This is a genomic window from Vreelandella gomseomensis (assembly GCF_031451645.1).
In the GTDB taxonomy this organism is placed as follows: domain Bacteria; phylum Pseudomonadota; class Gammaproteobacteria; order Pseudomonadales; family Halomonadaceae; genus Vreelandella; species Vreelandella gomseomensis.
Genome location: NZ_JARWAI010000005.1, coordinates 115344 through 228705, shown reverse-complemented (window position 1 = coordinate 228705; position 113362 = coordinate 115344). Strand labels below are relative to the sequence as shown.

The window sequence follows — 113362 nt, the reverse complement described above, 5'->3', positions numbered from 1 at the left end:
CTGCTGGCGCAGCAGTTCGGGCAGGTCGGTGACTTCCTGGACGTCGTCGTAGAGCGAGCTGAGCTTGGGGTGCGGCACGCACACCAGCTTGGCATCTTCACCGGCTTCGTCGGTCATGTTGAGAATGCCGACCGGGCGCGCACGAATGATGCTGCCCGGCTGAACCGGGTGCGGCGTGACGACGAGCGCGTCCAGCGGGTCGCCATCGTCGGCCAGGGTGTGGGGAATAAAGCCATAGTTGGCCGGGTAGAACATGGGGGTGGCCATAAAGCGGTCGACCAGCAGGGCCCCCATGTCTTTGTCGATCTCATACTTGATCGGGGCATGGTTGGCAGGGATTTCAATCGCCACGTATAGGTCGTTGGGCAGATCCTTACCAGCGGGGATGTTGTCGAAGTTCATCGTTTATTCCTTGGTCGTACAATGGCTAGGCAATCGAAATTGCTATATGGATGGCGTCGAATTATACGAACATGGCCGCAGGATTACCAATGCGACATAGGTGTTGCGCTGATTCGCTTGGCGTCTGGCCTTGCCGATTGCCATGCCACGACGTTTGGCGGGCATCACTTGATGTTTCCAGCGTGTATCATGGGCGCTCTTAGACAGTGATGTCAGTGGCCAACGCAGTATGCTCAGGAGGATGACTTGGCACATGCCCAATTGCTGATCAGTTACGGTCAGGCATTTGTTGCCCCCGACCGGCGGCTGCACCGTAGCTCCATGTCGGTTCGCTTTCCGGAGCCGCCGTTGCTCAAGGCAAAGGGTGGCTGTGCGGTCATTAGTGACTCGCTCTCACGTAACACCCTGGCGAAACAGGCGGGTGATCTGAGCGTGCGCGGATTTTTGGCCGATTATTTCTCGACCCCGGATCATTGGGATGTCAAAACGTCGGCCACCCGCGTGCTGCGAGCCCTCAACAGCTGGTGCTACAGCCAAAGTCAGCATGTACAGAACGGCAGCTTTGTGTCGTCGCTCTCCGCCATGGTTTTTCGTGAGCGTGATGCCCACCTGTTTCATATGGGCGATACCCTGGTGTTTCGTCTGCGTGGCGCCGAGTTTGAACAGCTGAGCCGAGACCATGTCACCGATCTTGGCGGCTATCGCTACCCGTCCCGGGCGCTAGGCATGGATGGCAGCGTGGACATCGACTATACCCTGCTGCCCATGAAGCAGGGTGATCTGTTCCTGTTCACCACCCAGGCGGTCGGCGGCACCTTGCTGCCCTCTGACTACGTGCGCCTGATTCGCCAGGATGCCAGCGACCTGGACGCGGCCTGCGAGCGCCTCGCCAACGAAGCCAAGCAGCGCGCGCAAGAACGCGGCTACGGCGGTGACCAGTTCTGCTTCCAACTGGTGCGCATTGACGAGCTGCCCGAGGAAAGCCCCGATCATCCCGGCCAGCTATACGGCGAGTTGCCCATCCCCCCTGAGCTTGCGCCTGGCGCAAGGCTGGATGGCCTGGAGGTGCTGGCCGTCCTGTCGCGCACGTCACAGTCGCGCATTTACCGCGTCCGCGATGTCTATTCCGAACGCGAAATGGTCATGAAGGCCCCAAGCCCTGAGCTTTCGCTGCGCAATGCCTATCTCGAGCACTTCCTGCTGCAGCAGTGGGTCGTCGAGCGGGTGAACTCCCCGTTCGTTGTCAAGGTGGTCGAGCCATCACGCCCGCGCCGCTACCTCTACTATCTGATGCAGCATGTTGAAGGCGAGACATTACGCGAGTGGGCAGAGCGTCACCCCCAGGCGACCCTCTCCCAGCGGCTGGATATCGCCAACCAGCTGGGCAAGGCCGTGCAGGCGCTGCATCATCGGGACATCATCCATCAGCAGATCATGCCGGATAATATCCTGGTCGACCCTCACGGCAAGATTGTCCTGACCGATTTCAGCGCCTGTCACATGCGCGAAGTGGATGGCCACCGGCATTCGGGGGAGCTGCTCAGGCAGGTTGGCCTGAACGAACATACGGCACCCGAGTATGCGTTGGGCGACAGCGTCGGCCGCCGCAGCGACCAATATTCCCTGGCCTCGACCGTGTATTGGCTGCTGACCGGGGAGATGCCCTACAGCCTGACGCCGAACCGGCTACGCAGTCATACCGACCTGGAAGGCTTGACCTACCGCAATGCGCGTACCACCAATCCCGAGATCTCGCCGCAGCTTGACGAGGCGCTGAGACGCGCGCTGGATCCCCAGCGGGCGCTGCGTTTCAGACGGCTATCCGAATTCCTGCATGCGCTGCGCTTGCCGTTGGGCAAACGGCCGGCGGCCGATGCCGATAAAGAGCGTCAGGAACCGCGTCGTTTCTGGCAGGGCGTGGCGGGTATTCTGTTGCTGCTGCTGGTACTTTCCTGGCTGCTGCGCTAAACCGACGTGCCACACAATAACGCCCGGGCATCGCTGAGATGCCCGGGCGTTTGCTGGTCGTCCAAAGGTAGCGTCTAGAGGGTGAAATCCGGCAGCTTGCGCTCGACCTTGGCCAGTTTCAGTTTGGCCACTTTGGGCAGACCGTTTTCAAACGGCGGGAAGTCTTCGCCCTGGATGAGCGGAGAGAGGTACTCGCGGCAGGCGTCGGTAATGTCGAAACCCTCTTCGCTGATGAAGTCCCGGGGCATGAACTTCTCCTGGTTGGCCACCTGCGACAGCGGCGCGGAAATCACATCCCACTGATAGGGGGACTGTGAGATCCGGCGAATGGCAGGCATCATGGCATTTTTGCCCGCCAGTGCCAGGGTCACGGCTTCGCGGCCCACGGCGTAGGCCTGCTCGACGTCGGTTTTGGACGCCAGATGGCGGGCGGCGCGCTGGAGATAGTCGGCAACGGCCCAGTGATACTTGTAGCCCAGGTCCTGCTTGATCATCCCGGCAAGCGTCGGCGCGACACCGCCCAGCTGGCGGTGGCCAAAGGCGTCGGTATTGCCGGCATCGGCCAGGAAGGTACCGTCTTCATAGCGCGCGCCTTCCGACACCACAATGACGCAGTAGCCGTTCTGCTTGACACTTTGCTCGACCCTTTCCATCACCGCCTTGCGATCGAACGCCACTTCAGGAAACACGATCAGGTGCGGGGGCTCGCCCGGGCCTTCACCGGCCAGTCCGCCCGCCGCAGCGATCCAGCCCGCATGGCGGCCCATCACCTCAAGCACGAATACCTTGGTAGAGGTGGCGCACATGGAGGCAATATCCAGTGACGCCTCGCGGGTGGACGTCGCGATATATTTCGCCACGCTGCCGAAGCCCGGGCTATTGTCGGTAATCGGCAGGTCGTTATCCACGGTCTTGGGGACGTGAATTGCGGTCAGCGGGTAGCCCAGCTTTTCGGAAAGCTGGGAGACTTTCAGGCAGGTGTCAGCGCTGTCGCCGCCGCCGTTGTAGAAGAAATAGCGAATATCGTGGGCCTTGAAGACCTCGATCAGGCGCTCGTACTGGGCGCGGTGCGTATCGATGTCCTTGAGCTTGTAGCGGCAAGAGCCAAACGCGCCGCCGGGGGTATGACGCAGGGCGGCGATGGCGTCGTCGCTCTCTTGGGTGACATCGATGAGGTCTTCCGTGAGGGCGCCGATAATGCCGTTATGGCCGGCATAGACCTTGCCGATCTGGTCGGGGGCTTGTCGGCAAGCTTCAATGACACCACAAGCGCTGGCGTTGATCACAGCGGTGACACCGCCTGACTGGGCGTAAAAGGCATTATGCTGGGCCATGGAAACGTCTCATCTCCTGGGGGTCGGAAGGCGTAGTGAACGCAGGAACGTGGGCGCCATGCGGGTGAATGCAATTTTCACCGTTTGGATGGCGCAGAAACAAGTGGGCGAAGTTTAGCGTAAAGCCGCATGGCCTGCATCCGGCTAGTCGCCGCTATCCATCGCCTGTTCGCGCTGAGCCAGCTGCCAGCCGCCGAGATCCTTGTAGCGGTTGACCATGGCGCAGAACAGCTCGGCGGTGCGCTCGGTGTCGTAACGTGCCGAGTGTGCCGACTTATTGTCAAACTCGATGCCGGCTGCCCGGCAGGCGCGGGCGAGCACGGTCTGGCCGTAAATCAGGCCGGCCAGGGTCGCGGTGTCAAAGCTGGAAAAGGGGTGAAAAGGGTTGCGCTTGATGCCACAGCGATTTGCCGCCGCATTCAGGAAGCCGTGATCAAAGGCGGCATTGTGGCCGACCAGAATGGCCCGCGAGCAGCCATGGGCCTTGATCGACTTGCGGATGGGCCGGAAAATTTCGCCCAGCGCCTGTTCTTCGCTCAGCGCGACCTGCCGGCGTAGCGGGTCATCCAGATTGATGCCGGTAAAATCCAGCGCAGACTGTTCGACATTGGCACCGTCGAATGGCTGAATGTGGTAGGCGTAGGTGGCGTCGGGCAGGAGGTTGCCTTCAGGGTCCATCGTCAGGGTGACCGCCGCAATTTCCAGCACGGCATCGCCTTGTGCATTGAAGCCGCCCGTCTCCAAATCAACGACAACGGGCAGGTAACTGCGAAAACGTTGGGCCATCAATTCGCGGGCAATCGCCTCGCTCATGCAGCTCTCCTTAGTAAGCGAGTAATCAGTGGGCAAAGAGCATCTAGCGCTTTTCGTGGGAAGATTCTAGCAGTTTCCAGCAAAGCCGTCGTTGGCGGTATTCGCTGAGCACTGAGAACGCTATACTTGGCATTTACCCGATCGCGTGAACCACTCACCCCCTGGCGTGTCTGGCGCGCATTTTGTACAGCAGAAGGAGTCAAGAATGTCCGATGTCAAAAAGGTTGTGCTGGCATATTCAGGCGGCCTGGACACATCCGTTATCGTTAAGTGGTTGCAGGAAACATACAACTGCGAGGTGGTGACGTTTACCGCCGACATCGGTCAAGGTGAAGAGGTCGAGCCCGCCCGCACCAAGGCGGAAGCGCTGGGCGTCAAAGAAATCTACATTGAAGACCTGCGCGAAGAGTTTGTGCGCGATTACGTCTACCCGATGTTTCGCGCCAATACCATCTACGAAGGCGAGTACCTGCTGGGCACCTCCATTGCCCGCCCGCTGATCGCCAAGCGTCTGATTGACATCGCCAACGAAACGGGTGCCGATGCGATCTCACACGGCGCGACCGGCAAGGGCAACGACCAGGTGCGCTTCGAACTTGGCGGCTATGCGCTGAAGCCTGGCGTGAAAGTCATCGCACCGTGGCGTGAGTGGGATCTCACCTCGCGGGAAAAACTGATGGCCTACTGCGAACAGCACAACATCCCTGTCGACTTTTCCGGCAAGAAGAAAAAATCGCCTTATTCCATGGATGCCAACCTGCTGCACATTTCCTACGAAGGCGGCATTCTGGAAGACCCGTGGGCGGAAGCCGAAGAGGACATGTGGCGCTGGAGCGTCTCGCCGGAAGCAGCACCGGATCAGCCTACCTATGTGGAGCTTACCTTCGACAAGGGTGATATCGTCGCCATTGACGGCGAGGCCCATAAGCCCCACGAAGTGCTTGAAAAGCTCAACAAGCTGGGTGGTGACAATGGCATCGGCCGCCTGGATATCGTCGAAAACCGCTACGTGGGCATGAAGTCCCGCGGCTGTTACGAGACCCCAGGCGGCACCATCATGCTGCGCGCTCACCGGGCCATCGAGTCGCTGACGCTGGACCGTGAAGAAGCCCACCTTAAAGACCAGCTGATGCCGAAGTATGCCGAAGTGATCTACAACGGCTACTGGTGGAGCCCCGAGCGTCGCATGCTGCAGGCGGCCATCGACGAGACCCAGCATAACGTCTCCGGCGTCGTACGCATGAAGCTTTACAAGGGTAACGCCATCGTGGTGGGCCGTAAGTCCGACCAGTCGCTGTTCGACGAGTCGATTGCCACCTTTGAAGACGATGCGGGCGCCTACGATCAGAAAGACGCCGAAGGCTTCATCAAGCTGAACGCATTGCGCCTGCGGATTGCCGCGGGTAAAGGTCGCCAACAGAGCTAACGGGCAGGGCAGGCGGCGAGCACGACTTGCCGCCTGCCGAACGCAGGAGGCACGATGTTTAAAAAACTATTTTCAGGCTTGCTGGGTGGCGGTAGCGACGGGGCCACGAGCCAGTCGCAGGCCGCTGAACCCGTCGAATACAAGGGCTACCTGATCACCTCTCAGCCCGATAGCCAGAGCGGCCAATATCGGGTGAGCGGTACGATCCGCCGGTCCCAGGGTGAGGGTGATGATCTGGAACACCGCTTCGAGCGTTCGGACATGGTGCCCAGTCGTGAGGCGTGCGATGCCTTGATGGTCAGCAAATCCCAGCGCTATATTGATGAAGTGGGCGACGACATGTTTGCTCCTGACCCCCGTCATGAAGGTAACGGCTAACCGCAATACCGCCATCACGCTAGGGGAGGTTCATGCGTCTAATCCACCAAGCCTCACCTTGGCGCTGCCTGATAAACGATGATGGGACGCTCAATATCCCGGCGCTCACCGCGCCGTTGGACTATCTATTCCCCCGTACGTCGTCGCTGCCGTCCTCGCTAACCAATGCCCACGCCTGGCAGCTCTCGCTGGTGGAATCGCTGGTGCACTACGATCTGCCTGCCTGGCGCATCAGCCAACTGATCAGCGACCACAACGCCAGCCTTTACCGCCAGGCGATCGAGCTCTCGCTTGACGATATGCGCGCTCAAGGCTGGGGAGAGCCACCGGCTGACTATTGCATACTGCTGCTGGGCTCGGCGGCACGCTACGAGAGCCTGCTGGGCCCTGATCAGGATAATGCGTTGATTATTGACGACTACCCTGATCACCGCCACGTTGAAATCGACGGCTACTTTCAGGCATTGGGTGAGCGCTTTACCGGGCGCCTGGACGAGGCAGGCATTCCGCTATGCCGTGGTCACGTCATGGCGCGCTGGCCGATGTGGCGTAAACGGCTCAGCGAGTGGCGCGCCCAACTATCGATCTGGAGTGCTGACCGGCAGGTGAAGCGGGTGCAGCAGACCAATATCCTGCTCGATTTTGCCCCGGTGGCAGGCAATTCCGCGCTGGCTGAGCGACTCGCTGACAGCATCGCGGCGACACTACCCAAGGCCGCTCTATTCATGCATGAAATGGCCGCATTGCTCGAGGAGCTTCCGGTCGCGCTGGACCGTTTTGGCCGGATTGCCTCGAGCCCCGCACTGGATGCGCCCCATGACGAGGCCATCAACCTCAAGCAGCAGGGCCTGCTGCCCTTGATCAGCGCCGTGCGACTGTTGTGCGTGCGCCATCAGCGGCGTGAAGTCGCGACCCGCGAACGACTGGCCGCGCTCAGCCATGTGGCCGGTGTGCTTCCGGTGGCGCAGGCGGATTTGCTGGTGGCCGCCCTGGAGCGCCTTCAGCAACGCCTGCTGAACCAGCAGCGCGCCAATAAAGCCCGTGGTCAAGCTGCTGACGGCTGGATAGACCTGGGATCCTTAAGGGATGATGAGCGCCTGCTGTTAAAGTTTGATCTCCAGCAGATTAAGGCGTTTGTTCAGCAGGTAAGCATCCCTTGACGATGGGCAGCCCTCAAGTGGATGACGTCGCGGTCGTGTCATCCGGTGCCGGCGGCAGTTCCAGGGTCAGGCAGGCGCCGCCAAGCGTTTTGGCATCTTCCACCCAGAGTCGCCCGCCCAGGTGGGCAATGATGCCCCGGCTGATGGGTAGCCCCAGGCCGCTGCCCTTGGGTCGGCCATGAGGAATGTCGCCCTCCTGCTGGATCTGGTGGAATTTCTCGAATACCCGCTCGCGTTCGTCAGCACTGATACCGGCACCGTTATCTTCCACGCTCAGGCGAAAGTGACGGCGGTGAGGGTAGAGGGTCAGGCGGACTTTGGGGTGTTGTCGGTCGGCAAACTTGCCCGCGTTATCGAGCAGATTGATGATGACCTGTTCCAGGCGATCCTGGTCGCCGATCACCATGGCCGGGTCGGCCTCGAGGCTAATCTCGAGTTCAATGCCGCGTTCCTGGTGAAGGTGGGCAATGGCGTCGACGCTGCGCTGCGCCAGCGCCGCCAGGTCTAGCGGCACGGGGGTGAGCGTCAAGCGGCCACTCTCCAGTCGGGCCAGATCCAGAATCTCTTCGATCAGACGCGACAGTCGCTGGCTTTCATGGACGATAACGCCAAGGAAGTGCTCACGCTTGTCGTCGGGTAGCTCGCTATTGTCACGCAGTATTTCGGCAAAGGCACGAATCGAGGTGAGCGGCGTGCGCAGTTCGTGGCTGACCATGGCGACAAACTCGTCCTTCAGGCGATCGAGCTCACGCAGGCGCTCGTTGGCGCTGCGCAACTCCTCACCAATCTGTGCCAACTCCTGGGACTTTTGCTCCAGGCGCCGATTGTACTCGAGGGTCTGAGAGGTGGTATCCAGAATGCTCAGAATGGACTCGATGTCCAGCGCTTCACCGCGCACCACCGAATTGATCAGCACCCGCGCCGAGGCGCTGCCGAGCGACCCGGCGAGCGCCTGTTCGGCGCGGGTAATCAGCCCAGCGTCGGCGGGCTCCTCGGCATCGAACCCACCCTCGGGGCCGCTGTGGCGGAACACCCGGCGCGTGGTCTGCTCGCCGAGGTAGCGAATAAGCAGCTCGCTGAGCGCCCCCTGGGTGGTTTGCCCGCGCCACAGCGGGGTGCTTTGCAGATTGGGGTGCATGGCTTGGGTAAACAGCGCCGCCTGGGTCTGTTCAAGCGGGGTGGGCCGCGTAAATAGCGACACGCCGACCAGGAGCCCGACGTTGGCCAGCATGCTCCACAGCAGCGAATGGGTGTAAATATCCCAGCCTTCCAGGCCGAACAGTGCGTAGGGCGTCAGCCAGTCGATGCCCAAGGGCCCGTCGGTGAGCAGCGAGGCATCCAGCCAGCCCGACTGGGCAAATCCCGGCAGCAGCAGGGTGTAGCACCAGACCAGGAACCCGGCGATCAGGCCGGAAGCGGCCCCCTGGCGCGTGGCGCCCCGCCAGTACAGGCCAATCAGCAGCGCGGGGGCAAACTGGGCGGCCCCCGCGAAGGACACCAGCCCAATCGTCACCAGGCTGTAGGCGTCGCCAATCAGCGCGTGGTAAAGATAACCAAGCAGCAGAATCAGCACAATGGCCACCCGCCGGATGCCGAGCAACCAGCCGGCCAGCTCGCCCTTGGTGCTCAAGTGCAGGCGTCTTGAGCGCAGCAGCAGCGGCATCACCAGCTGGTTGCTGACCATGGTCGACAGCGCAATGGTTTCGACGATGACCATCCCGGTCGCCGCCGACAGGCCGCCGATGAACACCAGCAGTGGCAGCCCCTCAAGCCCCGCCGAGAGCGGCAGCGTCAGCACGAAGCTGTCCGGGTCGCCGGCGCTCACGCCGAGCAACAGCCCGGCCAGGGCAATGGGGATCACGAATAGGTTGATCAGCAGCATATACAGCGGGAACAGCCAGCTCGCCCGGGTCAAATGCTGCTCATCGACGTTTTCCACCACCAGGACCTGAAACTGACGCGGCAGGGTCAAGAACGCCAGAAAGGCCAGTACCAGCATGCCCACCCAGCCGGTGGCACCGCCGGGCACGCTGTCCAGGCGCATGCTGTTGGCGAGACCCGGCGTGGCGGCTACCTCGTCAAACAGCGCAGCGGGCCCCTCAAACATCACAAAAACGACGAAGACGCCCACGGCCATGAAGGCCACCAGCTTGACGATCGATTCAAGCGCAATGGCGGCCACCATGCCTTCGTGGCGTTCGCTGGCATCCAGGTGACGGGTGCCGAACAGGATGATGAACACTGCCAGCACCAGGGCGACCCAGAGGGACTTGTCCATCCAGAAGTGTTCATCAACCAAGGTGGTGTCGGCGGTGTTTGGGTAGTTGATCAATACCGCGTGACTCACCGTGATCGCCTTCAGTTGGAGCGCGATATACGGGGTGATGCTGATCAGCGCCATCAAGGCGACAAGGGCGCCCAGGCCGCTGCTCTTGCCATAGCGCGCGCTGATGAAATCGGCAATCGAGGTGATCCGCTGCCGCGCGGCGATGCGCACCATCTTGCGGATCACAAAGGGTGACAGCAGCATGGCAAGGGTCGGGCCCAGATAAATCAGTAGAAAGCTGGGGCCATGCTCGGCGGCACGCCCGACGCTGCCGTAGAACGTCCAGGCGGTGCAGTAGACGGCGATGGAGAGGGCATAGACCGTGGGCGAGCCGATCAGTGAACGGCCCTGTTCCGCGCGGCGGTCCCCCCAGGCGGCGACCAGAAACAATAGCGCCAGATAACCAAAGGCGGTGCCGAGTATGATCGGATCAGTACGCATGATCAGCGGCCCGCACGATGTTCCATGAGCCACGCCGCCAGGCCGATAACGATCGCCCAGGCAATGAACAGATACAGCGGCAGCCAGCCGATGTGCGACGTAGGGAAGCGGTCGACCACAAGGATCACGGGCGGGCAGAACAGCAGCAGTGCAATGGCCACCAGGGCCATCAGCCGTTCGGTTTTACGTGATTTGGGGCCTGACGTTTTCATGTGGCGCTGGCATCCTGTCGATCAAAGGCATTGGCCTGCAGCGCAAGCAGTTGCTCCAGGGTAGCGATACCCCGTGCCTCCAGGCGCGGCAGCAGCGCCAACCATAGCTCGGCGGTGACGCGTGCATCGCCAAGCGCCGTGTGGCGCGTGCCGGGTGGAAACGCCAGGTCATAACGCTGGGCAAGGCTGTCGAGGTCGTGGCCATCCAGCGCTTCGTCCAGGGCGCGCGAAATCAGCAGGGTATCGATCACCGGGATGTCGAACGTCACGCCTTTGTGGCTGATGGCCAGCAAGTCAAAGGCGGCGTTATGGGCGAGCATGACGGCGTCGCCCACGTAGTCGCGAAAGCGGCTCAAGACGATGTCCAGCGGCGGCGCGCCGGCCACATCGACATCGCTAAGACCATGGATGGCGGTGCTGGCCAGCGGAATAGGCCGCTTGGGGTCGACCTTCTGATCGAAGACGTCGCTGGCCAGCAGCTTCGCATTCACCACGCGGCAGGCACCGAGACTGATCACCGTGTCGCCGCGGCGCAGTTCAAGCCCGGTGGTTTCGGTATCGAAGGCGACGATGTCCAGGCTGCGCAGCGAACGGCTGGCAAGGGCTTCGTCGGGCGGCGGCAGGTCGGCAATGCCGAAGTCATGGAATTCAGGGCGCGGCGGAGCGGTTTCCCGCGGGGCGCCAACGCGCTCCATGGCGGGTAGCGGAAGGCGTAGCCGGGCATGGGTGCCGTTATCATCGGCCAGGCTCCAGATATCGCTGGCGTGCTGGCGCAGCACGTCGGCGACGCTTGGACTCAGCGGCAGTGACGGCAGCGTCTGCTGCCGCCATGCGGCCAGCTCGTGTTCGGGCAGCGCCTTGCCGTGCCAGATAAGATCCAGGTAGACGCGCTTGTTGCCCAGGCACATCTCGCCCTCAAAGCCGCTGTCGGGCAGGTGCGCATTGAGGTGCTTGACCAGCGAGTCGAACAGCGCGATCAGCGCCGGCGCGTCGCCCTTGAACCAGGCGGGCATGCCTACCGGGGTGATCAGGCGGTGCTCGGGGTCGAGGCGCTCGTCCAGCGCCTGCCAGAAATCGTTGGACCACATGGGCGTCAGGCGCTCGCCCTGATGCTGCATGTCATCCAGTAGCTGACCGATCCTGGCGACGTTATCGCCCAGGGTGGCGCCTTCTTCCTGAATGACGCGTTCAAACCGCTGACGCAGCGCAGAGGTGTCGACGTCGCCCTGTTGCCTGAGCTGAATCAGCGCGTCAGCGGCGCTGGTCAGGCTGGCGGTGTGTTGGCGCAGCGGCGTCAACATGTCGGCAAGCTCCGCTCTAACCCCCATTTCACTCGACCAGGAGGCGGTGGCGTCGCTGAACGTCAGCAGCGTTTCGCCATCGCTGCCCGGAACGCGGCGTAAAATGATCTTGAGCCAGCGGTTCTCGCAGGGGGCCAACAGCTCACGCGGAGCGCCGTCGTCGGGTAGCTGACGAATCGCCTGCTGCAAGCTGGCGACCGGGATAAGCGCTTCGAGACGCTTGCCAAGCCCCAGGCCGGTATGGTCGACAAAGAAGTCCTCGGCGGCCTGGTTAAACAACATGACCCGGCGATGATGGTCACATAGCAGCAGCGGCGTCTCGAGCACCTGCAGCAACGTTTCCAGCTCCTGGCGGATCTTGGCGGCGCTGCGAGCGCCTTCCGTGTGCGCCGTGGCCAAGCGGCTGCGGTCTTCCCGCCAGCTCTCGCGCACGCGCTTCAGGTCCGGGCCGAGGCCCTTTAGCCAGCCTTCGGGTGGGTGTTCATCGCGGGCATCGGGATTGGCGACCAGGCGTGCCAGCTGTACCTGCAAATGACGCAGCGGGGTAAACAGCATGCGTTCGAGCAGCAAGCCGGCCAGGAAAATCGTCGCGCCGCCGGAAAAGCTGCCCAGCCACAAGGCAATGCGCGTTGTGCCGGTGGGAGCAAGCTGAGCATCCAGCCAGGCGGCAAAAATAGCCCCGCCCAGCAGGCTGATGCCGCTGAGAATGAGCCACAGGCCAATCAATCGCTGGCGTTTGGGTAGCCCGCCTCGTGTCATGAAGGGTGTCCGCTTAACAGAGCGTTGACTTTTTCGACCAGCGCCTGGGTGGAAAAGGGCTTGGTAATGTAATCATCAGCGCCCAGCGCCATGCCTTTTTCCCGCTCTACCTCGCGGCCGTGCGCCGTCAGCATGATGATGGGCAGCGCGGCCGTAGCGGTTTGCTGGCGCAGCTGCTCCAGCACATCGAAACCGCTGATGCCGGGCAGGCTGATGTCCAGCAGGATCAGATCAGGTGGGGCCTGCTGCACATGGGCAAGGGCCTGTTCGCCGTCGTCTGCCGTGATGACGTCGAAGCCCGCCTGCTGCATCAGAAACTCAAGCGATATGAGGATATTGGGCTCGTCATCGACCACAAGCACTTTAGCCATCGTGCGCTCCCTACGTTTAAGGGTTATGGGGCAGCCTAGGTTTCCCCGTCATTAAGCCAGAGTGTAGGTAGATGAAAGGGATGCGCCAAGACGACCTTGGTAACAAAGCGATCGATGGGTGACAGGAAACCGTGGGGTACGACACAATGGCAGGCTGTTTAGTCGATAGGCGATGAATGCACACCTCATTAAAAACCCGAGCACGTGTCCTGCTGCTTTCCGCTTACGATGCCGTCAGTCACCGTTACTGGGCCGATAGCGTCATGCAGCACGTTGATGGCGTGGAATGGACGGCGTTGCGTTTGCCGGCACGTCATTTCAGCTGGCGTATTCGTGGTAACCCACTTACGTGGTTATTGAAGGAAGGGAACACCCTAAGCCAGCCGTACGATGTGGTGCTGGCCACCTCGATGGTGGATCTGGCGACCCTGGCGGGACTGTTCCCGTCGCTCGGGCGCGCGCGCAAGATTTTGTATTTCCACGAGAACCAGTTTGCCTACCCCGAATCGGGCGAGCAGCGGCCCCAGGCGGAAGCCAAGATGGTGAATCTATACGCGGCCCTGGCGGCCGATACCGTGGTGTTCAATACCGCCTACAACCGCGACTCGTTCATTGACGGTGCCCGCGCCTTTTTGAAGCAAATGCCCGAGAATGTGCCGGCGGTGAAGCCCCTCGAAGCCCTTCGCCAACGCGCCAGCGTGCTGCCCGTGCCGGTGATGCCGCTTGCCGACGAGCAACCTGCCATGCGTCGCCCTGGGCGGATACTCTGGAACCACCGCTGGGAGTACGATAAAAACCCCGAGGACTTTTTCGCGGTGCTGTTTGCGCTAAGCGAGCGTGGTGTGGACTTCGAGCTGACGGTGGTGGGTCAGCGCTTTCGTCATGTGCCGGCGATTTTTGCCGAGGCAGAGCAGCGACTCGCCGCCCATATCACCGCCTGGGGGCCCCTGCCGGAAGGCGACTACCAGGCTGAGCTGGATAAGGCGGGCATCGTGGTGTCCACTACCTGGCACGAGTTTCAGGGGCTGGCGATCATGGAGGCTGCCCAGCGCGGTGCGCTACCCCTGGTGCCGGATCGGCTGTGTTTCCCCGACCTCTACCCGGCAGCCTATCGATACGACGGCACGCGCCAAGGGCTCTACGAGCGCCTTCATCGTTGGCTGACCGACCCAGACACCCGGCCCGGGCATCTCATGACCGGTCATTGGGAGTGGCCCGCCTGGCAGGCGGCCTACGCTGAACTGCTCACGGATGGCGCGCCTGATTGATCCTGGCGTCGCGTCGGCTGGCGTATCAGCGCTAGGCGATCTCGGTTTTTTCCTTGTAGTCGCATAGATCCTCGATGATGCAGCTGCCGCAGCGAGGCTTGCGGGCGATGCAGGTATAGCGGCCGTGGAGAATCAGCCAGTGATGGGCGTCCTTGAGAAAAGGTCTGGGAACGTGGCGCAGCAGCTTGTGTTCGACGTCGACGACGTCCTTGCCCTTGGCAATCCCCGTACGATTGGCCACGCGAAATATATGCGTATCCACCGCCATGGTCGGCTGGCCGAAGGCGGTGTTCAAAATGACGTTGGCCGTTTTGCGGCCGACACCGGGCAGGGCTTCGAGCGCCGCGCGGGTCTGGGGCACCTCGCCGCCGTGGTGCTCGACCAGCAGGTAACAGGTTTTCATCAGGTTCTCGGCTTTAGTGTTGTACAGGCCGATGGTCTTGATGTGCATTTTTAGCCCGTCGAGGCCGAGATCGATGATGCCCTGGGGGGTGTTGGCGACGGGGAACAGCCGATCGGTGGCCTTGTTGACGCCCACGTCGGTGGCCTGGGCGGAAAGCAATACGGCGGCGAGCAGTTCGAACGGCGTGTTCCAGTTAAGCTCGGTGGTCGGGTGAGGGTTTTCTGCCTGGAGGCGAGCGAAAATCTCGTAACGCTTTTGGGCATTCATGGCAAACCTCTGGGTTATTTGATCGTGCCGGTGACACGCACGCGGCGTTGTTCGCGGGGTGTGACGGTCGTGGGTTGTTTGGACGCCTGACGCCGTTGATCAACGCTGTTCTTGAGCGCGATCAGCAGCCCCGCCACAAAGAAGGCCCCGGGCGGCAGAATGAAAAACAGGAACTGATAATCGTCGATCAACGTCAGCTGCCAACCCTCGGCCATAGGACCAAACAGCAGCGACATCTCCCTAAACAGGGTGCCCTGGCCCAAAAGCTCGCGCAGTGCGCCCAGCACGATCAGCACGGCGCCAAACCCGAGCCCCATCATCAGGCCATCAATGGCGGCGGGGAGCACCGGCTGGCGTGAGGCAAACGCTTCCGCGCGGCCGAGGATCGCGCAGTTGGTGACAATCAGCGGAATAAAAATACCCAGCACCTGATAAAGCGGGTAGGCGTAAGCGGCCATCAGCAGCTCGGCGCAGGTGACGAAGGCGGCGATTATCATCACAAACGCTGGCAGGCGAACGGCACTGGGTACCTGATGACGAATCAGCGATACCGTGGTGCTGGCGCCGACCATCACCACCAGGGTAGCGATGGCCAGGCCCAGGGCGTTGACGACGCTGGCGCTTACCGCCAGCAGCGGGCACAAGCCCAATAGCTGCACGAGGGCCGGGTTATTCGACCACAGCCCCTCGCGGGTCAGTTCGCCTAGCTGGCTCATGGTGACGTCTCCCTGGCGTCGCTGAACAGCGGTGTATTATGAGCGTACTGCAGCGCGTCATGCACGGCGCCGACCACCGCGCGGGGCGTGATGGTGGCGCCGGTAAAAGCATCAAAATGCCCGCCGTCCCGGGTAACGGCCCAGCCGCCGGGCGGCAATGCGTCGAGACTCAAGCCGTCAAAGCCGGTAATCCAGTCGCTGCGTCGGCGCTCGATGTCATCCCCCAGCCCCGGGGTTTCCTGGTGCTGGGTGACGCGCACGCCGGTGATGCGCTGCTCCTCGTCGATACCTACCAGCAGATGAATCTCGCCGTTGTAGCCCCGCCGAGTGACCACCGGCAGCACAACCGCGCGCTGGTCGGCATTTTCCACCCGCCAGCCGGTCGCGCCCTCGGGGTAGCCCAGTTGCTGTGCATCGGGCAAGGCCATTTCTGACGCGGATGCCTGGCGGGTAAGCGACTCAGGCAGCACGGCCTGGCGCTGGCGCTGCTGATAGGCGTGCTGGTGGGCGTCGATGCGTTCGGCGGTGAGCGCGCGAAGCGAGGCAACGCTACCTGCCGTGATCAGGGCAAACGCGCCCAGCACCAGCGCGCCGCGCTGCATGGCGTTGAAGGTGGTCATGATCGCTCCTTGGCCGGCGCGGGTGGCCGGCCCGCCGGGCGAGGCGCGGTGTATAGATCCAGGAGCGGGACGCCCAGATTCATGAGCAGCACGGCAAACGCCACGGCATCGGGGTAGCCGCCCCAGGTACGAATCACCATGATGAGTACGCCAATGCCTGCCGCATAAATCAGTTTGCCGCGCTGGCTGGTGGCGGCCGACACCGGGTCGGTGGCAATGAAAAACGCGCCAAACAGCGTCGCACCGGTAAACAGGTGCAGCCAGGGCGAGGCAAAACGGTCCGCTTCGAACCCGTGCAGCAGTGTGGCCATGACCATCATGCTACCCAGCATGGCGACCGGAATATGCCAGCTGATAAGGCGTTTGGCCAGCAGCAGCACGCCGCCCGCCAACCAGGCCACCGCGACCCACCGCCAGGCGTTCAGTGTGCCTTCGGGCAGGGGCTGGCCGGCCCAGAAGTCGCCGGCCGACACCCCAGCCCCTTTATGCTTGAAGGCATCCAGGGGCGTGGCGCCGCTGAGGCCATCTATTTGCGCGAGGGAGGCGCTCCCGGTGATTTGTCCCCACAGTCCTTCGGGCCATAGCGGCTGAGGGGGCGACCATAGGGTCATGTAGGTCGGGAACGATACCAGCAGCAGCGCATAGCCCACCATGGCGGGGTTGAAGGGGTTATGGCCCAGCCCACCGTAGAGCTGCTTGGCCACCACAATGGCGGCGAGCATGCCGACACCGATCAGCCACCAGGGGCTCGCCGGGGGCAGCGATGCGCCCAGCAAGACGCCTGTGAGGAGCGCGCTTGAATCGTTGAGCGGGTGCAGTGAGCGCTTGCGCAGCCGCAAGATAAGCGCTTCAAAGCCGAGCCCGAAGGCGGCGGCCAGCAACACATTGCTGACCACCCCCAGCCCGAAAAAAAACGTCATGGTGGCAAGGCCGGGTAGCGTCGCGACAATCACCCAGCGCATGATGCTGCCGGTGCTCGGCGCTGGCCTTAAAAGGCGTCGATCATTGTGGGACGCGTGCAGCATGGTTAACGGGTCTCTTGGGGCGCGCTGGCGTTACGGGCGTCGGCTAGGTGGGCGTCGGCCGCCCGCAGGTTTTCCTGCGCCGTTGCCAGCTGGGTTTCCAGGTCCTCGTGGGACTCGCCGGGATCTTGCTGAGCGGCCCGCGCCAGGTTTTTCTCGGCCTTTCTGACGGCGGCTTTGGCGGCCGTCTGGGCAATGCGCAAACTTCGCAGATCGGCCTGGGGCGACGTCGACTGGGCGCCCGTAGGCTGGCCTGACGTTTGCTTTGCCAGGCGAGCCTGGCGGCGGGCCTGTTTTTGTGCCTCTTCGCGGGCAAGCCGTGCCTGGCGCCATTCAAAACGATGTTTGGCGTGTTCGGCCTTGGCGGCTTCCAGCCGTTGATGGCGAAGCCGCGTCTTGGCGCTGCGGTAGTCGGTCACCAACGGAATATGGCTGGGGCAGACGTAGCTGCAGGCGTTGCACTCGATACAGTCGAACAGGCGATAGTGCGCCAGCTTGTCATCGTCCTTCGCGCGGGCGTACCAGTGCAGCTGCTGAGGCAACAGGTGAGCCGGGCAGACGTCTTCGCAGGCGCCGCAGCGGATACAGGGGGATTCCGGCGGCGAAGGCGGCAGCTCTTGCCGCGTGGCGGCAATCAAGCAGTTGGTCGCTTTGCGAATCACGCCGTCGGTGTCGGCGAGGGAGGTGCCCATCATGGGCCCGCCCTCGATGAGCTGATCGAGCGTTGCGCGCTGCAGGCCGGCTTCCTCGAGCAGGGTCGCTATCGGCGTGCCGATGCGCACCCAGCGATTGCCGGGGTCGGCGAGGGCGTCGCCGGTCAAGGTCACCAGCCGCTCCACCAGCGGTTCGCCATCGCGAACCGCGCGCAGTGCGGCTAACAGGGTGCCGGGGTTATGGCACAGTACCCCAACGTCGGCGGGTAGCCCCTGGTGGGGCACGTCCCGGTCGAGCAGCGCCTTGATCAATTGGCGTTCGCCACCGCTTGGGTAGCGCGTGGCGATAACGCTGAGCGTCACAGGCAGCGGCTGGCTTGTCGCCATGGCGTGCTCAAGCGCCTGGATGGCCTCGGGTTTGTTATCTTCGATGCCCACGACGATCTGGCGCGCGTCGCACAACGAGGCGATGAGCTGGGCGCCGTCGAGAACATCGCCGGCAAAGCCTTGCAGGGTAAGGTCATCGGCGGTGATGTAGGGCTCGCACTCGGCGGCGTTGACCACCAGGGTATCAATGCGCTGTTGTTCACCGAGGCGCGCCTTGATATGGGTCGGGAAGCCCGCGCCGCCCAGGCCCACTACGCCACTCTGCTCAAGGCGCGCCAAGAGCGGCTCTGTGTCGACGCTTCGCCAGTCCAGCGGCGGCAGACGCTGCCAGGTGTCGTGACCGTCACCCTCGACGGTGATGGCCAGGGCGTCGCTGTGTGTCACCGTGCCACTGATGCTGGCGTGCAGGTCGGCTGAAATCATGCCGTCGCGGCGGGCAATGGGTGTGCCCACACTCACCCGGTCGCCTACTGCGACGATAGCGCGGGCTGGGCGTCCGGCGTGCTGGTCCAAGGAAAGCACGACGTGACTGGGTAGCGTTGCATGACGCACCGGCACCAGGGAGCGTTGTTTGCGCTCGGGCGGGTAGACGCCGCCATGAAACTCAAACGTACGTGCCATGGGGCGTCTCCTGGGGGTGACGGTCGCTGGCAATCACAAGCGGTGGGTGGGTGACTGGCTGCCACTGCTCAAGCGGGGTGCGTCGCGGCAGCATGTCGATGCAATCCACCGGGCAAGGGTCAAGACACAGATCGCAGCCCGTACACTCATCCTCGATCACGGTGTGCATCTGTTTGGCGGCCCCGATGATCGCATCCACCGGGCAGGCCTGAATGCACTTGGTGCAGCCAATACATTCAGCCTCGCGAATGAAGGCGACCAGGGGCTCGTCGGTGGCCTCGCCGTCCAGCGGTTCGGGTGTGCGACCCAACAGGTCGGCGAGTGCAGTAATGGTTGACTCCCCGCCGGGCGGACACTTGTTGAGCGCATCACCCTGATTGATGGCCTCGGCGTAGGGGCGGCAGCCAGGGTAGCCGCATTGGCCGCATTGGGTCTGCGGGAGCAGGGCATCAATTTGCTCAACGAGGGACGATTCATCGCCCTTGAAGCGCTCGCTGACCGCCCCCAGCAAGGCGCCAAAGCCCACTCCCAGCGCGGTGAGTACGCCCACGGCGCTCAGCAGGCCGTCCATCGAAAACGCATCGCTCATTGATCCCCCTAACCTTGAACCAAACCGGAAAAGCCCATGAAGGCGAGCGACATCAAGCTGGCGGTAATCATCGCAATGGCGGCGCCTTTAAAAGGAGTCGGAACGTCAGCGGCGGCCAGGCGTTCGCGCATGGCCGCAAACAGCACCAGCACCAGAGAAAAGCCCACGGCGGCGCCAAGGCCATAAAGCGTGGTGGAGAGAAAGCCCAGCTCGCGGTTGAGCGATAACAGCGCAACGCCCAGTACCGCGCAGTTGGTGGTGATCAACGGAAGAAAAATACCCAGCACGCGATGCAGCAACGGACTTAGCTGGCGCACCATGATATCGGTGAATTGAACCACGGCGGCGATCACCACGATAAAGCTGATGGTGCGTAGATAGGTCACGTCCAGAGGCACCAGCAGGCCATGATAAACCACAAAGCTTGCGGCGGAGGCCAGCGTCAGCACAAAGGTCGTGGCCAGGGACATGCCCATCGCCGATTCCAGCTTGTTGGAAACGCCCATGAACGGGCATAGGCCCAGAAACTGCACCAGCACGAAGTTATTGACCAGTGCAGTGCTGATCAATATGACAAAGAGTTCATTCATTGCGCAGATTGGTGGCTCGACATCCGGTCGCTCAGTGGTAGTGGGCAGCGGGCTTTTGCCGCTGCCCTTTTGGTTGCGAGGCCAGCTTAGGTGACGCGCTGACCCGGCTCGGCACCCGAATCCGGCGACAGCAGGTAAATGCCGTCGTCATTGGCCGAGGCCAGCACCATGCCTTCGGAGAGGCCGAAGCGCATTTTGCGCGGCGCCAGATTGGCAACCATGACCGTTAAACGACCTTCCAGCGCTTCGGGGGCGTAAGCGGAACGAATGCCGGAAAAGACGTTGCGGGTTTCGCCACCCAGGTCGAGCGTCAACTGGAGCAGCTTGTCGGCGCCTTCAACGTATTGCGCCTTGGCAATCCGGGCGATACGCAGATCCACCTTGGCGAAGTCCTCAAAGCTGATTTCGGGGGCAATGGGCGTTTCGGCCAAGGGGCCTTGGGGAGCCTGTTTGAGTTTCGCCTCTTCCACAAGATCCTCCTTGGAAGCATCGATCATGGCGTCTATCTTGTCGCGCTCGATGCGCTGCATCAGCGGTTTGAACTTGTTGATGTCGTGGTCGACCAGCAGGTCATGACGACTTTCCCAGTCAAGGGTGTCGACGTTGAGGAACACGCGCGCCTGCTCGGCCATGGCGGGCACCACGGGGGCCAGGTAGATCATGAGCTGGCGGAACAGATTGATACCCACCGAGCAGATCTCGAGTACCTCGGCATCGCGCCCTTGCTGTTTGGCGAGTACCCAGGGTTCCTTGTCGGCGATGTAGGTGTTGGCTTCGTCGGCCAACTCCATGATGCTGCGCATGGCGCGGCTGAACTCACGGGCTTCAAAGTCTTCGGCAATGCCCTCGCCGGCGGCAATGAAGCGGGCGACCATTTGTGGCTCGCTGCAGTGAGCGGATAGGCGCCCGTCGCCCAGCTTCTTGACGAAGCCGGCACAGCGACTGGCGATGTTGACCACCTTGCCGACCAGGTCCGAGTTGACGCGTGCGGCAAAGTCGTCAAGGTTCAGATCCAGGTCGTCGACCTTGGAAGTAAGCTTGGCGGCAAAGTAGTAACGCAGGTATTCCGGGTTTAGGTAGTCGGCGTAGGTGGCTGCCTTGATAAAGGTGCCCCGGGACTTGGACATCTTGGCGCCATCCACGGTCAGGAAGCCGTGACAGTTAACCGCAGTGGGCGTGCGCAGGTCGGCACCTTGGAGCATGGCCGGCCAGAACAAGGCGTGGAAATAGACGATATCCTTGCCGATGAAATGGTAGACCTCGGCGTCGGATGACGGCTGCCAGAAGCTGTCGAAGTCGATGCCTTCGCGTTCGCACAGGTTTTTGAAACTGGCCAGATAGCCAATCGGCGCATCCAGCCACACGTAAAAGTATTTACCGGGCGCGTCGGGTATTTCAAAGCCGAAGTAAGGGGCATCGCGGGAAATATCCCACTCGTTGAAGCCCGACTCGAACCACTCCATCAGCTTGTTGCGGATTTGCGGCTGCACGTGGTCGTCGTTGATCCAGCGCTGTAGAAACTCGGCAAAGTCCGGGAGCTTGAAGAAGTAGTGCATGGAGCTGCGTACTTCAGGCGTCGCGCCGGAGATGGCGGATACCGGGTTGATCAGTTCTGCGGGCGTGTAGGTGGCACCGCATTTTTCGCAGTTGTCGCCGTACTGATCATCCGCGCCGCATTTGGGGCAGGTGCCCTTGATGAAGCGGTCGGCGAGAAACAGCCCTTTTTGCGGATCGAACATCTGCTCGATTTCACGCGTGGCAATATGGCCCTTGTCGCGAAGGCGCTGATAAATCAGTTCGCTGTAATAGCGGTTTTCATCCGAATGGGTCGAATGGTAGTTGTCGAAGGCCACGCCGAAGCGCGCAAAGTCGGCCTGATGATCGTCGGAAACGCGCTCGATCAACGCCTCGGGAGAAATGCCTTCCTGTTCGGCACGCAGCATGATAGCGGTGCCGTGCGCGTCATCGGCGCATACGTAATAGCAGTGCTGGCCACGGCTTTTCTGGAAGCGCACCCAGATGTCGGTCTGGATATATTCGAGCAGATGGCCCAGGTGAATGGCGCCGTTGGCATAGGGGAGCGCACTGGTGACCAGAATGCGGCGCGGGGAGGTCGTTGACATGATGAGCGAAAGTCCCGGTCAGGCATTAACAAAAAAGACAAAAGCGGCGAAGCCCAGTTGGCGTCGCCGCAGGGTGAAGACGTGGCTTAGGTTAGTAGAGTGCTTGCTCCTCTTGAACCACTTCCCGCAACAGCTCTAAAAACAGCTTGTCCGCCTCCGAGTGCTCGGCGGCGTCTTCGGGAATGTGCACGCTGGTAGTATCGGAAATCTGGTTGGCAATCCGCGCCATGACGGCGGGACTGCTGCCTTCGGTCAGTTCTTCACGGGCAATTGCCAGCGACTGTTCGAGAATCTTTGGATCCTGCAGCAGCTTACGGATAAAGCCGCGTAGCTCATTGATGATGCGTGTTTTCTGAATTTCTGAAGCGGACATGGGCGTTCTCCTTAATATCGCGACGTAGTGCGTCAAGCGAGACCATTAAATGCCTTGACCATAGCATTTTTTCCGCCACCGAGCATGGCGGTTGTACTCAGCTTGTCAAACGCCCGGCCTTGTGTTTCACCGGGTTGGCGTATTGCGCCAGCCAGTAGGGGCGTAGCGGTTCCGGTACGTTGGCCAGCCGCGCCTTGAAGCGCTCCCGGTCGTCGCGGGTAATGGCTCGGCGCGCCACCAGCTCGGGTGCATCGCCCAGCGCTTCAAGCGCCAGGTAATGGCTGGGAAACAGCCGGTAGCCACCGATGACCTGGCGATCTATCTCGGCGGCGACTTCGTCCGGGGTCGCCATGTCGGCGCCTACCGGCGTGCCAAAGCGCAGCTGAACGCGTCCCTTGGTGCCGGTAATCCCGGCCACAATGGAGCGGATATCTTCAAATTCGCTTTTCGCGTAGCTGCCCTTGGTATCGATATCGTAGAGTTCCTGGGCTTTTTGCCGATCGCAGGGGTCGTATTCGTAGCTGATCGACACCGGCACCAGTTTCAGCTCGGCAATGGCGTCACCAAAGGCGGCATCGCGGTTGGTGGTGCGACTCGCGATGGTCAGCATCTTGATGATCGCCGGGTCGGTGCGGTCGATTCCGTTCTTGGCCCGGCCTTCGCGCTGTGCCATCCAGATCGAGTGCTGGTCCTCGGTGATCGAATGACGAATATAGGCGGAAAGCTGCTGATAGGCGGCCAGCATGGCCCGCTTGCCGCGGGCGCTGCGCGGTACGATAAAGCTTTTGTTCAGCCGCATCAGGTCGGTGACATAGGGCTTCTTCAGCAGGTTGTCGCCAATCGCAATGCGTACGGTGTTACGGTCTGCCTGATAAAGCGCGTAGTTGACAAAAGCCGGATCCAGGGAAATATCCCGGTGGTTGCCAATAAACAAATAGGCGCTGCCCGGGTCGAGCTTATCAAGCCCCGCGACCTCGAAGGCGTCGGTGGTGGTGCGGATCATGCGCACCATATAGCTGGCGATGCGCATCTGGAATTCGCGCACGCTGGTCACACCTTTGACTTCCCGGCGGACGGCGTGACTGGCAATACCCCGCGCCAACGGCGGCGCCCAACGGGCCAGGCGGGGCAGCCGAAAACGGGTAAGCGCATTGAGCAGCTCATTATCCCTTGAAAGCTTGGCAAGCACGTCGGCCACTTCATGGTCCATGTAGGGGCGAATATCCGCCCAGGGGTCTGAAGGCGTCGAGGCAGTCGAAGCGTTATTGTGATGTGTCATGCGATCCGTAGGATGTCATTAATAAAATCAAATGAGTGAAAACAGTTAACCGCGATGCCGAAGCAGCGCCATCAAGCCGGTGAAGGCTCGCGCTGAACCTCACCGCCCAGCCAGTCCATCAAGCGCACGATATCCTCCGAGAGGGCGTTGGCCATCAGGATGAAGTCAGTCTCCAGCCGGGCCAGCGCGTCGTCGCCATCGTCTGCCTGGTCGGCTTCTTCTATTAGTGCATCGCCAAAGCGAAGCGACTTCAGTGCCAGGTCGTCGTGCAATACCAAGCTTAGGCGACCTTCGATGTGTAGGGCGAGTTTACTTGCCTGGCGTCCACTTTCCAGCAGCTGCTGAATTTCGTCGCTGTCCAGATCGACCTGGCGTGCGCGAAGCACGCCGTCGTCGCCTTTGGCTTTCAGTTCAACTTGGTCGCCCAGTTGAAGGTCGGCGGGGCGGCTTGAGGCATCGCCCAGCCAGGTCGTCATGGCGCGCATGGGCAGCGTCTGTGACGCCAGCGGAGTCACGCTCAGGCTGCCCAGCGTCTCGCGCAGCAAATCCAGAATGTCTTCGGCCCGCGTGCGCGAACTGGCGTTGATGCCAATAAGCTGGCGCCGAGTATCCCACCAGACGTCGATTTTCTGGCTGCGCACAAAAGCGCGCGGCAGCAAATCTTCGGTCACCTGCTCCTTGAAGGCGGTCTTTTCCTTGCGGGTCACCTTGCGGCCTTCGCTGGCCTCAATGTTGGCGACCTGCTCGTCGACTTCTTCCTTGACCACCGAAGCAGGCAGCAGACGCTCCTGACGGAGTGCCGAAAGCAGACGATGGCCCTGGATTTCATGCAGCCGCTGGCCGCTGCCGAGTCGGCCGGCCGGCGCGGTCCAGCCGAGGCGGCGGGCATCGGCATTGCCCAGGGGGGCGGCGGCGTGGGCATCCAGCGCGTCGCCAAGCGCTGACTCGCTCAGCTCGGGGGCGCTGTGTACGCGGTATAAATGCAGGTGTTTGAACCACATGTCGCCTGTCCTGTGTAAAAGGTGGCACATTATGGCGAAAGCAGCGCTTTCCTACCAGCGTCGTGACGCAGGGGGGAGTTGTTGCGAGTGTTTCAAACTTGTGTTTGATTAGATGGTCTGGTCGGCTGCGCGACCAAGTGTCTACATGGTCATTATCCATTTACGCATTACAGGAGTTTGTTATGTCGCTTTCATCGATTCAGCTGCGCGTACGCGGTTATCACCTTGACGGCTATGGACACGTCAATAATGCCCGCTATCTGGAGTTTATGGAGGAGGGTCGCTGGGCGTTCTTCGATGAGCATCCGGCCCTCATGAAAGAGCTGCACGATGCCGGGCGAGCCTTTGTGGTGGTCAATTTGAATATCGACTACCGGGCGGCGGCGGTGCAGGGCGATGACCTGGTCGTCATGACGGGGATTGTCGAGGTGGGTGAGCGCAGTGCGGTCTGTCACCATCAGATTCGCCGTAAGGACGGTCAACTGGTGGCCAAGGCCGATCTGACCTTTGTGCTGTTGGACGTGCGCGCCAACAAGGCCAGTCCCATCGAGGGCCACGTCCGCGATACCTTGACGTCGTTGATCGTCGAGAAAGCCGTATTTGCGGATTGAGACGCGTTGACGACCTGACCGGCTGCCCATGGTGCTAATGCAGTGGTATGATAGCGATGTATCTGCGCGCCGCCCTGTTGTGTTATCGACGGCGGCATTTTCAAGCGCTTTCAACTCTCGCAGTGCCAATGCAGTGCAAAGGATCTGACTTTCATGGGTGACATCGCCAGAGAAATCTTGCCCGTCAATATTGAAGACGAGCTCAAACAGTCGTATCTCGACTATGCGATGAGTGTCATTATCGGCCGCGCGCTGCCTGACGTGCGCGATGGCCTGAAGCCTGTTCATCGGCGTGTGCTGTTTGCCATGCATGAACTGAGCAATGACTGGAATAAGCCGTACAAGAAGTCGGCGCGTGTCGTCGGTGATGTCATCGGTAAATATCACCCGCACGGCGATAGTGCGGTATATGACACCATCGTTCGCATGGCGCAGCACTTTTCCATGCGCCATGTGCTGGTCGATGGTCAGGGCAACTTCGGTTCAATCGACGGCGATAACGCCGCCGCCATGCGTTATACCGAGGTGCGCATGGCGCGCCTGGCCCATGAGCTGCTTGCCGATCTTGAAAAGGACACCGTCGACTGGGTCGATAACTACGACGGTACCGAGCGGATCCCCGAGGTGTTGCCGACCAAGGTGCCCAACCTGTTGATCAACGGGTCGTCAGGGATTGCCGTGGGCATGGCCACCAATATCGCGCCCCACAACATGCGCGAAGTGATCGATGGCTGCCTGGCGTTGATCGATGACTATACGCTCAGCGTCGATGACCTGATGCAGTACATTCCCGGGCCGGACTTCCCCACCGGCGGCATCATCAATGGGCGAGCGGGCATCCTGGATGCTTACCGCACCGGGCGCGGGCGCATTTACGTACGTGCCTGTCACACCATTGAGCACCATGATAAAACCGGCCGCGATCACATCATCATTACCGAGCTGCCGTACCAGGTAAACAAGGCGCGCCTGATCGAGAAGATCGCTGAGCTGGTGAAAGAGAAAAAGATCGAGGGCATTGCGGAGCTGCGCGACGAATCGGATAAAGACGGCTTGCGCGTCGTCATCGAAATCAAGCGCGGCGAGTCCGGCGACGTCGTGGTGAACAACCTCTTTGCTCAGACGCAGCTGCAAAATGTCTTTGGTATCAACATGGTGGCGCTTGAGAACGGGCAGCCGCGCACGTTGAACCTGAAGCAGATGCTCGAAGCCTTCATCCGTCACCGCCGTGAAGTGGTCACCCGGCGCACGCTGTTCGAACTGAAAAAGGCCCGCGAGCGGGGGCATATTCTAGAAGGCCTGGCGGTTGCCATTTCCAACATTGATGAAGTGATCGAACTCATCAAGGCGTCGCCCAACGCCGCGGAAGCCAAGGACAAGCTGCTGGCCAAGGTCTGGCAGCCCGGCCAGGTCACCAATATGCTGGAACGCGCGGGGGCGACCTCGTGCAAGCCGGAAGATCTGGAAGAAGGCTACGGCCTCAACCCAAGCGCTACCGAGTATCGGCTGTCGGCGGCACAGGCCCAGGCGATTCTCGAGCTGCGCCTGCATCGCCTGACCGGTCTTGAAACCGAGAAGCTCCTCGACGAATACCTGTCCATTCTGCAGAAGATTGCCGAGCTGACCGAAATTCTCGCCTCGCCGGATCGCTTGATGGAAGTCATCCGTAACGAGCTGCACGCGGTGCGTGACCAGTTCGGCGACGACCGTCGTACGGAAATTCAGGCCAGCCATCTCGACCTGTCGATGGAAGACCTGATTGCCGAAGAGGATATGGTGGTGACCGTCTCCCGCTCGGGCTACGCCAAGACCCAGCCGCTTTCCGACTATCAGGCCCAGCGTCGCGGTGGCCGCGGCAAGTCCGCCACGGCGATGAAAGATGAAGACGTCATCGAGCACCTGCTGGTGGCGTCGACCCACGATACCGTGCTGCTGTTCTCCAACCGCGGCAAGGTGTACTGGCTAAAAGTCTACGAAATGCCCAATGCCAGTCGCGGCTCGCGCGGCAAGCCGCTGATCAATATGCTGCCGCTCGAGGAAGGCGAAGCGGTCAACGCGATTCTGCCGGTGCGTGACTACGATCCCGATAACTACATCTTCTTTGCCACCGCCCAGGGGACGGTCAAGCGCACCAGCCTCGAACAGTTTTCGCGTCCGCGCAGCGTCGGCCTGATTGCAATCGACCTGGAAGAAGGCGACCGTCTGGTCGGCGCGGCGATTACGTCGGGGTCTGATCATGCGATGCTGCTGTCGTCCAACGGCAAGGCGATCCGCTTCGAGGAAGGTAACGTGCGCGCCATGGGCCGCACGGCTCGCGGTGTACGCGGCATGCGCCTGGCGGACAACGCTGAAGTCATCAGCCTGATCATCCCCAAAACCCAGCAGATCGATGGCGAAGATGACACTGTCGACGGCGATGTCGACAGCCCGTCTGATGGTGGCAATATCTATATTCTCACCGCCAGTGAAAACGGCTATGGCAAGCGCACCCGGCTGGAGGCATTCCCGCTGCGCGGGCGGGGCGGCCAGGGCGTGATTGCCATGCAGACCAGCGAGCGCAATGGTTCGCTGGTGGCCGCCATGCAGATCTACGACAGCGACGAAATGATGCTGATCACTGATCGCGGCACGCTGGTTCGCACGCGTGTGGAAGAAGTCTCGACCACCTCGCGGAATACCCAGGGGGTCATGCTGATCCGCCTCGGCAAAGAAGAGAAGCTGGTCAAGACCGTGCGCGTCGATGAGCCGGAAGAGGCAGACTTCGAAGCGCTGGACGAGACGGAGACAGACGCCCCCAACGCGAATGACGCACAGGATGCCGGAGCCGATGACACGTCGTTATAATTTTTGCGCGGGACCTGCGGCACTGCCGGAAGCGGTATTGGCAAGGGCCCAGGATGAATTGCTGGATTACCAGGGGCGTGGCCTCTCGGTGATGGAAATGAGCCATCGCAGCAACGAGTTTGTGGCGATCGCCGAGCAGACCGAAGCGGATTTGCGCCAGTTGCTGGGGATACCCAGCAACTACAAAGTGCTTTTTCTGCAAGGCGGCGCCAGCCTTCAGTTTGCCATGCTGCCCATGAATCTCTTGGGTCATGGGGGCAGTGGTAATTTCATTCAAACCGGTATCTGGGGCAAGAAGGCCCTCACTGAGGCCAAGCGGCTTGGGTTTCGCCACCATGTGGCGGCCAGCAGTGAAGCGAGCGGCCACACCAAGGTGCCGGCGCAGGACGCGTTGCAGATCAGTACTGACGCTGCCTATTTGCATTATACTTCCAACGAGACGATAGGTGGTCTCGAGTTTGACTATGTGCCACAAGCGCAGCGTAGTGACGGCGCTGATGTGCCGCTTGTCTGCGATATGTCCTCGAACATTCTCTCCGGGCCGCTGGACGTCAGCCAGTTCGGGGTGATTTATGCCGGCGCGCAGAAGAATATCGGCCCGGCGGGGCTTACCCTGGTCGTGGTTCGCGACGACCTGCTGGGGAGTGCCCCGCCCACCATTCCGTCGCTGTTCGACTATCAGCAGCTCGCCGAGGCTGGGTCGATGGTCAATACCCCGCCTACTTACGCCTGGTATCTGGCGGGGCTTGTCTTCCAGTGGCTGAAGGATGATATCGGGGGGCTCGAGGCGATGGATGCGATCAACCGGCGCAAGGCGCAAAAGCTTTATGCCGCGATCGACGCAAGCGAGCTTTACAGTAACCCCATTGCGCTTGCCAACCGCTCGCGCATGAACGTGCCGTTCGTGCTTGACGATGCCAGGCTCGATAATGCCTTCCTGAAAGAGGCTGACGAGGCGGGGCTCTTGAATCTCAAGGGCCATCGTAGCGTCGGTGGCATGCGCGCCAGTCTTTACAATGCGGTGCCTGAAGAGGCGGTGGACGCCTTGATTGCCTTCATGGCAGATTTCGAACAACGAAGGGGCTAATCATCATGTCCGACACGTCGATCAATCTGGAAGCGCTGCGCCAGCGTATCGATCAGCTGGACGACGATATCCTGCGTTTGATCAGCGAGCGTGCCGACTGCGCCCAGCAGGTCGCGCATGTCAAACTTTCCCAGGATGAAGATGCGGTCTTCTATCGCCCCGAGCGTGAAGCCCAGGTGCTGCGCCGGATCATGGCGTTGAACAAGGGGCCGCTGGATGCCGAGGAAATGGCGCGTCTGTTCCGCGAGATCATGTCTGCCTGCCTGGCGCTGGAAAAGCCCATCAAGGTGTCCTATCTGGGCCCGGAAGGCACCTTTACCCAGCAGGCCGCACTGAAGCATTTCGGCGAAAGTGCCGTGAGCCTGCCCATGGCCGCCATCGATGAAGTGTTCCGTGAGGTGGAAGCCGGTGCCGTCAACTACGGCGTGGTGCCGGTAGAAAACTCGACCGAAGGAGTGGTTAACCACACCCTGGACACCTTCATGGATTCGTCCATCCGCATTTGCGGTGAGGTGGTATTACGCATACATCATCACCTGCTGGTCAGCGAGACCACCCGGCGTGACAAGGTTTCGCGTATCTACTCGCACCCCCAGTCATTCGCTCAATGCCGCAAGTGGCTTGATGCGCATTTCCCTCATGCTGAACGGGTGCCGGTTTCATCTAACGCCGAAGCCGCCAAGCTGGTCAAGACCGAATGGCACAGTGCGGCGATTGCCGGCGACATGGCGGCCAAGCTCTATAACCTGGAGCGGGTGGCGGAAAAGATCGAGGATCGCCCGGACAATTCCACGCGCTTCTTGATTATCGGCAATCAGGATATTCCCATGTCGGGAGAGGACAAGACCTCGATTGTCGTGGCCATGCGCAACCAGCCCGGTGCGCTGCATGACCTGCTTGAGCCGTTTCACCGTCACCAGATCGACATGACTCGCCTGGAAACACGTCCTTCGCGCACCGGGGTGTGGAACTACGTGTTCTTTATCGACTTTAAAGGCCACCGCGATGAGCCGCGCGTCACCGCCGTATTGGAGGAAGTCCAACTGCGTGCCGCCGAGCTGCGCGTGTTGGGGTCTTACCCCCAGGGCGTCCTGTGACGCCAGGGGTTCAAGGATCGTCCGGCGTTTCACGTGTTGACGAGCCGCGGCTGTTGATTGTCGGGCTTGGGCTTATCGGCGGTTCATTGGCAGCGGCACTGCGTGGCGCTGGTTTCCAGGGCCGGATCGTGGGCTGCGACCCCAATCCGGACGAAATTGCTCTCGGCATGCAGCTGGGCCTCATCGATGACGGTGGCACGGAGCTTGGTGATCAGGTCGTCGATGCCTCGCTGATCGTGCTCGCCGTTCCTGTGCTTGCCATGGAAACGGTCATGAGAACGCTGGTCGAGGCATTGCCCAGCGCCGCCGCTAACGTGGTGATCACCGATGTGGGCAGCACCAAGGCGACCATCCGCGCCTGCGCCGAACGGGTGTTTGGCCGTGTGCCCACCAATATGGTGCTGGGCCACCCGATTGCCGGCTCGGAGAAAAGCGGTGTCTCGGCGGCCAATCCTGATCTCTACCGTCATCATAAGGTGATACTCACCCCCGAGCCGGACGTCGAGCCTGAGGCGTTGAGGCGTGTTCAGGCCCTTTGGGGCGCCTGCGGAGCCGAGGTGCTGGAGATGAGTGTCGAGCACCATGACCAGGTGTTGGCGCGCACCAGTCATTTGCCTCACCTGCTGGCCTTTTCGCTGGTCGATACGCTGGCTCGCCAAGACGACCGGCTGGATATTTTTCGCTATGCCGCCGGTGGTTTTCGCGACTTTACGCGTATCGCCGGCAGCGATCCGGTCATGTGGCGGGATATATTTATCGCCAATCGTGAGGCGGTGCTGACGTCGCTGGATGATTTCGAGGCCGGCCTTGCCCGGCTGCGCAAGGCCGTCGAGCATGGCGACAGCGACGCGCTGATCGCCACGTTCGACCGAGCCAGCCACGCGCGTCATTATTTTGATACGTTATTGAACAAGACTACTTACCAGGCGGAATATCATATGCAACCACAAGGTAAGGTGACCTACCGGGTGCACCCAGGCGGCCAGGCGCAGGGGCGTATTCGCGTGCCCGGCGACAAATCGATGTCCCATCGTTCCATCATGCTAGGGGCGCTAGCCGAGGGCGTCACCGACGTCAAGGGTTTCCTTGAAGGCGAAGATAGCCTGGCGACACTCCAGGCGTTTCGCGAAATGGGCGTTGCCATTGAAGGGCCACATCAGGGGCGTGTCACCATTCATGGCGTGGGCATGCAGGGGCTGAAGGCGCCCTCGGGGCCGCTCTATGTCGGCAACTCGGGCACGGCGATGCGTTTGTTCGCGGGGTTGCTGGCCGGGCAGGCGTTCGACAGCGAACTGACAGGCGATGAGTCGCTGAACAAGCGTCCGATGGCACGCGTTGCCGACCCGCTTCGCCTGATGGGCGCGACCATCGATACCGCCGAAGGCGGACGGCCGCCGCTAAATATCAAAGGGGGCGCCGCGCTGAAGGGGATTGATTACGATATGCCCATGGCAAGCGCCCAGGTGAAATCCTGCCTGTTGCTGGCGGGGCTTTACGCTGAAGGCGAGACCCGCGTGCGTGAGCCGGCGCCCACCCGTGATCATACCGAACGTATGCTCAACGGCTTTGGCTACACGGTATCGCGCAAAGGTGACACCTGTTGGTTGCAGGGCGGCGGCGCACTCACGGCAGGGCCTATCGATGTGCCCTCGGATATTTCATCGGCGACGTTCTTTCTGGTCGCGGCCGCGATCACGCCGGGGTCGGATATAACCCTCGAGCACGTGGGTATCAATCCGACACGCATCGGTGTGATCAATATCCTCAAGCTGATGGGTGCCGACCTGGCGCTTGAAAACCAGCGTGAAGTGGGTGGTGAGCCCGTCGCGGACATTCGTATCCGCTACGCGCCGCTCAGCGGCATCGACATTCCCGTCGACCAGGTGCCGCTGGCCATCGACGAATTTCCGGCCCTGTTCATTGCGGCTGCCAACGCTCGTGGCACGACCCGCTTGCGCGGCGCTGACGAGCTGCGCGTCAAGGAGTCGGATCGTATTCAGGCCATGGCCGATGGGCTGGCCATTCTCGGCGTTGAGCATACGGTCGTTAGCGACGGCATCGATATTGTCGGTCATGGCGACGAACAAACACCCAGCTACGGCGGTGGTCGAATCGATAGTCTGGGTGACCACCGGATTGCCATGGCCTTTGCCATCGCTGCGCTGCGTGCCGGTGACGAGATCGTGATTGACGACTGTGCCAATGTGGCGACCTCGTTCCCCGATTTCATTGATCTGGCCACCCGCGTGGGCATGTCACTGGCGGTGGAGGGCGTGCATGACTGAGCAGGCTCCGGTTTTGACGATTGACGGGCCGGGTGGTGCCGGCAAGGGCACCATCAGCGGGCTGATGGCTGATCGGCTGAATTGGCACCTGCTGGATAGTGGGGCGCTTTATCGCTTGATCGCCCAGGCAGCCGGCAAGCATCAGGTGGCGCTCGATGACGAAGCCGCCCTGGCTGAACTGGCAGAGTCCCTGGACGTGGCGTTTCCGGTTGAAGATGGCCAGCCGAGTACGTTGCTGGAAGGCGAGGATGTCAGCCGGGCGATTCGTACCGAACAGGCGGGCGAACGTGCTTCCCTAGTGGCTTCGCTCCCGGCAGTTCGTCAGGCGCTGCTGAAGCGTCAGCGTGATTTTTGCCAGTCGCCCGGGTTAGTGGCTGATGGCCGCGACATGGGTACGGTGGTTTTCCCTGATGCCGCCTTGAAGATATTTCTCACGGCCTCTGCCGACGAGCGGGCGCGTCGTCGCTATCAGCAGTTGCAGGAAGCGGGCGTGGATGCTAGTCTTTCGAGTCTTTTAAAGGAGATTCAGGCACGCGATGCACGCGATTCGCAGCGCGTAGTGGCTCCTCTCAAGCCGGCAGATGATGCCATTACGCTTGATACCACGCGCCTGAGCATACCGGAAGTGGTTGATCAACTGACCGAGCTGCTGGTCCAGCGTGGCATAGTAGCTGATAGTTGATACTCCCTTGCGGCGTTTTTGGACAGGTGTCACGACATGGCAGGGCGCAATACTCACCTCGGAGAGCCCGGTCAGGTCTAACCAGCGTTAACACCTCCAGAAGCTGAGTGACATTAGGCCCGTACTTGCTGGTGGTACGGAGAAGGCATTTATGCCTCAACAACGTTGATCACGTAGGAACACCATGAGCGAAAGCTTTGCTGAACTGTTTGAACAGTCTCTAAATGACATCAACATGGAGCCAGGCGCCATCGTCGCGGCCCAGGTTGTCGATATTGACGGTGACTGGGTTACCGTTAACGCCGGTCTGAAATCGGAAGGCCAGATCCCTGCGGCTCAATTCCGTGATGAAAACGGCGAACTGAACATCGCGATCGGTGACGACGTACACGTTGCACTGGAAGCCGTCGAAGATGGCTTCGGTGAAACGCGTCTGTCCCGCGAAAAAGCCAAGCGCGCAGAAGCTTGGAAGATTCTGGAAGCCGCCTTCGAAAAAGACGAAGTCGTCAAAGGCGTGATCAACGGTAAGGTCAAGGGCGGCTTCACCGTCGACGTCGACTCTATCCGTGCCTTCTTGCCGGGCTCTCTGGTTGACGTACGTCCGGTTCGCGACACCGCGCACCTGGAAAACAAAGAGCTGGACTTCAAGGTCATCAAGCTCGATCCGAAACGCAACAACGTTGTGGTATCACGTCGTGCGGTGCTGGAAGCTGAAAACAGCGCCGAGCGTGAAGCGCTGCTGGCGACCCTGCAGGAAGGCCAGCAGATCAAGGGTATCGTCAAGAACCTGACCGATTACGGTGCCTTCGTTGATCTGGGCGGTGTTGATGGCCTGCTGCATATCACTGACATGGCCTGGAAGCGCATTAAGCATCCGTCTGAAATCGTCGCTGTCGGCGACGAAGTCAACGTCAAGGTGCTGAAATTCGACCGCGAGCGCAACCGCGTTTCTCTGGGTCTCAAGCAGCTTGGCGAAGATCCGTGGGTCAATATCAAAGACCGCTATCCGGAAGGCACCAAAGTGCACGCTGTGGTCACTAACCTGACCGATTACGGCTGCTTTGCCGAGCTTGAAGAAGGCGTTGAAGGTCTGGTTCACGTTTCCGAAATGGACTGGACCAACAAGAACATTCATCCGTCCAAAGTCGTGCAAGTGGGCGATGATGTCGACGTCATGGTATTGGATATCGACGAAGAGCGTCGTCGTATTTCTCTGGGCATCAAGCAGTGCACTGCGAATCCCTGGGAAACCTTTAATGCCGAGTACAACAAGGGCGATCGCGTGTCGGGTACCATCAAGTCAATCACTGACTTTGGTATCTTTATCGGCCTGGAAGGCGGTATTGACGGGTTGGTTCACCTGTCCGATATTTCCTGGACCGAGACTGGCGAAGAAGCCGTTCGTAACTTCAAGAAAGGCGACGAAGCGGAAGCGGTCATTCTGTCCATCGACCCTGAGCGTGAGCGTATCTCCCTGGGTATCAAGCAGATGGATTCCGATCCGGTTGCCGAGTATCTGTCAGTCAATGACAAGGGCAGCATCGTGACGGGGCGTGTTGTTGAAGTCGATGCCAAGGAAGCGCATGTTGAGCTGGCAACCGACGTTGTGGCCGTGCTCAAGGCGTCTGAAATTGCGGCAGACCGCGTTGAAGACGCACGCAACGTGCTCAGCGAAGGTGATAGCGTTGAAGCGCGTATCGTGAGCGTCGATCGCAAGAGCCGTCAGATCAACCTGTCGATTAAAGCGAAAGAGCAGGACGATACTCGTCAGAATCTCAAGAAACTGCGCGATCAAGAGCCGGAAACCGGTGGGGCGACCACTATCGGTGACTTGATTAAGCAGCAAATGGGTCAAGACTAATATCTCGTTAGTTCTGGCGTAATAAAAGCGCCGCCCTTGGGGCGGCGCTTTTTTTTGCTCATTTCTTGGTTTGGCAACTCGGTGATTGGCTTCGCTAATGTCGTTTATTACCGAGTTGTTGTTTTAAATTTTCGTAGTCGACTAAAATTCATCTAGACTGTTGTCAGTTGGCTTTTTTGCAGCAATAATGATTACGCATTCTGAACTAATAGATACTGGCAATGTCTGTTCGGTATCTTATCTGTTTGACTTGATGTTAAAGGAACCCCCATGTCACTACTTAATGAATACATCCAAAAAGAACAGCAGCTAAAGCAGCTACAAGAAGATCTTGAGCGGCTAGAGGGTGATCAGCGCCTCAAGAGCGAGCTTGAATTTAAATCAAAGCTTGAAGCATTAATGAACGAATTTGGCAAACGTCCTGCGGATGTGGTGGCCTTGCTGGATCCGGCAGCCGAACAGCGCTCCTCCAAGCCGGTAAGCAATAATGCGGGTCGTCGTAAGCGTCGCTTGAAGATTTACAAGAATCCGCACACCGGTGAGGTGATTGAGACTCGCGGCGGTAACCATAAAGGACTGCGCAGTTGGAAAGACGAACACGGCGACGAGACCGTTGAGTCCTGGCTCGTGCGTATGGAAGACTAAGCAGCCTACCAGCCGGCATTTCTATCAGGAATGCCGGTTTTCTTTAGTGACCTGGACGCCATGTCTTTACTTCGACAGCGGTATTCTCAATTCAAGATGATCGGATTGCCAGAGCACCATGGGTGCCTCACCGCTAACGTAGTAGCCCACTGGTTTATGAAGAAGGTTAAGCAAGGTGCTGGTTAGCGCCCGCGATAGCTGTGAGAATTCATCAAAACAGGTACTGGCATGCTGGCGCGATGCAATATTTACTCTACGATAAGGCGCCGGTAACGGAATGGTCTTCATATTATTGAGCGTTTGCAGATAAAGCCCAATATCGGTACGCACGGGGTGCAGCGTTTGGTCGTTCAATGCGTCTATCTTTTCGCTCAGCAGGTCGGGCAGCGATATAACAGGCATGGCGTCCGTCAGGCGTGCTTGCAGGCTTTCGAGCTGATGACTATGGTAATGACTGTCTCCCAGGCCTTTCAGATGTTCAGGCGACTTGTAGAGCCGCATGAGAACTGCCTGCCGCACTGAGCTTTGCTCTATGCGGGTCGTATAGCCCCGCGAGGGTATCTGTTGATGCAGCACATGACTGATAGCCTGGCGGTATTGGCGAGGGGATAAGCGAAAGCGTCGTTGAAATGCGCGCGAAAAAGATGAATGGTTTTGATAACCGCAGCGCAGTGCAATTTGCGCTATGTTACGCGGAGTAAAGGCGAGCAGAACAGCTGCTCGTTCCAGGCGTCGTTTTTCTCGATAGGTACTCGGTGAGGTGTGGAAGTAATGGCGAAACTGGCGCCGTAATTGAGACGCTGAATACCCTAGGTTGCGAGCAAGATCGTCGATGCTTGACGGCTTTTCAAGTGTGTCCTGCAGCCAGATTTCAGCTTGTATCATTGCATTGAACATTATCTGGCCTCCCATGCATGTATTTACCGCCAGTGAATCCTGCTGGCAGTAATCTGCGCCCTCATGGTGCGCTGGTGGTGTGGTTGATGTGCGTGTTAGAACAAGCTTGCTTGAGATCGAGACGATGGCATTGCAGCTTACCGAGGCGATGATCGCAAATGTTGACGGCGATGCGTAGGCTTTTATTACCAAGTGTACCGATTATAACGACGCTCTCTTTATGCTGGTAACAGCGCTCGAAGGCAAGTTTGCTTTGCCTTTTTACGCGTTTGGGCACAGTTTATGGGAAGACAGTCGAATAACCAGGCGTCTCCCACCGTCGAAAAGGTGTAAATGAAACATCAATGAAATATCACAAAGTTCATAAACCGACAGACGAGCGTGACAAGCTGCGCCAATTTCGTGAATTGGATGATGCGTTTGCGCAAGCGCTACGTCAGCTAGAAGATCCCGGCAGCACTACGGATATTCCGACCGGGCCACCGGTGCGCTCGTTGGAAGCGCTGGAAGAGGAAGAGGCAGAGCAGAAGGCCGGGCGCCGTGAGGAACAGTTCCAGCAGCAATTTGAAGCGCTGCTGACCGAATACCATATGGCACCCCACGACCTTCGTCAGCTGATCGAAACGTTATTGACGACGGGGCGTTGGGCCGAGGATCAGGTGCCTGCCTGACACGCGGTGGAAGGCGCTAGCGATAACGAAATACCCGCAGGCTGGGTAGGAAAACGTCCGGCTCTATTTTTTCATCGCGACGAACCGCGCGTGTCCGTGTTGCATGCGGCTGGGCCGACGGCGCCTTGATATCAGGCAGTATCCCCTGCGCGCTGGGCACAAAGAGTGGCATTGCCACGTTCAGTGCCCGTCGCGTGTGGCCGTCTGCCAGCGGGTGACTGAAGAAGAGGTTGGCCCGCATGAGCGGTGCCTGGGGCTGAACCTGGGCGAGCGGCTCGCTGCTGGGGATGTCGGCAAGACGGCGCAGCTGCACCCTTATGTGGGGCGCCTCGCTGTCCAGCTGGAGCAGTTTCTGCTCGGCCTCGCTGACCGTAATGCGCTTGATTGATCGGCCGCTTTGATACCAGGCGAAGCGTACCTTGGCGACGTCGGCATCGGCGATCGGCAGATGGCGCCAGCATTGCTTTAAGTGCAGGCGCGCCAGCCCCTCCTTGTTAAGCACGCCTTGAACGTCAGGATGCCGTCTGGTGAGCTGCGCTTTGGCATCGCTCAGCGATTTGGGGGCGGTGTGTTTGATGGTCTGCAGGTTGGCATGAAAGGCGTCCTTTGCCTCGTTGACATTGCGCACGGCGTCGAGAAGCGTTTCGTCGGCGGCCACGATACCCAGGTAATTACGGGTTTCCCGGCCGTCCTGGCCGTCCTGATGCCAGACATCAAGCAGCGCCGTCCTCATCCACTGTGAAGGGGCGGCGTCCCCGGGCAGTAGCTGCCAGGTAGGCGGCGACTGCTGTTCATAGCGTTCCGCGAGTGCTTCCAGCGCTTGCATGAGCGCGTCAAACGACCGCTCAAGCTGCTGCATCAGGTGATAGGGAGGTGCGTTCATGGGGGTTAAACGCAACGCGGTCATGAAAGCGGTGCGTCGCGATCCGCGCGCGCCAGGAGGGCATCAATATCGGCTTCGTCCATGGCGCTTTCGCCTGCGATGCGGTGCGACTCCTCTGCCCAGGCGCCCAGGTCGAGTAGCTGGCAGCGCTTGCTGCAAAACGGGCGATATTGGCTGTCATCACTCCAGGGGACGGCGCGGGCGCACTGCGGGCACGCGACTTCAAGCGGGCTGTCGTTAGCGGGTTGAGGCATAGATAATCCGGACTGAGATAGATCGTAATGGCATTAAGGCGATAGTCGCGCACGGTAGGCGCGATCAAGACGGGCGACCTGCTGCTGCATGTGCGCAATGTCGCGACTATTATCAATGATATCGTCCGCCTTGGCGAGGCGCGCCTCCCGCGACATCTGTGCTTTCAGGATAGCACGTACGTTCGCTTCGCTGACACCGTCGCGCTGCAGCGTTCTGGATAGCTGCATGTCGGTGGGCACGTCCACCACGATGGCACGCTCGACCAGTGCCGCCTGACCCGACTCGAATAGCAACGGCGACACCAACAGGGCGTAGGGAGAGGTGCCGGATTGCAGGCAGTGCAAGGTGGCGACGAGGCGTTCGCGGATAATGGGGTGGGTCAGTTGCTCGAGCCAATGGCGTTCTTCGGGCGCGTCGAAAATGATCTGTCGAAGCGCGGCGCGATCCAGCGAGCCGTCGTCGGTAATCACCCGGTCGCCAAAGCGGTCACGAATGTCTGCCAGTGCCGGTTCGCCGGGGGCAACTACCTCCCGGGCTACGTCGTCGGCGTCCACCCAGCCGATGCCGCGTTCGCCAAAGGCGCGGGCAACGGTGGATTTGCCTGAACCGATACCGCCTGTCAAACCAACAATCATGGGCTTCCTGTCTTCCGGTGGGGAAAAAATGTATGAAGTCTGTCTACCCCTGATGCTAGCTGGCGATACTCAAGTACACGGCGAGCGCCTCGTCTCCAGCCAGCAGCATGATCCAGCCGGCGAGGGCAAGAAAGGGCCCGAACGGCATAGGGGTGCCGCGCGCCTGGGGCGTTGAGGCCTGGTAGGCAAGGCCGAGGATGGCGGCCAGACCCGCAGAAAACAGCAGCACCAGCGGCAGCGCCAGCCAGCCGAGCCAGGCCCCGAGCGCCGCCAGCAGCTTGAAGTCGCCAAAGCCCATGCCTTCTTTACCGGTCGCCAGCTTGAACAGCCAGTAAACACTCCACAGGCTCATGTAACCCAGTACTGCGCCGATGACCGCATCACCCAGGAAGGCGGGTTGAAACAGCCAGTGGTAAAGCAACCCGGCCCACAGCAGCGGCAACGTCAGGATGTCGGGCAGTAGCTGCAAGCGCCAGTCGATGGCCGCCAGTGCCAGTAGCGTCAGGCAGGCGGCGTAAACCCACAGGGCCTGCCAGTCAGGGCCGTAGAGCAGGGCAACGCTAATGGCCAGGACGCCGCCCGCAAGCTCGATCAGCGGATATTGAACGCTGATCCGCCCATTGCAATGAGCGCAGCGGCCATGCCGCTTGAGCCAGCCGATCAGTGGCAGATTGTCGTGCCAGCGAAGGGGGGTTTCACAGCGGGGGCACATGGAGCGCGGCTGGGCGAGATTGAAGCGCGGCGGCGTTTCCTCCTCCAGCGCCAGTTGAGCACGCGCTTCCTGGCGCCATTGGCGCATCAGCATGACCGGGAGGCGGGTAATGACAACGTTGAGAAAGCTGCCGAGACACAGGCCCAGTAAAACAATCAGTGGCCAGAACGTGAATGAAGAAAACTGCATGACATGCCTTTGCACGATCCCTTAAAGGGCCGAGCCTAAGTTGAAAATGGGTAAGTACATGGATACCACGACGCCGCCAACCAGCAGGCCCAGTACCACGATGATCAGCGGTTCCATCAGCGAGGTTAGGGCGTCTACCTTGTTGTCGACCTCTTCTTCGTAGTAATCCGCCACCCGGTTTAGCATGGCATCCAGCGAGCCTGCCTCCTCACCGATACTGACCATCTGAACCGCCAGAGGCGGAAACTGATTGGTCATCCGCATGGCAAAGTGTAACTGCTGGCCGGTGGCCACGTCATGGCGCGTTTGGGTGACTGCGCGTTCGTAGACCTTGTTGCCGGTGGCGCCCGAGGCGGTATCCAGGCCTTCCACCAGGGGCACGCCGGAGGCAAAGGTCGTCGCCAGCGTCCGGGCAAAACGCGCCACGGCCGCTTTATGCAAGATGTCACCGACCACGGGCAGGTGCAATATAACGCTGTGAGCGCGGTAAGCCACCCTGGGGGAGCGGTTGATTGCCTGTTTGAGAAGAAAAACGCCGGCCAGTACGGCTCCGACCGCATGCAGCCAGAAACGCTGCGCGAGATCGGATAAATTGACGGTCATCTGGGTCATGGCGGGGAGTTCGGCACCGAAGCTGTCGAACATGCTGTCGAACTCGGGCACCACCTTGATCAGCAGCAGCATCGTGACGCCCACCCCGATCAGCATGACGGCGGAGGGGTACCACATTGCCTTCTTGACGCGGCTCTTGAGCGATTCGACCTTTTCCTTGTAGGTGGCGACACGGTCAAGCATCTGATCCAGCGCACCGGCCTGCTCGCCGGCTTCAACCAGGTTAACGAACAGGCGATCGAAGTGCCGGGGATGACGGCGTAAGGCATCCGAAAAGCTTGCCCCTGCCGATACGTCGCTCATCATTTGCTGAACCAGCGCCACCATGGCCGGCTTCTTGAGGCTCTCGGCCACGACCTGGAAGGCCTGGAGCAAGGGTATGCCCGCACGGATCATGGTAGCCATCTGGCGAGCAAACACCATGATGTCGTGGGGATTGATGCGTCCACGACCGCTGAGGCCGCCCTTTTTACGCAGCCGCCGCACATTGATCTGCTGGTTGGCGAGCTCGCTTGCCACCTCGGCCTTGTTGCGGCCGATCATTTCACCGCTTAGCGGGCGATCCTGCGGCCCTGTGCCTTCCCACTTCCAGCGGTAAAGCTGAATGGTCGGCTGACGGCGAGCGCGTGTTGCCTTGGCCATGGTCTACTCCTTGCTGACGCGGTTGACTTCCTCAAGGCTGGTAATCCCTTGCATGACCTTTAGCAGGCCGCTGCGGTGCAGGCTGGGATAGCCTTCCCGGCGGGCCAGCTGGTCAATATCCAGGGCGTTGGCATCGCGCATGATCAGCTGGCGCATGGCGTCGGTAATCGGCACTACCTCATAAATGCCAATCCGGCCCTTGTAGCCATGGGTGCAGTGTTTGCAACCGACTGGACGGTACAACGTGGCCTGCTGGATCTCCTGCTGGGTGAAGCCCTCGCGTCGCAGTGCCTCATGGGGGATGTCCGCCGGTGTCTTGCATTGCGGGCAGAGCTTGCGCGCCAGGCGCTGGGCAATGATCAGGCTGACGGCGCTGGCAATGTTGAACGACGACACGCCCATGTTGGAGAGGCGGGTCAAGGTCTCGGCTGCCGAATTGGTGTGCACCGTGGACAGCACCAGGTGACCGGTCTGGGCTGCCTTGACCGAAATTTCGGCAGTTTCCAGGTCGCGTATTTCGCCTACCATCACCACGTCGGGATCCTGGCGCAGAAACGCCCTCAGGGCGCTGGCAAAATCCAGCCCGATTTTGGGTAGCACATTGACCTGGTTGACGCCGGGTACCTTGATTTCCACCGGGTCTTCGGCGGTACAGATATTGCGCTCCACCTGATTGAGTATATTGATACCCGTATAAAGTGACACAGTCTTGCCGCTGCCCGTGGGCCCGGTCACCAGAATCATGCCCTGGGGCTCGGCGAGGGCACGCTCGTAGTATCCGCGCTGGTCGTCGGTAAAGCCGAGCTGCTCGATGCCCAGCTGTGTGGCCGTAGGGTCGAGAATCCTCAGCACCAGCTTTTCGCCGTACACGGTGGGCAGCGAGTTGACCCGGAAATCCAGCGAGCGGGTACGCGAGAGCTTCAGCTTGATGGCGCCATCCTGAGGCAGGCGGCGCTCGGAGATATCCAGCCGTGCCATGATTTTCAGCCGCGCGGCGATACGGTTGCGCATGGCAAAGGGCGGTCGTGCTACCTCGATGAGCATGCCGTCGATGCGAAAGCGCACCCGGTACTGGGTTTCGTAGGGCTCGAAGTGAATATCCGACGCGCCGCGGCGAATGGCGTCCAGCAGCAGCTTGTTGACGAACTTGACGATCGGCGCGTCGTCGCTGTTCTGCGGCGCTTCTTCCAGAGGCGCGTCGTCGCCGGGCCCCTGGATGACGCTCAAGGAACTGACGGCATCGTCGACGTCGTCGAGCTCTTCGAGCATGCTGCGCTCATTCTGGGTAAGGTACTGATTCAGAGCCGTCGTCAGCTGGTCGACGGGGGCCAGTACTCCTTCAACGCTCAGACCGGTGGCAAACTGAAGTTCATCCAGCTGGGTCAGCGTTGCCGGGTAGGGCACGGCAACGGTGAGCCGGTGACCGTGACGCGCCAGCGGCAGCACGGTTAAATGCTGAAGCACTTTGATCGGGTAATCCGCAGCGGGTGGGAGTGACGTCAGCCGCACGGCATCTAGGTCGATCACCGGCAGCCCGTACTCCCAGCCGGCGGCCAGTGCCGCCTGTTTGGTGTCCACCAGGCCACTATCCACCACGTGCTGAAGCAGCGAAATATCCAGTTCAAAGGCGGTTGCTTCAGCGGTAGTCGCCTGGGCCTCGGTCAGCAAGTCGTGCTTGACCAGACGCTGGGCGATCCCGCGCAGCCCGCCCCGGGCGGCGGCGTGGCTTAAGGTAGACTCAGAACTGGATTCGCTCATGCGGGACTCGTTGGTGGATAGCGCTGCGGCTTACTTTTATCATACTTGGCACGTCAAGGCAGTAACGCGGCGCAAGTCGATTCGCTCAAGCCCGGCCAACGCTGGCCGATAACAGTGATACGCTGGGTAACAATGGCGTTGATCAAGGCCATGCGGTACGTTACTGTCGTACAAGTTTTATTCAACTGTGATGCCCTGCGCCAAGCCGGGTACGATTTCCCAAGGAGACGCCTCCATGTCGCATTCTGCACAACCGGCAATTCGCAATAAACACCAGGGCGGTTTCACCCTGATCGAGCTGATGATCGTGGTGGCGATTATCGGCGTGCTGGCCTCTATCGCTGTGCCGCAGTATCAGAACTACGTTGCACGCGCTCAGGTGAGTGAAGCGATCAGTCTTGCCTCGTCGGCTAAAACGGCTGTTTCTGAGTACTATATAACTAATGGTAGTTTCCCTGACTCCAATACGAAGGCTGGGATATCTGCGAATGTTGATGGTACAGATATTGGTAGCTATGTGCAGAGCGTCAAGGTAGAAAACGAAGGGAAAATCACCGTAGCTATGTCTAGTTCAGGTGTAGTCAGTGACTTGCAAGACAAATCACTACAATTTACGCCTGACTCTTCAACTGGAGATGATGATAACAGCGGTGCAATTAAATGGTCATGCGGTGCTTCTTCTACAGATGGCATCCCAACAAAATATTTACCCGCAAGCTGCCGCGATGCGGACACTACAACATCATCATCAGGAGAGTGATTGGCAGATGATGATAAAGGGGCTTATAGCCCCTTTTTTTTAAGCGGAGAAGGCATTATGAAAGCGATTCAGCGGGGTTTTACCCTTATCGAGCTGATGATCGTGGTGGCAATAATTGGTGTGCTAGCTTCGATTGCCGTACCGCAATATCAGAACTATGTGGCCCGTGCTCAAGTCTCGGAAGCATTCAGTCTCGCTTCTGACGTGAAGGTTGCGATCAGTGAGTATTTCATGGCGACGGGGGGCTTTCCGCAAAGTAATGCTGATATTGGTTACGCAACGGATACGTCTCCGACAGGAGGTGGTCAAGCGGGTGCGGGTAACTTGGGGAGCTATGTTAGTTATATGGCGATTTGGGGGGCAGAGGGCGAGTACGAGTCCCGCATTGTGATGGAAATGAGCGAAGAGGCGAATAGTGCCATTGCGGGAAAATGGGTGGTGTTGGAAGCCGATGCAGGTGAAGGATCTATTCAATGGTCTTGTCGTACCACGACAGGCGACACAAATAAGATGGAGCTAAAGTACTTGCCGGCCACGTGTCGTGACCAAAAGTAACAATTCAAAGCTGCAGCTTACTTTCTTAATCCCTGCGTATTTGCTCGCTACACTGTAAGTTCCAAGCCTAGCTGAGGAGCTTACAGTGCATCCTTTCAAAATTGCGGTAGCCAGTGCGTTCTCGGCATGTTTATTCAGTGGCGTCGCCGCTGCCCAGCCCGACCATGCGCCAGCCCACGGTGCACGAGACAAACAGCATCAAGAGCCGTCTCAAGAACGCCAGCATCGCGCCTATGACGATCGCGATACGCGCAACTATCGTGATGGTGACCGGCCGCGTATCGATGAGCGTGCCCTGAACCGCCTGCTGCGGGAATATGGCGCGCCCAGCGCTGAGCCGTTGCCGCCCGGCATCGAACGTAACCTGGCGCGGGGCAAGCCGCTGCCGCCGGGTATCGCCAAGCGGTTTGACGGTCGTCTGGCCGATGAGCTGCCGCGCTACCCTGGCTATGAATGGCAGCGCGTGGGCTCGGATGTCGTCTTGATCGATGCGGCCACCCGCGTGGTTGTCGATATTCTGGTGGATGCCTTACGCTAATGCCTGGCCCATTAACGGAGTTGGTATGTCTGCATACACCTTGGACGAGCGTTTGAGCATTGCCCGGTCGATTGCCGAACAGGCGGGCCGGATGATTCGACAGGCGCGTGAGGAGCAGTCCTTTGACCGACATTACAAGGCCGGTGACGAGCTGGTGACCGATGCCGATATTGCCGTAGATCGCTTTATCAGCGAACAGCTAGACGCCCACTTCCCGGGGGAGACACGGCTCAGCGAAGAGCTGTCCCCCGGGGAGGCGCTGGCCACCGACGCCGCGCAGCTTTGGGTGGTTGATCCCATCGATGGCACGGTCAATTTTGCTCAGGGCCTGCGCCATGTGGCGGTGTCGATTGGCTGGATGGAGCACGGTGTCGGCAAGGTCGGCGTGGTGCATGCGCCGTTTCTGGAGGAAACCTTCACCGCCGCCGAGGGCAGCGGAGCGTACTGCAACCAGCGGCCTATTCAGCCAAGCGCTGCCGACGAGCTATCGCGTAGCCTTGTGGCGACCGGCTTTCCGTATCAGCGGGGCGCTCGCAAAGCGTTATTGCCGCGTCTGGCCGCCGTGCTGGCCCACTGTCGCGATATACGCCGGAACGGTGCTGCCGCCCTGGATATCTGCGATGTGGCCTGCGGGCGCCTGGATGCCTACTATGAAAGCGTCTCGCCCTGGGACTTTGTGGCTGGCTGGGTGATTGCCCGCGAGGCGGGTGCCAGCGTTGGTCATCTTTACGGTGCTCCCGATGGGGTGCCCGCTGACCTGTATTCCCGGGATTTGCTGGTCTGTGCCCCATCGGTGTATGCCGAGATGGCAGCACTGCTGCATCGTGCGGATCGCCCTGAATAACTGGGTCAGACCAAACGCTCCGTCAGACAAGCACTTGAAAAGAAAGCGCAAAAAGAGCTTTTCATTTGTGCGATAAAACGCTAGTATACGCACCGTCTTGAGGCGAGAATATCGCCCGGGCATTCGGAGCGTGGCGCAGCTTGGTAGCGCGTTGCAATGGGGTTGCAAAGGTCGCAGGTTCGAATCCTGTCGCTCCGACCATTACGAAAAAAACGCCGCGTGGCTATATAGCCCGCGGCGTTTTTTTATGTCCGGCGGTCAGGGTGTGTCGCGTTGTTGGATATAGCGCCCCGAGTGTTTGACGCGGGGCTCATGCGGACTAGCCGTAAGATGAATGAAACGTGTATCCAAGTGTGGCGGGTTGGCAATGTGTTGTCTGCACGATTACGTCAGCACATAACAGGGCGTGTAGTCCTGCCCGTCGAGCTTCATCCGCCCTTGCGCGACAAAGGAGCTCAACAGCTCATCCAGACGCTGCATCAGCTCGGGTTCTGCATTGAGCACGAAGGGCCCGTTGGCTTCTATGGCACGAATGCCCTGTTCCTTGACGTTGCCGGCGACAATGCCCGAAAAAGCCCGACGCAGGTTGGCAGCAAGTTCATGGGTGGGCTGCTGACGGTGCAGCGCCAGGGCACGCATGGCGTCATGGGTGGGGTCGAAAGGCGCCTGAAAGTCCCGCGCCACCGTCAGGCGCCAGTTATAGTAGAACGCATCCTGGTGGGTGCGACGGAACTCGGTGATCTCATCGATGCTTTTGCGCATCTGGCGCGCGACGGCGACGGGATCACCGGTGATGATGGTATAGAAGCGTCGAATGTCCTCGCCAAGGGTATACACCAGAAATTCGTCGATCTTTTCAAAGTAGGCGGCTGAATCGGCTGGACCGGTGAGAATCAACGGAAATGGCATATCCTGGTTAGAGGGGTGTAATAGGATACCCAGCAGATAGAGAATTTCTTCCGCCGTGCCTACGCCGCCGGGAAACACGATAATGCCGTGGCCCAGCCTTACGAACGCCTCCAGGCGTTTTTCGATGTCGGGCATGACCACAAGTTCGTTGACGATCGGGTTCGGCGCCTCGGCGGCGATGATGCCCGGCTCTGAAATCCCCAGGTAGCGGCCGTCGCGGCGACGCTGTTTGGCGTGCGCCACGTTGGCGCCTTTCATGGGGCCTTTCATGGCCCCTGGGCCGCAGCCCGTGCAGATATCCAGGTCGCGCAGGCCCAGGTGGTAGCCGACGTCCTTGGTGTATTCGTACTCTTCACGGGAAATGGAGTGGCCGCCCCAGCAAACCACCAGGCTTGGGTCACGCCCTGGTTTGAGCGTGCCGGCTTTACGCAGGATATGAAAGACCGCGTTGGTAGTGCCTTCGGCGGTGGTGAGGTCGAAGCGATCGTGACGCTGGATTTCGTTGTAGATATACACGATATCGCGTATCACCGACGAGAGATGCTCCCGGATGCCGCGAATCATGCGTCCGTCCACAAAGGCTTCGGCGGGGGCATGGGTCAGCTTCAAGCGGATGCCGCGATCCTGCTGAAGCACTTCGATATCGAAGTCTTTATAGGCTTCAAGGATCGCCAGGCTATCGTCGGTCGGGCTGCCGCAGTTGAGCACCGCGAGCGCACAACGTCTCAGCAAATCGTGCAGCCCGCTTTTTGACGTGCGATGCAGTCGATTGACTTCGTGTTGAGAGAGAACTTCAAGGCTGCCTTCAGGCGAGATGATGCTGGAGATGGTATCGCGCGATTGAGCGTTCTGGGTCATTAGTGGTGCAATTCCTGACGGTGTGAGGTCTGAGGGCATATTATCACGCTCCCCGAACGGGTACACCGTCAGAGCCTGGCGGGCCAGTGTGGTATGATGGTTTGATTGCTAACCCGATGATGCTCAACATGTTTAACGCGCAATACTTCAGAACGTATATCACCCTGGTGGAAACCGGCAGCTTTACGCGCACGGCCCAGCGGCTGGACATGACGCAGCCCGGGGTTAGCCAGCATATCCGCAAGCTGGAGCGTTATTTAAACAAGACCCTGATCGAACGGCGGGGGCGCAGTTTTACCTTGACCGAGCCGGGGCGACGCGCCTACGACTACGCGTTAAAGCTGTTTGCCGAGCATGAGCAGTTTCGCCATGCCCTGGACGACGACCTGCTGGACAGCGGTGAATGCCGGCTAGCGTCGCCGGGAAGTGTCGGCTTGATGCTCTATCCGTACATTCTCGGCCAGCAGCAACGCCACCCCAACCTGACCGTCAGCTACAGCTTTGCGTTCAATCACGAGATCGTCAATGACCTGCTCGAAGGGCGTTATGACATCGGGATCGTCACCGATGCGGTCAATCACCCCGACCTGGAATGTCATGTGTGGCATCAGGAGCCGCTTTGCCTGGTGGTGCCGGCCGACTTTGTCGAGGGGACGCTTTCAGACCTGATGGGCATTGGCTTTCTCAACTATTACGATGGCATCAACCATGCCAACGCGCTATTGCGTGCCAACTATCCCGGCGAGTTTCGCTCGATGACGCACTTCCGCCATCAGGGCTTCACCAATGAAGTCAGTATGGTGCTCGATGGCGTCGCCCGGGGGCTGGGCTTTACGGTGGTATCGCGGCTGGTGCTCGAGACATCGCCATGGCAGCGGCAGGTGAAGGCGCTTAACCTACCCAATACGGTCAACGAAGTGCTGTATTTGCTGCGTCGACGGGACTCCGTGCTTCCCAAGCGGTACGAAAAGCTGCTTAACGGCTTTCACCAGCAGCGTGTGCAGGAAAAAACGCCTTGAGGCCAGCTGCCTAAGCGTCGGCCTCGAGGCGTTTTATAGGTCGACCAGTCGCTATTCGTCGCGGTATTCGTCGATGCTCGGGCAGGAGCAAATCAACTGCCGGTCACCAAAGACGTTATCCACCCGATTGACGGCCGGCCAATACTTGGACGCCTTGACGGCATCGGTGGGGAAGGCGCCCAGCTCACGGTCGTAAGGACGCTCCCATTGGGGGTCGATGATGTCGACCTGGGTGTGCGGCGCATTCACCAGCGGGTTATTATCCAGCGGCCATTCGCCCTGTTCGACACGCGTGATCTCCTGGCGAATAGCGATCATGGCATCGCAGAAACGATCTATTTCGTAGAGCGATTCCGACTCGGTGGGTTCGATCATCAGCGTGCCCGGCACCGGGAACGACATGGTCGGGGCGTGGAAGCCGTAATCCATCAGGCGCTTGGCGATATCCTCTTCACTGATACCCGACGCCGCCTTGAGCGGACGAATGTCGATGATGCATTCGTGAGCCACCGTGCCGTTCTGCCCGCGATAGAGAATTGGGTAGGCCGCTTGCAGACGCTTGGCAATGTAGTTGGCGTTGAGGATGGCAAGCTCGGTGGCCTCGCGTAGCCCGCGCGCGCCCATCATTTTGATGTACGCCCAGGAGATCGGCAAAATGGAAGCGCTGCCAAAGGCGGCCGCTGCCACGGCGCCACATTCCGGGTTGACGCCGTTGATGGGGGTCACCACATGGTTGGACACGTAGGGCGCCAGGTGGGCTTTAACACCAATGGGGCCCATGCCGGGGCCGCCGCCGCCGTGGGGAATGCAGAACGTCTTGTGCAGATTCAGGTGCGATACGTCGCCGCCAAAGTCGCCGGGGCGTGTGATCCCTACCTGGGCGTTCATGTTCGCACCGTCGATATACACCTGACCGCCGTTGTCGTGCACGATCTGGCAGGCTTCACGCACGCTGGTCTCGAAAACCCCGTGGGTGGACGGGTAGGTGAGCATGATGGCGGAGAGCTGTTCGCTGTGCTGCTCTGCCTTCTGGCGCAGATCCGCCAGGTCAATATTGCCGTCTGCGTCACATTCGACCACCACCACTTTCATTTGCACCATCGCCGCCGACGCGGGATTGGTGCCGTGGGCGGAGCTGGGGATCAGGCAGACATGGCGATGGCCTTCGCCCTGGGCGTTCTGGTAGCGGCGAATCGCCACCAGCCCCGCGTATTCACCCTGGGCGCCTGAGTTGGGCTGCATCGAAATGTGATCATAGCCGGTCACTTCGACCAGGAAGGCGGCCAGCTCGTCGATCATCTGGTGATAGCCTGCCGCCTGATCGCGGGGCGCGAACGGGTGAAGGTGAGCAAAGGCCGGCCATGACACCGGGATCATCTCGCTGGTGGCATTGAGCTTCATGGTGCACGAGCCAAGCGGAATCATGGCGTGCACAAGCGACAGATCCTTGTTCTCCAGCCGTTTCAGGTAACGCAGCATCTCGGTTTCGCTACGGTAGCGCTTGAAGGTCGGGTGCGTCAGGAAATCGCTGTCGCGGCGGTAAGCGCTGGGAATGCCCGAGGCGCGATCGGCCACCACCTGCTCGTCGAGGGCGGCAACCGACAGGCCGTGCTCATCGCCGAGCAGTACGTCAAAGAGTTTGGCGACATCGTGAGCGGTCGTGGTTTCATCCAGGCTGATGCCCACGTCACCGTTGGTAAAGTAATGCAGGTTGATGTCGTGGGTCATGGCGCGGCCGTGGATCTTGCCTGCATCCACCCGGGTCAGACGCAGGGTGTCGAACCAGGAGTCGTTGCCCAGTTGAATGCCTGACTGCTGAAGGCCTTGCGCCAGCAAGGTGGTCAAACGATGCACGCGCCCGGCAATCTTACGCAGACCGTCGGCGCCGTGATAGGTGGCGTAAAAGCCGGCAATATTGGCCAGCAGCGCCTGGGCGGTACAGATGTTCGACGTGGCTTTTTCGCGGCGAATGTGCTGCTCGCGGGTCTGCATGGCCATGCGCAGCGCTGTCTTGCCACGACTATCCCTGGAGACCCCGATGATGCGCCCGGGAATCGAGCGCTTGAGCTTGTCCGAGGTGGCAAAGAATGCAGCGTGGGGGCCGCCAAAGCCCATTGGCACCCCGAAACGCTGGGAGTTGCCGACCACGATGTCGGCGCCTAACGCGCCCGGCTCTTTAAGCAGTACCAGGCTGAGCAGATCTGTCGCGACACAGGTCATGATCGAGCGGTCGGCCGCCGCGTTGATCAGCGGCGCCAGATCGCTGATCTCGCCGCTGGCGGTGGGGTACTGGAATAACGCGCCAAAGACATCGTGGTCGGCAACCGAGGCCGCGGGTCCGGTAATTAGTTCAAAACCGAAGAAGTCGGCGCGGGTTCGCAACACGTCCAGGGTTTGGGCAAATACATCGTCGGCGACGAAAAACGCGTTGGACTTGCTTTTCTTGTTGGCCCGCTTGCATAGCGACATGGCCTCGGCCGCAGCGGTGGCTTCATCGAGCAGCGACGCATTGGCCAGCTCCATGCCGGTCAGATCCATCACCACCTGCTGGAAGTTGAGCAGCCCCTCGAGGCGCCCCTGGGAAATTTCCGGCTGATAGGGCGTGTAGGCGGTGTACCAGCCGGGATTTTCCAGCACGTTACGCTGAATCACCGCCGGCATGTGGGTGCCGTAATACCCCTGGCCGATATAGCTCTTGGCGACGCGATTCTGTCGCGCCAGCTGGCTCAGGTAATCCAGCGCTTCGGCTTCGCTTCTGGGGTCGTCCAGCGCCAGTTCTCGGCCCAGGCGAATATCGCCCGGAACGGTTTGCTCGATCAGGTCATCCATGCGCTGAAGGTCGAGCGCTTTTAACATGGTGACGACGTCGTCGGCGTCAGGGCCATTGTGACGTTTGATAAAAGCATCGTGGTCAGCCAGTTCGGCTAAACGGCGAGTTTCAAAAGGCATGGAGAGAGTTCCGAACGTGATGAGAAAACCGTGCAGGGCAATAAGGCACGCCTGCCGTGAGGCAGGCGTTAACGGCTAGTCGTCGCTGCTTAGCGTCGCCTGATAGGCGTCGGCATCCAGCAAGCCGTCAAGGTTGTCGCTGGTTAAGCGTACCTTCATGATCCAGCCGCCTTCGTAAGGCGCGTCATTGACCGTTTCGGGAGCGTCTTCAAGCGCATCGTTGACTTCGATGACGTCGCCGTCAACCGGCGCGTAAAGGTCGGAAGCGGCCTTGACCGATTCGATGACGCCAAACTCATCGCCTTTGGTCAGCGTGGTGCCGACCTCGGGCAGTTCGACGAACACCACGTCGCCTAGCGCCGCCTGGGCGTGATCGGTAATGCCGATGGTGACCGTACCGTCTTGATGATCAAGCACCCACTCGTGGCTCTCGGCGTAACGAAGGTTGGCAGGAAGGTTGCTCATGGTGATTCCCTATACGAAACGGATGTGGAGCTGCCATGTTAGCGCTTGTCACTGAGCTTGGCGATGGGCGCGGGTCACGGCGAGCAATTAGCCGAGCATGGTAACGCGTTTCCGATAGGACACAAGTTCTCTGGTGACCTTGCGCGCCGATCTTGTGTGGTTCTTTTGCGGCGTTTGGCCCGTGTGGTGATCAATTGTCAAAATAGCGATATTTGCTGCAATAACTCGACAATGGCATGGCAAGCCACCGAACCGATGGTGTAAAACATGGTGATCTTGCGTCGGGCATGGAGTGCAAAGCGCTCGTGACACGCCGGCGTTTGATGGTCAGAATTAATCGACGGTGGGCAGGTGGCCTCCCGCTCGACATCCAATAAATCAAACCATGACAAGGGTAAGGAGGTAGCAAGTGGAAACATTGACCAGTCTTTTCGGCGCCATCAACGGGGTGGTATGGGGCCCGTTGATGCTCATTCTGCTGTTAGGGGTGGGGCTCTACCTCCAGCTTGGCTTGAAATTGATGCCGATCAGAAAGCTCGGCATTGGATTCAAGCTGATGTGGCAGGGTCGCAGCGCTGCCCCGGGTGAGGAGAAAAGCGCCGACAAGGACGGCGAGATATCTCCGTTTAACGCCTTGATGACGTCGTTATCGGCGACTATTGGCACTGGGAATATTGCCGGGGTGGCCACCGCCATTGCGCTGGGTGGGCCAGGTGCTGTGTTCTGGATGTGGATCACGGCGTTGGTCGGGATGGCGACCAAGTTCGCCGAAGCCGTCCTCGCCGTGCGTTTTCGCGAGACCGATAGCCTTGGTTACCACGTTGGTGGGCCGATGTTCTATATCAAGAACGGTCTCGGCAAGAAGTGGGTTTGGCTCGGGGTGTTGTTCGCTTTCTTCGGCGCCGTGGCGGCCTTCGGTATCGGAAATACCGTTCAGTCCAATTCGGTTGCCGATGCCATGAGTTCGAGCTTCGGCGTGCCCACCTGGTTGACCGGGGTGGTGATCATGGTGCTGGCCGGTGCCGTTATCCTTGGCGGTATCAAGCGCATCGCCAAGGTGGCCGGCAAGCTGGTGCCGGTCATGGGGATCGCCTATATCCTCGCCGGTATCCTTGTGTTGATTGTCAACGCCAGCCAGATTGGCGAGGCGTTTGGCCTGATTTTCTACTACGCCTTCAACCCGATGGCGGCCGCCGGTGGTTTTGCAGGTGCAGCGGTCATGGCAGCCATTCGTTTTGGTGTCGCGCGGGGGATTTTTTCCAATGAAGCAGGCTTGGGTAGCGCGCCTATCGCCCACGCCGCCGCGCAAACCAAAAACCCGGTGCGTCAGGGCTTGATCGCCATGCTGGGCACCTTCATCGACACCATCGTGGTCTGCACCATCACGGCGCTGGTGATTCTCACCTCCACCGTTTGGATCGACGGGGAAGAGGGCGCTTCACTCACCGCGCTCTCCTTTGACGCGGCGCTGCCCGGTTTCGGGAACCAGATCGTCGCCATTGCGCTGGCGGTATTTGCCTTTACCACGATTCTCGGCTGGTCATTCTACGGTGAAAAGTGCTTCCAGTTCCTGTTTGGGACGCGCGCCATCATGCTGTATCGGGTACTCTTTGTGCTGGCGATTCCGCTGGGGGCCATGGCGCAGCTGGGTTTCATCTGGCTGATGGCGGACACCTTCAATGCCATGATGGCGATTCCGAACCTGATTGCCCTGGCGTTGCTGTCGCCGGTAGTCTTCAAACTGACAAAAGACTACTTCGACGGTAAAGAGGTGTTGCCCGGGGAAGCCCTGGATCACGATAAATAGTCACTGCCAGGCGCTGAAAAGCGCTCGCAAGACTGATTGAAGAGACGGGAAGGCACCTGGCGTGGCTTCCCGCTCTTGTTTGTAAAGGAGCGATCAATGAGTGAGCTGAAACACACCCCCTTGCATGCCCTGCATCAACGGCTCGGGGCCAAGATGGTGCCTTTTGCCGGTTACGACATGCCGGTGCAGTTTCCGTTGGGGGTCAAAAAGGAGCACGAGCACACGCGCACGCAGTGTGGCCTGTTCGATGTCTCGCATATGGGGCAGGTGACGGTCTCCGGTAAAGACGCCGCAGAGGCGCTTGAAACCCTCATTCCTGCCGATCTGGTGGGTCTTGAGGAGGGCGCTCAGCGCTATGGTCTATTGACCAGCGCCGAGGGCGGTATTCTGGACGACCTGATGATCGTCAATGCGGGGGATCATTTTTACCTGGTGGTCAATGCGGCCTGCAAGGATCAGGACATTGCGCATCTGCGCACCAGCCTTGGCCATCGCTGTCACATCGAGCCGCTGGATCGTGGTCTGCTCGCCTTGCAGGGGCCCAGCGCTCAGAGCGTCATGCAGCGGCTGTGCCCGGCGGCCTGCGAGCTTGTGTTCATGCGCCATGGCCGCTTCCAGATAGATGGCCATGACGTATGGGTCAGCCGGAGCGGCTACACGGGAGAAGACGGTTTCGAGATCTCGGTTGCCGCCGACGCCACCGAGGCCGTTGCCGAGCGCCTGCTTGCCGAGGCTGAAGTAGAGGCGATCGGGCTTGGCGCGCGGGATTCGCTGCGCCTGGAGGCCGGCCTGTGCCTGTATGGCCACGACATGGATACGGCTACGACGCCCGTCGAGGCCGGTTTGATCTGGGCGATCGGCAAGCCGCGTCGCCGCGGCGGCAAGCGTCCCGGCGGTTTTCCCGGCGCTGACGTGATCCTTCACCAAGTGGATGCCAAGGATCATGATCGTAAACGCGTGGGCCTGTTGGCCGACGGGCGTGCGCCGGTGCGCGAAGGTGCCGCGCTGGTGGATGAAGCGGGTAGAGCGCTTGGGCAGGTGACGTCCGGCGGCTTCGGGCCGAGCGTGGGCAAGCCGGTGGCGATGGGCTACGTCAGCCGAGACGCCGAAACCCCGGGCACCACCGTTTACGCTGAAGTGCGCGGCAAGCAGCTGCCGATGACGGTGACCAGAATGCCGTTTGTCACCGCCAACTATTACCGCGGCTAAACGCTTAGGCCGCTGGATATCCACACGGTGGCAGCCGCCGCGGGGTACGGTTACTTGAGAACCTGGCGCGGATCGATCGGTTTGCCGCCCTTGCGTAAATCAAACAGCAAATCGTGGCGCCCGGTGGCCCGGCTCTGGCCCACCCGGCAAAGCCAGTCTCCTGCGGCGACCTGCTGGCCTTCCTCAACGGTTAACTCCCCGCAGAGGGCGTAGACGCTCTGCAGGTTGTTTGCATGATGCACGATCACTACCTTGTCGAGCTGGCGCATGCTGCCCGCAAAGCGAACCTCGCCCGGGGCCACGGCGGTGGCGTGTGCGTTTTCTCCGGTGGCCAGCAGCATGGGTTGCAACGTCCCCCGGCTGTCGGGGCCGAAACGGCGCACTACTCGGTAGTCTTCCAACGGCCAGGGCCATTGCCTGGCCGAGGCGGGGGGCGTCGAATCGCTGTTGCTGGCCGTTGAGGTGGCCGCTGGTTTGGCGGGCGCCGCTGAACGCGCGGTACGTGACGCGTTGCCGCTAGAGCCAACCGGTATATTGATCAGTTCGCCCACGCGTAACGAGGTTGGCGAAGTGCCTGCATTGGCACTTTGCAGCCGTGACGGGGTGGTGCCAAAGTGGCGCGCCAGGCTTGAAAAGGTGTCGCCGGGGCGGATTTGATAGCGATAGGGCCCACTGGCCGGTGCTCGTTCCTGCTGAGTAGGCACCAGCAGGCGTTGGCCAACGACCAGGTGGCGTGCCTCGACGCCGGGGTTGAAACGCTGCAGTCGCTCAAGTGGCACGTTGGCGCGCTTGGCCAGTTGGCCAAGCGTATCACCGCGCTTGATTTCCACCCAGTTGCCGCTTATCTGCGCGGCGGCGGGCACCGTCACCCGCTGGGTCACCGGCGGGCTGGCGGCGCAGCCGACCAGCGCCCCGGCCAGCATGGCGGCGCCCAGCCAATGGCTCAGGCGTGATCGATCTGAGCATCCAACTGACGGTCTTTTTCCTGCCAGAGAGCATTGATCCATGTGTGGAAGTGTTCCTTGTGCTGCGTGTCGGCATGATAGTCAGCGGTCAGCATCCATGCAGGCACCTCCAGGATACGCGCCTGAAGGGTGACCGGGGCTTCCTGGCCGCACAGAAACCCCCAGAAACTGGGCTTTGGATTGGCGTAGCTCAAGGTGACGTCAAGGATGCCGTCGAGCTGGTCACCGAGCAAGTTGAGCACCTGGGCGACCCCGCCGGCCTTGGGGCGTAGCAGATGGCGATAGGGGCTTTGCTGGGAGGCATGCTTGTGGGGCGTGAAACGCGTGCCTTCCACGAAATTGAAGATGGCAATGGGCGCCTGGCGAGCGCGCGCGCACATGCGCTGGGTGGCCTCCCGGTCAATCGTCGCCAACGTGGGGTTGCGGGCGATCTGATCCCGGGTGATGCGCCGCATGATGGGAAACTCCAGCGACCAGAAGGCAAGCCCTACCACAGGGATCCATAGCAGCTGGCGCTTGACGAAGAAACGTGGCATGGGGATACGCCGATGCAGCACCAGCAGCAGCATGAAGATGTCGGTCCAACTGCGGTGATTGGAAATCACCAGCCACCACTGATCGGTACCCAAAGTCTCCGGCAGCGTGGCATTCAGCTGCGGTTTTATCCAGCTACGCATCCACCACAGGTTGACGCCGATCCAGTTCAGGGCGACGCGGTTGATGCCTTCCTGAACGATGTTCTTGAGTCGGCCAGCGGTCACCAGCTTCAGCAACGTGAGTGTCGTAAGCGGTATTCCCCAGAACAGCGTGTTCAGGACTAACAGGGTGACGCTCACTGTCCCTTTCAACATCGGCATGCCGCGTCTCCTTGGCTAAAAGTGCATAACGATGAATGCTAAAGGATATTGCTAAGCCTGCCCAGTCTCATGCGCGGGGAAATAGGGCGCTTGTACCGTTTCCAGCAGCACCGTGCGCAGGGCATGCGCGGCCACCGACAACTCCTGCTGCGTCAGGATACCGACATGGCAGGGGATGGAAGGGGCGGTTAAAGGCAGGCAGCGGGCGCCCATTGCCTGCATCTGGGGAAGGCACATCGATGGCACCGCGCTGACACCGAGGCCCGCCCCCACCATGCGGCCGACGGTAGACAGCTGATGGCTTTCAAGCGCGACCGGCAAGTCGATCTGCTGACTGGAAAGTGCATGTTCCAGCAACCGCCGCACCATGGACGGGCGCTGCAGGGTGATGAAATCCTCGTTAAGCAGCTGTGCCCATGTCAGGGTCGCATACTGGGCCAGCGCAGAGCCCTGAGGAACGGCGGCGACAAACTGGTCTTCGAACAGCGGGGTAAACGACAGCGTGCCGGTTCCCTCCGGCGAAAAGGCGATGCCCATTTCGACCTGGCGGGAGCGCACCATATGAGTCACGTCCTCGTTGATGACGTCGTGCACGGTGACGTTGATTTTAGGGTACTGTTGACGAAACCTGACCAGCGCTGCCGGCAGCAAGTTGCAGGCAAAGGCGGGCATGGCGGCCACACTCAGGCGGCCCAGCTGCAGGGTGAAGCGCTGCCGCAGGCGTTCTTCGGTATTGTCCCACTGGGCAAGCAGGTGCTTGGCCAGGGGCAGAAGTGACTCGCCTTCGGGGGTCAGGCGGACACTGCGCGTGCTGCGTAGCAGTAATTTGCCGCCCAGAGCATCCTCCAGCCCTTTTATGGCTAAACTGAGGGCGGGCTGCGATAAATGCAGCCGTTCGCAGGCCTGGGTAAAGCTCAGGGTCTGGGCAACGGCCAGAAAGGCGCGCAATTGCTTGACGGTCATGGATGGCTCTTTATGAGTTAAACAAATAAATTGATAAAAAAAACAAACTTAACAAATATATCATCAGGATCAACACTGCAACTCAGGCTTTTGCGTCGCGTTAGCCGTCACCCTTGTATACCCCTGGCTTAGCGACATTGGCGAACCGTTCACGGCAAGCGTTCAAGACAACTGTTCAAGACAGCTGTTCAATACAACAAGGCGAGGCATGACCATGGCAGGATTCGATAAGCGAGTGGCTTCCTATGAGGAAGCGATGGAAGGCATTGAAAGCGGTATGACCGTACTGGCCGGCGGGTTTGGTCTGTGCGGCATTCCCGAAAACCTGATCGCCGAAATCAAGCGTCGCAAGGTTAAAGACCTTACGGTGGTATCCAACAACTGCGGCGTTGACGGTTTTGGCTTGGGATTGCTGCTGGAAGACCGCCAGATACGCAAGATCCTGGCCTCCTACGTGGGCGAGAATGCCTTGTTCGAGCAGCAAATGCTCAACGATGAAATCGAGGTGGTGCTGACACCGCAGGGGACGCTTGCGGAAAAGATGCGCGCCGGCGGCGCGGGTATTCCGGCATTTTACACCGCGACCGGTTATGGAACTCCCATCGGCGAAGGCAAGGAAGTGCGTGAGTTCAATGGCCGCCCGCATATTCTGGAAGAGGCCATCACCGGTGACTTTGCCATCGTCAAGGGCTGGAAGGCCGACCGCTACGGTAACGTCATGTACCGCCACACGGCGCAGAATTTTAATCCCATGGTGGCGACGGCCGGCAGGATTACCGTCGTTGAAGTTGAAGAGATCGTCGAGCCTGGCGAACTGGAGCCCGCTCAGATCCACACGCCCGGTATCTATGTCGACCGGCTCATTCAGGGCTCGTTTGAAAAGCGCATCGAAAAACGCACCGTGCACCGTTGAGGTGCCGCGTTACCCACGACCGTTTTTCGGCTTTAATCGATTCAGCAAGAGGAACTGACCATGGCATTGACACGTGAACAGATGGCCCAGCGTGTGGCCCGCGAATTGGAAGATGGTTTTTACGTCAACCTGGGGATCGGCATCCCGACCCTGGTCGCCAACTACATTCCCGACGGCATGGACGTCATGCTGCAGTCGGAAAACGGTCTGCTGGGAATGGGGCGTTACCCCACCGAGGAAGAGGTGGATCCCGACATGATCAACGCCGGCAAGCAGACCGTCACGGCTCGCCCCGGGGCCGCGATTTTTTCCTCGGCAGAGTCCTTTGCCATGATTCGCGGTGGTCACGTCGACCTGACCGTGTTGGGCGCTTTCGAGGTGGATCAGAACGGCAATATCGCCTCGTGGATGATTCCTGGCAAGCTGATTAAAGGCATGGGCGGCGCCATGGATCTGGTGGCCGGTGCGGAAAACATCATCTGCACCATGACTCACGCGTCGAAACACGGCGAATCCAAGCTGCTCGAGCAATGTAACCTGCCCCTGACCGGCGCTGGCTGTATCAATCGCGTCCTGACCGACCTGGCCTACCTCGAGATCAAGGATGGCACCTTTATCCTCAAGGAGCGGGCCCCGGGGGTCAGCGTGGAAGAGATCGTTGAAAAAACGGCGGGCAAACTGGTGGTGCCGGACCACGTTCCCGAAATGACGTTCGTCGACATGTGAGTATCGAGCTGTCGTCTGGCGTAACCGTCAACACGGTTACGCCATTTCGCAGCGGGCATGTAGCGGCAGCAGCAGTTCCGCGACGGGTTCGTGATTGCTGCCCAGCTGTTTTTGTACGATGGCGAGCCCGCCGAGGCAAAGCCTATGCTCATCGCCCTGGCTGAAAATCATCTTTTGGGGGGTGGCGGGATAGAAGCGGTGCTCCAGCAGGTTGGACACGCCAAACACGCCGTTTTGCTGGTCGGCCATGTGCGCAAGCCCGCTTTGCAGCAGCTGTTCGTCGAGGGCATCGAGCGGTTTGCCGAGCTGCTCGCAGTCAAAGCCGGCGTGGTGCAGTCTGGGGCCCATCACCGCCAGCCAGGCCGCTAGCGGATGTGCCGCGTCCAGGCGTTGATAAAGCGTCCATGACGGCATGGGCCACGGGCGTCCACGGCACAGCAGGTTTTGACCTTTGCCGTCCGCTGGGTGCGTCTGCTGGACGAGGTCGAGCAATGATTCGCGCAGTGGTTTTGATAAAGTGCCCGTCTGCAATTCGGCAAGTACCAGCCAGCTGCCGCCGTCTGCCGGAGCGAGTAGATAGATCAGCAGGCCCTTGTCGGCCATCGCGTAGTGGCCGATGGGGCGATAGCCCATATGAACCAGGGCTGGGGATAGTGCCTGGGCAGAAAAGGGGCCGTGATTTAGGGTCACCAGCGTCAGGTAATCGGCGGGTGTCGACACGGGCCACAAACGAAGTGCCCCAAAATCCGGGTGGGTGTGAACATAATCCAGCCACAGCTGCTGGATGAACTCGTCGCGATGCATACTGCCTTCCTTGCCAACGTATCGGCCCATTGGAGTATGGGGTTACATCGTTGTCAGTATAGGCAAGTGACAATGCAGCGGTTCAACGCAGCTTAACGCTGAGTAGCGGTGACGAGTCAGGCGCTGAGCAGCTGCCGGTCGCGAACGAACTGGTCAAACTCGCTGAAGCCGCCAACGTGTTGCTGGTCAACGAAAACCTGGGGAACCGTATGAATGGGTGTGCCGGCGGTTTTGGCAATATCGTCCTTGGTAATGCCCTCAGACGGCATGTCAACATAGCGATAGCCTTCAATAGTGCCGATCTCTTCCAGCTGCTCGGCGAGCTGCTTGGCGCGTACGCAGAACGGGCAGGACAGGCGCCCAAAAATGACCACAAACATGCATGACTCCTCTGCCAGCATCAAAAAGAAGCTACATTGTGAACCAGTGCTTGAGCGTTAGCCAATAGCGCGACCCTAAAAAGGGTATTGAGTCACGTTATCAAGTGCGCTTTTTTGCACGGGCGCCGTGGTAGGGTGGCGTATCGACTAAACTGAACCCACCAGCGACCTGCTGGTAAACAGAAGGACACACTATGACGACATCAGCGGTTACCCCCCGTATTGCCTTGGTAACGGGCACCACCAGCGGTATCGGTGCCGCGGTGGTCAAGCACTTTTGTGAGTTGGGCCACCAGGTGCTGGCGGTCGATTTCAACCCGGACGGCAAGGCGGTTGCCGAAGCTGCGGGTGCGGCGTTCTATCAGGCCGACCTGACCGATCCGGACGCCTGTCGTGGCGCCGTTGAAGAAGCGGTCAGCCGGTTTGGCGGGCTGGATATTCTGGTCAACAATGCCGGTATTCAGCACGTGGCGGCCATTGAGGATTTTCCCGAGGCGAAGTGGCGCCAGATCATCGACCTGATGCTGACGGCGCCGTTCCTGCTGACCCAGGCGGCATGGCCTCACATGCGTAAAAAGGGGTGGGGAAGGGTCGTCAATATTGCCTCTATTCATGCGCAGGTAGCGTCGCCGGGTAAGGCAGCCTATGTCAGCGCCAAGCATGGCATGATCGGTCTGACCAAGACGGCGGCGCTGGAAGGCGGTGAGCAGGGCATTACTGCTAACGCGATCTGCCCGGCCTATGTCAAGACACCGCTGGTCGACAATCAGATTGCCGACCAGGCCAAGCTCCACGGCATGGGCGAGCAGGAAGTGATCGAAAACATCATGCTCAAGAACGCTGCGGTAAAACGCCTGATCGAGCCGGCCGAAGTGGCCCAGCTGGTGGCTTATTTGACGTCCGACGCGGCGGGCGCCGTGACGGGCGCAAGCTGGAACATTGACCTGGGCTGGACCGCTCACTAAGCCTGAGTCTTTAAGGGGTTAACGTCCGGCCCTTGATCGGGCATAAGCTCAGCGGCGCACGGGGCGCTTCTGGAGTTTGCGCTGGAGCGTACGGCGGTGCATGCCCAGCGCTCTGGCCGTGGCGGATATATTGCCGTCGTGCTCCTGCAATACCTTCTGGATATGCTCCCAGGTAATGCGGTTAATGGAGGGTGGGTTATCGGCGACTTCAATATTGGGGTCGCCTTCTTCACGATCGAAGGCGGCGAGCACGTCGTCGGCATCGACCGGCTTGCACAGGTAGTTTACCGCTCCCAGCTTGATGGCTTCCACGGCGGTGGCAATGCTCGAGTAGCCGGTGAGCACCACCACGTGGCAGTGAGGCACCACCGCCAGCAGTTCGGGCAACAGCTTGAGCCCCGAGGAATGTTCCAGCTTCAAATCCAGTGTGGCCATGGTGGGCAGGTGTTGGGCCGCCAGCGCAATGGCTTGATCTTCATCATGCGCCACCACCACTTCAACGCCGCGCCGGGTGAGCGAGCGGCTGAGCACATGACAGAACATTTCGTCGTCGTCGATAATCAACAGCCGTTGATTGTGTATTTGCATGATGACCTCAAAAAATCGCTATCGATGGATGCCGTCGGTTAAGCGGCGCCTGCACGGGGCAGCATGACCTCGGTCAGCGTGCCGCCTTCGGGGTGGTTATACAGGCTGACCCCGCCGCCGAAGCGGTTGATCGTGGCGTGGGTCAAGAACAAGCCAATCCCCATGCCCTTGCTTTTAGTGGAGATAAACGTATCGCCGAGCTGGTCGGCGATGGACATGGCAACGCCTGGGCCGTGGTCGCGAATGTCGATCACGATGTGCTCCGGATGCCAATCCAGCCCGATGACGACGCCCTCCGGGTTGGCATCTGCGGCATTGTTGAGCAGGTTGGTGAGCGCCTGGTCGAGGGTGGCGTCCACGGCCAACCAGGGGCGTCCGCGGCGTTCGGCTATTTCCAGGCGGTGGCTAACGTCCGGCCGCAGTACCAGCCAACGCTGCACCACGCCGGTCAACCATGTTTCTGCATCCAGTACCTCAGGCTCCGCCATGCGGCGGCGATCCGCCTGGCTGACCAGATGCTGCAGGCGCGATTTGCAGATATCCACCTGCTGGCGAAGCAGCGTAATGTCCTCTTCCCGTTCCGGGTCGCCCTTGGCTTCTTCCTGCATGTCCTTGAGCAATACCGCCATGGTGGAAAGCGGGGTGCCCAGTTCGTGTGCCGTGCCGGCCGCCTGGGTGGCGACGGCGAGTACCTGTTCATTGCGCAGGGCGGCTTCGCGGGTGCGCGAAAGTGCTTGATCGCGGCGCCTGAGCGCGTGGGCCATCTTGTAGATGAAGAATGTCACCAGGCCCGCCGACATGCCGAAATTCACCCACATACCCAGAATATGCAGACTCAGGGGGCTGCTGCTGTTGATATGGCCCAGTTGGGGAATCGGATGGTAATCGAACATCAGAAAGCTGTAGGCCGCCATGGCGCAGGCAGCAATAGTCCAGGCGTGGCGCCAGGGCAATGTGGCCGCGGCAATGGTAATGGGTACCAGGTAGTAGGTAATGAAGGGGTTGGTAGAGCCACCGGAAAAATAGAACAGCAGCGTCAGCCCCACGACGTCGGCGAGCAGGTGGAGTAAATACTCCAGGTGCTCGACGGCCCGGGGCCGTCCCAGTCGCCACCAGGTGGCAATGTTGAGCAGTCCCATGGCCAGGACGACGCTCACCACTTCGGGAACCGGCAGTTCAAACGCCAGGAAATGGGTGCCCACGAAGATGGCAATCAGAAAACCGGTCCAGGTGATGCCGCGCACGATGGTCAAACGCACCAGGTTACGGTTGGGCGTTGACAGCGGCAGGGGCAGTTCAGTGGGCAGGCTGCTCATTTGGCGTTGGCTTTAAAACGATGAATCATGAACTTGATGCATAGCGTGACCACATAGGTCAGCCACCCGGCGGTAGCGACAATATTGACCATCAGCATTTTCGGGGGGAGCCAGGCACTGCCCAGTACGCCCTCTAGCATGATGTGGAAGAACATGGCGATCAGCAGCGGCAGGGCGAGCAAGTGAATCCACATGTCGGTTCTGCGCTTGCGTACATGATAGCGTCGCAGCAGGTAGCGAAATGGCCGGTGCGCCCAGCTGAAAAACACCAGCGTGGCAATGATCAGCAGCATGCCCAGCGTCGCTTCGGTACTGCCGTAATACGCAGAAAACGAGATCGACCAGGCCAGGCCCAGCCATATCAGTCCTTCGACGCTGGCAATAATATCGGCATAGCGCCGCACGTTCTGCATAGAAATAACCCTTGAACCAAACAATGAAAATTATCATACGCCACATCCGCTTAGCTGTGGATCGATTTAACCCGTTGGCGTATCCGGTATACTGGCGCATTGAAACGGCAGATAGCGCACCGTTAGCTGCCGTGTGACTTACGACGTTACTGACTACGTACAGGATTTTCCGTGGACGCTATTACCTTGACTCGGCCGGACGATTGGCATCTTCACCTGCGCGATGGCCAGGCCCTTGAAGCGGTGGTGGGCCATACCGCGGCGCAGATGGGCCGTGCCATCATTATGCCCAATTTGACGCCGCCTATCACTACGACGGAACAGGCGGTAGCCTACCATCAGCGTATTCTTGACGCCCTGCCGACCGGTAGTCGCTTTGAGCCGCTCATGACGCTGTACCTGACCGATACCACGCCCCCCGAGGAAGTCGAGCGGGCGCTCAAAAGCGGTATTGTCAAAGCCTTCAAGCTGTATCCGGCGGGCGCGACCACCAATTCGGACTCAGGGGTCACCGACCTCAAACACTGCGACGCCACGATCACCGCACTGGCCGAGGCGGGCATGCCGTTGCTGATGCACGGCGAAGTCACCGACAGCGATATCGATATCTTTGATCGCGAAGCAGTGTTTATCGAGCGTGTGCTGACGCCATTGCTGGCGCGTCATCCAACGCTGAAAGTGGTTTTCGAGCATATTACCACCCAGCAGGCCGCCGAGTTTGTCGCCCAGGCGCCGGATAACGTGGCCGCCACGATCACAGCGCATCACCTGTTGTTCAACCGCAATAAAATGCTGGTAGGCGGGATTCGGCCGCATTACTACTGCCTGCCGATTCTCAAGCGCGAACAGCACCGTCAGGCGCTGCTCAAGGCGGCCACCAGCGGCAGCGGGAAGTTTTTCCTGGGTACCGATAGCGCGCCGCACGCGCAATCCGCCAAGGAGTCCAGCTGTGGCTGTGCGGGCGCCTATACCGCACCGGCTGCCATCGAGCTTTATGCCATGGCGTTTGAAGAAGCCGGCGCGCTGGCGGCACTAGAAGGCTTTGCCAGCCTGAACGGGCCGCGCTTTTACGGGCTGCCCACCAATGCCGAGACGATTACCCTGGTGCGGCGCCCGCAAACGCTGCCCGAGGGATACCCCTATGCCGGCGGCGAGTCGATTATTCCGCTGCTGGCCGGGGAAAGCCTGGAATGGTCGCTTAGCTAGCGCTCAACGTCTGCAGCATATGGTCGACCATTCGCGACGAGTGGTCGGCAGCCACCTCAAGGAACTGCTCGAAGGAGAGGTGGTTGTCGCCGCTGCCGGGAATGTCGGACAGTGCCCGGATGACCACGAAGGGGCAGCGGTACAGGTGGCAGGTTTGGGCGATCGCGGCGGCTTCCATTTCCACTGCCAGCATGCTGGGGAAGTGAGCGCGGGTTGCATCGACGCGCGCCGGGTCGGCCATGAACGCGTCGCCGGTGGCAATCAGCCCCTCGCGTACATTGACCTCACCCAGTGACGCGATGGCGCCTCGGGCGATTTCGCGAAGTGACGCGTCGGCCAGGTAGGCCGCCGGCATGCCGGGTACCTGGCCCATTTCGTAGCCGAAGACCACCGCGTCCACGTCGTGGTGGCGTACTTCGTCTGAAATAATAATGTCTCCGATGTCCAGATCGCTGGCGAAACCGCCGGCGGAGCCGGTATTGATGACGGCATCCGGCTGATGGCGCTCCAGTAGGAGCGCGGTGCCGACGGCGGCATTTACCTTGCCGATGCCCGACTGCAATATGGTGATATCAAGCCCGTAACGCGTGCCGCGATGAAACACAAAGCCGGCATGTTCGTAACGTTCGGGATTGTCGAGCTGTGAAGCCAGAATGCTGACTTCCTGCGCCATCGCGCCAATAATACCAATACGCTTCACTGGGACGGTTTCCTATCGTTATGGGGAGGCATTCGTTCGCGAATCAATCGTTTACACGATCGTGCTGTTCGGCGGCTTCGAGGGTGTTTTCAAGCAGAGTGGCGACCGTCATGGGGCCTACGCCACCGGGAACCGGCGTAATAAAGCTGGCGCGTTCGGCGGCGACGGCAAAGTCCACGTCACCTTGCAAGGTACCGTCCTCCTGGCGGTTAATGCCCACATCGATCACCACCGCGCCTGGCTTGATCCATTCACCTTTCACCACGCCCGGCTTGCCGACGGCGACCACGACAATGTCCGCGCGGCGCACGTGTGCCGCCAAGTCTTCGGTAAACCGATGGCATACCGTGGTGGTCGCGCCGGCGAGCATCAGCTCAAGAGCCATCGGGCGCCCTACAATGTTGGAGGCACCGACCACCGTGGCGTCGAGCCCGCGCACTTCGATGGCGCTCTGCTCGAACAGCGTCATGATGCCTTTGGGGGTACAGGGGCGAAGGGCCGGCATGCGCTGGACAAGCCGGCCAATGTTAAAAGGGTGAAAACCATCCACGTCCTTGTCAGGGCGGATGCGTTCGAGGATCGGGTTGGCGTCGAGGTGATCGGGAAGCGGGAGCTGGACAAGAATGCCGTCGACGGCGTCGTCGTCATTCAGCTGGTCGACCAGCGTTTCAAGCGCTTGCTGGGACGTGTCAGTAGGCAACGCATGCTGAAAGGAGATAATGCCTGCCTGTTCGCAGGCGCGATGCTTGTTGTTGACGTAAACCTGTGAGGCGGGGTCGTCGCCTACCACCACAACCGCCAGTCCTGGTGCCCGTTTGCCAGCCTGCTGGCGGGCCGTTACCTGTTGCGTAACATGCTGACGGACATTAGCGGCGATAGCTTTGCCATCGATGAGTTGGGCGGTCATGTAGCGAAATCCCCGTAGAGGTTGGAAGGCGAACAAAGAGACAACAGTGTTAACCAAAGGTCTGCCATGACTAATTTTCGCATGATGGGGCAGTCAGGCAAAGTGCCAGGGTAAGTTGTCTGCTGATGGTTGACTTTAAAATTAAAAACAGTAATATATGCCTCGCTTGAGACGGGCCATGCGGCAGCGTTAAGGCGAGTAAAATCGGGGTGTAGCGCAGTCTGGTAGCGCGCCTGCTTTGGGAGCAGGATGTCGGGGGTTCGAATCCCTCCACCCCGACCACGTCTAACGCGAAAGGTAACTTGCTTTTCCAGGCGGTGGTTGTGGTCAAGTGCTCATTGAAGTCTGCGGTTACAGATATTTCCATGTGCGCCCATAGCTCAACCGGATAGAGCAACGGCCTTCTAAGCCGTAGGTTGCAGGTTCGAATCCTGCTGGGCGCGCCATTTGTGCCAGTAGCGAAAGGCCTCGACGTTTCTACGCAGTGTTTTGGAAGTACTTGAGAAGTTTCCCCGGAAGTTCTCAAAAGTGTGCTTGTCAATGGTGGATGTAGCTCAGTGGTAGAGCCCCGGATTGTGGCTCCGGTGGTCGTGGGTTCGATCCCCATCATCCACCCCAGTGACACAGCAACACGCTTTAGCAGTACCTTTCAGGTTATGGTGGATGTAGCTCAGTGGTAGAGCCCCGGATTGTGGCTCCGGTGGTCGTGGGTTCGATCCCCATCATCCACCCCATTAACCTTCAGTTTGTACTCGTTGATACCCCCCCTTTGTCCTCCAATATCTATCTCTCTGAATCCTCAGCTTATTCGTTTGCCCGTCAGCGTGGCATGACCTTGATAGGTCGTTCGGTGGCCTGTGTGAGCGGTGCCGGGTGCCCCAGCAAAAAGCCTTGCGCGTAGTCGATACCCATCGCTTTCAGCGTGTCGAGTGTCTGCTGCGTTTCGACGAACTCGGCTATCGTTTCGATGTCGAGCGCTTTGCCCACTGCGTGAATAGCGTCGACCATGGCGCGATCGATCGGGTCTTCATGAACCTGGCGAATGAAGTGGCCGTCGATTTTCAGATAGTCAACGGGGAGCTGTTTCAAGTAGCTGAAAGAAGACAGTCCGGTGCCAAAGTCATCCAGGGCGAAGCGACAGCCCAGCGCTCTGAGGGTGTGAATCAGTTCGGTGACGCTTGAAAGCTGGGCAATGGCGGCGCTTTCGGTAATTTCAAAGCACAGGCTGCCTGGCGGTAGCCGGGCATGCTTTACCTGAGCGATCAGATCCTGGCAAAAATCGCCATCAGACAGCGACGCCCCCGATAGGTTGATCCCCCAGCAGCCCCAGGCCTTGTGCGGTGACGAGCGGGTCACGTCCGACAGCCAGGCAAGCGTATTGCGTACTACCCAGCGGTCAATCCGCGGCATGAAGTGATAGCGCTCGGCGGCGGGTAAGAAACTGCCGGGCGTCACCAGGGTGCCGTCTTCCTCCAGGCGCAAGAGTATTTCCTGATAGCCGGGTCGCTTCGCGCAGACCGCCTCGATGGGCTGGGCGAAAAGGCGGAAGTGGTCATTGTCGAGGGCGTTTTGTAACCGCTGCACCCAACGCAGCTCGCCGTGACGTTCGAGTAGCGTATGGTCATTGGCCTGGTGGCAGTGCAGCCGGTTGCGACCGGCTTCCTTGGCGGTGTAGCAGGCCGCATCGGCGGCGTGTAGCGCATCGCTCAACTGCATGTGATGATCGTTCAGCGCTACCAGGCCAATGCTGACGCCAATACCAAAGGTGTGCTCCTGCCAGGCAAAACGGTAGTTCTCGATATCGCGGCGCAGGGCATCGGCGATTTGCATGGCCTGATCCATGGGGCAGTTGGGCAGCAGCAGGGCGAATTCGTCGCCTCCGAGCCGTGCGACCGTATCGCTGGTGCGAACATGGGCCTGCAGCTTTGCCGCCACCTGGCGCAATAACTCATCCCCGGCGAGGTGGCCGCAGGTATCGTTGACGATCTTGAACTGATCGAGATCCAGATAGCACAGGACGTGCTCGCCCTCCTTGGCCTCGAGCAGCCGGCTTAGCGTGGCCTCGAACGCCCGGCGATTCATCAGCCCGGTCAGGTTGTCATGGCTTGCCTGGTAGTTGAGCTGGTCGGCGAGTTGGCGGGTGACGCTGACATCCTGAAAGACGGCCACCGCCCCCAGCGTAATGCCGCTGCGCGAGCGTATGGGGGCCGCGCTGTGCTGGATGGGCGTACGTTGGCCGTCGCGGTGCTCCAGCCAGCCGTCCTCGGTGGAGTGGATCGGCCGGTGCTGGGTCAATGCCTGGCGTGCCGGATTGCTGATGGGGCTGCCGGTGAAGTCGTCGGTCAGCCGATAAACGTGCTGAATGGGTTTTTCGCGGGCGTCGGCTATCTGCCAGCCGGTGAGGCGCTGGGCCTCGCCATTCATGAAGGTAATCAAGCCACTGGCGTCGCAGGTAATCACGCCATCGCCAATCGAGGCCAGGGTGGTGCGCGCCAGGTCGCGCTCGCGATTGAGCTGCTCCTGGAGGCGCTTGCGCTCGGTGATGTCGCGCACCATCCCCGAGCGCTCGGAAGCCGACCCGCTGGCGCCTTCACTGACCTGAATTTCCAGGTAGCGAACGTCCTGGTTGGTCGAGCGCAGCTTGATTTCGTGGCGATCGCCGGGCGTCAGGTGACGATCGGCAAGCAGTCGACTTACCGGGGTGCCGACCAGTTGCTGGGCGTCAACGCCAAACAGCTGCTCCGCGCCAGGGTTTAGGCTGGTCAGCATGCCGTCGGCCTGCCAGGTAATCACGCCGTCGCGCAGGTTATGCAGCATCACGCGGGTATGGCCAATGGCGCTTTCCAGCGCCGCCGCCACGCGGTTGTAGCCGGCGGCAATTTCCCCCACCTCGGTGAACGGATCCGCCTCGATGCGTTGCCGCATGTCGCCTTGCTGTTCATGACGGCGCATATGCTCAAGTAGCTGGGTGAGCTCATTGTGGGTGCCGTGTTCCGCGAGGTTGAGGCCCATCTGCTCCGCCTCATCGCTGACGCGCAGCGGGAAGTAACGCCCCGAGATGCGGAACAGCAGCCAGGCAATCCCGAAGCTCCAAAGGCCGCAGACCGTGACACCCAGCAGTTGAACGCCTGCCTGCTCCAGGGTGCCAAGGCCCGTTCCCATTGCCTCGGTGTCAGCCAGCCAGGGCAGGGCCAGGGTGCCCCATATGCCAGGCACCAAGTGGGCGGGAATGGCGCCGACGGCGTCGTCGATACGTCGGCTGAGCAGCCATTCGCTGGTCAGCACCATCAGGATACCGCTGACCGCGCCAAGACTGAGTGCCGCCGACATCGACACTGCATGGGCCCCGGCGGTCACGGCAACCAGCCCGGCAATGGCGCCGTTGATAGCGTACATTACGTCGGCATAGCCTCGACTCCGCCAGCCCATCAGCATGCCCGACAGAATGCCGCCGGCGGCCCCCAGCACGGTGTTGGCGAGCACGCCGGGAATCTGGTGGTTAACCGCCAGGGTGCTACCGCCATTGAAGCCAAACCAGCCAAGTATCATCAGTAGTGCGCCGAGCATGGCGAGGGGTAGGTTGCCTGCTGGAAAAGCAGTCGGGGGTTGGTGCTGGTTGAAGCGTCCTTTGCGCGGACCGATAGCCAGCACAGCAGCGAGTGCCACCCAGCCGCCTACGCTGTGAACCACGGTCGCGCCGGCAAAATCCACAAAGCCCAGCGATGCGAGCCAGCCGCTGTCGCCTTCCAGCAGGCCGCCCCACGCCCAGTGACCGAAAATCGGGTAGATCAGCAGCGCAATCCAGAGGGCAGTCCACAAGTAAGCGGCAAAGGGCATGCGTTCGGCGACGGCACCGGCAACAATGGTGGCGGCGGTGGCGCAGAACATGGCCTGGAATATAAACAGCGTGACAATCCAGCTGGACGCGGCGTTGAGCTGCCAGCCAAACAGGCTGGTGCCTACCCAGCCGCTTTCCGATAGCCCGAACATCAGGCCAAACCCCACCAGCCAGAAGATGCTAACCGCCATCGCGAAATCTGCAATATTCTTCATTGCCACATTGATAGCGTTCTTGCTGCGCGTCGTGCCCGCTTCCAGGCATAAAAAGCCTGCCTGCATGACAAATACCAGTGCGGCTGCCCATAATACCCATAGCGTATCGAGAAGTTGGGTATCGGCGGCGGGCGTTACGAGCATGGTAATGTCCTCGGTATTTTTATGGTGCGTTAGGCGCGTTATGTTGGTGCAGAAAAACGTCAGGTGATGATTAAGTCAGCACTTAACTAAGGCGTCGCGCGATTTCAAACGCCAATGGCATATAGAGACTAAGCAATTGTTATGCCGTTAGTAGTGGGGTTTGCGGTTTAGCGGGTTTTTAAGGGTTTTAAATCTAATTTTGATTTTAAAAACAGTTTTTTAGGCTATGTTAAAGCTCTTTAGTTGGTGTTATTTTTTCTGATCATTAATACGAACGCGCTGGTTTGCCTGCGCGTCGTGGGGTGGTCAACGAGGAGGTGGTATCAATGTCGCGTCACGCGGTGGTATTGGGAGCGGGGATGGTTGGTGTCGGCATTGCCTGGCATCTTCAGCAGCGTGGCTTTCAGGTCACGCTGGTCGATCGCCGCCAACCCGGGCAGGAAACGTCGTTTGGCAATGCCGGGATTATCCAGCGTGAAGCCGTCAAGCCGTATCCCTTTCCCCGTGATCTCAAAACCCTCTTGAGCGTGCTCCCCAATCGGCGCGTGGATATTCGCTACCGTACCGGTGGAATGCTCAAAGCGGTTTCCCCGTTACTCAGCTATTGGCGCCATTCGGCATCACGTCGCTATGCGCAGATCGTGCCCGAATACGCATCGCTGATTCAGCTTTGCCTAGAGACGCACGCGCCGATGATCGAGGCGGCCCATGCAAAGCACCTGGTGCGCCGGCAAGGCTGGCTCGAGATATATCGAACGCCGGAGAAGCTTGCCAAGCGGGTGAAAGAGGCGGAAGAGGCGCGCGAGCGCTTTGCGGTGCAGTTTCAGGTGCTGAACCGCGCGGGACTGCTCGCGAAAGAGCCCGATCTTGGCGAAGACATTATCGGTGCAATTCACTGGCTGGATGCCTGGACGGTGGCAGACCCTGGCGCCTTGGTGGCCGCCTATGCAGCGTCTTTTGTCGCCAATGGCGGAAGGATCGTACAGAGTGACATCCGTTCGGTGAGCCAGCAGAGTGAACAATGGCGTGTCACGACCGCCGACGAGGACATCGACGCTGACGACGTTGCGGTGGCCATGGGGCCCTGGGCAGGCGAGTGGCTGAAAGGATTGGGTTACCATTTTCCTACCTTCGTTAAGCACGGCTACCACATGCACTATGCAACACAGTCGCCAGCACGCCTCCATTATTGGCTGATGGATGCGGAGGTGGGGTATTTGCTGGCGCCCATGAACGCCGGTGTGCGGTTGACCACCGGGGCCGAGCTGGATCGCCTTGAGTCCCCATCCGACGAGCATCAGCTAAGCGATGCGGAAAACGTCGCGCGGCGGATCTTTCCGTTGGCTGAGCGACGCGACGCCGCCGCCTGGAAAGGCGCGCGCCCCTGTCTACCCGACATGAAGCCGGTGATTGGCCCAGCGCCCCGCCATGCGGGCCTTTGGCTGGCGTTTGGGCATGGACATCAAGGCTTTACGCTGGGCCCCGCCACCGGGTATCTGCTGGCCGACATGATGGAGGGTAAAACGCCCGCAATCGACATGCGGCCTTTCCGCGCCGAGCGTTTTTGAGCCCTTTTTTTGCGTGTACAGTGGCTCTTTGCTAGTCTGTTTATACATTCGCACTACACTGAGGTGCCCTTATGGATGTAGCCGTTAGCAATGCGGTAAGCCAATCGCTTTATATGAACCAAGCGCAAACGGCCGAGCAAGCGCAAATGCAGGTATTCAAGGAAGCATTGGATACTCAGGCGCAGCAGGTCAGCGAGATAATGGCGTCCGCCGATACCGGGGCCCAGCCTGATCTCGCAAAAGAAGGCAATGTCGGCACCCAAGTCAACACGTTTGCCTGAGCGCATTGCGGTTAAACAGACGATGCTTTGAAGAAACGCCGGCTAATCCGGCGTTTTTTTATGGATGTTCGCCTAGGCGTGTTCAGTCACAGCAGCGACCTGCACGGCCTGTCGCTTGTGGCTGAATGCGCGCTGTGAAGGTACAATTGCGGCCCATGGCATATCGCTCAGCCGCCGCCGGCTCGCCCTGTGGCCGACTGGGAACACCTTGATGATGAGGCCCGATGAAAGATACCCAATTAGCCCAGGAAGCAGGGCTTAGAAGAACCTTCGCTATCATTTCGCACCCCGATGCCGGTAAAACGACCATTACCGAGAAGATGCTCCTGTTCGGCAATGCGATCCAGTTGGCAGGCTCGGTCAAGAGCAAGCGCAATGACCGTCATGCTACGTCGGATTGGATGAAGATGGAGCAGGAAAGGGGCATCTCGGTGACCACCTCGGTGATGCAGTTCCCCTACGGGGGGCGAATCGTCAATCTGCTCGATACACCCGGTCACGAAGACTTCTCGGAAGATACATACCGTACGCTCACCGCCGTGGATTCCGCCCTGATGGTGATCGATGGCGCGAAGGGCGTCGAGGATCGCACCATCAAGCTGATGGAAGTGTGCCGCTTGCGCACCACGCCGATTCTGACGTTCATCAACAAGATGGATCGCGACATCCGAGACCCGGTCGAGGTGATGGATGAGGTCGAAACGGTGCTCAATATCCAGTGCGCGCCCATGACCTGGCCCATCGGTATGGGGCGGCATTTCCGCGGGGTCTACCATCTCTACAACGATGTGATCCACCTCTATACTCAGGGCCAGGGCAGCCGCATTCCTGAGGACAAGCGCATTGAAGGGCTGGATAATCCCCAAGTCGACGAAATCCTGGGCGAAGAGCAAGCCGAAGAGCTGCGCATGGAAGTCGAGCTGGTGCGCGGCGCTTCCCATGAGTTTGATCTCGAGGCCTATCGTCGCGGTGAGTTGACGCCGGTCTATTTTGGTACGGCGATGGGCAATTTTGGCGTCCGCGAAATGCTGGACGGTTTTGTCGAGTACGCGCCTGCACCGCAAGCCCGTGAAACCGATGTACGCGACGTGCCCGCCGACGATCCGCGTTTCACCGGCTTTGTGTTCAAGATCCAGGCCAACATGGATCCCAACCACCGTGACCGTATTGCCTTCCTGCGGGTGTGTTCGGGCAAGTACGACAAGAACATGAAGATGCGCCACGTGCGTATCGGCAAGGATATCAAGATCGCCGACGCGCTGACCTTCATGGCGTCCGACCGCGCCCAGGTAGAAGAAGCCTGGCCCGGCGACATTATCGGTCTGCACAACCACGGTACAATTCAGATTGGCGATACCTTTACCGTGGGTGAGGATATGCGCTTCACCGGGATCCCGCACTTTGCGCCTGAGCTGTTCAAGCGCGTGCGGCTCAAGGATCCGCTGAAGATGAAGGCGCTGCAGAAAGGCTTGCAGCAGCTTTCGGAAGAGGGGGCTACCCAGGTCTTCATGCCGATCGACAATAACGACCTGATTCTCGGTGCGGTGGGGACGCTGCAGTTTGATGTCGTGGCCCACCGCCTGAAGGAGGAGTACAAGGTTGACTGTCTTTATGAAGGCGTCAATGTGCAGACGGCGCGCTGGGTGTATTGTGAAGATGCCAAGATGCTCGAGGAATTCAAGCGCAAGGCAAGCGCCAACCTGGCCATCGATGGCGGCGGCTACCTGACCTACATCGCGCCGACCCGCGTCAACCTGCAAATGATCCAGGAGCGCTGGCCGGATATCCGCTTCCAGCCCACGCGGGAGCACTAGGCGGTGTACTTCGACTGATCGAGAACCGGCGACAAAGAGGCGAGCATGCTGATTGACGCCCACTGCCACCTTGATTTTGCGGCTTTCGATCCCGACCGAGAGGCGGTGATTGACGCGGCCAGGCGGGCGGGCGTCGAGCATTTCATTGTGCCGGGCACCATGCGTGAACGCTGGCAGCCGGTTCTAGCGCTCGGCGAGCGTGCCCAGTTCAGCGTGTGTGCCGGCCTGCATCCCTACTTCATAGACCAGCACCAAGCGTCAGACCTTGCTGAGCTGGATAGTCTGATCGGTGGACACCCCGACATTGTCGCGGTGGGCGAGTGCGGGATTGACGGGCGCTTTGAGGATACCCTTGAGGCGCAATGGCGATATTTTGACACCCAGCTGGCGTTGGCCAAGCAGCATGAACTACCCGTGGTGGTGCACTGCGTCAAGGCCAACGACAGCGTTGCCAAGCGGCTTCGCCAGCGGGCGCTGGCGCATACGGGGCTTATTCACGCCTTTTCCGGCTCCTATGAACAGGCCAGAAAGTTTATCGATCTTGGCTATTTGCTGGGGCTGGGCGGTGCGGTGACCTACTCCCGCGCCAAACGCCTGCACCGTGTTATTCGTGCGCTGCCCGACGACAGCTTCGTGCTGGAAACGGATAGCCCTGATATGCCGCTCAGCGGCTATCAAGGCCAGCGCAATGAACCATGCCGGGTGAGCGAGGTGTGCAACAGCGTTGCGGCGTTACGCGACCAGACCGTCGAGCAGGTAGCGGCCTTTAGCAGCGCCAATGCACGACGGCTGTTTCGTTTGCCGCCGGAAAGCTAGTTGACTACGCCCATGGCAAGTTGCTCAGGGTCGAGTCGCTCGATGGCGTAGGGCAGTTCCAGCAGGGTTAACGGTACTTCTTCCAGGTGGATGGGCGTCGCTTCGTCTATCACTTTGGTGTTCATCACGGCCAGCAGCTCGACCTTGCCCGTTTCCGTCATGGCGCTGTGTACCACCTCGCCAACCGCTTTCCCGGCATCGCTGAGGATGCTGGCGCCAACGCCGGGCGGTGTCGTCGTCGGTAATTCGGCACGCACCAGGCGCTTTTTGACCTGACCGCGAAAATGCGCCCGAGCCACCACTTCCTGGCCGGTGTAGCAGCCCTTCTTGAAGCTGATACCCCCAAGGGCTTCCCAGTTGAGCATCTGGGGCAAGAAGTGATCCTGCTGAGCCTCGGTCAGCCAGGCCAGGCCGCTGCGAATGTCGGCGAGCTGCCAGGCCGCGCGGCCGGCCTCATCATCGAGCGCTGAGACGTCGCTATCGTCTTCCATGCAGAACAGCCAGCGCGGCGTATCGCCGGGGTAGCACAGTACGCTGGCCTGCGGGTTGGCTGCTTGCGTTCCCGGGGCACCCGGTAACGTCAACGACAGGTTGTCCGCGAGGGCCTGGGCGTTATCGCCGATGCCGATCAGCGGGAGTGCTGGCAGCGGCACCAATTCAGCGCGGTAGAAGGCCGCGAACTTTTTGAGGTGGGCGGTGAGCAACTCGAGCAGTGAGGCGCTGAGCAGTAATCGGTAGTGCTCAGCGCCTACTTTCATCAGTTGGGCGTTGGCCAGCATGCGCCCTTTGGGCGTGCAGAAGCAGGTAAGGGGAGCAAAGCGGCCATCGGCCAGGCTGACCTGGGCACTGGTTTGTCCCTGCAGGAACGTTTCTGCGTCGGGGCCTTTGACGTCCAGCGCAGCGAGATGATGAAGGCGAACACCGCTGTTGAGGGCATCGACTGAGGGGACGGTCGCCATGACAACTCCTGATGAAGGGGGTGGTTGAATCGTGATGCGAATCAATATTGAGTATAAATGTGGGCGATGACCGGCGATTGCAAGGTGCACGCTGCATGCTAGACTCATCCGTCTGTATCAGTTTTGCATAGGGCAAAACCACACCACACCGCTCGGCGAGCCAATCCGGTTGGCATTGACCCGTATTGATACCCTGAATGCGTAACAAGGATAGGCGATGGCACTGCAATCATTAACCTTTCACGGCGTCACATCCGCTGAACAGGTCAATAAAATCACCACCGCGCTGATGATGCTCGACGGCGTCGACAGTGCCGAAGTGGGCCGCTACGGCGCGGAGGTAGTCGGCCGTGTAAAGCGTGAGGCGCTGATCAAGGCCGTTGAAAAACTCAAACTCGGCATAAAGGTAACATGATGCACAAGCCTATTACCGTGATCAGTGAGCGCAACCGCGTCTTTCGTCAGCGCGTCGAGGTGGACGGCCTGGAAGATTTGTACGCCGATGTACCCCCCGTCGTAGGCGGTGACGGTAGCGCGCCGGATCCGCATGACTATTTCGATATCGCCCTGGGAACGTGCAAGGCAATCACGGTTCAGATGTATGCCAAGCGCAAGCAGTGGCCGCTGGAAGGTATTACGGTGACGGTGCAGCGCGATGACAGCCAGGAAGCCAAAGGTGTCTACAAGCTCGCGGTCACGCTTGCTTTTCACGGCATTGATGACCCCGAGCAGCGCGCCAGGCTCGAAGACATCAGCCATCGCTGCCCGATTCAGCGCTTGATGACCCAATCAACCGTGGATATCACGACGAGCACCGAGTAGCTCGCCCTACCCGACAGGAGCAATGATGAGCAAGCCATTCCGGTTGCAATCGAAATTTCAACCCGCAGGCGACCAGCCCAATGCCATCAAGGGACTGATTGGCGGACTTGAGTCGGGGCTTGCCCATCAAACACTGCTGGGTGTCACCGGCTCGGGTAAAACCTTCACGATGGCCAATATCGTTGAGGAGCAACAACGCCCCACTATTGTGATGGCGCCGAATAAAACCCTGGCCGCCCAGCTGTACGGCGAATTCAAGGCGTTTTTTCCCGATAATGCCGTCGAGTACTTCGTTTCCTATTACGATTACTACCAGCCGGAAGCCTATGTGCCGTCATCGGACACCTTTATCGAAAAGGATGCCTCGATCAACGACCATATCGAGCAGATGCGCCTTTCCGCGACCAAGGCGCTGCTGGAGCGTCGTGACGCCCTGATTGTCGTGTCGGTGTCGGCCATATATGGTTTGGGTGACCCTGACCAGTATCTGAAAATGCGCCTGCACTTTACCCGCGGCGAGCTGATTGATCAGCGGGCGTTTCTGCGCCGGCTTGCGGAGCTTCAGTATACGCGCAACGATATGGATTTTCGTCGCGGCACCTACCGGGTGCGCGGCGATGTGATCGATATTTTCCCGGCGGACGCCGAAGAGGAGGCGGTGCGCGTCGAGCTGTTCGATGATGAAATCGACTCGATCCGGCTGTTTGATCCGCTGACCGGTGACGTGCGGGGTCAGGTGCCGCGCATGACGATCTACCCCAAGTCGCATTACGTAACCCCCCGCGAGACCATCCTCGGGGCCATCGATGATATCAAGGCCGAGCTCAAGGAGCGCCTGGAGTGGCTGCGCAAACACGAGCGGCTCGTCGAGGCACAGCGCTTAGAGCAGCGCACTCTCTACGATATCGAAATGATGCTCGAGCTGGGGTACTGCAACGGCATCGAAAACTACTCGCGCTATCTATCGGGTCGCGCGCCCGGCGAGCCGCCGCCGACGTTCTTCGATTACCTGCCCGACGATGCGCTGCTGTTCATCGATGAATCCCATGTCAGCGTGCCTCAGGTGGGGGGCATGTACAAAGGCGACCGTTCGCGCAAAGAAACGCTGGTCGAGTATGGCTTTCGCTTGCCGTCGGCGTTGGACAACCGTCCCATGAAATTTGAGGAGTGGGAGGCGATTTCGCCGCAAACGATTTTTGTCTCGGCAACGCCTGGCCCCTACGAAGCCGACCATGCCGGGCAAATCGTCGAGCAGGTCGTGCGGCCGACGGGGCTGCTGGACCCAGAAATCGAGGTGCGCCCGGCCAGTACCCAGGTCGACGACCTGCTGTCAGAGATCGGCCTGCGCACCGAGGTGGGCGAGCGGGTACTGGTGACGACGCTCACCAAGCGCATGGCCGAAGACCTGACGGAATACCTGGATGATCACGGTATTCGCGTGCGTTATCTGCACTCGGATATCGATACCGTCGAGCGGGTGGAAATCATCCGCGATCTGCGCCTGGGTAAGTTCGACGTCCTGGTGGGGATCAACTTGCTCCGCGAAGGCCTGGATATTCCTGAGGTGTCGCTGGTCGCCATCCTCGATGCCGATAAGGAAGGGTTTCTGCGTAACGAGCGCTCGCTCATCCAGACCATTGGCCGTGCCGCGCGTAACGCCCAGGGCAAAGCTATTCTCTATGGTGACCGGGTGACCGACTCCATGCGCCGGGCGATGGATGAAACCCAGCGTCGGCGTGACAAGCAGAAGGCTCACAACGAGGCCCATGGCATTACCCCCACGACGATTACCCGCTCGGTAACCGACATCATGGAAGCGGCCCAGGCCCCCGGCAAGAAAAACAGCCGTCAGCGCGGCAGCGATCGCAAGGTTGCCGAGAGCGCCGCCGAATACGATACGGCCAACATGAACAAGCACGATTTCCTCACGGCGATCAGCAAGTTGGAAGACTCGATGTTCGAGGCTGCGCAGAATCTAGAGTTCGAGGAAGCCGCTCGTTTGCGCGACCAGCTCAATCAAATGAAAGAAAAACAGCTGGCGCTGGGGTAGGGCATGCCTGAAGGTCCGGAAATCCGTCGCGCGGCGGACAGTATTCAGCGTCAGATCGGCGGCAGGGTGATCGATGAGGCCTGGTTTGCCTTTCCCGAGCTTGCCAAGCAGGCGAGTGCGCTGGAAGGGATCCGCGTCGAGGCGGTGGATACCTGGGGGAAGGCCATGCTGCTGCGCTTTGCCAATCAGCAGGTGCTGTACTCCCACAACCAGCTATATGGCGTTTGGAAACTTCACGATGCAGCAAAGCCTCCTTCCACCAAGCGCTCGCTACGTGTTCGCCTGGTCGCCGACGGTAAAGCAGCAAGCCTGTACAGTGCGTCGGATATTTCGCTCTGGCATCAGCAAGACTTGGCGAAACATCCCTTTTTATCCCGACTGGGGCCGGATTTGCTCAGCCACTCGCTGACCGTCGACGACGTGGCGTCACGGATTACCTCGCGCGCCTTCCTGCGACGCCGGTTGGGTGGCCTGTTACTCGATCAGGGGTTTGTCGCGGGGCTGGGTAATTACCTGCGCTCCGAAATCCTGTTTTTTGCCCAGTGTCACCCCAAGCAGCGTCCGGTTGACTTGACCGAGTACCAGCACTATCAGCTGGCCACCTGCATTATCGACACGACGCGTCAGGCGTATCAGCAGGCGGGCGTCACCAATACCCTGGCCTGGATCGAGCAGGCCATCGCCGCCGGCGAGCCGCGTCGCCAATGGCGGTTCAGCGTTTTCGAGCGCGCGGGGCTTTCCTGTCACCGCTGCGGCGAGGTCATCGAGCGCATGATGGTGGGGTCCAGGCGCCTGTATTGGTGCCCAGGTTGTCAGGTTAATACACCATAGTTTATACCGTTATCTTGCATAACCTGGCATTTGGCAACTTCCTACACCCTTCGTTTCAATGACGTTGGTGTTGCTGCTGGGGAGGGGGCAATACGGTATAATGCTTCAAGCCGAGCAGGCACTTGTGGCAAAGACCGCTAAGGCTGCCGATAAGACGATAACCGAGGAGCTGTTTGTCCATGACCGTGATTCGCCAGGACGACGTGATTCAAAGCGTTGCCGATGCCCTGCAGTATATCTCCTATTACCATCCCAAAGACTTTATCGATGCCATGGCGGCGGCTTATGAGCGCGAAGAAAACCCCGCTGCCAAGGACGCGATCGCGCAGATTCTGATCAACTCGCGGATGTGCGCTACCGGTCACCGGCCGATCTGCCAGGACACCGGCATCGTGACGGTCTTTGTCCACGTGGGCATGCAGGTGACCTGGGACGCCGACATGAGCCTGGACGACATGGTCAACGAGGGCGTGCGCCGTGCCTATCAGCTCCCCGACAATATCCTGCGTGCGTCGGTGCTGGCAGACCCCGACGGCAAGCGTCAGAACACCAAGGACAACACGCCTGCAATTATTCACCATAAGCTTGTGCCGGGTGACAAGGTCGATATTCACGTGGCCGCGAAGGGCGGTGGTAGCGAAGCCAAATCCAAGTTTGCCATGCTCAACCCGTCGGACAGCGTGGTGGACTGGGTGATGGAGCAACTGCCCAAGATGGGGGCCGGCTGGTGTCCGCCGGGCATGCTGGGGATCGGCATTGGCGGTACGGCGGAAAAAGCCATGGAAATCGCCAAGGAAGCGCTGCTGGACCCGATCGATATCCAGGATCTTCAGGCGCGTGGGGCGAGCAACCGCGCCGAGGAACTGCGTCTTGAGCTTTTCGACAAGGTCAACAAAAGCGGCATTGGCGCTCAGGGACTGGGCGGCCTGACCACCGTGCTGGACATCAAGGTCAAGGATTATCCGACCCATGCGGCGAACAAGCCAGTCGCCATCATTCCCAACTGTGCCGCTACCCGTCATGCGCACTTCACCTTGGACGGTTCGGGCCCCGTGGCGCTAGCGGCACCCAAACTCGAAGACTGGCCGGAAATCACCCGCGAAGCGGGCGATAACGTCAAGCGAGTCAATCTCGATACGGTTACGCCGGAAGATGTCAAAACCTGGCAGCCCGGCGACACGCTGCTGCTTAATGGCAAGTTGCTCACCGGTCGCGACGCCGCGCACAAACGCATGGTGGACATGATCGCCAAGGGCGAACCGTTGCCCGTGGACATGAAAGGCCGATTTATTTACTACGTGGGCCCAGTCGACCCCATTGGCGATGAAGTCGTGGGGCCTGCAGGCCCCACGACCGCCACGCGTATGGACAAGTTTACCCGTACCATGCTGGAAGAAACCGGCCTGCTGGGCATGGTCGGCAAGGCCGAAAGGGGACAGGCGGCGATTGACGCGATTCGCGACAATCAGGCGGTGTATCTGATGGCGGTAGGCGGCTCTGCGTACCTCGTTGCCCAGGCGATCAAGCAGTCCCGTGTCGTCGGCTTTGAAGATCTCGGCATGGAAGCGATTTACGAGTTTGAAGTGGAAGACATGCCGGTCACGGTGGCGGTGGATAGCGCAGGCACGTCGGTGCATCAGACCGGGCCCGCCAAGTGGAAGGAGATCATCGCCCAAACGGCTTGAGTTCCCCGCAGACCGAGAATGTTCTAGGCTTGAAAGGCCCCGTCGGTGGCGGGGCCTTTATCCATTCCGGCAAGTACGGCGCACAGGATTGAACACCCATGACAAGGACACCACCATGACCTCGTGGTTGCTAGGGACCGGCATCTTGCTGACCTATGTGCTGGGGATCGTTTCAGCGGTGATGGCGTTGATGTCGAGCCGCACATCCCAGGGGGCCGTTGCCTGGATCATCTCGCTGCTCACCTTTCCCTACGTGGCGGTACCCGCCTATTGGCTGTTCGGGCGGCCGCGGTTCTACGGCTATGTTACCGCCCGTGGCGTGCGCGACAATATCCTGCGCCGCATGCTGGTGCGCTATCGTGCCAATATAGACCCTTATGGCGTGACGTCCAAAAGCGCCGATATTCAGGCGGTTGAACAGCTGGCCATGATGCCGATGACGCATGGTAATCAGGCCAGCTTGCTGATTGATGGCGAAGCGACCTTCGACAGCCTGTTCGCCGGTATGGAGCAAGCTAAGCACTATATTCTGCTGCAGTTTTTCATCGTCCGCGACGATGCTCTCGGTCGCCGCATGATGGGCTATCTTCAGCAGGCCGCTCGCCGCGGCGTGAACATCTACTTTCTCTACGATGAGATGGGCAGTCGTAAACTCAGCGCGCGGTATTTGAACGACTTGATGCAAGCGGGCATCGAGGTCAGCGCTTTTCGCTCATCGCGGGGCTTCAAGCACCCCTTTCAGCTGAACTTTCGCAACCACCGTAAGGTGATGGTGGTTGATGGTCAGCAAGGGTGGCTGGGGGGATTCAACGTCGGCGTCGAGTATCTGGGGGAAGATCCTCATCGCGGCGCCTGGCGCGACACTCACCTCAAACTGCAGGGGCCAAGCGTGATGGGCCTTCAGGAAGCCTTCTGGGAAGACTGGCACTGGGCCACCGGCGAGGTTATCACGCTGGATTGGCAACCCCGGGAAACCTTTGCCAGCAACCACCATGTGGTGGTGGTGCCTTCAGGCCCGGCGGATCGCCAGGATACGGCAAGTCTGCTGATACAGCAGGTGATTCAGAGCGCCCAGGAGCGGCTTTGGGTGACCAGCCCCTATTTCGTTCCAGATCAGGGCGTACAGGATGCGCTGCGCTTGGCCGCCATGCGCGGTGTCGATGTGCGGGTCATGATCCCCGAGCGCCCGGATCATCTGCTGGTTTTCCTCTCGGCTTTTTCATTTCTACCCGATATGCTGCGCGCGGGTGTAAAAATATACCGTTATCTTCCTGGTTTTCTCCATCAAAAAGTGATGCTTGTCGACAACCGAGCCGCCACGGTGGGGACGGTCAATATGGATAATCGTTCTTTCCGGTTAAACTTTGAAATTACGGCATTTATGCCCTGCGAGGCGGTTGCGTCACAGGTCACGCTGATGCTGGAAAAAGACTTTGCTCAATGTCGGCGAATTGGGCTCGATGAAATTGCTCAGCGCCCCTGGTGGAAAAAAGTGGTTTCGCGTGCGGCATACCTGACGGCCCCTATTCAGTAATCAGACGGCTCAGTGCCAAATCCAGCTAGACGACCAGGGTGACAAGGAGTCGTAGGTGAATCTTGAAACAAAATGGCTAGAAGACTTCGTGGCCTTGGCCAATACGCGTAGTTTTTCCGCATCGGCCCGCCAGCGGCATGTCACCCAGCCTGCCTTCAGCCGCCGCATTCGCGCCCTGGAGCAGGCAGTGGGGGTCACGTTGGTGGATCGTTCGACAACGCCGGTCGGCTTGACGTCGGAAGGTCAGCTATTCCTGGTAACGGCACGCAACCTGGTAGAGCAGCTCACTGAATCACTGGGGCATTTGCGCGGGCTTTCAATGGCCAATGAGGCACTGGATATCGTGGCGGCTCATTCGCTGGCCCTGAGCTTTTACCCGCCCTGGATATCCCGGCTGCAAAAGGGGTTGGGTGAGTTGCCTACGCGTTTGGTGGCCATGAACGTGGGCGATGCGATCCATGTGCTGCGCGAGGGCAACTGCGATCTCATGCTCGCCTACTATGACCCCTTTGCCACCATGCAACTGGACGCCGAGGTATTTCCTTCCTTTTCCATCGGCAACGTCAACATGCTGCCGGTGTCGCTACCCGACGCCCAGGGAAACCCCCTGTTTTCGCTCCAGCGCGACAGCTCGGTACCGTATCTTGCGTATACTCAAGGCGCTTTCCTAGGGCGCAGCGTGCGCATGTTGCTCAAGAATGATCCGCTACGCATGAAGCTGCGGACCGTCTACGAAACGGCCATGGCGGAAGGCTTGAAAGGCATGGTGCTACAGGGGGTGGGCGTCGCCTGGATCCCCGATTTCTGTATCCGCGAGGAGCTGAACAGCGGGCGGCTGGTACGTGCCGCGGATGCCAACTGGGATATCCCGCTGGAGATCCGTCTATATCGCTGCTCGTTGGTGCACAAGCCGGGAGTAGAGCGTCTGTGGCGGCAAATGATGAAGCTGCCAAGGGATTTTCTCCAAGGCTAGGGCTCAGGGAACACTGCTGAAATCCGCCGGCAGGCCCAGAAAGTTCTGAATGATGAAGAAATGGTCTTCGAACAGGCTGTCCGGCTCGAGGTCGGCCAGGGCTACCCAGCGAGCCTGATCCCCGCCCTTGACCGGCTTCAGGCGCGGCAGTTGCTGATCGGGGCGCAGAGCAAAATAAAAGGCTTCCGCCAGCGTTCGTCCTCGCCAGCTGCGGTGCGGTTCATCAAACAGCCGCTGCCCCCGGAGCGAGCCTTTGAGAACCGGCTCGGGCACTTTCAAACGAATACGCTCGCGTAGTTCCCGCAGGCAGGCATCCAGCAGCCGTTCGTGGGGGTTGATGAATCCGCCGGGTAACGCCAACAGGCCTTTTCCCGGCGCCGAGGTGCGACGCACCAGCAGGACGTGGCCCGATTGCACCACGACGGCATTGACCGTCACGAAGATCGGCGGGTAGGGGGCTTGTTGCCAGGCCTGTCGATACTGGTCGAGGAGTCGCTGCTCCTCGAGAAGCTGTTCATAGTCAGTGCCACAGCAGAAGTACTGCACCTGTTCAACCACCCCTGGCGGCAAGTCGTGGAAAGCACCCGTGCTGAGATAGTCGTCGGTGGAGCCGGGAGAGCGAAACAGACGTTCGCGGATATGGCTGGCGGAAATCCCCTCGACCAGCGGAACGCTGACCGATTCCCACTGGGGAAATAACGACAGGTAGTAGCTGGACTGGCCTCTGCTGGCTCCAATAAGCCCGATCCGCGGCAGCCTGGCGTTGGTCGGCGCGGCGAGGTCGCGAACCTTGCGTTGCACATCGCGTACCCACACATCGTTGTTGTACAACGCATCGAGCAGCGGGGTGATTTCCAGGCGTTGATTATCTTCTTCGTCGAACCCCGAGCGCAGCATCGCCTGACGCTCTTCGAAGCGCCAAGGGTTGCGTAATGAGCGTGCCTGCCAGGAGGAGCCCACCAATACGATCACCTGACGTGCTTGCTTCAATGCTTCGCGGATAATCGCCAGGTGGCCCAGGTGGGGAGGCTGAAAGCGGCCGATAAATACCAGGCAATCAAAGTCATACGCCGAGGTCGGATGTGGGGCATCGATTGCCATGCAGGCTGTCCTTTATCCGCAGTTAAGTTGATGGGTCATTATGGTGGGCTTGTCGAGGCGGCGCAATCCGGCTCTGCAGCCAACGGTGTGATTGGGTATGCTAGTTATCTTAGGCCATGGATAGTGGGCCCTGTATCAATCCATTAGGGAGTCGTCATGCTCAAACGCAGCGTTTATTTCTGGGGCAATGTGATCAAGGACTCAGCGACGCTTTGGCTGCAACGTAATGCCTTCAGCTACGCGGGTTCCCTGGCGTTCTATACGCTTTTCTCGCTGGCACCGACGATCATTATTGCGGTAAGCGTGATCGGCCTGGTGCTGGGTGAAGAAGCCGCGCAGGGACAGATCGTGGCGCAACTGCAAAGCACCATGGGCGCCGAGGCTGCCTCGGTGGTTGAGCAGGCCGTCGCCCAGTCTCGCATCCAGGAGGCCGGTATCATGCCGACCCTGTTAGGGGTGGCGGCGCTGATGGTAGGTGCCACCACGGTATTTGCGCAAATGCAGTTTTCGCTCAATACCATCTGGGGGGTGACAGCCAAGCCGACGGCCAATGGCGCGCTGGTGTTCATTAAAAATCGTTTGCTGTCATTGACCGTCGTGCTCTCCATCGGCTTTATCCTGATGGTGTCGTTGGTGCTTGGGGTGGCGATTCGCGGCGCGCTGGGGGCCGCCGATAATCTGCTGCCCTACGTCGGTTTATTGAGCCAGCTCGCCGAGTCCCTGGTATCGTTGATAGTCGTGGCGATGCTGTTCGCGACCATATTCAAGGTGTTGCCCGATGTGGTGCTGAGTTGGCAGGATGTGTTGATCGGCGCGCTGGTGACCGCCGTGCTGTTTACCATCGGCCGCAGCGTCATTGCTGTCTATCTTGCCTACACGGCAACGGCGTCAACCTACGGGGCTGCAGGCTCGGTGGTGATGGTATTGCTGTGGGTTTACTACTCATCGCTCATCCTGCTGTTTGGTGCGGCGTTCACGCGGTCACTGTTGATTCGCCGGGGGCGTCCGTTAGTGCCGCGCAATAGCGCCATCCTTGTCAAGCATCAAGAACACCACCCGGAATAGGAGAGAGCCATGGCAGAGTGTTGTGTACGCGCCTGGGTGACGGGAAAAGTACAGGGGGTGTGGTTTCGTCGTTCCACCCAGCATCAGGCGCTTGAGTACCGTCTTACCGGCTATGCGAAAAACCTGCCCGATGGTCGTGTCGAAGTATTGCTGTGCGGAAGCCGTGATGCGGTCAAGACCGTCAGCGAATGGTTATGGCAGGGGCCGGAAGGGGCGCAGGTGACCCACGTCGAACTCGACGTGCTCGATCAGTGCCACGCCCCGGATCATTTCGCGACGTATTAATGTGCCGCTTGCCACTGCCGGATGTTGTCAGCGGTGAGGCTGACCACGTTTTGGCGTGCTTCCGGTGTGATCCAGGCATTATGCGGCGTGACGATCAGGTTCAGCGGCTCATTTAGTGCCGATAGCAATGGATGGCCGTCCCGAGGAGGTTCCTGGGGCAGGACGTCCACGGCGAGACCGCCGATTTGGTTGTCTCTCAGCGCTGCCAGGGCAGCCTCTTCATCGATAATGCCGCCGCGGGCGCAGTTGATCAGCAGCAGCGACGACTTGGCTCTGGCAAGACGTGTGGCGTTGATCAAGTGCCAGGTGGCTTCGTTGAGTGGGCAGTGAAGGCTGATCACGTCGGCGTCGGGCAGCAGGTCGTCGAGCGATGCCCGTGGGTCGTTCGCTTCATCGCCGGGACGCGCCGCGAAGCTTATGCGCATGCCGAGGGCCTCGGCCAGCCGTGCAACTTCCGATCCCAGCTCACCTTGCCCGACCATGACAAGATGTTTGCCCGCCAGCTGAAGCGTCGGGTAATCCTGCAGACAGAAAAAGTCGCTTTGCTGCCAGGCGCCTGTCGCTACATCGCGCTGATAGCGCGGTAATCGGTTGGCCAGCGTCAACATCAGCATCAAGGTATGTTGCGATACGCTGGCCGTGCCGTAGGCCGTCACGTTCTTGACCTCGATGCCCTGGTGTTTAGCGGCGTCCAGGTCAATGTTGTTGAGCCCGGTGGCGAGTACGCAGATCAGCTTGAGCGAGGGCAGCTGCTTAAGCGTGTCGGCATCCAGAACCACCTTGTTGACGATCGCGATATCGGTATCCGCCAGGCGCTCCCGGGCCTGCTGGGTGGTGCTCTGGCCGAATACCTCAAGGTTGGATACCTCGTTGCGGATCGCCGCCAGATCGATCTGAGGGCCAAGGCTCTCGGCATCCAGTATCACTGCATTGGGCATTTTCTCATCTCCATTACCTACCGAGGGTGGATAGCCTTGCTCGGCAGGGGGCACAAAAGGGTATAATAGCGTCTCGTGATCAACTATCGCCTTGGAATTTATCCCGACTGGCCGCATATCGCAGCTTGGCAGCATTTATGTCGCTGTTTTGTCGGAGTTGAGCTTTCTGGAGTCATCAACATGCCCATCTATGAATATGAGTGCAAGGCCTGCGGCCATCGCCTGGATAAATTGCAGAAAATCAGCGCGGATCCGTTAACGGACTGTCCTGCCTGTGAAAGTGCCAGCCTGTCACGCCTCGTGTCGGCGGCAGGTTTCCGGCTGGCAGGCGGCGGTTGGTACGAAACCGATTTCAAGACCGGCAGCAAAAAGAACCTGGCTGCTGACGCAAAGCCAGCGGGGACAGACGCCGGTAGCAAGAACGCTGCCGGTGACGCTGCATCGAAAAAAGGCACGGCGGCCTAGCCGCCGCGCCAGGGCCGGAAAGGCTCACGAACACTTTTGCCACGAAACACAACAGGATGAAACATGCGCAGTCATTATTGCGGCCAGCTTAACGAAACATTGGTAGACCAGACGGTCACCGTATGCGGATGGGTACATCGCCGCCGTGACCACGGTGGGGTCATCTTCCTCGATATGCGCGACCGCGATGGCGTCGCGCAGTTCGTGGTCGATCCGGATACCGCCGAGGCGTTTGCCAATGCCGACCGCGCTCGCAGCGAATTTGTACTGCGCATTACAGGCCGGGTTCGTCTACGTCCGGAAGGCACGCAAAATCCCAACATGCCTACCGGGATGATCGAAGTACTGGCAAAAGATGTTGAGGTGCTCAATACCGCCGTAACACCGCCTTTCCAGCTCGACGAGCACGGTAAGGTAGGCGAGGAAGTGCGTCTCAAGCACCGCTATATCGATCTGCGTCGGCCTGACATGATCGACAAGCTGCGCCTGCGTTCGCGTATTTCGCACACCGTCCGTGCGTTTCTCGAAAACCAGGGGTTCCTGGACATCGAAACACCGGTGTTGACGCGCGCCACGCCTGAAGGCGCACGGGATTACCTGGTGCCCAGCCGCACCCATGCGGGCAGCTTCTTCGCGCTGCCCCAGTCGCCTCAGCTGTTCAAGCAGCTGTTGATGGTTGCCGGGTTCGATCGCTACTACCAGATTGCCAAATGTTTCCGCGACGAAGACCTGCGTGCGGATCGTCAGCCCGAGTTTACGCAAATCGATATCGAGGCTTCTTTTGTCGAAGAGCAAGATATCATGGGCATTACCGAGTCGATGATTCGCCAGCTTTTCAAGGAAGTGCTTGATGTCGAGCTGGCCGACTTCCCGCGCATGACGTGGCAGGACGCCATGGATCGTTTCGGCTCCGACAAGCCCGACTTGCGCATCCCGCTTGAGCTGACCGATGTCGACGACCTGATGCAGCAGGTGGACTTCAAGGTGTTCTCAGGCCCGGCGAACGCCGACGATGGACGCGTTGCCGCGCTCAAAGTCCCCGGTGGCGCTTCGCTGTCGCGTAAGGAAATCGACGAGTACACCAAGTTCGTCGGTATCTACGGTGCCAAGGGCCTGGCCTGGATCAAGGTCAACGAGCGCGCCAAGGGCCTGGACGGGCTTCAGTCACCCATCGTCAAGTTCATGGAAAACATCGTCGAGGATCTGCTTGACCGCGTCGACGCCAAAGATGGCGACATCATTTTCTTTGGCGCCGACAAGGCACGCATCGTCAACGAAGCCATTGGCGCGCTGCGCGTCAAGCTGGGCGCGGATCTCGAGCTGTACACCCAGGATTGGTCGCCGCTGTGGGTAGTGGACTTTCCGATGTTCGAGGCGGACGATAACGGTCGCCTGAGCCCGCTTCACCATCCGTTTACCGCGCCTTCCTGCTCGCCGGAAGCCCTCAAGGACGACCCGGCAAGCGCACTCTCCCGCGCTTACGACATGGTGCTCAACGGCACCGAGCTGGGCGGCGGGTCGATCCGTATTCACGACCAGACCATGCAGCGCACGGTGTTCGATATTTTGGGTATCAGCGATGCGGAAGCACAGGAAAAATTCGGTTTCCTGCTGGACGCTCTTCAGTACGGCGCGCCGCCCCATGGCGGTCTGGCCTTTGGTCTCGACCGCCTGGTCATGTTGATGGCCGGTGCCAAGACGATTCGCGAAGTGATCGCCTTCCCGAAAACCCAGAGCGCTGCGTGTCTGATGACCGACGCACCGGGCGAGGTGAGCTCAGAGCAGCTCAAGGATCTCAACATTCGCCTGCGTCAGAAAGCCAAGGCGGATTCGACCGCCGAATAAGTGCTCGATCAGCCCTCCACACCGGCGCTCAGGCGTCGGTGTTTTTGTATGAACTACCCGAGTATTGTCGTATGCAGACGTCATCCGCTCCCTCAGCGGTGCGCATTCTAGGGATTGACCCGGGATCGCGGATTACCGGCTACGGCGTCATTGAGCTGGCAGGCGTCGTGCCCCGATACGTCGCCAGCGGCTGTATTCGGACGGCGGAGGGCGCCCTGGAGCAGCGGTTGGCGCAAATATACGCCGGGCTCAGCGAAGTGGTGGGCCTCCATCGGCCCAACGCCGTCGCCATCGAGCGCGTCTTCATGGCCAAGAATCCTGATTCGGCGCTCAAGCTTGGCCAGGCACGCGGGGCAGCGCTGGTGTGTATGGCCAATCACGGCCTGGCCATTGAGGAATACGCCGCCCGCCAGATCAAGCAAGCGGTGACCGGCCAGGGCGGTGCCGACAAATTGCAGGTACAGCATATGGTCACGGCCATCCTGCAGCTTGCGGCCGCTCCCCAGGCCGACGCTGCCGACGCCTTGGCCATCGCATTGACCCACGCCTACGCTAGTCAGGCCCCTCAGGCACTCTCAACCCGAGGAGCAGGGCGTCGCCGTTCAACAGGCCGCTGGCGACTTTCCTGACGGCAAGCTGCTGACCACTGGTCATCTGTACAGAGTCGCTTTATAGTGGCGACTGTCTTTGTTTAGCGTGAGCGTAACTATGATTGGACGGCTTCAAGGCCCGTTGATTGAGAAACAGCCTCCCTGGATAGTGGTTGACGTGCACGGCGTGGGGTACGAACTGGAGACCTCGATGACCACCCTGGTCTCACTGCCAGCGGTTGGCGAACAGGTTTTTTTGTATACCCATTTGAGTATTCGCGATGACGCCCACCTGCTGTATGGGTTTGGCCGCGAGCACGAGCGCGCTCTGTTCCGCGCCCTGATCAAGGTAAATGGCGTTGGCCCCAAGCTGGCGTTGGCCATTCTGTCAGGCATGGATGAAGATGCCTTCATGCGTTGTGTACGCGACGATGACAGCAAGGCACTGACCAAGCTGCCCGGTGTTGGCAAGAAAACTGCCGAGCGCTTGATCATTGAAATGCGTGACCGCTTTGCGCAGTGGGAAAACGGGGGGGACGCGACGCTCCCGCTGGAGGCGGCCAATGGGCAAGCGGCGAGCTACCGCAATAGCGTGGCGGATGCGGAAGCGGCGCTTGTGAGTCTTGGTTACAAACTCACCGAGGCGTCCAAAATGCTGGCCGATCTCGATGGTTCCCAGTCCACCGAGGCGCTCATCAAGGCGGCACTGACACAGCGGATGAAAGGCTGATCGCGAAAGATGGTCGCGGTTTAACGACGGACGTACAGAAGAGCGCTTATGCTAGAGCACGATCGATTGATTGCCGCTGAGCCCGAGCAGGGCGAAGTCCGCATTGACCATGCGATTCGCCCCAAGCGGCTAGTAGACTATATCGGCCAACCCCGCGTGCGCGAGCAGCTGGAAATTTTCATTGGTGCCGCGCGACTGCGCGAAGAGAGCCTGGATCATACCCTGGTATTCGGCCCGCCGGGGCTGGGCAAAACTACCTTGGCCAACATTATTGCCACGGAAATGGGGGTGGGGCTCAAGTCCACGTCGGGTCCGGTGCTGGAGCGCGCGGGTGACCTGGCCGCGATGCTCACCAACCTCGAGCCTGGCGACGTGCTGTTTATCGATGAAATCCATCGCCTTTCCCCGGTCGTGGAGGAGGTGCTGTACCCGGCAATGGAGGACTTCCAGCTCGATATCATGATCGGTGAAGGCCCGGCCGCGCGTTCGATCAAGCTGGATTTACCACGCTTTACCCTGGTGGGTGCCACCACCCGAGCGGGACTGCTTACCTCACCGCTTCGCGACCGCTTTGGTATCGTTCAGCGGCTGGAATTTTACAACCTGACCGAGCTGACCGAAATTGTCACCCGCTCAGCCAGTCTGCTGGGCGTCGAAACCCACCACGATGGCGCCGTGGAGATTGCCCGCCGCTCCAGAGGAACGCCGAGGATAGCCAATCGCCTGCTGCGCCGCGTGCGTGACTACGCTGAAATGAAGGGCGACGGCATTGTCGATGCGACGCTTGCCGACGCCGCGCTTAACATGCTCAATGTCGATCACCACGGTCTGGATCACATGGATCGCCGACTGTTACTGGCCATGATCGATAAATTCGACGGTGGCCCGGTCGGCGTCGATTCGCTTTCCGCGGCCATCGGTGAAGAACGCGATACCATTGAAGACGTTATCGAGCCTTATCTGATTCAGCAGGGCTTGATGATGCGTACCCCGCGCGGCCGGGTCGTTACCCGGCAAGCCTGGCTGCACTTTGAGCGGGTTCCCCACGAGGCGTCCAGCGATGCCCAGGGAGAGCAGCGGCCATGAGCCAAAGCGTGCGTTTCCCCGTCCGCGTTTACATGGAGGATACAGACGCCGGGGGCATTGTCTACTACGTTAACTACCTGAAGTTTATGGAGCGTGCCCGGAGCGAATGGCTGCGAGCGCTGGGACTTGACCAGCAATCGCTGCTGGACGCGGGCACGCAGCTAGTGGTATATCGCTTGTCCTGCCATTACACCAAACCGGCGCGATTGGACGATGCGCTCGAGGTCAGTGCCGAGGTCATCAGCATGGGCCGCTGCCGCATGACGTTTGAGCAGCACGTGTGGCGGGGAAATGAACGTCTTTGCGCCGCCACGGTCGAGATAGCGTGCTTGAGCGTTACGCATCTTCGCCCCATGGCATGGCCGTCTGCGCTCACGTCGCTGATATAAGGTACGATGCGGGCACGTATTTCCACATTTATTGATGATTGATGAGGGCACTTGTGAACGATAATGCCATGTCTATTCCACACTTGATCATGAACGCCAGCGTCGTGGTTCAACTGGTCATGCTGCTGCTGGTGGTGGGATCCGTTCTGTCGTGGATCGTGATTTTTCAACGCGGTATCGCGCTGCGCCGTGCCCAGAAAGAATATGCCCAGTTTGAAGAGACCTTCTGGTCGGGGGTAGACCTCAACGAGCTATACCGCGATATACCCGCCGACGACCCGCGCCACGGGGCCGAGCATATATTCCAGGCAGGCTTCCGTGAGTTCAATCGCCTGATGCCCAAAACGCGTAATGCGCCGACCATTCTGGAAGGCGTCCAACGCAGTATGCGCGTGGCCTGGTCCCGTGAAGAAGATCGCCTCACCCAACATCTCGTCTTCCTGGCCACCGTCGCCTCGGCAAGCCCTTATATCGGGCTGTTTGGTACCGTATGGGGCATCATGGGGTCATTCCAGTCCTTATCGATGACTCAGCAGGCGACGCTGGCAACGGTGGCGCCCTGGATAGCCGAAGCGCTGATTGCCACCGCCATGGGGCTGTTTGCCGCGATTCCCGCGGTCATTTTCTACAACCGTCTCTCCAACAGCGCCAGTCGCCTGCTAGGCAAGTACGAAGATTTCGCCGAAGAATTCCATGCCATCTTGCACCGCAATCTGCAAGGGCGTGACAGCGCGTCAAGCTAAGGGAGCAGCCCCATGCAAGGACCGTTCAAACGTGGCGGACAGCGTAAGCCCATGGCTGAAATCAACGTTGTTCCCTTCATCGATGTCATGCTGGTACTGCTGGTCATCTTCATGATCACCGCGCCCATGCTGAACCAAGGGGTCGACGTTGAGCTGCCTCAGGTCAGCTCTGAACCCATCGACAGCCAGAAAGATAACGACCCGATTATTATCTCCATTGATCGCGAAGGGCAATACTTCCTGAGCCTGGGGGATGAGGCGACAGAAGTGTCGCCCGACGATATCACCCGTCGGGTGACCGCCATTCTGGAACAACGTCCGGATACACCGGTAATGGTTCGGGGTGATCAGAACGTGGCCTACGGTGAGGTGGTCGTGCTCATGAGCAACCTGCAGCGCTCGGGGGTCGCCAACGTGGGGCTTATTTCCGAGCCACCGCAGAATGAGTAAGGGCACACACGGCATGGCAGTCAATACACCTCGTGATCCTCAAGACGTTGGCTACCTGTGGCCAGCGGTTTTCGCGATCGTGGTGCATCTGTTGATCGTAGTGTTTTCGCTGATCCAGTGGCCCGAGCGCAGCGCAGAGCCGGATTCGTCCTCCATCGTGCAGGCCACGCTGGTCAGCACGGAAGCCTTTACCGACCAGGCTCAGCAGGCCAACGCCGAGTCAGCGGCGATGTCAGCGTCTGAAGAATCCGAGCCGGAACCCGCCGCCGAGGCTCCCGCGCCCTCCGAAGAGGAGGCGGCTCAGGAACAGGCTGCCGCTGAGCAGAGCGCGAGGGAAGCTGCACAGGCTGAAGAGCAGGCGGAGGCGCTTGAAGCGGCAAGGGCCGAAGCGGAAGCCCAGGCTGAGCGCCTTCAGGAAGCAGCGCAGGCCGAGGCTGAACGCCAACGCGAAGCCGAAGAGCAGCGTCGCCAGGAAGCAGCGGAAGCCGAGGCCGAACGTCAGCGCGAAGCCGAAGCGCAGCGTCGCCAGGAAGAGGCGGAAGCCGAGGCCGAACGTCAGCGTGAAGCCGAAGCGCAGCGTCGCCAGGAAGAGGCGGAAGCCGAGGCCGAACGCCAGCGCGAAGCCGAAGCGCAGCGTCGCCAGGAAGAGGCGGAAGCCGAGGCCGAACGTCAGCGCGAAGCCGAAGCGCAGCGTCGCCAGGAAGAGGCGGAAGCGCAACGCCTGCAGGAAGAAGCCGAAGCCGCGATGCAACGCCAGCTTGCAGGAGAGGCCCAGGCCGCCGCCGAGGCGCGGCAGGCCGAACAGGCTGCCAATAGCTTCCTGACCATTGTTAAACGCGCGGTCGAGCAGGCCTGGATCATCCCGCCCGAGGCAAGCGACTCAATGAGTGCTACGCTTCAGGTCAGGCTCGGCCCGTCGGGTGAAGTCCTGACGACCTCGGTCGTGGCCTCAAGCGGCGATAGCAACTTCGATCGGTCGGCGATGCAGGCGATAGAGCATGCGGCACCCTTCGCTGAGCTGCGTGACCTACCGACCGAACAGCAGCGTAATTTACGTCAATTCAATCTGCGGTTTACCCCGGGGGATGTTCGCTGATGCACACCACAAGTAAGGTATGGCTATTCTGTTTATTGCTTGCGCTGAGTACCGCTGCAAGCGCTAACCTGACCATCGAAATCACCCGTGGCAGCGACCAGGCGCTCCCCATCGGCGTGGTTCCGTTCGAAGGTACCGAAGGAATGCCCGAGGACGTGGCGCAGATCATCCACGATAATCTTGAGCGCAGCGGTTTTTTTGACCCGCTGGATCGTAGCGCAATGTTCGAGCAACCGAGCGAAGCGGACGACGTCAATTTCAGCACCTGGCGTTCGCTGGATGTCCGCTACCTGGTGGTGGGGCAGGCCGAGCGCACAGACAGCGGCTATCGCCTCCAGTATGACCTGATGGATATCAGCGGGCAGACTCGAATGATGAGTGAAACCGTGACAGCCAGCGAAGGCGACCTACGCGGCGCGGCGCACTACATCAGTGACCAGATCTTTGAGGCGATCACCGATATTCGCGGCGCCTTTTCCACGCGTATCGCCTACGTGACGGCGCAGGGCGTGGGGGATAATACGGACTATGGTCTCTACGTTGCCGATGCTGACGGGCGTAACAGCCAACAGATACTTACCTCCGACCAGCCGATTTTATCGCCCGCCTGGTCGCCGGATGGCGAAAAGCTTGCTTATGTGTCCTTCGAAAGCAGTCGGCCTGAAATCTATGTTCAGGAAGTAAGCAGTGGCAACCGAGCGCGCATCTCCTCCTTTGAGGGTATCAACGGTGCCCCTGTCTGGTCACCCAACGGCCGTCGCCTGGCGATGTCACTGTCTAAGGACGGCCAGCCAGAAATTTACATCATGGACATTGCGGATCGCTCGCTGAACCGCATTACAAACAGCAACAGTATCGATACCGAGCCTGCCTGGTCGCCGGACGGTAACCGCTTGCTGTTTACCTCTGATCGCAGCGGTGGTCCGCAGGTTTATCAGCATGACCTCAGCAGCGGCGATACCCAGCGCATGACCTTTACCGGCAATTACAATGCCCGGGCGCGTTTTTCTCCTGACGGTGAAGATATCTTTCTTATCCACCGTTCGGATCGTGGCTTTCAAGTGGCCCGGCAGAATATCGAAAGTGGCCGTCTGGTCACGCTAAGCGATTCAACCCAGGATGAATCGCCTAGTGTTGCACCGAACGGGACCATGGTAATCTTCGCTACCCAGCAGGGTAACAACGGGGTGCTGAGTGCCGTTTCCGCCGATGGCCGTTCGTCATTCAGGTTGCCCGCAGCACAGGGTGATGTGCGGGATCCCGCATGGTCACCGTTTTTAAACGAATAACCTCCATTCACGTTTTCAGGCAAGGAATCTGATTATGAAACTTAACCCCTTGGCTCGCTCATTGGCCGTCGCGCTATCGCTTGCTGTCATGGCGGGCTGTTCCAGCACCGGCGGCACTCAGAGTGGTGACTCATCTGGCAGCCAAGACGGCCTCAGTGGCAGCGCCAGCAGCACCTCAGGCGCCGGCACCAGCGGACAGTACGGCAGCAGCACATCAGGCGCTGATCGCGGTCAGCAGGCCGATTCGCGCATACCTGACGTCAAGACCATCTACTTTGATTACGATCGCGACACCATCAAGAGCGAATACGAATCCGTGGTCATGGCCCACGCGCGCTATCTACGCTCCAACCCTGATGTCGACGTCGTCCTGCACGGCCATACCGACGAGCGTGGTACCCGTGAATACAACATGGCACTGGGCGAGCGTCGTGCGAATGCCGTTGAGCGCTTCCTGACCATCCAGGGCGTTTCACCCTCGCAGATGAGCGTGGTCAGCTACGGTGAAGAGCGTCCGGCAGTGCGCGGTGACAGCGAGCGGGCATATTCACAGAACCGCCGCGTCGTGTTCAGTTATTGATGGCCCGGGTGAGAGTCAGCACGCTTTAGACATTGGGAGTCATCATGAATCACGGTCTCAAACGTTTTGTTGAGAGGCTGTGCGGTGCGGGAGCCTTAGCGCTCCCGCTATCCGTATTGCCTATGGTCAGCATGGCCCAGCAACCCGTTGTCGAGGATCTATCAGGATCCGGAAGCGGGTTCTATGAACAGGCACAGACGCAGTCCGGTTCGAACGGCAGCCTGGTATTATTCAACCAGGTGCAGGAGCATGGCCAGGAAATTCAGCGGCTGCGCGGCGAAATCGAGGAGCTGCGCCATCAGATGGAACAGCTCCGTCGTCAGTCTCAGCAGCGCTATCTGGATATCGAAGACCGCCTGATGAGCATTGGGCCGAGCCAAGTAGAGGAGTCGACACCCGAGGTAGAGCCGGAAGCCGCCGAAGAAGTCGCTAATACCCCCTCACCAAGCGGTGTAAGCGAAGAGGCGCGGCAGGCTTATCAAGATGCGTTTGCGCACGTACAGGAACGTCGTTTTGGCGAGGCCATTGCCGCGTTTAAAGCTTTCGTCGAGCAGCACCCCGATACCAGCCTGACCGCCAATGGTCATTACTGGCTGGGCGAGCTGTATGCCGCCGAAGGCGAGTTGGAGGCCGCCGAGCAGTCCTTCAATCGTGTGATCGACAACTATGCTGACAGCAGCAAGGTGCCGGACGCGATGTATAAACTAGGCTTGGTCAAAGCGCGCCAGGGCGAAGCGGAAGCAAGCCGCGCGCTGCTCGAAAAGGTGCAGGATGATTATCCGCAGAGCAGTGCCGCAGGGCTAGCCGATGATTTCCTTCGCCAGGGTGGCTAGCATTGCCGTCGCCAGGAGAGTCTGTGATGACATGCAAGATTGATTATCAGCCCGCGCCCGATCTCCTTCGTGATCGTGTTGTCCTGGTCACCGGTGCCGGTGATGGTATCGGGCGTGCCGCTGCGCTCAGCTATGCGCGCCACGGCGCGACGGTTGTGCTGCTGGGGCGCACCATCGCCAAGCTTGAGCGGGTATATGACGAGATCGAAGCCGCAGGCGGTTCGCAGCCAGCCATCTTTCCACTGAACTTGGAAGGGGCGACGCTCAAGGATTTTCACGACATGGCCGATACCCTCGACAAAGAGTTCGGCTGTCTGGACGGCTTGCTGCACAACGCCGGCCTGCTCGGCAGGATTACCCCGTTTGCGCAGTATGATGCGGATCTGTGGGAGCAGGTCATGCAGGTGAACATCAACGGCCCGATATGGATGACGCAGGCGCTGTTGCCGCTGCTGCAGCGTTCAGACGACGCCTCGGTGATTTTCACTTCCTCAAGCGTCGGGCGCAAAGGCCGTGCGTATTGGGGTGCCTATGCCGTGTCAAAATTCGCCACGGAAGGCTTTGTTGAAGTGCTGGCTGATGAGCTGGACAGCGAGCCTCATCTGCGCATCAACACCCTGAACCCTGGCGCCACCCGTACCCAAATGCGGCGCAACGCCTACCCGGGTGAAGACCCGGCGAACCTGCGTACGCCGGAGGACATCATGCCCACTTACCTGTGGTTGATGGGTCCCGATAGCGCTGGCACCCATGGGCAGAAAATCGACGCTCAACCCCCCAGGCAGCCCTAGCGGTCAGCCAATGGTCGGCAAGGCATCGACCAGTGACGCGCACTGGTGGTACCAAAGATGCGCTGGCCATTGGTGATAATCGTCATCCTCGGCTATATACCCATAGCCAACGGCTACCGCCGTCATCCCGGCGGCCCTGGCGGCTTGCATATCCCTCAAATGATCGCCGACGTACCAGCAGGCATGGGGGGCAACGCCCAGCCGGGAAGCGGCCTCCAGCAAGGGAAGGGGGTCAGGTTTTCTGACGGCCAAGTCGTCGGCACACAGCAGGGCGCCGGGTGAAAGCGCCAGCGCCTCGATCAGGGGTGTGGTATAGCGTCGTGGCTTGTTGGTCACGATCCCCCAGGGACGGTGGTGCCGCTGCCAGGCGGTAAGCCATTCGTCGAGGGGCGAAAACACCCGACTGTGCATCGCCACCGCCGCTTCATAGGTATCCAGTAGAAACTGCCGGGCCTCGGCCTGATGCGCAGTGCTTAACTCATTACCCAGCGCCAGGCTGACCAAGGCGTTACCACCATTGGAAACCTGGGCGCGGATCGTCGGGAACGGCAGCGGCGCCAGGCCGTGATGCTGGCGTAACGCATTGGTCGCCACGGCCAGATCGGGGGCGGTGTCCACCAGGGTGCCGTCGAGGTCGAAAAGCACCGCTTCGGGTGTTGAAGGCGCCGACATCTAGGCATCCACCTTACGGCAGTACATCATGTAGTTGACCGACACATCGTTCTCGGTGAGACGGTAATGCCGCGTGATGGGGTTGTAGGTCAGGCCGATCTGCTCGCGAACCTCGAGACCGCTTCGCCGGTTCCAGCTCGCCATTTCAGACGGACGGATAAACTTGGCGTAGTCATGGGTGCCTCGTGGCAATAATTTGAGCACGTACTCGGCGCCCAGAATGGCAAAGACGTATGACTTGGGCGTGCGATTGAGCGTAGAGAAAAACACATAACCGCCCTGACGTACCAGGGTCGCGCAGGCGCGCACCACCGACGCCGGGTCGGGGACGTGTTCCAGCATTTCCATGCAGGTCACCACATCGTAGTGACCAGGCTGCTCTTCTGCCAGCGCTTCGACGCTGACGTGACGGTACTCGATGGCCACGTCCTGCTCCTGGGCGTGCAGGCGGGCAACGCCCAGCGGCGCCTCGCCCAGGTCGATACCGGTGACGTCTGCACCACGACGCGCCATGGCCTCACTCAAGATGCCGCCGCCGCAGCCGACATCCAGCACTTTCTTGCCGGCCAGGCCAGCCCGCGCATCGATAAAATCTAGCCGCAGGGGATTGATGTCGTGGAGCGGCTTGAACTCACTTTGTGGATCCCACCAGCGGCTGGCAAGTGCTTCAAATTTCGCGACTTCGGCATTATCAACATTGCCTTGATATTGGTGAGCAGTGCTATCCTTGGTTGTCGCTGACATATTTGACTCCATCAACAGTGAGCAATCACAGCGGAGGGCGTGGTCGACAAGGTGCCGTATAACGGCGAACTGGAAACCCACCGCGCGTTCAGTATGATGGGCATTCTAACCACTCCTGAGCCGGAACGCATGAAAAGGACTGCTTATGATTCGTAAGGCTGTACTGCCTGTGGCGGGGTTTGGTACCCGTTGTCTACCTGCTTCCAAAGCGATTCCCAAGGAAATGATCACCATTGTGGATCGCCCGGTGATTCAGTACGTGGTCGAAGAAGCGATTGCGGCCGGTATCCGCGATATCGTATTCGTTACCAGCAGCAACAAGGGCGCCATCGAAAACCACTTTGATACCCACGCCGAACTCGAGGCCAGCCTTGAGGCCAAAGGCAAGCACGACCTGCTGGCGTCGCTGCGCGCCATCGTGCCCGACGATGTCAATATCATCAGTATACGCCAGGGCGAGCCGCTGGGGTTGGGCCATGCGATTCTCTGCGCGCGCCCCATCATCGGTGACGATGAACCTTTTGCGGTATTGCTGCCGGACGTGCTGGTAGACAACAGCGATAATCCGCGCAGCGACCTTGCCGGTATGCTCGAGGCTTACGACCAGCACGCTACCGCGCAGCTGATGGTTGAAGAGGTCGACTGGGCCCAGGTGGAAAAATACGGCATTGTCGCGCCCGCCGGTGACGTTCCCGCACCGTCACGTTCCGCCGACCTGGTAGGCATGGTCGAAAAACCGCCGCGTGACCAGGCGCCTTCCAACCTGGCGGTGATTGGCCGGTATGCCTTGCCGGGGGCGATTTTCCCCATTCTCGAACAGACGTCGCCGGGAGCGGGGGGCGAAATCCAATTGACCGATGCCATCGAATCGCTGCGCGAGCAGCAGGGTGTCCAGGCCTACCGTATGCGTGGCACTACCTACGATTGCGGTCAACCGCTCGGCTACCTTGAAGCCACCCTGGCCTATGCGCGCCGCCATCCGCAATGGGGTGACGGCTTCAAGGCACTGCTTGCACGCTATCACGAGGAATCATAAGTCATGCGGGTGCTGGTGTACGGCAGTGAATTGAGCACCGCGACGGCGGCAGCGGCGCTGTCGTCGGTCGGCCATGAGGTCAAGTGGCTACCCCACGACGATGCCCCTTGGACGACGCTGGCGGGCGAGGATTGGCTGCGCCGCGAGCCTCAACTGGCCGCCCAGATACAGGAAGCACAAGAAAGTGGCGCGCTGGAGGTTGTCACCGAACTTGACGCCCGTATGGCTTTCGATGTGCTGTGGTTAGCGCTGTCCCCAGCCCAGCGCGAATCGGCCGCAGCGTTGCTGCAGGATTCGCGTCTAACCCGGCAGCCAGATTGCGTGCTGGTCAATAACTCGACGTTCCCGGTTGGCGATACCGAGCGGTTGCAGCACCTTCTAGGCGAACAGGCGCTGAGTGCTGCACTGCCCGATACGCTGGAGGAGGGGCGCGCCTGGGCGTCGTTCACCCGCCCGACGCGCTGGCTATTGGGCTGCGATGATCCGCGTGCGGAGCAAAAGCTCAGAGAGCTATTGCGAGCCTTCAATAGGCGTCGGGATGCCTTTCAAGTCATGCCTCAGCGTGCCGCCGAGCTGACCAAGCTGGCGATCAACGGTATGCTGGCAACGCGTATCAGCTACATGAACGAGATTGCCGGGCTGGCGGATACCCTCGGCGTTGACGTCGAACACGTGCGCCAGGGGATGGGCGCCGATTCCCGGATCGGTTATGAATATCTGTATCCAGGCTGCGGCTTTGGCGGGCCGAGTTTTTCCCGGGACTTGATGCGCCTGGCCGACGTGCAGGTCGCCAGCGGCCGGCAGTCTGCCTTGCTTGAGCATGTCCTGGACATCAATGAACAGAAGAAAGAGACGTTGTTTCGCAAGCTATGGGCTCACTACGGCGGCGCACTGGCAGGCAAGACGATTGCTATCTGGGGCGGGGCCTTCAAACCCGGCACGGCACGTATCGATCACGCGCCGGTACTCACTTTGCTCAACGCGCTCTGGGCGCAAGGGGTTCACGTCAAGCTTCACGATCCGGCGGCTACGCCCGCATTGCGTGCCGCCGTCGGGCCCCGTGACGATCTGGTCACGTTCGTCGACAGCCCTTACGCTGCCTGTGATAACGCCCATGCATTGATGTTGGTCACGGAATGGAAAACCTACTGGAACCCCGACTGGCAGAGACTGGCGAGTCAACTTGGCGATAAGTTGATTCTCGATGGACGTAATATCTACGATCCTGATTTTGTTGCCAGCTGTGGGTTACAGTACAGAGGAATAGGTCGGCGCGCCGATCCAACATCGTTGTGAGGAAACTGCATGTCCGATAACGCCACGTCTTCGCGCATTGTGCCGGATGCCGATCAAAGCATCGCGTCACAGCATGTCAAACACCGCAAGGGCCCCTCGCTCTGGCCCCTGTGGCTGTGTGTGGTATTGCTGACGACCCTTATGGCGGCGGCGGCTGTCGGTCTTTATTGGGAGCGCGAAAGGCTCCAGGAGGAGCTTCAGCGCGTCAGCGGTGAAGTATCCAACATGCACGCGCGCCTGGACTCGGGTGACACGGATGTACAAGATACGTTAGCCTTTGTACAAGCGCAGATGGGCACGCTGTTTCAGGAGCAGGAGCAGCTTGCCGTTGCCCTGACCGATACGCGCACCGAGCTTTACGACCTATTGACCGAGAATAAAGACAGCGTCGCCAGCGACACGGTTGACCCCTTGATTGAGCGGCTTGAACAGATGCGTGAGCGAGCCGCGCTCCGCGACAGCCAGCTGGCTGCCATCTACGCGTCCCTTGATGCGCTGGAACAGGCCGGCACTTCAGGGCGCGATTCGCTGAGGGAAGAGATCACCCATGTCGAGAGGCAAAGCCGCGAGCGCCTTGATGGCCTTGAGGAGTCGATTGCATCGCTGGCCGATGATATCGACCAGCGCCTCGAGGCGCGTAGCGAAACCCGGCAGGCACAGTGGGATCGCGTTGATGAGTCGATCAGCGCACTGGAAGACGGCGCAAACGACGCCGAGGCGCTCGAGAGCGTCGAGGGTCGCCTCAAGGAGCTTGAAAATGATGTACGCCAGGTTCGCCAGGCTCAGCTAGCGTTCAGCGCCCAGCTGGAAATGTTACGTTGACTGATGCTCAGGACTGAAAAGCAACACGCCGATGATCAGGTTAGGAAAAATGTATGGGAAGACAACGGCAATGGCTTTCAGCATCGGTCATGACCCATGTCCTGATGTGGCCGCTATGGATGGCGGCGCCATCCGCTTGGGCATTGAGCGCCGACCTCGAAGGGGTTGACGATGAAGTGGCGCGCAATATTCGCGCCTACCTTCAGAATATCGAAGAAGACGAATATACCGAGAACCGTCTGGAAGGGGAGATCCGCCAGCGTACCCAGGCGGCCATGCGTGTTTACGGTTACTACGAGCCGGATATTACCATCGACCTGCCTGACGACGGCAGTCCGAAGCTGACCATCGAGCCGGGCGCTCAGGTGACCATCGAAACCCTGGACATCAATATTCTGGGCGATGCCGCTGACGATGCCCCTTTTGTCGATGCGCTGGATCGGTTTCCGCTGAAAGAGGGCGATACGTTGCGACATGCGCCCTGGGATCGGCTGCGAGGGGAATTTTCTGGCCTGGCGATTGAACGAGGTTACTTTGACTGGGGGTTCACCGATCGTCGGATGGAGGTTCGTCCTTACCTGCAGAGCGCTCGGCTATACATGGCGTTCGACAGTGGGCCCCGTTACCAGTTTGGTGAAACGCTGATTACCGGCAGTCAGATCCAACCCGAACGTTTGCAGCGCATGCGTCCCTTTGATGTGGGCGACCCTTATCTGGCGGAATCCCTGGCACGCTACAATCAGCAACTCGCCGAGACCGGCTGGTTCAGTTCGGTCTCGGTCACGCCGCGCCTGGAAACCGCGCAGGAACTGACCATTTTGCCGACCGGCGGCGGCGATCCCTGGTGGACATCGGCGACCGCGTCACAGCCCGAACGCCCCCGGGTGAGCAGTGCCGCGCTTTCCAGCGTCTTGAGCGTGAGTCAGCAAAACGATACGGCCTTGCCGATTGACGTCAACGTGGAGCCGGCCAACCGGCATCAGTTCGAAGTGGGGCTGGGGTTCGCCACCGATGTGGGGCCTCGCCTGCGTTTCGGCTGGGATCAGCCCTGGATCAATCAGTACGGCCACAGCCTCGACCACGATCTTTATCTATCCGCGCCCGAACAACGGTTTACCGGCGTTTATGACATGCCGCTCGACGACCCGCTGCGCGATAGCTACCGGCTGCAGTACGGTATTCGCAATGTGGATGACAGCGATACCGACTCGCTGGAGGGCACCGTGGAAATCGCCCGGCGCTGGGAGTTCGACAATGACTGGGTCCAGTCGCTGTATTTCCGCACCACCTACGAAGATTTCACCCAGGGCGGTGAGGCCGACCAAGTCTGGCTATTTTACCCCGGTATCCAGTGGTCGCGAACCCGGACCCGACCGCAGCGCTTCCCCCTATGGGGTGATCGTCAACAGTTTTCGGTGGAGTATTCTGATACAACTTGGGGCTCCGATGCACAGTTCTTGCGCCTCACCGGCGATACCGAATGGATTCGAACCTACGGCGAGGATAATCGCTTCTTAGCCCGTGTTAGCGTCGGCGCCATTGAAACCAACGATTTCGATAAGCTACCGCCGTCGTTGCGCTTCTTTGTCGGCGGCGATCGTAGCGTGCGCGGTTACTCCTACGAAGGCCTTTCCCCGCGCAACGAGCAGGGCAAGCTGCGCGGTGGCCAGCAGAAGCTTACCTCAAGCCTAGAATACCAGCGCCGCGTTACCGGCGACTGGTGGGGCGCCACCTTTGTCGATGCCGGGGATGCCTTCGACAACTGGGGGCCGAGTGACTTGAAGAAAAGCGCGGGTTTAGGGGTCAGGTGGATATCACCGGTTGGCCCTATTCGTTTTGATATTGCGCACCCGTTTGACGATGACGACGATAACTGGCGTCTGCATTTTTCGATTGGACCCGAATTCTAGGAGAGCGATGTGCCTCAAGCCAAGCCAACGCCGGCGACCAGTCGCCAGGCGTTATCACGTCGCTACCGCCTGTGGCTGCTGATTTGGAGTGCGCTGCGCTTCTTTATCGTGTTTCCGCTGTGGTTGGTCGGCGTCGTCGCCCTGTTGCTGGGTGTCGCGCTATCCCCCTGGGGGACGGGCTTATTGCTCTCGCAGGGCCAGGAGCGTGGCTGGTGGGTGGTCGAGGATCATCAAGGCGGGCTGCTCGATGAATTCCAGCTAAGCGGCTTCCGCCTCGATGTGGCCGGTACCGAGGTGCGCATCGACCACCTTGAACTCGCCTGGGCAGACGACTGCGTGTTGTCCGGTGAGCTATGCCTGGATATGCTGCGTGTCGAGGGCGCAGATATCCGCCTGCCAAGCGGCGGCGTGGCCGATGAGGCTCCGCCGGCCGATCCCGATGCGGCCGGCGGCCCCATGGCAATAAACTTTCCCTTTCCTGTCGCATTGCGCGAGCTGGTGCTGGACGATGTCACGCTGCATCTTCCCGATGGCAGTCGCTTCTCCTGGATCGCGTTTCGATCGTCCCTGGAAGCCAGTGGAGGGCGTGTGGATATAGCCGCGACCCACCTGGAAAACCCAAGGCTTTACCTACCGCCTTCCGAAGGAGCACGCCTGGCGCCTTCTGACGACGCTGATGGTATCAGCGCAGCGGCCATCGATGCGTCTATTGCGTTACAAAACCCACTCTCGGCGCCGTCTGATGAGGCGTCTAAAAGCGACGTCGCCGCTGAACGCACGTCCATTGAGTTGCCTGACATCCAGCTGCCGGTGGACGTTCGGCTTGCCGCGCTGACGGTCAACGATATCGACGTTATCGGCCGTTTCAGCTATCTGGTCGAGCGATTCAGTCTGGGAGTGGAAACCCAGGGAAGCGACGTATTGATCGACCATCTTGAGGTGGTATCCCCGGATGCCACCTTCAGCCTGGCGGGTAATGTGACCCTTCGTGACGACTATCCGTTGACGCTGCGTGCCGACGCCGAGCTGTTTCTGGAAGAGCCGCTGCCAGCCCTGAACGGCCAGACCTTGGCCCTGGATCTTTCGGGCTCTCTCAGTGATCTGACGGCTCGCCTCGACGCACAAGGCGCGGTCAATGCAGCGCTGGAAGGCCAAGTCGATGCGCTGGCCCCGGAGTTTCCGTTCCAACTCAATCTGCAAAGCGAGCAGGTTACGTGGCCGCTATCCTCTGCCAATGTCAGCCTGGAAGATGACGCCGAAGAGGGGGCTCAGGACGATGCCTTTATCGTTGACAATATCGACCTCCAGGTCAGAGGTGATCTCGACGCCTATGAAGTGCGGCTGGGGTTGAAAGCGCAGGGGCCGGGTATCCCTGAAACCGACATTGCGGTGAGCGGACAGGGCGATACCGGACATTTCAACTGGCAGCCGCTGACCCTGGCGGCAGGCGACAGCCGGCTGACCAGTGAAGGCCGGGTTGACTGGTCCGACACGCTGGCGGTGGATGCCCAGGTGGCGCTTGAGCAGTTCAATCCTGCTCTGTTTAACGGTCAGCTGGAAGGCGATATTGACGGTGAGCTCGCCTTCAACGTGCGCCAGCAGGCATCGCGCTGGCGGGTCGACGTCCCCAGGCTGACGCTGGACGGGGAGCTGCGTGATTATCCGCTGCAGTTGGAGGCCGCCTTCGACGCCAACAGCGACCTGCAGGCTAATATTGAACGGTTCCGTTTCCGTCAAGGGGAAAACCGCCTGTCTGCCAGCGGCTCGGTTCAGCCCGATGAGCTTTCAGTCGATGCCACTATCGACCTGCGCGAGCTGCAGTCGCTGTCACCGAATCTTGCCGGCATCATTACGGGCGATATCGACGCGCGGGGCAGCCTCGAGCAGCCACAGCTTCAGGCAACCCTCAACGCCGATGCGTTGCGCTTTGCCCAGAACCGCGTCGGACAGTTACGCCTGACCGCCAATGTCTCGGGCCTCGACGATCCGCAGCTCGACGTCGCCTTGGCGATGGAGAACCTCGAGGCGGGTGGCCAGTCGCTTGAAACAGCGAATCTGACGCTGGACGGCCGGCTGTCCTCGCATCAGCTGGCGATCAACGTGGAAGGCCAGCCAAACGGTACGCTTGAGCGTGCCTTGCTGAGCCTTAACGGCCAGTTCGACCAGGCTGCTCAGCGCTATCGTGCCCGGGTTACGCCCCTGGAAATCGACGCCCAGGCGGGTGATATTCGTCTGGAGGCGCCCCTTGATATCAACTATGACCTGGCCAGCAGCGAGGCCAGGTTATCGCCTTTCTGTCTGCGCCGTGAGCAGGGTGGTCGGCTGTGTGCCGACGATCCAACGGTGGCCTCGCCAGACCAGGGACAAACAGCGCTTAACGTACGTGATATTCCGATTGAAGCGCTGGAACCCTGGCTGCCGGAAGGCTGGCAGGTGGAAGGCGATACCACGGCCGATGTAGCGGCTCAGTGGCGCCAGGGTGGCCGGCGCTGGCAGGCGGACGTCGAGGTGCTCGGCGAGCTTGGGATCACAGCGATAAACGATTACGGCCAGCCCGTTGAACTGCCGCGTATTTCACTGGATACTCAGGTAACGGCCAACCAGGGACAGGCAGATGGCAATGTCGTGTTATCGCTTGAGGAAGCGGGCAATATAGCGTTGGACGTGTCGGTGAGTGATCCGCTCGGCGCCGGTGAGCTTTCCGGTTCACTCGTCGCCGACGAGGTCTCCCTGGCGCCTTACCGACCCATGGTGGTGGCCCTCGACGCGCTTGCCGGGGAGCTGAACGGCCGGGTCGATATCGCCGGCACTACCCGCCAGCCAGACCTTCAGGGTGAACTGTCGCTGCTGGGCATCCAGGCCAATGGCCCCGATATTCCCGTCGATATACAGGACGGTGAGGTCAACGTGACGTTCGACGGCGAGGAAGGCACGGTCGATGGATTCCTGGCGGCCGAACGCGGGCGCTTGAATATCGAGGGCGATGCCTACTGGCCCGCTGACGAAGACTGGCGCCTGGGGATTGACCTCGACGGTACACAATCACCCATTCTGGTGGTGCTCCCGGAGTTCGGGCGTTTGGAAGCCGCGCCGGATATCCGCGTTCGCGTGACCCCTGACCGTCTTCAGGTGCGCGGCAACGTCGACCTGCCCTGGTCCCGGCTCGAGGTGGGCGATCTGCCGTCTTCGGCCGTGTCGCCGAGCCCGGATGAAGTCATCATTACCGAGCGCGATGACCGGGAGGCGGAGCGCGAGGCCCGCCGCGCGGCCGAGCGGGGCGATGACGCCCCCAGCGCCGCCGATGAATTGGCCGATAGCGGCATGGAACTGGACGTGCTGATCACCCTCACATTGGGCCGCGGCATGCGGATTGAAGCCTATGGCCTGGAATCGGGGCTGGGCGGCACGCTGGAGATCCGCCAGGATAGTGGCTCGTTACAACTGTTTGGCGAGGTCAATCTGATCGACGGCCGCTTCCAGGCGTTTGGTCAGGACCTGCTCATTCGCCGTGGCCAGCTGTTGTTCAGCGGGCCGCCCGGGTTGCCCGTGCTGGATTTTGAAGCGATCCGCAATCCGGACGTGACGGAAGACGATGTGATTGCCGGCCTGCGGGTGACCGGCAATGCCGAGCAGCCCAATATCTCGATATTTTCCGAGCCGGCAATGAACGAGTCCCGCGCGCTTTCCTATGTGTTGCGTGGACGCGCGCCGGATGACGCAGGTGGCGGTGTCGACAGCGCGCTCACCACGGCGCTGATTGGCATGTCACTGGGGCGCACCGGCGGGGCGGTTGGCTCGATCGGCGAGGCCTTTGGTATCGATGACCTGACGCTGGATACCGCCGGCGCCGGCGACGACAGCCAGGTAGCGCTGAGCGGCCAGTTGACCGATGATCTGCGCATCAGCTACGGAGTGGGAATTTTCTCGCCGATTGCGGAACTAACGTTACGCTACACGCTTTGGCGCAATCTTTACGTACAGGCGGTTTCCGGTGCCAACCAGGCAGTTGATCTGATTTACACTTTCAGCCGCGCCGGTAACCCGACCATTTTCGATCAGCAATGAGGTAAGCACCATGCATGTGTTTGAGCAAAACAATGCCCCCCGTCAGGGAGAGTCCACGCTGCCCGGGCGTCAGCAGCCCATTGCCACCAGTGATCACCACGCCGTTAACGGTCACCCGCTGCACCCGCCGTTCCCTGCGGGATCTGAAGAGCTGGTAGTGGGCATGGGCTGTTTCTGGGGAGTTGAGCGACTGTTCTGGGATCTGCCGGGTGTCTATGTGACCGCAGCGGGCTACGCCGGCGGCGAAACGCCCCATCCTACTTACGAAGAGACCTGTACGGGGCGTACCGGGCATACCGAAGCCGTGCGGATCATTTACCAGCCGAGCCAAGTGTCGCTGGCGACGCTGTTGGCTATTTTCTGGGAGCAGCACGATCCCACCCAGAAAAACCGCCAGGGTAATGATATCGGCTCCCAGTACCGGTCAGCCATCTATACCACGACCGACGAGCAGTATGATGCCGCCATCTGCAGCGCCAAGGCGTTCCAGGAGGCGCTTCACGGGGCAGGCAAGGGCGATATCACGACGGAAATCAAGCCGTTGGATACCTTCTACTATGCAGAGGCCTATCATCAGCAGTATCTGTATAAAAATCCCAACGGCTACTGCGGCATCAAGGGCACGGGGGTCAGCTGCCCCATTGGCTAACGCCGGTCAGGTGGTGCCCCGCTCATTCTGGTGAGCGGGCGCTATTTTCAGTCGTCGGGCTGCAGGCGGTCGATGCGGTACAGGGTTTCGACCTGGTCAAGCCCCTTGATGGTGCAGTTGAGGTCTTTGACGCGGCCATCAGTCAAGCCATACACCCAGCCGTGAACCGAAATCTGCTGGCCGCGCTGCCAGGCTCGTTGAAGAATCTTGGTTCGGCATAGGCTATTGACCTGGGCGATGACGTTCAGCTCACACATGCGGTCGATCTGCTCGTTCAGCGGCAGGTGCTCGAGGGTGCCGCGGTGCTGATTGTACTGTTCGCGAACCGAATGGAGCCAATAGTCGACGACGCCGCACTCGCCCCCCGTCACGGCGGCCTTGATGCCGCCGCAGCCGTAATGTCCCACTATCATGATATGGCTGACCTTGAGTACATCCACCGCAAACTGCACCACCGATAGCGCATTCATGTCGGTGTGATGGAGCAGATTGGCCACGTTGCGGTGCACGAACACCTCGCCCGGGGGAAGGGCAATGATCTGATTGGCGGGCACCCGGCTATCAGAGCAGCCAATCCACAGATAATCGGGATTTTGCTGCTCGGATAGCCGTTTGAAATAATCCGGATCTTCATTGCACATGCGTTCCGCCCATGCGCGATTATTCTCTAGTAATGTCTCAATCGGGTCGGACATTGGGTCTCCCATTACGCACGTTGCCCACCAATACAGTGGGTATATTCGTCGGGTCTGTACAGCGCGATAGCGTAACAGTCGCCGCATCCATTAGCAGGAGGAGGTTTTAACCTTCTCGCGTCATGCGGTCAACATTTGCAGTGTTGACGATACAGGAGTTTGAAATGACAGAAGTAAACGCGCACGACTACGATTTACTGGTGATTGGCGCCGGATCCGGCGGCGTACGGGCAGCACGTATGGCAGCGGCCACGGGCGCCAGGGTGGCCATTGTGGAAGACCTTTATCTGGGCGGCACCTGCGTCAACGTGGGCTGTGTCCCCAAGAAGCTTTACGCCTACGCCGCGCATTTTCATAGCGCCTTTGATGACGCCAGCGGCTTCGGCTGGCAACTGCCCGGCGAGGCGCACTTCGACTGGGCCACGCTGAGGGACAACAAGACCAGCGAGATCAAGCGTCTGAACGGTATCTATCAGCGCCTGCTGGAGACCGCTGGGGTCAATCTCTATAACGGGCGGGGGAGCCTTGAGGACGCACACACGGTACTCATTCGCAGCAAGCAGGGCGACGAGCAGCGGGTTAGCGCCGAGCGTATCCTGCTGGCCACCGGCGGATGGCCTTGGGTGCCCAATTTTCCAGGCAGCGAGCATGCCCTTAACTCCAACCAGGTTTTCGATCTCGATCGCCTACCCGAGCGGTTTTTAGTGCTCGGCGGGGGCTATATCGCCGTCGAGTTCGCCAGTATCTTCAACGGCCTGGGGAGCGACGCGCATCTTATCTACCGTGGTGACATGTTCCTGAAAGGCTTCGACAACGAAGTGCGCGACTTCACGCGTCAGGAAATGGCCCGCCAGGGCGTCAATCTTCACTTCAATACCAATATCGAGGCCATCGAGAAAACCGCGTCAGGCTATCGGGTGACGCTGACCACCGGCAATGAGATGGACGTCGATGCCGTGCTTGCCGCGACTGGGCGCAAGGCCAACGTGTCGGGACTGGGTCTTGAATCGGTCGGGCTATCGCTCAACGAGCAGGGCAAGCTGTCGGTCAATGAACGCTTTGAAACCGAGGTGCCGTCGATCCTGGCGCTCGGCGACCTCATTGATACGCCCGAACTCACGCCCGTCGCCATTGCCGAAGCCATGCTGCTGGTCGACCACCATTTCGGTAACGTTACCCCTGAACCGCTGGATTACGACCGTATTCCTACGGCCGTGTTCTGCCATCCCAACATTGGCACGGTGGGGCTTTCCGAAGAGGCGGCGCTGGAGCGATTCGGCAGCATTCGTGTCTACCGCACCGACTTCAGGGCCATGAAACACACCTTGTCAGGCAGCCAGGAACGCACCTTGATGAAGCTCGTTGTCGATGAGGCCAGCGATAGAGTGGTCGGCGCGCATATGGTCGGTGACGACGCCGGCGAGGTCATCCAGGGGATTGCCATCGCGGTGCGCGCCGGGTTGACCAAGCGCGACTTCGATAACACCGTCGGCATTCATCCGACCGGTGCTGAAGAGTTTGTCACACTGCGAACACCCGCCCGTTGAAACCGCAACGCAGGGGTGGCAAATCTTCCAGAGAAGCCGCCCCGCTTGGACTAAACTTATCTGCCAGCCGGGAAGTAATGGGCATCAATCACCCCCCATGGATACTTCTCGTATAATGAATAATTATCGAATTCAGGTGGTTGAATAACACTAATTTTGAACTGCTCATAATCAGCTGTTATAATGACCACCAAATTCGCAACAGCGAAGCATAACCATGAACACCCCAACACCGCCGTTTACGCCTTCCGCCGACTTGGCTCGACCTACCGTTGCTGACGCCGTCGTGGGTCATGCCGACACGCCGCTATACATTCGTAAACCCAATGCCGAAGACGGCTGGGGCGTCTACGAACTTATCAAGGCGTGTCCGCCGCTGGACGTGAACTCCGCTTACGCCTACCTGCTTCTGGCGACTCAGTTTCGTGATACTTGCGCCGTGGCGACCAACGAAGAAGGCGAGGTTGTCGGCTTTGTCTCTGGCTACGTCAAGGATAACGCGCCAGATACCTACTTTTTGTGGCAGGTCGCCGTGGGCGAGAAGGCCAGGGGAACCGGGTTGGCACGTCGTCTGGTTGAAGCCATCATGTCGCGCCCTGAGCTTGCCGATGTGCATCACCTTGAAACGACGATAACGCCCGACAACCAGGCCTCATGGGGCTTGTTTAAACGGCTTGCGGGGCGTTGGCAGGCTCCGCTGAACAGCCGTGAATACTTTTCCACTGAACAGCTGGGGGGCGAGCACGATCCGGAAAACCTGGTACGTATTGGCCCGTTCAATACCCACAACCTCTGAAAACGTTTTCCCGCTCGCGTTGCCTTCCTGTCTTTTTCGCTTGGCAAACTGATAAATTTTAAGGAGAGGTCGCTCATGCAGACCCAGACGCTTGAACGCATGGAATCCAATGTCCGTACCTATTCGCGTTCTTTCCCGGTGGTGTTCAGCAAAGCGCAGAACGCCCGGTTAACCGATGAAAATGGTCGTGAATACATTGATTTCCTGGCGGGTGCCGGCACGCTGAATTACGGTCACAACAACCCGCATCTCAAGCAAGCCATGATCGATTATCTGGCGACAGACGGGGTGGTTCATGGCCTGGATATGTGGACCGATGCCAAGCGCGACTATCTGGAAACGTTGGAAAACGTGATTCTCAAGCCCCGCGGTCTGGAATATAAAGTCCACTTGCCCGGGCCGACCGGCACCAACGCCGTGGAGGCTGCCATTCGCCTGGCGCGGGTGGCCAAGGGTCGTCACAACATTGTCACCTTCACCAACGGCTTTCACGGGGTGACCATGGGGGCTTTGGCCACCACCGGTAACCGCAAGTTCCG

105 protein-coding genes and 5 tRNA genes (2 of these 110 only partly in view) are annotated in these 113362 nt (G+C 59.9%); 65 read left to right on the top strand and 45 right to left on the bottom strand.

All coding sequences use genetic code 11. The annotated features are described in order from the left end of the window. Window positions 1-402, bottom strand: the 5' portion of a protein-coding gene (gene ppa / locus QC815_RS08525; protein ID WP_027335631.1) for an inorganic diphosphatase. Its footprint begins 129 nt before the window's first position; 402 of the gene's 531 nt are visible here — the first part of the coding sequence; the start codon lies at window positions 400-402; the stop codon falls past the left edge of the window. A 246-nt stretch (window positions 403-648) separates the two neighbouring features. On the opposite strand from ppa, the gene QC815_RS08520 reads away from it, so the two are divergent. Next, window positions 649-2370, top strand: coding sequence for a bifunctional protein-serine/threonine kinase/phosphatase (locus QC815_RS08520; protein WP_309768032.1), 1722 nt, complete (start codon window positions 649-651; stop codon window positions 2368-2370). A 74-nt stretch (window positions 2371-2444) separates the two neighbouring features. Here QC815_RS08520 and QC815_RS08515 read toward each other — a convergent pair whose 3' ends face one another. Together QC815_RS08515 and rnt are read right to left on the bottom strand one after the other, a co-directional pair. Continuing rightward, complete coding sequence (locus tag QC815_RS08515; RefSeq protein ID WP_230446832.1) at window positions 2445-3704, bottom strand: 6-phosphofructokinase; 1260 nt, start codon at window positions 3702-3704, stop codon at window positions 2445-2447. Between the two features lie 144 nt (window positions 3705-3848). Then, window positions 3849-4517 (bottom strand): ribonuclease T, encoded by a 669-nt coding sequence (gene rnt / locus QC815_RS08510; RefSeq protein WP_230446833.1) that lies wholly within the window; start codon window positions 4515-4517, stop codon window positions 3849-3851. A 205-nt stretch (window positions 4518-4722) separates the two neighbouring features. Here rnt and QC815_RS08505 point away from each other — a divergent pair, with 205 nt between their 5' ends. The 3 genes from QC815_RS08505 to QC815_RS08495 are packed head-to-tail and all read left to right on the top strand — an operon-like array spanning window position 4723 to window position 7481. Then, entirely contained in the window at window positions 4723-5943 is a 1221-nt protein-coding gene (locus tag QC815_RS08505; RefSeq protein ID WP_230446834.1) for an argininosuccinate synthase, read from the top strand. Between the two features lie 54 nt (window positions 5944-5997). Further along, entirely contained in the window at window positions 5998-6321 is a 324-nt protein-coding gene (locus tag QC815_RS08500) for an HlyU family transcriptional regulator (RefSeq protein ID WP_230446835.1), read from the top strand. 32 nt (window positions 6322-6353) lie between these two features. Beyond that, window positions 6354-7481, top strand: coding sequence for a DUF294 nucleotidyltransferase-like domain-containing protein (locus QC815_RS08495; protein ID WP_230446836.1), 1128 nt, complete (start codon window positions 6354-6356; stop codon window positions 7479-7481). A gap of 13 nt (window positions 7482-7494) precedes the next feature. Here QC815_RS08495 and QC815_RS08490 read toward each other — a convergent pair whose 3' ends face one another. Genes QC815_RS08490 through QC815_RS08475 form a run of 4 tightly spaced genes read right to left on the bottom strand, consistent with a single transcriptional unit; the run spans window position 7495 to window position 12891 of the window. Continuing rightward, window positions 7495-10248, bottom strand: coding sequence for a sensor histidine kinase (locus tag QC815_RS08490; RefSeq protein WP_230446837.1), 2754 nt, complete (start codon window positions 10246-10248; stop codon window positions 7495-7497). Window positions 10249-10250: 2 nt separating this feature from the next. Then, a complete protein-coding gene (locus tag QC815_RS08485) occupies window positions 10251-10460 on the bottom strand; it encodes a hypothetical protein (protein WP_230446838.1) in 210 nt (69 codons plus the stop codon). Beyond that, window positions 10457-12520, bottom strand: a complete 2064-nt coding sequence (locus tag QC815_RS08480; protein WP_230446839.1) for a 3'-5' exonuclease — start codon at window positions 12518-12520, stop codon at window positions 10457-10459. Before QC815_RS08480 ends, QC815_RS08485 begins: the two co-directional genes overlap by 4 nt. After that, window positions 12517-12891, bottom strand: a complete 375-nt coding sequence (locus QC815_RS08475; protein WP_230446840.1) for a response regulator transcription factor — start codon at window positions 12889-12891, stop codon at window positions 12517-12519. The genes QC815_RS08480 and QC815_RS08475 overlap by 4 nt, the downstream gene beginning before the upstream one ends. Before the next feature lie 176 nt (window positions 12892-13067). Between QC815_RS08475 and QC815_RS08470 the strand changes: the two genes are divergently transcribed. Beyond that, complete coding sequence (locus QC815_RS08470; protein WP_230446841.1) at window positions 13068-14159, top strand: tRNA-queuosine alpha-mannosyltransferase domain-containing protein; 1092 nt, start codon at window positions 13068-13070, stop codon at window positions 14157-14159. 31 nt (window positions 14160-14190) lie between these two features. On the opposite strand, the gene nth is transcribed toward QC815_RS08470, so the two are convergent. The 11 genes from nth to QC815_RS08415 all read right to left on the bottom strand — a co-directional run bounded on the left by nth (window position 14191) and on the right by QC815_RS08415 (window position 24803). Beyond that, complete coding sequence (gene nth / locus QC815_RS08465; protein ID WP_230446842.1) at window positions 14191-14829, bottom strand: endonuclease III; 639 nt, start codon at window positions 14827-14829, stop codon at window positions 14191-14193. A 14-nt stretch (window positions 14830-14843) separates the two neighbouring features. After that, entirely contained in the window at window positions 14844-15545 is a 702-nt protein-coding gene (locus tag QC815_RS08460; RefSeq protein ID WP_230446843.1) for an electron transport complex subunit E, read from the bottom strand. Beyond that, on the bottom strand, window positions 15542-16165 hold the full coding sequence (locus QC815_RS08455) for an RnfABCDGE type electron transport complex subunit G (protein WP_230446844.1): 624 nt from the start codon (window positions 16163-16165) through the stop codon (window positions 15542-15544). The genes QC815_RS08460 and QC815_RS08455 overlap by 4 nt, the downstream gene beginning before the upstream one ends. Next, window positions 16162-17190 (bottom strand): RnfABCDGE type electron transport complex subunit D, encoded by a 1029-nt coding sequence (locus tag QC815_RS08450; protein ID WP_230446845.1) that lies wholly within the window; start codon window positions 17188-17190, stop codon window positions 16162-16164. The genes QC815_RS08455 and QC815_RS08450 overlap by 4 nt, the downstream gene beginning before the upstream one ends. Window positions 17191-17192: 2 nt before the next feature. Beyond that, window positions 17193-18848: an electron transport complex subunit RsxC gene (rsxC, locus tag QC815_RS08445; protein ID WP_230446846.1), complete on the bottom strand. Its 1656-nt coding sequence runs from the start codon at window positions 18846-18848 to the stop codon at window positions 17193-17195. Then, a complete protein-coding gene (gene rsxB, locus QC815_RS08440) occupies window positions 18832-19437 on the bottom strand; it encodes an electron transport complex subunit RsxB (RefSeq protein ID WP_230446847.1) in 606 nt (201 codons plus the stop codon). The genes rsxC and rsxB overlap by 17 nt, the downstream gene beginning before the upstream one ends. Before the next feature lie 8 nt (window positions 19438-19445). After that, on the bottom strand, window positions 19446-20027 hold the full coding sequence (gene rsxA, locus QC815_RS08435) for an electron transport complex subunit RsxA (protein ID WP_230446848.1): 582 nt from the start codon (window positions 20025-20027) through the stop codon (window positions 19446-19448). Window positions 20028-20113: 86 nt separating this feature from the next. After that, window positions 20114-22150: a methionine--tRNA ligase gene (gene metG, locus QC815_RS08430; RefSeq protein ID WP_230446849.1), complete on the bottom strand. Its 2037-nt coding sequence runs from the start codon at window positions 22148-22150 to the stop codon at window positions 20114-20116. 91 nt (window positions 22151-22241) lie between these two features. Further along, window positions 22242-22523, bottom strand: coding sequence for a hypothetical protein (locus tag QC815_RS08425; protein WP_230446850.1), 282 nt, complete (start codon window positions 22521-22523; stop codon window positions 22242-22244). Window positions 22524-22620: 97 nt separating this feature from the next. Next, the gene (locus tag QC815_RS08420; RefSeq protein ID WP_309768021.1) at window positions 22621-23802 is read right to left on the bottom strand and encodes a 1-acyl-sn-glycerol-3-phosphate acyltransferase; all 1182 of its coding nucleotides are present in this window, start codon (window positions 23800-23802) and stop codon (window positions 22621-22623) included. Window positions 23803-23873: 71 nt separating this feature from the next. Continuing rightward, the gene (locus tag QC815_RS08415; RefSeq protein ID WP_230446852.1) at window positions 23874-24803 is read right to left on the bottom strand and encodes a recombination-associated protein RdgC; all 930 of its coding nucleotides are present in this window, start codon (window positions 24801-24803) and stop codon (window positions 23874-23876) included. A 182-nt stretch (window positions 24804-24985) separates the two neighbouring features. Here QC815_RS08415 and QC815_RS08410 point away from each other — a divergent pair, with 182 nt between their 5' ends. The 8 genes from QC815_RS08410 (at window position 24986) to QC815_RS08375 (ending at window position 35915) form a co-directional block, all read left to right on the top strand. Continuing rightward, window positions 24986-25414: an acyl-CoA thioesterase gene (locus tag QC815_RS08410; RefSeq protein ID WP_230446853.1), complete on the top strand. Its 429-nt coding sequence runs from the start codon at window positions 24986-24988 to the stop codon at window positions 25412-25414. 153 nt (window positions 25415-25567) lie between these two features. Further along, window positions 25568-28258, top strand: a complete 2691-nt coding sequence (gene gyrA / locus QC815_RS08405; RefSeq protein ID WP_230446854.1) for a DNA gyrase subunit A — start codon at window positions 25568-25570, stop codon at window positions 28256-28258. Further along, window positions 28242-29345, top strand: a complete 1104-nt coding sequence (serC, locus tag QC815_RS08400; RefSeq protein ID WP_230446855.1) for a 3-phosphoserine/phosphohydroxythreonine transaminase — start codon at window positions 28242-28244, stop codon at window positions 29343-29345. The genes gyrA and serC overlap by 17 nt, the downstream gene beginning before the upstream one ends. Before the next feature lie 5 nt (window positions 29346-29350). Continuing rightward, window positions 29351-30442 (top strand): prephenate dehydratase, encoded by a 1092-nt coding sequence (pheA, locus tag QC815_RS08395; RefSeq protein WP_230446856.1) that lies wholly within the window; start codon window positions 29351-29353, stop codon window positions 30440-30442. Further along, complete coding sequence (locus QC815_RS08390; RefSeq protein WP_309768017.1) at window positions 30439-32727, top strand: bifunctional prephenate dehydrogenase/3-phosphoshikimate 1-carboxyvinyltransferase; 2289 nt, start codon at window positions 30439-30441, stop codon at window positions 32725-32727. Before pheA ends, QC815_RS08390 begins: the two co-directional genes overlap by 4 nt. Next, window positions 32720-33409, top strand: coding sequence for a (d)CMP kinase (gene cmk, locus QC815_RS08385; protein WP_230446858.1), 690 nt, complete (start codon window positions 32720-32722; stop codon window positions 33407-33409). The genes QC815_RS08390 and cmk overlap by 8 nt, the downstream gene beginning before the upstream one ends. A 184-nt stretch (window positions 33410-33593) precedes the next feature. Continuing rightward, on the top strand, window positions 33594-35270 hold the full coding sequence (rpsA, locus tag QC815_RS08380; RefSeq protein ID WP_230446859.1) for a 30S ribosomal protein S1: 1677 nt from the start codon (window positions 33594-33596) through the stop codon (window positions 35268-35270). Window positions 35271-35540: 270 nt separating this feature from the next. Then, window positions 35541-35915, top strand: coding sequence for a histone-like nucleoid-structuring protein, MvaT/MvaU family (locus QC815_RS08375; protein ID WP_230446860.1), 375 nt, complete (start codon window positions 35541-35543; stop codon window positions 35913-35915). A gap of 66 nt (window positions 35916-35981) precedes the next feature. On the opposite strand, the gene QC815_RS08370 is transcribed toward QC815_RS08375, so the two are convergent. Then, window positions 35982-36812, bottom strand: a complete 831-nt coding sequence (locus QC815_RS08370) for a helix-turn-helix transcriptional regulator (protein ID WP_230446861.1) — start codon at window positions 36810-36812, stop codon at window positions 35982-35984. Window positions 36813-37156: 344 nt separating this feature from the next. On the opposite strand from QC815_RS08370, the gene QC815_RS08365 reads away from it, so the two are divergent. Continuing rightward, window positions 37157-37483 (top strand): hypothetical protein, encoded by a 327-nt coding sequence (locus QC815_RS08365; protein WP_230446862.1) that lies wholly within the window; start codon window positions 37157-37159, stop codon window positions 37481-37483. A gap of 16 nt (window positions 37484-37499) precedes the next feature. Here the strand turns inward: QC815_RS08365 and QC815_RS08360 are convergent, their stop codons facing one another. The 6 genes from QC815_RS08360 to pilB are packed head-to-tail and all read right to left on the bottom strand — an operon-like array spanning window position 37500 to window position 43169. Continuing rightward, window positions 37500-38366 carry a DNA replication terminus site-binding protein gene (locus QC815_RS08360; protein ID WP_230446863.1) on the bottom strand — a complete coding sequence of 289 codons (867 nt, stop codon included), beginning with the start codon at window positions 38364-38366 and terminating at the stop codon, window positions 37500-37502. A gap of 20 nt (window positions 38367-38386) precedes the next feature. Next, complete coding sequence (gene yacG, locus QC815_RS08355; RefSeq protein WP_230446864.1) at window positions 38387-38620, bottom strand: DNA gyrase inhibitor YacG; 234 nt, start codon at window positions 38618-38620, stop codon at window positions 38387-38389. 33 nt (window positions 38621-38653) lie between these two features. Further along, window positions 38654-39256 carry a dephospho-CoA kinase gene (gene coaE, locus QC815_RS08350; RefSeq protein ID WP_309768012.1) on the bottom strand — a complete coding sequence of 201 codons (603 nt, stop codon included), beginning with the start codon at window positions 39254-39256 and terminating at the stop codon, window positions 38654-38656. Between the two features lie 55 nt (window positions 39257-39311). Then, window positions 39312-40157: a prepilin peptidase gene (locus tag QC815_RS08345; RefSeq protein ID WP_230446866.1), complete on the bottom strand. Its 846-nt coding sequence runs from the start codon at window positions 40155-40157 to the stop codon at window positions 39312-39314. Window positions 40158-40178: 21 nt separating this feature from the next. Beyond that, entirely contained in the window at window positions 40179-41411 is a 1233-nt protein-coding gene (locus QC815_RS08340) for a type II secretion system F family protein (protein ID WP_230446867.1), read from the bottom strand. A 3-nt stretch (window positions 41412-41414) separates the two neighbouring features. Then, the gene (pilB, locus tag QC815_RS08335; protein ID WP_230446868.1) at window positions 41415-43169 is read right to left on the bottom strand and encodes a type IV-A pilus assembly ATPase PilB; all 1755 of its coding nucleotides are present in this window, start codon (window positions 43167-43169) and stop codon (window positions 41415-41417) included. 235 nt (window positions 43170-43404) lie between these two features. Here pilB and QC815_RS08330 point away from each other — a divergent pair, with 235 nt between their 5' ends. The 5 genes from QC815_RS08330 (at window position 43405) to QC815_RS08310 (ending at window position 46067) form a co-directional block, all read left to right on the top strand. Then, window positions 43405-43929 (top strand): pilin, encoded by a 525-nt coding sequence (locus QC815_RS08330; protein WP_309768009.1) that lies wholly within the window; start codon window positions 43405-43407, stop codon window positions 43927-43929. Window positions 43930-43986: 57 nt separating this feature from the next. Beyond that, on the top strand, window positions 43987-44484 hold the full coding sequence (locus QC815_RS08325) for a pilin (protein WP_422828689.1): 498 nt from the start codon (window positions 43987-43989) through the stop codon (window positions 44482-44484). An 85-nt stretch (window positions 44485-44569) separates the two neighbouring features. Beyond that, window positions 44570-45022 (top strand): anti-virulence regulator CigR family protein, encoded by a 453-nt coding sequence (locus QC815_RS08320; protein ID WP_230446870.1) that lies wholly within the window; start codon window positions 44570-44572, stop codon window positions 45020-45022. Between the two features lie 25 nt (window positions 45023-45047). Next, window positions 45048-45866, top strand: coding sequence for an inositol monophosphatase family protein (locus QC815_RS08315; protein ID WP_230446871.1), 819 nt, complete (start codon window positions 45048-45050; stop codon window positions 45864-45866). A gap of 124 nt (window positions 45867-45990) precedes the next feature. Next, window positions 45991-46067, top strand: a tRNA-Pro gene (locus QC815_RS08310). Between the two features lie 183 nt (window positions 46068-46250). On the opposite strand, the gene ppnN is transcribed toward QC815_RS08310, so the two are convergent. Then, window positions 46251-47633, bottom strand: a complete 1383-nt coding sequence (ppnN, locus tag QC815_RS08305) for a nucleotide 5'-monophosphate nucleosidase PpnN (RefSeq protein WP_268902719.1) — start codon at window positions 47631-47633, stop codon at window positions 46251-46253. Window positions 47634-47761: 128 nt separating this feature from the next. Here ppnN and QC815_RS08300 point away from each other — a divergent pair, with 128 nt between their 5' ends. Beyond that, on the top strand, window positions 47762-48652 hold the full coding sequence (locus QC815_RS08300) for a LysR family transcriptional regulator (protein ID WP_230446872.1): 891 nt from the start codon (window positions 47762-47764) through the stop codon (window positions 48650-48652). Window positions 48653-48703: 51 nt separating this feature from the next. Here the strand turns inward: QC815_RS08300 and gcvP are convergent, their stop codons facing one another. Next, window positions 48704-51601: an aminomethyl-transferring glycine dehydrogenase gene (gcvP, locus tag QC815_RS08295; RefSeq protein ID WP_230446873.1), complete on the bottom strand. Its 2898-nt coding sequence runs from the start codon at window positions 51599-51601 to the stop codon at window positions 48704-48706. 75 nt (window positions 51602-51676) lie between these two features. Further along, window positions 51677-52066: a glycine cleavage system protein GcvH gene (gcvH, locus tag QC815_RS08290; protein WP_230446874.1), complete on the bottom strand. Its 390-nt coding sequence runs from the start codon at window positions 52064-52066 to the stop codon at window positions 51677-51679. A gap of 409 nt (window positions 52067-52475) precedes the next feature. On the opposite strand from gcvH, the gene QC815_RS08285 reads away from it, so the two are divergent. Beyond that, window positions 52476-53873 carry an alanine/glycine:cation symporter family protein gene (locus QC815_RS08285; RefSeq protein WP_230446875.1) on the top strand — a complete coding sequence of 466 codons (1398 nt, stop codon included), beginning with the start codon at window positions 52476-52478 and terminating at the stop codon, window positions 53871-53873. A 96-nt stretch (window positions 53874-53969) separates the two neighbouring features. Then, complete coding sequence (gene gcvT, locus QC815_RS08280) at window positions 53970-55082, top strand: glycine cleavage system aminomethyltransferase GcvT (protein ID WP_230446876.1); 1113 nt, start codon at window positions 53970-53972, stop codon at window positions 55080-55082. A gap of 50 nt (window positions 55083-55132) precedes the next feature. On the opposite strand, the gene QC815_RS08275 is transcribed toward gcvT, so the two are convergent. From QC815_RS08275 to QC815_RS08265, 3 genes are read right to left on the bottom strand one after another with little or no spacing between them, the layout of a single operon-like run. Continuing rightward, a complete protein-coding gene (locus QC815_RS08275; protein ID WP_230446877.1) occupies window positions 55133-56005 on the bottom strand; it encodes a LysM peptidoglycan-binding domain-containing protein in 873 nt (290 codons plus the stop codon). 20 nt (window positions 56006-56025) lie between these two features. Beyond that, on the bottom strand, window positions 56026-56904 hold the full coding sequence (locus QC815_RS08270; protein ID WP_230446878.1) for an acetyltransferase: 879 nt from the start codon (window positions 56902-56904) through the stop codon (window positions 56026-56028). 51 nt (window positions 56905-56955) lie between these two features. Further along, on the bottom strand, window positions 56956-57867 hold the full coding sequence (locus QC815_RS08265; protein WP_309768000.1) for a LysR family transcriptional regulator: 912 nt from the start codon (window positions 57865-57867) through the stop codon (window positions 56956-56958). 214 nt (window positions 57868-58081) lie between these two features. Here QC815_RS08265 and QC815_RS08260 point away from each other — a divergent pair, with 214 nt between their 5' ends. Then, window positions 58082-58780, top strand: coding sequence for a CoA transferase subunit A (locus QC815_RS08260; RefSeq protein WP_230446911.1), 699 nt, complete (start codon window positions 58082-58084; stop codon window positions 58778-58780). Window positions 58781-58840: 60 nt separating this feature from the next. Then, on the top strand, window positions 58841-59506 hold the full coding sequence (locus QC815_RS08255; RefSeq protein ID WP_230446880.1) for a CoA transferase subunit B: 666 nt from the start codon (window positions 58841-58843) through the stop codon (window positions 59504-59506). A 36-nt stretch (window positions 59507-59542) separates the two neighbouring features. Here the strand turns inward: QC815_RS08255 and QC815_RS08250 are convergent, their stop codons facing one another. Continuing rightward, window positions 59543-60310, bottom strand: coding sequence for a VOC family protein (locus QC815_RS08250; protein WP_309767998.1), 768 nt, complete (start codon window positions 60308-60310; stop codon window positions 59543-59545). A 116-nt stretch (window positions 60311-60426) separates the two neighbouring features. Beyond that, window positions 60427-60690, bottom strand: a complete 264-nt coding sequence (locus QC815_RS08245; RefSeq protein WP_230446882.1) for a GrxA family glutaredoxin — start codon at window positions 60688-60690, stop codon at window positions 60427-60429. A gap of 194 nt (window positions 60691-60884) precedes the next feature. Here QC815_RS08245 and QC815_RS08240 point away from each other — a divergent pair, with 194 nt between their 5' ends. Beyond that, window positions 60885-61655, top strand: a complete 771-nt coding sequence (locus tag QC815_RS08240; protein WP_230446883.1) for a 3-hydroxybutyrate dehydrogenase — start codon at window positions 60885-60887, stop codon at window positions 61653-61655. Window positions 61656-61703: 48 nt separating this feature from the next. Here the strand turns inward: QC815_RS08240 and QC815_RS08235 are convergent, their stop codons facing one another. The 3 genes from QC815_RS08235 to QC815_RS08225 are packed head-to-tail and all read right to left on the bottom strand — an operon-like array spanning window position 61704 to window position 63972. Beyond that, complete coding sequence (locus QC815_RS08235) at window positions 61704-62243, bottom strand: response regulator transcription factor (protein ID WP_230446884.1); 540 nt, start codon at window positions 62241-62243, stop codon at window positions 61704-61706. Between the two features lie 38 nt (window positions 62244-62281). Further along, the gene (locus QC815_RS08230) at window positions 62282-63550 is read right to left on the bottom strand and encodes an ATP-binding protein (RefSeq protein WP_230446912.1); all 1269 of its coding nucleotides are present in this window, start codon (window positions 63548-63550) and stop codon (window positions 62282-62284) included. A gap of 5 nt (window positions 63551-63555) precedes the next feature. Then, entirely contained in the window at window positions 63556-63972 is a 417-nt protein-coding gene (locus QC815_RS08225) for a hypothetical protein (RefSeq protein ID WP_230446885.1), read from the bottom strand. A 171-nt stretch (window positions 63973-64143) separates the two neighbouring features. Here QC815_RS08225 and pyrC point away from each other — a divergent pair, with 171 nt between their 5' ends. After that, complete coding sequence (gene pyrC, locus QC815_RS08220) at window positions 64144-65178, top strand: dihydroorotase (RefSeq protein WP_309767993.1); 1035 nt, start codon at window positions 64144-64146, stop codon at window positions 65176-65178. On the opposite strand, the gene mtnN is transcribed toward pyrC, so the two are convergent. Both mtnN and folD read right to left on the bottom strand, forming a co-directional pair. Then, window positions 65171-65878 (bottom strand): 5'-methylthioadenosine/S-adenosylhomocysteine nucleosidase, encoded by a 708-nt coding sequence (gene mtnN, locus QC815_RS08215; RefSeq protein ID WP_230446887.1) that lies wholly within the window; start codon window positions 65876-65878, stop codon window positions 65171-65173. The genes pyrC and mtnN overlap by 8 nt on opposite strands. Before the next feature lie 43 nt (window positions 65879-65921). Further along, complete coding sequence (gene folD, locus QC815_RS08210; protein ID WP_230446888.1) at window positions 65922-66785, bottom strand: bifunctional methylenetetrahydrofolate dehydrogenase/methenyltetrahydrofolate cyclohydrolase FolD; 864 nt, start codon at window positions 66783-66785, stop codon at window positions 65922-65924. Between the two features lie 205 nt (window positions 66786-66990). Between folD and QC815_RS08205 the strand changes: the two genes are divergently transcribed. The 4 genes from QC815_RS08205 to QC815_RS08190 all read left to right on the top strand — a co-directional run bounded on the left by QC815_RS08205 (window position 66991) and on the right by QC815_RS08190 (window position 67519). Further along, window positions 66991-67067, top strand: a tRNA-Pro gene (locus QC815_RS08205). A gap of 87 nt (window positions 67068-67154) precedes the next feature. Next, window positions 67155-67231: transfer RNA gene (locus QC815_RS08200), tRNA-Arg, on the top strand. Between the two features lie 97 nt (window positions 67232-67328). Continuing rightward, window positions 67329-67403 (top strand) — tRNA-His (locus QC815_RS08195). A 41-nt stretch (window positions 67404-67444) separates the two neighbouring features. Then, window positions 67445-67519, top strand: a tRNA-His gene (locus QC815_RS08190). 85 nt (window positions 67520-67604) lie between these two features. On the opposite strand, the gene amt is transcribed toward QC815_RS08190, so the two are convergent. Further along, window positions 67605-70982 (bottom strand): ammonium transporter, encoded by a 3378-nt coding sequence (gene amt / locus QC815_RS08185; protein ID WP_230448044.1) that lies wholly within the window; start codon window positions 70980-70982, stop codon window positions 67605-67607. A gap of 326 nt (window positions 70983-71308) precedes the next feature. Between amt and QC815_RS08180 the strand changes: the two genes are divergently transcribed. The 4 genes from QC815_RS08180 to QC815_RS08165 all read left to right on the top strand — a co-directional run bounded on the left by QC815_RS08180 (window position 71309) and on the right by QC815_RS08165 (window position 75461). Next, a complete protein-coding gene (locus tag QC815_RS08180) occupies window positions 71309-72550 on the top strand; it encodes an NAD(P)/FAD-dependent oxidoreductase (protein WP_230448045.1) in 1242 nt (413 codons plus the stop codon). A 71-nt stretch (window positions 72551-72621) separates the two neighbouring features. Continuing rightward, window positions 72622-72831 (top strand): putative motility protein, encoded by a 210-nt coding sequence (locus QC815_RS08175; protein WP_230448046.1) that lies wholly within the window; start codon window positions 72622-72624, stop codon window positions 72829-72831. A gap of 224 nt (window positions 72832-73055) precedes the next feature. Then, the gene (locus QC815_RS08170; protein ID WP_230448047.1) at window positions 73056-74645 is read left to right on the top strand and encodes a peptide chain release factor 3; all 1590 of its coding nucleotides are present in this window, start codon (window positions 73056-73058) and stop codon (window positions 74643-74645) included. Window positions 74646-74690: 45 nt separating this feature from the next. Further along, window positions 74691-75461, top strand: a complete 771-nt coding sequence (locus tag QC815_RS08165) for a TatD family hydrolase (protein ID WP_230448048.1) — start codon at window positions 74691-74693, stop codon at window positions 75459-75461. On the opposite strand, the gene ygfZ is transcribed toward QC815_RS08165, so the two are convergent. Further along, on the bottom strand, window positions 75458-76420 hold the full coding sequence (gene ygfZ, locus QC815_RS08160; protein ID WP_230448049.1) for a CAF17-like 4Fe-4S cluster assembly/insertion protein YgfZ: 963 nt from the start codon (window positions 76418-76420) through the stop codon (window positions 75458-75460). The two genes, QC815_RS08165 and ygfZ, sit on opposite strands and share 4 nt — an antisense overlap. Before the next feature lie 217 nt (window positions 76421-76637). On the opposite strand from ygfZ, the gene QC815_RS08155 reads away from it, so the two are divergent. The 7 genes from QC815_RS08155 to QC815_RS08125 all read left to right on the top strand — a co-directional run bounded on the left by QC815_RS08155 (window position 76638) and on the right by QC815_RS08125 (window position 84315). Then, on the top strand, window positions 76638-76835 hold the full coding sequence (locus QC815_RS08155; protein WP_230448050.1) for a hypothetical protein: 198 nt from the start codon (window positions 76638-76640) through the stop codon (window positions 76833-76835). Next, a complete protein-coding gene (locus QC815_RS08150; protein WP_230448051.1) occupies window positions 76835-77242 on the top strand; it encodes an OsmC family protein in 408 nt (135 codons plus the stop codon). The genes QC815_RS08155 and QC815_RS08150 overlap by 1 nt, the downstream gene beginning before the upstream one ends. 25 nt (window positions 77243-77267) lie before the next feature. Continuing rightward, complete coding sequence (gene uvrB, locus QC815_RS08145) at window positions 77268-79292, top strand: excinuclease ABC subunit UvrB (protein ID WP_230448052.1); 2025 nt, start codon at window positions 77268-77270, stop codon at window positions 79290-79292. A gap of 3 nt (window positions 79293-79295) precedes the next feature. Then, window positions 79296-80123 (top strand): endonuclease VIII, encoded by an 828-nt coding sequence (gene nei / locus QC815_RS08140; RefSeq protein WP_230448053.1) that lies wholly within the window; start codon window positions 79296-79298, stop codon window positions 80121-80123. 179 nt (window positions 80124-80302) lie between these two features. Beyond that, the gene (locus QC815_RS08135) at window positions 80303-81808 is read left to right on the top strand and encodes a fumarate hydratase (RefSeq protein WP_230448054.1); all 1506 of its coding nucleotides are present in this window, start codon (window positions 80303-80305) and stop codon (window positions 81806-81808) included. A gap of 115 nt (window positions 81809-81923) precedes the next feature. Next, a complete protein-coding gene (gene cls, locus QC815_RS08130) occupies window positions 81924-83342 on the top strand; it encodes a cardiolipin synthase (protein ID WP_230448055.1) in 1419 nt (472 codons plus the stop codon). Window positions 83343-83397: 55 nt separating this feature from the next. Next, window positions 83398-84315, top strand: a complete 918-nt coding sequence (locus QC815_RS08125) for a LysR substrate-binding domain-containing protein (protein WP_230448056.1) — start codon at window positions 83398-83400, stop codon at window positions 84313-84315. A 3-nt stretch (window positions 84316-84318) separates the two neighbouring features. Here the strand turns inward: QC815_RS08125 and QC815_RS08120 are convergent, their stop codons facing one another. Next, window positions 84319-85416, bottom strand: a complete 1098-nt coding sequence (locus tag QC815_RS08120; RefSeq protein WP_230448057.1) for a bifunctional nicotinamide-nucleotide adenylyltransferase/Nudix hydroxylase — start codon at window positions 85414-85416, stop codon at window positions 84319-84321. A gap of 156 nt (window positions 85417-85572) precedes the next feature. Between QC815_RS08120 and QC815_RS08115 the strand changes: the two genes are divergently transcribed. Both QC815_RS08115 and QC815_RS08110 read left to right on the top strand, forming a co-directional pair. Further along, window positions 85573-86481, top strand: coding sequence for a YihY/virulence factor BrkB family protein (locus tag QC815_RS08115; RefSeq protein WP_230448058.1), 909 nt, complete (start codon window positions 85573-85575; stop codon window positions 86479-86481). Window positions 86482-86490: 9 nt separating this feature from the next. Then, entirely contained in the window at window positions 86491-86766 is a 276-nt protein-coding gene (locus tag QC815_RS08110) for an acylphosphatase (RefSeq protein ID WP_230448059.1), read from the top strand. On the opposite strand, the gene QC815_RS08105 is transcribed toward QC815_RS08110, so the two are convergent. Further along, on the bottom strand, window positions 86763-87704 hold the full coding sequence (locus tag QC815_RS08105; protein ID WP_230448060.1) for a D-2-hydroxyacid dehydrogenase: 942 nt from the start codon (window positions 87702-87704) through the stop codon (window positions 86763-86765). The genes QC815_RS08110 and QC815_RS08105 overlap by 4 nt on opposite strands. A 180-nt stretch (window positions 87705-87884) precedes the next feature. Here QC815_RS08105 and QC815_RS08100 point away from each other — a divergent pair, with 180 nt between their 5' ends. The 13 genes from QC815_RS08100 (at window position 87885) to QC815_RS08040 (ending at window position 98591) form a co-directional block, all read left to right on the top strand. Beyond that, on the top strand, window positions 87885-88169 hold the full coding sequence (locus QC815_RS08100) for an FmdB family zinc ribbon protein (protein ID WP_230448181.1): 285 nt from the start codon (window positions 87885-87887) through the stop codon (window positions 88167-88169). A 63-nt stretch (window positions 88170-88232) separates the two neighbouring features. Then, window positions 88233-90014 (top strand): aspartate--tRNA ligase, encoded by a 1782-nt coding sequence (aspS, locus tag QC815_RS08095; protein WP_309767981.1) that lies wholly within the window; start codon window positions 88233-88235, stop codon window positions 90012-90014. 71 nt (window positions 90015-90085) lie between these two features. Further along, the gene (ruvC, locus tag QC815_RS08090) at window positions 90086-90643 is read left to right on the top strand and encodes a crossover junction endodeoxyribonuclease RuvC (protein WP_230448062.1); all 558 of its coding nucleotides are present in this window, start codon (window positions 90086-90088) and stop codon (window positions 90641-90643) included. A gap of 79 nt (window positions 90644-90722) precedes the next feature. Further along, entirely contained in the window at window positions 90723-91334 is a 612-nt protein-coding gene (gene ruvA, locus QC815_RS08085; RefSeq protein WP_230448063.1) for a Holliday junction branch migration protein RuvA, read from the top strand. Window positions 91335-91382: 48 nt separating this feature from the next. After that, window positions 91383-92420, top strand: coding sequence for a Holliday junction branch migration DNA helicase RuvB (gene ruvB / locus QC815_RS08080; protein ID WP_230448064.1), 1038 nt, complete (start codon window positions 91383-91385; stop codon window positions 92418-92420). Next, complete coding sequence (gene ybgC / locus QC815_RS08075) at window positions 92417-92809, top strand: tol-pal system-associated acyl-CoA thioesterase (RefSeq protein WP_230448065.1); 393 nt, start codon at window positions 92417-92419, stop codon at window positions 92807-92809. Before ruvB ends, ybgC begins: the two co-directional genes overlap by 4 nt. Window positions 92810-92877: 68 nt before the next feature. Further along, a complete protein-coding gene (gene tolQ, locus QC815_RS08070) occupies window positions 92878-93552 on the top strand; it encodes a protein TolQ (RefSeq protein ID WP_230448066.1) in 675 nt (224 codons plus the stop codon). A 12-nt stretch (window positions 93553-93564) separates the two neighbouring features. After that, entirely contained in the window at window positions 93565-94002 is a 438-nt protein-coding gene (tolR, locus tag QC815_RS08065; RefSeq protein WP_230448067.1) for a protein TolR, read from the top strand. Window positions 94003-94015: 13 nt separating this feature from the next. Further along, the gene (gene tolA, locus QC815_RS08060) at window positions 94016-95098 is read left to right on the top strand and encodes a cell envelope integrity protein TolA (protein WP_230448068.1); all 1083 of its coding nucleotides are present in this window, start codon (window positions 94016-94018) and stop codon (window positions 95096-95098) included. Beyond that, window positions 95098-96387: a Tol-Pal system beta propeller repeat protein TolB gene (gene tolB, locus QC815_RS08055; protein ID WP_230448069.1), complete on the top strand. Its 1290-nt coding sequence runs from the start codon at window positions 95098-95100 to the stop codon at window positions 96385-96387. The genes tolA and tolB overlap by 1 nt, the downstream gene beginning before the upstream one ends. 34 nt (window positions 96388-96421) lie before the next feature. After that, window positions 96422-96967, top strand: a complete 546-nt coding sequence (gene pal / locus QC815_RS08050; protein WP_230448070.1) for a peptidoglycan-associated lipoprotein Pal — start codon at window positions 96422-96424, stop codon at window positions 96965-96967. A gap of 44 nt (window positions 96968-97011) precedes the next feature. Beyond that, window positions 97012-97800 (top strand): tol-pal system protein YbgF, encoded by a 789-nt coding sequence (gene ybgF, locus QC815_RS08045; protein WP_230448071.1) that lies wholly within the window; start codon window positions 97012-97014, stop codon window positions 97798-97800. Between the two features lie 26 nt (window positions 97801-97826). Further along, entirely contained in the window at window positions 97827-98591 is a 765-nt protein-coding gene (locus QC815_RS08040) for a YciK family oxidoreductase (protein ID WP_230448072.1), read from the top strand. 3 nt (window positions 98592-98594) lie between these two features. On the opposite strand, the gene QC815_RS08035 is transcribed toward QC815_RS08040, so the two are convergent. Both QC815_RS08035 and ubiG read right to left on the bottom strand, forming a co-directional pair. Beyond that, window positions 98595-99263 (bottom strand): HAD family hydrolase, encoded by a 669-nt coding sequence (locus tag QC815_RS08035; RefSeq protein WP_230448073.1) that lies wholly within the window; start codon window positions 99261-99263, stop codon window positions 98595-98597. Then, complete coding sequence (ubiG, locus tag QC815_RS08030; protein WP_230448074.1) at window positions 99264-100007, bottom strand: bifunctional 2-polyprenyl-6-hydroxyphenol methylase/3-demethylubiquinol 3-O-methyltransferase UbiG; 744 nt, start codon at window positions 100005-100007, stop codon at window positions 99264-99266. It lies immediately after the preceding gene. A 145-nt stretch (window positions 100008-100152) separates the two neighbouring features. Here ubiG and galU point away from each other — a divergent pair, with 145 nt between their 5' ends. From galU to msrA, 6 genes are read left to right on the top strand one after another with little or no spacing between them, the layout of a single operon-like run. Next, complete coding sequence (galU, locus tag QC815_RS08025; RefSeq protein WP_230448075.1) at window positions 100153-101043, top strand: UTP--glucose-1-phosphate uridylyltransferase GalU; 891 nt, start codon at window positions 100153-100155, stop codon at window positions 101041-101043. A gap of 3 nt (window positions 101044-101046) precedes the next feature. Beyond that, window positions 101047-102339 carry a nucleotide sugar dehydrogenase gene (locus tag QC815_RS08020; RefSeq protein ID WP_230448076.1) on the top strand — a complete coding sequence of 431 codons (1293 nt, stop codon included), beginning with the start codon at window positions 101047-101049 and terminating at the stop codon, window positions 102337-102339. A 9-nt stretch (window positions 102340-102348) separates the two neighbouring features. Further along, window positions 102349-103161: a hypothetical protein gene (locus QC815_RS08015; RefSeq protein WP_230448077.1), complete on the top strand. Its 813-nt coding sequence runs from the start codon at window positions 102349-102351 to the stop codon at window positions 103159-103161. A gap of 53 nt (window positions 103162-103214) precedes the next feature. Next, a complete protein-coding gene (gene tamA / locus QC815_RS08010) occupies window positions 103215-105071 on the top strand; it encodes an autotransporter assembly complex protein TamA (protein ID WP_230448078.1) in 1857 nt (618 codons plus the stop codon). A 9-nt stretch (window positions 105072-105080) separates the two neighbouring features. After that, window positions 105081-109136 (top strand): autotransporter assembly complex protein TamB, encoded by a 4056-nt coding sequence (gene tamB / locus QC815_RS08005; RefSeq protein WP_309767974.1) that lies wholly within the window; start codon window positions 105081-105083, stop codon window positions 109134-109136. Window positions 109137-109146: 10 nt separating this feature from the next. Beyond that, window positions 109147-109785, top strand: a complete 639-nt coding sequence (msrA, locus tag QC815_RS08000; protein ID WP_230448080.1) for a peptide-methionine (S)-S-oxide reductase MsrA — start codon at window positions 109147-109149, stop codon at window positions 109783-109785. 47 nt (window positions 109786-109832) lie between these two features. On the opposite strand, the gene can is transcribed toward msrA, so the two are convergent. Continuing rightward, a complete protein-coding gene (gene can / locus QC815_RS07995; protein ID WP_230448081.1) occupies window positions 109833-110480 on the bottom strand; it encodes a carbonate dehydratase in 648 nt (215 codons plus the stop codon). A 164-nt stretch (window positions 110481-110644) separates the two neighbouring features. Here can and gorA point away from each other — a divergent pair, with 164 nt between their 5' ends. From gorA to ectB, 3 genes are all read left to right on the top strand, one after another. Next, entirely contained in the window at window positions 110645-112027 is a 1383-nt protein-coding gene (gorA, locus tag QC815_RS07990; protein ID WP_230448082.1) for a glutathione-disulfide reductase, read from the top strand. A gap of 217 nt (window positions 112028-112244) precedes the next feature. After that, window positions 112245-112823 carry a diaminobutyrate acetyltransferase gene (ectA, locus tag QC815_RS07985; RefSeq protein ID WP_230448083.1) on the top strand — a complete coding sequence of 193 codons (579 nt, stop codon included), beginning with the start codon at window positions 112245-112247 and terminating at the stop codon, window positions 112821-112823. Window positions 112824-112898: 75 nt separating this feature from the next. After that, on the top strand, window positions 112899-113362 hold the beginning of the coding sequence (gene ectB, locus QC815_RS07980) for a diaminobutyrate--2-oxoglutarate transaminase (protein ID WP_230448084.1). It continues 805 nt past the right edge of the window; the window shows 464 of its 1269 coding nt (coding positions 1-464); its start codon is at window positions 112899-112901; its stop codon lies off the right edge, out of view.

Bases quoted from the DNA above. Each gene is read 5' to 3' on its own strand.
- gcvP (WP_230446873.1), bottom strand. From the start codon at position 51,601: ATGCCTTTTGAAACTCGCCGTTTAGCCGAACTGGCTGACCACGATGCT.
- QC815_RS08020 (WP_230448076.1), top strand. From the start codon at position 101,047: ATGCGGGTGCTGGTGTACGGCAGTGAATTGAGCACCGCGACGGCGGCA.
- QC815_RS08315 (WP_230446871.1), top strand. From the start codon at position 45,048: ATGTCTGCATACACCTTGGACGAGCGTTTGAGCATTGCCCGGTCGATT.
- rsxC (WP_230446846.1), bottom strand. From the start codon at position 18,848: ATGGCACGTACGTTTGAGTTTCATGGCGGCGTCTACCCGCCCGAGCGC.
- QC815_RS08225 (WP_230446885.1), bottom strand. From the start codon at position 63,972: ATGCAGAACGTGCGGCGCTATGCCGATATTATTGCCAGCGTCGAAGGA.
- msrA (WP_230448080.1), top strand. From the start codon at position 109,147: ATGCATGTGTTTGAGCAAAACAATGCCCCCCGTCAGGGAGAGTCCACG.
- QC815_RS08260 (WP_230446911.1), top strand. From the start codon at position 58,082: ATGGCAGGATTCGATAAGCGAGTGGCTTCCTATGAGGAAGCGATGGAA.
- QC815_RS08425 (WP_230446850.1), bottom strand. From the start codon at position 22,523: ATGTCCGCTTCAGAAATTCAGAAAACACGCATCATCAATGAGCTACGC.
- tolQ (WP_230448066.1), top strand. From the start codon at position 92,878: ATGTCTATTCCACACTTGATCATGAACGCCAGCGTCGTGGTTCAACTG.
- QC815_RS08115 (WP_230448058.1), top strand. From the start codon at position 85,573: ATGCTCAAACGCAGCGTTTATTTCTGGGGCAATGTGATCAAGGACTCA.
- QC815_RS08180 (WP_230448045.1), top strand. From the start codon at position 71,309: ATGTCGCGTCACGCGGTGGTATTGGGAGCGGGGATGGTTGGTGTCGGC.
- QC815_RS08100 (WP_230448181.1), top strand. From the start codon at position 87,885: ATGCCCATCTATGAATATGAGTGCAAGGCCTGCGGCCATCGCCTGGAT.
- QC815_RS08270 (WP_230446878.1), bottom strand. From the start codon at position 56,904: ATGCCGATGTTGAAAGGGACAGTGAGCGTCACCCTGTTAGTCCTGAAC.
- ruvB (WP_230448064.1), top strand. From the start codon at position 91,383: ATGCTAGAGCACGATCGATTGATTGCCGCTGAGCCCGAGCAGGGCGAA.
- rsxA (WP_230446848.1), bottom strand. From the start codon at position 20,027: ATGAATGAACTCTTTGTCATATTGATCAGCACTGCACTGGTCAATAAC.
- QC815_RS08240 (WP_230446883.1), top strand. From the start codon at position 60,885: ATGACGACATCAGCGGTTACCCCCCGTATTGCCTTGGTAACGGGCACC.
- QC815_RS08245 (WP_230446882.1), bottom strand. From the start codon at position 60,690: ATGTTTGTGGTCATTTTTGGGCGCCTGTCCTGCCCGTTCTGCGTACGC.
- QC815_RS08170 (WP_230448047.1), top strand. From the start codon at position 73,056: ATGAAAGATACCCAATTAGCCCAGGAAGCAGGGCTTAGAAGAACCTTC.
- QC815_RS08120 (WP_230448057.1), bottom strand. From the start codon at position 85,416: ATGGCAATCGATGCCCCACATCCGACCTCGGCGTATGACTTTGATTGC.
- QC815_RS08470 (WP_230446841.1), top strand. From the start codon at position 13,068: ATGCACACCTCATTAAAAACCCGAGCACGTGTCCTGCTGCTTTCCGCT.
- aspS (WP_309767981.1), top strand. From the start codon at position 88,233: ATGCGCAGTCATTATTGCGGCCAGCTTAACGAAACATTGGTAGACCAG.
- QC815_RS08480 (WP_230446839.1), bottom strand. From the start codon at position 12,520: ATGACACGAGGCGGGCTACCCAAACGCCAGCGATTGATTGGCCTGTGG.
- gyrA (WP_230446854.1), top strand. From the start codon at position 25,568: ATGGGTGACATCGCCAGAGAAATCTTGCCCGTCAATATTGAAGACGAG.
- QC815_RS08250 (WP_309767998.1), bottom strand. From the start codon at position 60,310: ATGCATCGCGACGAGTTCATCCAGCAGCTGTGGCTGGATTATGTTCAC.
- gcvH (WP_230446874.1), bottom strand. From the start codon at position 52,066: ATGAGCAACCTTCCTGCCAACCTTCGTTACGCCGAGAGCCACGAGTGG.
- nth (WP_230446842.1), bottom strand. From the start codon at position 14,829: ATGAATGCCCAAAAGCGTTACGAGATTTTCGCTCGCCTCCAGGCAGAA.
- QC815_RS08415 (WP_230446852.1), bottom strand. From the start codon at position 24,803: ATGTGGTTCAAACACCTGCATTTATACCGCGTACACAGCGCCCCCGAG.
- QC815_RS08255 (WP_230446880.1), top strand. From the start codon at position 58,841: ATGGCATTGACACGTGAACAGATGGCCCAGCGTGTGGCCCGCGAATTG.
- metG (WP_230446849.1), bottom strand. From the start codon at position 22,150: ATGTCAACGACCTCCCCGCGCCGCATTCTGGTCACCAGTGCGCTCCCC.
- tamA (WP_230448078.1), top strand. From the start codon at position 103,215: ATGGGAAGACAACGGCAATGGCTTTCAGCATCGGTCATGACCCATGTC.
- QC815_RS08175 (WP_230448046.1), top strand. From the start codon at position 72,622: ATGGATGTAGCCGTTAGCAATGCGGTAAGCCAATCGCTTTATATGAAC.
- QC815_RS08365 (WP_230446862.1), top strand. From the start codon at position 37,157: ATGAAATATCACAAAGTTCATAAACCGACAGACGAGCGTGACAAGCTG.
- tolA (WP_230448068.1), top strand. From the start codon at position 94,016: ATGGCAGTCAATACACCTCGTGATCCTCAAGACGTTGGCTACCTGTGG.
- tolB (WP_230448069.1), top strand. From the start codon at position 95,098: ATGCACACCACAAGTAAGGTATGGCTATTCTGTTTATTGCTTGCGCTG.
- QC815_RS08375 (WP_230446860.1), top strand. From the start codon at position 35,541: ATGTCACTACTTAATGAATACATCCAAAAAGAACAGCAGCTAAAGCAG.
- QC815_RS08515 (WP_230446832.1), bottom strand. From the start codon at position 3,704: ATGGCCCAGCATAATGCCTTTTACGCCCAGTCAGGCGGTGTCACCGCT.
- QC815_RS08155 (WP_230448050.1), top strand. From the start codon at position 76,638: ATGGCACTGCAATCATTAACCTTTCACGGCGTCACATCCGCTGAACAG.
- amt (WP_230448044.1), bottom strand. From the start codon at position 70,982: ATGCTCGTAACGCCCGCCGCCGATACCCAACTTCTCGATACGCTATGG.
- QC815_RS08500 (WP_230446835.1), top strand. From the start codon at position 5,998: ATGTTTAAAAAACTATTTTCAGGCTTGCTGGGTGGCGGTAGCGACGGG.
- ybgF (WP_230448071.1), top strand. From the start codon at position 97,012: ATGAATCACGGTCTCAAACGTTTTGTTGAGAGGCTGTGCGGTGCGGGA.
- QC815_RS08490 (WP_230446837.1), bottom strand. From the start codon at position 10,248: ATGCGTACTGATCCGATCATACTCGGCACCGCCTTTGGTTATCTGGCG.
- QC815_RS08265 (WP_309768000.1), bottom strand. From the start codon at position 57,867: ATGACCGTCAAGCAATTGCGCGCCTTTCTGGCCGTTGCCCAGACCCTG.
- ectA (WP_230448083.1), top strand. From the start codon at position 112,245: ATGAACACCCCAACACCGCCGTTTACGCCTTCCGCCGACTTGGCTCGA.
- tolR (WP_230448067.1), top strand. From the start codon at position 93,565: ATGCAAGGACCGTTCAAACGTGGCGGACAGCGTAAGCCCATGGCTGAA.
- QC815_RS08475 (WP_230446840.1), bottom strand. From the start codon at position 12,891: ATGGCTAAAGTGCTTGTGGTCGATGACGAGCCCAATATCCTCATATCG.
- ubiG (WP_230448074.1), bottom strand. From the start codon at position 100,007: ATGTCAGCGACAACCAAGGATAGCACTGCTCACCAATATCAAGGCAAT.
- cmk (WP_230446858.1), top strand. From the start codon at position 32,720: ATGACTGAGCAGGCTCCGGTTTTGACGATTGACGGGCCGGGTGGTGCC.
- cls (WP_230448055.1), top strand. From the start codon at position 81,924: ATGACCTCGTGGTTGCTAGGGACCGGCATCTTGCTGACCTATGTGCTG.
- QC815_RS08015 (WP_230448077.1), top strand. From the start codon at position 102,349: ATGTCCGATAACGCCACGTCTTCGCGCATTGTGCCGGATGCCGATCAA.
- pheA (WP_230446856.1), top strand. From the start codon at position 29,351: ATGTCCGACACGTCGATCAATCTGGAAGCGCTGCGCCAGCGTATCGAT.
- gorA (WP_230448082.1), top strand. From the start codon at position 110,645: ATGACAGAAGTAAACGCGCACGACTACGATTTACTGGTGATTGGCGCC.
- pal (WP_230448070.1), top strand. From the start codon at position 96,422: ATGAAACTTAACCCCTTGGCTCGCTCATTGGCCGTCGCGCTATCGCTT.
- QC815_RS08370 (WP_230446861.1), bottom strand. From the start codon at position 36,812: ATGTTCAATGCAATGATACAAGCTGAAATCTGGCTGCAGGACACACTT.
- gcvT (WP_230446876.1), top strand. From the start codon at position 53,970: ATGAGTGAGCTGAAACACACCCCCTTGCATGCCCTGCATCAACGGCTC.
- ybgC (WP_230448065.1), top strand. From the start codon at position 92,417: ATGAGCCAAAGCGTGCGTTTCCCCGTCCGCGTTTACATGGAGGATACA.
- rsxB (WP_230446847.1), bottom strand. From the start codon at position 19,437: ATGAGCGATGCGTTTTCGATGGACGGCCTGCTGAGCGCCGTGGGCGTA.
- QC815_RS08495 (WP_230446836.1), top strand. From the start codon at position 6,354: ATGCGTCTAATCCACCAAGCCTCACCTTGGCGCTGCCTGATAAACGAT.
- QC815_RS08325 (WP_422828689.1), top strand. From the start codon at position 43,987: ATGAAAGCGATTCAGCGGGGTTTTACCCTTATCGAGCTGATGATCGTG.
- ygfZ (WP_230448049.1), bottom strand. From the start codon at position 76,420: ATGGCGACCGTCCCCTCAGTCGATGCCCTCAACAGCGGTGTTCGCCTT.
- QC815_RS08450 (WP_230446845.1), bottom strand. From the start codon at position 17,190: ATGCTGCACGCGTCCCACAATGATCGACGCCTTTTAAGGCCAGCGCCG.
- QC815_RS08110 (WP_230448059.1), top strand. From the start codon at position 86,491: ATGGCAGAGTGTTGTGTACGCGCCTGGGTGACGGGAAAAGTACAGGGG.
- uvrB (WP_230448052.1), top strand. From the start codon at position 77,268: ATGAGCAAGCCATTCCGGTTGCAATCGAAATTTCAACCCGCAGGCGAC.
- serC (WP_230446855.1), top strand. From the start codon at position 28,242: ATGACACGTCGTTATAATTTTTGCGCGGGACCTGCGGCACTGCCGGAA.
- QC815_RS08150 (WP_230448051.1), top strand. From the start codon at position 76,835: ATGCACAAGCCTATTACCGTGATCAGTGAGCGCAACCGCGTCTTTCGT.
- coaE (WP_309768012.1), bottom strand. From the start codon at position 39,256: ATGATTGTTGGTTTGACAGGCGGTATCGGTTCAGGCAAATCCACCGTT.
- QC815_RS08420 (WP_309768021.1), bottom strand. From the start codon at position 23,802: ATGACACATCACAATAACGCTTCGACTGCCTCGACGCCTTCAGACCCC.
- QC815_RS08035 (WP_230448073.1), bottom strand. From the start codon at position 99,263: ATGTCGGCGCCTTCAACACCCGAAGCGGTGCTTTTCGACCTCGACGGC.
- QC815_RS08040 (WP_230448072.1), top strand. From the start codon at position 97,827: ATGACATGCAAGATTGATTATCAGCCCGCGCCCGATCTCCTTCGTGAT.
- QC815_RS08235 (WP_230446884.1), bottom strand. From the start codon at position 62,243: ATGCAAATACACAATCAACGGCTGTTGATTATCGACGACGACGAAATG.
- QC815_RS08485 (WP_230446838.1), bottom strand. From the start codon at position 10,460: ATGAAAACGTCAGGCCCCAAATCACGTAAAACCGAACGGCTGATGGCC.
- yacG (WP_230446864.1), bottom strand. From the start codon at position 38,620: ATGCCTCAACCCGCTAACGACAGCCCGCTTGAAGTCGCGTGCCCGCAG.
- QC815_RS08410 (WP_230446853.1), top strand. From the start codon at position 24,986: ATGTCGCTTTCATCGATTCAGCTGCGCGTACGCGGTTATCACCTTGAC.
- ruvC (WP_230448062.1), top strand. From the start codon at position 90,086: ATGCAGACGTCATCCGCTCCCTCAGCGGTGCGCATTCTAGGGATTGAC.
- QC815_RS08165 (WP_230448048.1), top strand. From the start codon at position 74,691: ATGCTGATTGACGCCCACTGCCACCTTGATTTTGCGGCTTTCGATCCC.
- galU (WP_230448075.1), top strand. From the start codon at position 100,153: ATGATTCGTAAGGCTGTACTGCCTGTGGCGGGGTTTGGTACCCGTTGT.
- QC815_RS08330 (WP_309768009.1), top strand. From the start codon at position 43,405: ATGTCGCATTCTGCACAACCGGCAATTCGCAATAAACACCAGGGCGGT.
- can (WP_230448081.1), bottom strand. From the start codon at position 110,480: ATGTCCGACCCGATTGAGACATTACTAGAGAATAATCGCGCATGGGCG.
- QC815_RS08360 (WP_230446863.1), bottom strand. From the start codon at position 38,366: ATGAACGCACCTCCCTATCACCTGATGCAGCAGCTTGAGCGGTCGTTT.
- QC815_RS08135 (WP_230448054.1), top strand. From the start codon at position 80,303: ATGACCGTGATTCGCCAGGACGACGTGATTCAAAGCGTTGCCGATGCC.
- ruvA (WP_230448063.1), top strand. From the start codon at position 90,723: ATGATTGGACGGCTTCAAGGCCCGTTGATTGAGAAACAGCCTCCCTGG.
- QC815_RS08105 (WP_230448060.1), bottom strand. From the start codon at position 87,704: ATGCCCAATGCAGTGATACTGGATGCCGAGAGCCTTGGCCCTCAGATC.
- ppnN (WP_268902719.1), bottom strand. From the start codon at position 47,633: ATGACCCAGAACGCTCAATCGCGCGATACCATCTCCAGCATCATCTCG.
- QC815_RS08300 (WP_230446872.1), top strand. From the start codon at position 47,762: ATGTTTAACGCGCAATACTTCAGAACGTATATCACCCTGGTGGAAACC.
- QC815_RS08455 (WP_230446844.1), bottom strand. From the start codon at position 16,165: ATGACCACCTTCAACGCCATGCAGCGCGGCGCGCTGGTGCTGGGCGCG.
- QC815_RS08340 (WP_230446867.1), bottom strand. From the start codon at position 41,411: ATGGCCAAGGCAACACGCGCTCGCCGTCAGCCGACCATTCAGCTTTAC.
- pilB (WP_230446868.1), bottom strand. From the start codon at position 43,169: ATGAGCGAATCCAGTTCTGAGTCTACCTTAAGCCACGCCGCCGCCCGG.
- QC815_RS08275 (WP_230446877.1), bottom strand. From the start codon at position 56,005: ATGCTGGCCGGGGCGCTGGTCGGCTGCGCCGCCAGCCCGCCGGTGACC.
- QC815_RS08345 (WP_230446866.1), bottom strand. From the start codon at position 40,157: ATGCAGTTTTCTTCATTCACGTTCTGGCCACTGATTGTTTTACTGGGC.
- rnt (WP_230446833.1), bottom strand. From the start codon at position 4,517: ATGAGCGAGGCGATTGCCCGCGAATTGATGGCCCAACGTTTTCGCAGT.
- rpsA (WP_230446859.1), top strand. From the start codon at position 33,594: ATGAGCGAAAGCTTTGCTGAACTGTTTGAACAGTCTCTAAATGACATC.
- QC815_RS08505 (WP_230446834.1), top strand. From the start codon at position 4,723: ATGTCCGATGTCAAAAAGGTTGTGCTGGCATATTCAGGCGGCCTGGAC.
- QC815_RS08460 (WP_230446843.1), bottom strand. From the start codon at position 15,545: ATGAGCCAGCTAGGCGAACTGACCCGCGAGGGGCTGTGGTCGAATAAC.
- folD (WP_230446888.1), bottom strand. From the start codon at position 66,785: ATGACCGCCCAACTCATCGATGGCAAAGCTATCGCCGCTAATGTCCGT.
- nei (WP_230448053.1), top strand. From the start codon at position 79,296: ATGCCTGAAGGTCCGGAAATCCGTCGCGCGGCGGACAGTATTCAGCGT.